The organism is Streptomyces sp. IBSNAI002 (assembly GCF_052244475.1).
Classification (GTDB): Bacteria; Actinomycetota; Actinomycetes; order Streptomycetales; family Streptomycetaceae; genus Streptomyces.
Genome location: NZ_JBQPXG010000002.1, coordinates 285,035 through 395,544, shown reverse-complemented (window position 1 = coordinate 395,544; position 110,510 = coordinate 285,035). Strand labels below are relative to the sequence as shown.

Sequence of the window (110,510 nt, the reverse complement as noted above, 5' to 3'; positions counted from 1 at the left end):
GAACCTTGATCATGCTGCGACCTCCAGCGCGGCACATTCGTCCGGGAACATCGCCACGATCTTGCGGAGCGAGTACGGCGGGTCGTGGAGCAGCAGGCGGCGCCCCTGTCCGGTCACGGTGGAGGCGGCCTGCAGCAGGGCGGCGACCGACGCCGCGTCGAGGAAGGCCACGGCGGACAGGTCGAGGTGGACGACCGGGCCGGGGATCCGTGTGACGGCGCCGAGCGCCGCGCGGAGGATCGGCCGGGTGTCCAGGTCGCAGCTGCCGCTCAGGAGGGTGCCGGGACGGTCGCGCAGCGGCCGGGCGGTCAGCGTCGGCGCCGCGCCCGCCCCCGTCGGGGCACACCGCGCGACCGCGTCCGCCCACGGCACACCGGCGGGGTGCACGTGGACACCGTCGGTCGGGACGGACCGGTCGGGCCGGCCGGGGGAGGGCATGCCGCTGCCTACGCCGAGAGCATTCCGGCACGCAGCCGGGTCAGGGTCCGCGACAGCAGGCGCGAGACCTGCATCTGCGAGATGCCGAGCGCGGCGCCGATCTCCGCCTGGGTCTTCTCCTCGCCGAAGCGCAACCGCAGGATCAGCCGGTCGCGTTCGCTCAGCTGCTCCAGCAGCGGCGCGAGGGTGTGGAACTCCTCGAAGAGTTCCATGGCGGGGTCCGGCTCACCGATCCGGTCCGCCAGCGGCAGCGTCGTCCGGCCCGTCGCGGACTGCTCGTCGCCGTCCGCGCCGGCGGTGTCCAGGGAGCCGCTCGTGTAGCCGTTCGCGGCGACCAGCCCGTCGATGACCTGTTCCTCGGTCAGTTCGAGGTGCTGGGCGACCTCCTTGACCGTCGGGGCCCGGCCCAGGACGTCGGTCAGGGCCTCCTGAGCCTTGGCGAGCTCCGTACGCAGTTCCTGAAGACGGCGCGGGACGTGCACGGCCCAGGTGGTGTCGCGGAAGAAGCGCTTGATCTCACCGGTGATGTACGGCAGGGCCAGGGTGGAGAACTCGACCTCGCGTTCGGTGTCGAAGCGGTCGATGGCCTTGATCAGGCCGATGGTCCCCACCTGGATGATGTCGTCCATGTCCAGGCTCCCGCCGAGCGCGCGGGCGCGGAAGCGGCGCGCGGCGAACTGCACGAGGGAGAGGTTCATCTCGATCAGCGTGTTGCGGGCGTACTGGTACTCGTGCGTGCCCTCTTCCAGGGAGCGGAGCCGTTCGAAGAAGACCTTCGACAGCTCGCGCGCGTCGGTGGGCGCCACTTCCCGGGGGTTCTCCACCCGGAACGGGTCCACGGGCTGCGTCGGGGCCCCTGCGGGTGCGGCGGTGTTGGTCCGAGCGGGCGGCGTCTGCGCGTGCTGTGCAGGCATGGGGCTTACGGCGGTGGCCGAGCGAGTCATGTGGCCGTTCCCTCCCGATTGACTGATGGCTGCTCGGGCGCTTGTGCCCCGATCCCGCGGTCCTACACGGTCTGTGCCGTACTTCCTCATGTGCGGCCGGCCACGGGACCGGACGTCCTCGCCGGATCCGCCAACAGGCATACTCCCTTGCGGAGGACGTACAGGCGGCGAGCCGGGGAGGCGGACATGACCGGAGCACAGGACGCGTACCACGATGGCGTGGTCGGCGAGAGCTACCCGGCCGGGGCCGGATGGGTGGTGGCCGCCCGCGGGGAACTCGACCAGGACACGCTCCCCCCGCTCGAGGAGGCGCTCGTCGCGGCGGCGGACGGACACCGGGTGGTGGTGCTGGACGCCGGCTCCATCACCTTCGGCGACTCGTCGTTCCTGAACCTGCTGCTGCGGATGCACCAGCTCACCACGCTGCGCATCGCGGCACCCGGCGAGCAGCTGAGCCGCCTCTTCGCCCTCACGGGCGCCGACACCGTCCTCTCCCTGCACCCGAGCGTCGAAGGCGCCCTCGCCGCGCCGTGACGGCGCCGAACCGGCCGCCCACCGCTCGGACCGGCACCCCGGAGGCCGCGTACCACTGTGCCCAAGCGGGGCCACCGGGTGATCGCCGTGCCTTAAGGTCCGTTCGGCGGCGTTAGCCTTCATCGGCCCGGCTGTGCGGCGAAAGCGGAACCTCCGGCCGGGCCAGGAATCCGGTGCGTCTAGAGTGAGGTTGGCGGATGGCTGAGCGGACGGGCACGGAGACGCCGGGGAGGTCGCCGGCGCTTCCGGGCGAGGGCGGGATCGGCGAATCGGAGCTGCGCCTGCTGCTGGCCGGCCTGACGGCCGTGCGGGACGGGGACTTCCGTACCCGGCTGCCGGCTGCCGGACACGGCCGACGGCCTGCTCGGCGAGATCGCCACCGTGTTCAACGGGATGGCCGACCAGCTGTCGCTGTTCACCTCCGAGGTGACGCGGGTGGCCCGCGAGGTCGGCACCGAGGGCACGCTCGGGGGTCAGGCCGACGTACCGGGAGTCGGCGGCGCCTGGCTGGACCTGACGGATTCGGTCAATTTCATGGCCGGAAACCTTACGGCCCAGGTGCGCTCGATCGCGCAGGTCGCGACCGCCGTGGCCAAGGGCGACCTCTCGCAGAAGATCACCGTCACCGCCCGCGGGGAGATCCTGGAGCTGAAGGAGACCATCAACACGATGGTCGACCAGCTCTCCGGATTCGCCGGGGAGGTCACGCGGGTGGCCCGCGAGGTCGGTACCGAGGGAAGACTCGGCGGCCAGGCCGACGTCAAGGGCGTCTCCGGTACGTGGAAGGACCTGACGGAATCGGTCAACGTCATGGCCGACAACCTGACCGCCCAGGTGCGTTCGATCGCCGAGGTCACCACCGCCGTCGCCCAGGGCGATCTGACGCAGAAGATCCGGGTGGACGCCCGCGGGGAGATCCTGGAGCTGAAGGAGACCATCAACACGATGGTCGACCAGCTGTCCGCGTTCGCCGACGAGGTCACGCGGGTCGCCCGCGAGGTCGGCACCGAGGGCAACCTGGGCGGCCAGGCCACCGTACGGGGGGTCTCCGGCACCTGGAAGGACCTCACCGACAACGTCAACGTCATGGCCTCCAACCTGACCGGCCAGGTCCGCTCCATCGCCCAGGTGGCCACCGCCGTGGCCCGCGGCGACCTCTCGCAGAAGATCGTGGTGGAGGCGAAGGGCGAGGTCGCCGCGCTGGCCGGGGTCATCAACACCATGGTCGACACCCTGTCCGCGTTCGCCGACGAGGTGACCCGGGTGGCCCGCGAGGTCGGCACCGAGGGCCGGCTCGGCGGGCAGGCGCAGGTTCCCAACGTCGCGGGCACCTGGAAGGACCTCACCGACAACGTCAACTCCATGGCGAACAACCTCACCGGCCAGGTCCGCAACATCGCCCTCGTCACGACGGCCGTCGCCAACGGCGACCTGTCCAAGAAGATCGACGTGGACGCCCGCGGCGAGATCCTGGAGCTGAAGACCACCATCAACACGATGGTCGACCAGCTGTCCGCCTTCGCCGCCGAGGTCACCCGCGTCGCCCGCGAGGTCGGCAGCGAGGGACGGCTCGGCGGCCAGGCCGAGGTCGAGGGCGTCTCCGGCACCTGGAAGCGGCTGACCGAGAACGTCAACGAGCTGGCCGGCAACCTGACCCGCCAGGTCCGGGCCATCGCCGAGGTCGCCAGCGCGGTCGCCGAGGGCGACCTGACCCGCTCGATCACCGTCGACGCCTCGGGCGAGGTCGCCGAACTCAAGGACAACATCAACTCCATGGTCGGCTCGCTGCGGGAGAGCACCCGGGCCAACCAGGAACAGGACTGGCTCAAGTCCAACCTGGCCCGCATCTCGGGCCTGATGCAGGGCCACCGGGACCTCGCCGCCGTCGCCGAACTCGTCATGGACGAACTGACACCGCTCGTCGCCGCCCAGTACGGCGCCTTCTACCTCGCCGAGGACCGCCCCCGCGGCACCGTACTCACCCTCGTCGGCTCCTACGGCCGTTCCGCGGACGCCGCGGTGGGCACCGCCTTCGCCCTCGGCGAGTCCCTCGTCGGGCAGGCCGCCCGCAGCCACCGGATCATCGCCACCGACCAGGTCCCCGGCGACTACGTCATCTCCTCCGGTCTGGGCCACACCACCCCCGGCAGCCTGATCATCCTGCCCATCGTGGTCGACGACCAGGTCCTCGGAGTCATCGAACTCGCCTCCTTCAGCGCCTTCACCCCCGTACACCGCGACTTCCTGGCCCAGCTGATGGAGACCATCGGCGCCAACGTCAACACGATCGTCGCCAACGCCCGGACCGACGAACTCCTCGGCGAGTCCCAGCGGCTGACCGGCGAACTCCAGGCGCGCTCGGAGGAACTCCAGGTCCAGCAGGAGGAACTCCAGCGCTCCAACGCCGAACTGGAGGAGAAGGCCGCGCTCCTCGCCAGCCAGAACAGCGACATCGAGGCCAAGAACCTGGAGATCGAGCAGGCCCGGCAGGAACTGGAGACCCGCGCACAGCAGTTGTCGCTGGCCTCCACCTACAAGTCCGAGTTCCTGGCCAACATGAGCCACGAGCTGCGCACCCCGCTCAACAGCCTGCTCATCCTCGCCCAGCTGCTCGCCCAGAACCCCGCCCGCAACCTCACCCCCAAGCAGGTCGAGTACGCGGGCATCATCCACTCGGCCGGCTCGGACCTGCTCCAACTGATCAACGACATCCTCGACCTGTCGAAGGTCGAGGCCGGGAAGATGGACATCAACCCCGAGCGGGTGCACCTGCCCCAGCTGCTCGAGTACGTCGACGCCACCTTCCGGCCGATGACCACCCAGAAGAGCCTGGACCTCACCGTCACCACCGCCCCCGGCGCCCCCGACGACCTGCTCACCGACGACTCGCGGCTGCGCCAGATCCTGCGCAACCTGCTGTCCAACGCCGTCAAGTTCACCGAACGCGGCGGCGTCGAGCTCCGCATCGAACCCGCGGCGGACTCCGAGGTCCCCGCCGGGCTGCCCCGGCGCGGGCCCCTGCTGGCCTTCCGGGTACGGGACACGGGCATCGGCATCCCCGAGCAGCAGCTGGAGTCCGTCTTCGGAGCCTTCCAGCAGGCCGACGGAACCACCAGCCGCAAGTACGGCGGCACCGGCCTGGGGCTCTCCATCAGCCGCGAGATCGCCCAGCTCCTCGGCGGGGCCGTCGTCGCGCAGAGCACGCCCGGCCAGGGCAGCACCTTCACCCTCTACCTGCCGGTCAGCCGCGCGGACTACGAGGACGCCGCCCCGCGCACCGACGCTCCCGCCGCCCTCCCGGCCGGCGCCACGTCGGCGGCGGCCGGACCGGGCCGCCCGGACACGCCCGTACTGCCCGCCCAGCGCCGGGCCCGCCGCCTGCTCGTGATCGAGGAACGCCCCAACGGGCTGCTCTCCCTCGTCGCCGAGAGCGCCGCCCGGGACTTCGCTCCCCGCCACGAGGTGACGGGGGAGCGCGGGGGCATCCAGGTGGTCAACGCCACGAGCTCGCGCGAAGCCGCCGCCGCACTGGCATCGGACCCCTTCCACTGCGTCGTCCTGGAACTGGACATGCCCGACGGGGAAGCGCTGGACTTCCTCGACGCCCTCGACGGAGACCCGGCCCTGTCCGCGCTGCCCGTCCTCGCCCACAACAACCCCCGGATCAGGACCGGCCAGGAGGACGCCCTGCGGCAGCGGTCCGCATCACGTCACGTGGAACTGCTCTCCAGCCTGGACGAGTTGCGCGAACGCATCGCCCTCCACCTGTCCGCCGAGCAGCCGGGGGACGTGCTGCCCCCGGTCTCCGGGGTCACGCACCGGCAGCAGGCCGCCCACGTGCTCGACGGCGACCTCGCCGGACGCACCGTCCTCGTCGTCGACGACGACGCACGCAACCTCTTCGCCCTCAGCGGGGTCCTGGAACTGCACGGCATGCGCGTGCTCCACGCCGAGGACGGCCGCAAGGGCATCGACGCCCTCACCCACAACGCCGGGGTCGACCTCATCCTGATGGACGTGATGATGCCCGAACTCGACGGATACGCCGCCACCGCCGAGATCCGCCGGATGCCGGCGTACGAAGGCCTGCCCATCATCGCCGTCACCGCCAAGGCGATGCCCGGGGACCGGGAGAAGAGCCTCGCCGCGGGCGCCAGCGACTACGTGACCAAGCCGGTGGACGCCGACGACCTCATCGCCCGCGTCCGGCACTGGCTCACCCGATGACCGGGGACACGGGGCGGCACGACGAGGCCGGCCCGGGGCGCACGCCCGTGGCAGGCCGGGCCGCGCCCGTCATCCCGCACCAGGCCCCGACCCCGCTGGGACGCCTCGTCGCCACCGTCGAACGGCTGCGCCGCGAGGTGCTGGAGGCGCAGGCGGCCGCCGACGGACGGGCCCTGGTCGAACTGGCCAAGGGCATCCTGATCGGCCAGCTGCACTGCACCCCGGCCGCGGCGGCACGGCAGCTCGACCTGCTGTGCCGCGACAGCGGGATGTCCCCCCTCGAACTCGCCGCCGACATCGTCAACCAGGCGTCCCGCGACCACGTCAGCGAGATCGCCGCCGAGTTCGTCGAGCGCACCGGCACGGCCGACGCCCCGCCCGAGAGGCACTCCGCGGTCTCGGTCCGGCTGCGCACTGCCGAGAGCGGCGTGCTCGCCGCCGCCGCCGACACCCAGGCGGTGGCCGAGTCCCTCCTGACGAACGCCCTGGGCCCGCTGGGAGCGGTCGCCGTCGCCGTGTGGACCGCAGTGCCCGACGGCTCGCTGGCCCTCGCCGGGCACGCCGGATTCCGCCCCGGGGAAGCCGCCCGCTGGCGCCACGTGCCCCCGGGCGTCTCCACCGTCGCCCGCCTGGCGCTGACGCAGCGGCGACTGGTCACCCTCGCCAGCCTCGAACGCGAACGGCTGCCCTCGATCGGCCACCACCAGTGGCCCGGCGGCGGCCGGATGGCCGTACCCGCGGGAACGGGCGGACGGATCCACGGGGTGCTCGAAATCTGCTGGCCGGAGCCCCTCGCACCACAGCCGCCGCAGATCGAGCGCCAGGTCGAGGCCCTCGCCGAACTGTGCGCGCACACCATGGACGCCTCGCCGCCGCGCGACCTCACGGCCACCGAGGCGGTCCTCCCCGACGTCGCGGAACTCATCGACCTGGCCGAGGGACTACAGGACCCCGCCGTGGTCCTCACCCCGGTCCTCGACCCCGAGGGCCGGCTCGGCGACTTCCGGATCCGGCACGCCGGCAGCCGGTTCGTCGACCCGCTGGGACGGCCGCGCGGAGACGTCAACGGCGCCCTGCTCCTGGAGGCCTATCCGCTGGCCGCCGGCGAGAGCGGGCTGTTCGACATCATCGAGCGCGTCCACGCCACGGGCGAGCCCTTCCGGGCCGAACGCATGAGCCTGACCGCGCTCGTCGACCAGATCCCGCTCACCTCGGTCGCCGACATCAGCGTCAGCCGCCACGGCGCCGCCGTCCTGCTGATCTGGCGCATCGAGGACGAGACCGCCCGGCTGGCCAACCTCCTGCAGCACGCCCAACGCCTGGGCCGGATCGGCGGTTTCGAGGAGAACCTCGCCACCGGGGAGACCACCTGGAACGCCCAGCTCTACGCCCTCCACGGACTCCCCACCGCCGCACCCCCCGTACGGCTGCACGAACTGCCCGGCTACGCCCACCCGGACGACTCCGCCGCCCTCGGCGGCTTCCTGCGGGCGGTGCTCCGCCACCGCCGCCCCGCCTCCGTCAACTTCCGCCTCCAGCGGCCCGACGGAATCACCCGCCACATCCGGGTCGTCGCCGAGCCCGTCCTCGACGCGGACCAGCAGCTGTACGCCGTGCGCGGCGCCTACCAGGACATCTCCGCCCAGCACTGGACCGAGGTCGCACTGGCCGCGACCAGGGACCAGCTCGCCCACACCGAAGCCGAGTCCGCCGAACGCAACCGGCTCGCCCTCCAGCTCCAGCACGCCATCATGCCCCCCACACCACCCGCCATCGAGGCCCCGGGCCTGCGGGTCGCCGTCCGCTACCGGCCGGCGGAGACCGAGTCGCTCGTCGGCGGCGACTGGTACGACACCGTGGTGCTGCCCTCCGGACTGATCATGCTGTCCGTGGGCGACGTCGCCGGACACGGCATCGAGGCGGCCACCGGCATGGTCGTGCTGCGCAATGCCCTGCGCGGCCTCGCCGTGACCGGCGCGGGCCCCGCCCAGCTGCTGTCCTGGCTGAACACGGTCACCCACCACCTGGCCAAGCACGTGACGGCCACCGCCGTCTGCGGCCTCTTCGACCCGCGCACCAGGGTGATGCGCTGGGCGCGCGCCGGCCACCTGCCGCCCGTGCTCGTCCGCGGCGGCGAGGCCGACGCGTTCCCCCTCATCGAGGGCCTGCTCCTCGGGGCCCTGCCCGATGTCACGTACGTCGAGCGGGAAGTGCGCCTCGAACCGGACGACACCCTGCTGATGTTCACGGACGGCCTCGTGGAACGCCGGGACTCCTCGGTACAGGACTCGCTGCGCCATCTCCTGCACGCGGCGGGCGCCGGAGCCGGGGACCTGGACGGGCAGCTGGACCGCCTCCTCGCCGAGAGCCGCTCCGACACGGACGACGACACGTGCGTGATCGGCATCCAGGTGGGCTGACCGTACCGCTCAGGTCGGAGGGCCGAGCGCCGGAAATCATCATCAGGGCGCACCGGTTGGCAGTGGGCGGCCGCCATGATTCCGTCATGGCACAAGAACTCGCAACGCTCGCCCAGGAGAGCGCGGACCGCCTGGCCGGGAAGCACGTCGGCGTGGTCGTGGCCGCGCTGGCGGGAGACGCCGTGGAGATCCGCGGCGCCGGACGCACCGGCGGGCCCCAGGGCGGCGTCCCCGGCCCCGGCACCCTGTTCGAGATCGGTTCGGTGACCAAGGCGTTCACCGCCCTGACCCTGGCGCGTCTGGTATCCGCCGGCACGGTGGGCCTGGACGAGCCGCTCGCCGATCTACTGCCCGACGGGGCCGTCGTACCGGCCCGGGACGGCTGCCGGATCACCCTCCGGCAGCTGGCCACCCACACCTCCGGCCTGCCGCGGCTGCCCCGGGGCATGCTGCTCCGCGCCCTGCTGCACCCGTCGAAGCCGGATCCGTACGCCGGCTGCACGGCCGAGACCCTGCTGACCGGACTGGCCCGGACCCGGCTGGGAGCCACCCCGGGGAAACGGTTCCGCTACTCCAACCTCGGAGCCGGACTGCTGGGCCTGGCCCTCGCCCACCGGACCGGCACGGAGTACGAGGCCCTCATCACCCGCGAGATCTGCGCCCCGTTGGGCATGACCGACACCGTCGTGACCGTGGACGCCGGCCGAGCGGAACGCTCCGCGCAAGGCCACAGCGGGCGCGGCCGGCCGGTGGCCCCGTGGCACCTCGCGGACCTGGCGGGCGCGGGCGGCCTGCACTCGACCGCCACCGACCTGGTGGCCTTCGTACGGGCCCAGCTCGACGGCGGCCCCGCGGAGCTCGCCGAGGCGATCCGCCTGACCCGCTCGGTCGAGCACCGCAAGAGCCCCTTCGCCTGGGTACACCTGGGCTGGATGGCCCACCGCCTCCACCCCCGGCAGGGCGCGCACCTGCAGATCTGGCACAACGGAGGGACCGGGGGCTTCTCCTCCTTCGTGGGCTTCGACCCGGAGAAGCGCCTCGCCGTGATCGCCCTCGGCAACGCGCAGCGACCGGTGGACCGCCCGGCCTTCGACCTCCTGCGCACCCTGCAGTCGCGGTAGGCGGACAATCCGGTCTGACCCGTTTCGTCGGTCACACCGATGGCCTACGCTGCCGAAGGGCGACGCGATCCGCGCGTGGGCCGCGAGCACGATGGCACGGGAGCCGATGACAGACCGACGGGGCACCGGCCTGCCGGGGGAGGCCGCCGGCCGCACCTGGGACTCGGCCCTGTCGTCCGAGGAGTTCGCGGCGGTCAAGGGCGCCGGGTTCGACCCGGTCGGGCAGGTGCTCGGCACGGCCGTCTTCAACGTCGGTTACAGCGGCGTCCGGGGCTGCCCGGGAGCCTGGTCGACAAGCGTGCCGCGGGCGGCGGCCCCGGCGGCGCTGCCGCCGTCGGCCAACGTGCAGACGGTGAGGGCGCTGTACGGGGCGCGCAGACTGGCGCTGGCCCGTGCGGCGGAGGAGTGCCGCGCGCTCGGCGGCGACGGGATCGTCGGTGTGCACCTGCGGATCGGCGGCTTCCCGGCGGGTGGCGTGGAGTTCACGGCGCTGGGCACCGCGGTCCGGGCCCGTTCGCGCATCCGGCCGCGGATCCCGTTCACCTCGCACCTGAGCGGCCTGGACTTCGCCGCGCTCCTGTCCGCCGGCTGGGTGCCCACCGGACTGGCCTTCGGCATCGCCCTCGCGACCCGGCACGACGACTGGCGCACCTCCCGCCGGATCCGCTGGACCCCCGGGAACCAGGAGGTCGACGGATACACCCACTTGATCGACCGGGTCCGTCAAGGCGCGCGCGAGCAGCTGTCCCTCGATGCCGCGCAGCACGGCGGCGACGGGGTGGTGGTCGACGAGATGGAGCTGCGCGTGTCCGAGACCGAGTGCCCCGCGTACGGCTACGCGCGCGACCACTCGGCGGAGGCCGTCCTCATCGGCACCTCCCTCGCCCGGTTCGGCCGCGCCGAGCGGCCCGCCGGGCCCAGGCCACTGACCATCATGAGACTGGAGCGCGAGCACTGACATGACCGGAGGAACGGGGCAGGGACGGGCCGGGGGAGCCGCGCGGCCAGATGCGCAGGGCGTGCCCGAGGACGCGATGCGCAGACTTGCGCAGCTCCGGCCGGGGGAGAAGGGCTCGTTCTTCACCTCGGACCTGACGGTGAACGAGTTCCTGCTGGTGCGCGAGGCCGGTTTCCGTCCGCTCGGGCTGGTCCTCGGCTGCTCGGTCTACCACGTGGGCGTCCAGCTCGGCCGGTGGTCGAAGAACCAGGAGCTGACCAAGCTGACCCAGGCCATGTACCACGCGCGCGAACTGGCGATGAGCCGGATGGAGGCCGAGGCGAGCGCCTTGGGGGCGGACGGGATCGTCGGGGTGCGGCTGGACGTCGAGTTCAAGGAGTTCGGTTCGGACATCGCCGAGTTCATCGCCGTCGGCACGGCGGTGAAGGCGGCCGGCGCGGACCCGGGACCGGGCGGAACCTGGCTCAACAACAAGGGCAAGCCCTTCACCTCGGACCTGTCCGGCCAGGACTTCTGGACGCTGATCCGGGCCGGGTACGCACCGCTGGACCTGGTCATGGGGTCGTGCGTCTACCACGTGGCGCACCAGCGCTTCGCGCAGGCGCTGAGCACCGGCGGCCGCAACGTGGAGATCGAGCCGTTCACGCAGGCCCTCTACGACGCGCGCGAGCTGGCGATGAGCCGGATGCAGGCGGAGGGGCAGGCCCTGGAGGCGGAGGGGATCGTGGCGGTCCGGCTGAAGCAGCACTCGCACAACTGGGGTGCGCACACGACCGAGTTCTTCGCCATCGGGACGGCGGTGCGCCCGTTGCGTGACGACCACGTCATCGACCGGCCGGCCATGGTGGTGAGCGTCGATGGCTGAGAGGGAAGTGGAACTGCTGGCGGCGGCGCTGCGCAGGGACAGCGCCGACCTCGGCCTCTACGCCCAGGTGCTCGCGGCGAACCTGGCGGACCTGCTCCCGCCGGGGGCCGTACGGGTCAAGCGCCGGCGGTCCGTCGCGGAACGGGTGGCCGGTCGGGAGGGTTCGGTCTCCGAACTCGACGTCGTGCTCGGGGAGCAGCGGCTCTCGCTGCGGGTGGACCGGGGCCGTGTGGTGGCCGGGGAGATCTGCCACGAGGTTCGGGGCATCGTGCTCTCGCGGCGGCAGGTGGGGCTCGACGAGTGGATCGGCGTCCTGGCCCGGTCCCTGGCGGAGGCCGCGGCCTCCAACGCCCGTGCCCGCGAGGCCGTCGAGCGCTTCCTGGCCTGACCCTCAGCCGCGGCCGGCGCCGGCGATCCCGGCGCGCCGAGAGGAACCGGACATCGTCTGCTGCGCCGCCGGATGCCCCGTGCGGCCGGGGAGTGCGGCCGGGCTGATGGGAGGCGCGCGGCGGGGCGCGGGGATCGTGATATCCGGCCAGGGGGCGCGGCGGGGAATTCGGCCGGCGCCCATTGACCGTATCGCGTCCTACCCGCCCCCGGAATGTCGTGATGGCATGTCCATGTCCACATCCCATTCCGTGCCCGTCCGCACGAACGGAGAACCGGAAATGCCGTTCCGCAGAATTGCCGTCGGTGCAGCGATCGCGGTGCTGTCGGCCATGGCCGCCCCCGCACAGGCCGCCCCGACCGATTCCCCGTACATTCCGCCGCCCGGCCGCATCACGGTCGACGTGGTCGGGGTCAACGGCTCGGGCTGCCCGCAGGGGACCGCGGAGGTCGCCGCAGCCTCCGACAACACGGCCTTCACCGTCACGTACAGCAACTACCTCGCGCAGACGGGAGCCGGCTCCGGCGGCACCGAGTTCCGCAAGAACTGCCAGCTGGCCCTGCGCATCCACGTGCCGCAGGGGTTCACGTACGCCATCGCCCGAGCGGACTACCGCGGCTTCGCCCACCTCCAGCGCGGGGCCTACGCCCAGGAGCGCGCGAACTACTACTTCCAGGGCTCCGCGCAGACGGCCCGTACGACCCACCAGTTCAACGGCCCCTTCACGGACAACTGGCAGGCCAGCGACCAGACCGACTACGCCGACCTGGTCTGGGCCCCCTGCGGCGAGGAGCGCAACCTCAACGTCAACACCGAACTGCGGGTCTACGCGGGCACGTCGAGCCCGCAGACCCTGAACTTCATGAGCATGGACTCGACGGACGGCAGCGTCAGCACCGTCTACCACTTCGAGTGGCGGGAATGCCCCGCGGCCTGAGCGGGCGAGCGCCGGAACCCCGACCGACCCGACAGTTAGGAGTGACAACGATGTCTCATCCCCTGTCCCGCCATCGCGCCCGCACGCGCGCCCGTACGCGCGCCCGCGCCCGGCACCTGCTCATCGGTGGGGCCGCCGCCGCCCTGATCACCGCGTCGACGCCCGCCGTGGCCGCCGGGCCCATCACCGCCCCGCCCGACAAGATCGTGATCGAACTCGCCACCGTGAACGGCTCCGGCTGCCGCGAAGGCACCGCCGAAGTGGCCGTCGCCCCGGACAACACCGCCTTCACGGTCACGTACAGCGAGTACCTGGCCCAAGTCGGCCCCGGCGCCCCGCCCACCGCCTTCCGCAAGAACTGCCAGCTCAACCTCCGCGTCCACGTGCCCTCCGGCTTCACCTACGCCATCGTGCAGGCCGATTACCGTGGATTCGCGTTCCTCCAGCCCGGCGCGTGGGGCCAGGAAAGGGCCAACTACTACTTCCAGGGAATGCCGCAGACATCCCAGCGGACCCACACGTTCAACGGCCCGCTCAACGACAATTGGCAGACGAGCGACAAGACGGAGTACGCCGACCTCGTCTGGGCCCCGTGCGGTGAAAAGCGCAATTTCAACATCAATACGGAACTGCGCGTGAACGCGGGCACGTCCAACCCGCAGACGTCCACGAGCTTCATGGCCATGGACTCCACCGACGCCAGCGTCAGCACCCTCTACCACCTCGCCTGGCAGGTGTGCCCGGACCCGAAGAACCCGAAGAAGGGGTAGCGCAAGCGGCCCGTCGCGGTGGTGCCGACCCCGCCGCGGCGGGCCGCGGGCCCGAGCCACTACCGTCGCAGGTCTACGGCGGTGTCCTTCCGGCACGCCCCGAGCAGGAAGAACGCGTCATGACCCAGCAGATCCTCGAGCGTCTCGCCGGCCACGAGCAGCGGTTCAACTCGCTCTTCGAGGAGTACTTCGACACGCTGAGCGCCGGACTCGGCGCACCGTCGTTCAGCCGTTTCACGCCGGAGTGCCTGCGGCTGCTGCGGGAGCTGTCCCTGCGGGGCGGGAAGCGGATACGGGTCGTACTGCTGCACGAGGCCGCGCGCCTGGTGACCGACGGGGCGGTCGAAGGACTGGACGCCGCGGCCCTGAGCACCGAGCTGCTCCAGACCCACGGCCTGGTGCACGACGACCTCATCGACGACAGCCCCACCCGGCGCGGCGGCCCGTCCACGTACTACTCCTACCGGGAGCGGTTCCCCGACCACCCGCGGGCCGCCGTCGGCCTGACCGTCCTCGCGGGCGACCTCGCACTCGCCCTGTCGCTGCGGGTGCTGCTGGAGGCGAAGGTGCCCGTGGCCGTACGGCAGGCCATGGTCGAGGCGCAGACCCGGGCGGCCGCCGACACGTTCGTCGGCCAGATCGTCGACCTGGAGCGCGACTTCGCCGCCGCACCGGACGAGGAGGTCCTGCACAGCGTGGCGGACTACAAGTCCGCCCGCTACTCGATCCTCGCGCCCATGCAGCTCGGCCTCCTGGCCGCGGGCGAGCAGCCCGCGCACTTCGACGGGGAGCTGCGGGACTACGCGCGGCTGACGGGAATCTGCGGGCAGATGCGCGACGACTACCTGGACCTGTTCGGAGACGCGGCCGCCATGGGCAAGCCGACCGGCACCGACATCCGCGACGGGAAGAACAGCTACACCGTCCGTGCCCTGCTGGCATCGGTCGACGGCGCGGAGCGCCGCACGGTGGAAGCCGCTCTAGGGGACCCGTCCTGCACGCCGGAAGCCGTCGCCGCCGTCCGGGAGATCGGGGAGCGCCGGGGTGTGCCCGCCGGGATGCGGGCGGACATGCGCCGCCATGCGCAGCAGGCGTCCGAGGTGGCGGCCGGCTGGCGGTCGCGGTGGCGGGCGGAGTCGGTCGCCTTCTTCGAGCAGCTGCCGCTGTTGACCGTCGAGCGGCTCGGCTGACCTGAAGACACGCCCGCACCCGCGCCCGTCCTGCTGCGTACGTCAGTCCGGGCGCGGACGCGGGCCGTGGCCGCGGATCAGGATGCGGCCAGGGCCTCCAGGGCGGGGACCGTCTCGGCCGGGCTCGGCAGGGCGGCGTTCTCCGCCTGGAGGCGGGTAGCGGCCTCGCGCAGGGCCGGATCGGTCGTGAGGCGGGTGAGGAGCTCGGCGTCCACGCCGTCCGAGGCGGAGCGCAGGGCGGCGCCGGTTCGGGTGAGGGCGTCGGCGTTGGTGAAGTGGTCGGCGCCCTGGGGGAGCAGGAGCTGGGGCAGGCCGGCCTGCAGGGCGGTGAGCATGGTGCCGGCGCCGCCGTGGTGGATCAGGGCGTCGGAGGCGGTCAGCAGCTCGGCGAGCGGGATCCAGGGCAACGGGCGGACGTTGTCCGGGAGGGTGCCGAGCGCGGTGAGGTCGGCGTCGCCGACGGCGAGCAGGAACTCGGCGTCCACCGAGGCGGCGGCCTCGATCAGACGGACGATGGCGCGGACGCCGTCCATCTCGGTGAGCACGGTGCCCAGGGTGATGGTGACGCGCGGGCGGCTGCCCCGGCGGAGCAGCTTGGCGGGGACGATGCCGCCGCCGTTGTAGGGGACGTAGCGCATCCGCAGGCCGCTCGGGTCGCCGCCGAGCGAGGCGGGGACGATGTTCAGCGCGGTGGGCTCGGCCGGGCCGTCCACCCCGTACGTCTCGTACGCCTCCGTGAAGTTGGCGGCGAGCCGGGCGACCATGTCGAGGCCGGAGGTGACGCCGAAGTTCTGGATCACCGACGGGATCTTGAGCTTGGCCGCGACCAGCGGGGCGGAGGCCTGGAAGGAGTCGTAGACGAGCAGGTCGGCGCGCCAGTTCTCGGCGGTCTCCAGCAGACCGGGCACGGTGGCGCGGGAGACGAGCGCGAAGCCGTGGGCCGCGCGGTCGAGGATCTCGTCCGATGTCATCTCGGGTGCGACGTAGCGCACTTCCTCGCCGGTGGACTGCTCGAACACGTCCCGGATGGTGCGGCCGTCGCCGATCTCGACGATGGGGAAACCGGCTTGGCGGAGCTGGTGAAGCGGTTGTGAGTTGGCGAAGAGCACCTCGTGGCCGGCGGCGCGCAGGGCCTGTGCGGTCGGGATCATCGGGAAGAGGTGCCCGGCCGCGGCCGGGCCGGTGAAGAGGATGCGCACGTGTTCTCCTTGCCGTTGTTCTGACGGTCGAGGACGAGTCGTGCGGGCCCGCCCCGATTCCCTTCCGTGAACTGACGGGAAGGCGGGTTGTGTTCCCCGCAGAGCGTCGAAATCCGGACGTTCTGGAACGAGGACGAGGCGGCCGGGGGGGGCTTGACTCGGAGAAGTGTGAGTGGTTGAGTACTCACATGAAGTCAGAACGAACCCGCCAGCTGTCCACCGCCGAGGAGCGCCGTGCGACGGTGCTGCACACCGCCATCGGCGCCTTCGCCGCACGCGGCTACTTCGGCACCACCACGACCGAGGTGGCCAAGGCGGCCGGCATCTCCCAGGCGTACGTGTACCGGCTGTTCCCGAGCAAGGAGTCGCTGTTCGTCGCCGTGGTGGAGCACTGCTTCGTGCAGGTGCGGGCCAGCATGGAGGAGGCGGTGGCCGAGGCCCGGGGGAGTGGCGCGGACGAGGTGCTGGCGGCCATGGCGGAGTCGTACGCCAAGCTGATCGGCGACAACGACCTGATGTTGATCCAGCTCCAGGCCCAGGCGGCCGCCGCCTCGGAGCCCGCCGTGCGCGAGGTGGTCCGCCAGGGCTACGCCCGCCTGGTGGAGTACGTACGCGGCGCTTCGGGCGGCAGTGAGCAGCAGGTCCAGGAGTTCTTCGCCCGCGGCATGCTCTGCCACCTGATCGCCTCGATGGGGGCGGACCAGGTCGACGCGCCCTGGAGCCGGACCCTGTCGGCCGGCATCCGGCACTACTGAGGCCGCGTCGCGGTCGGCGGGGCGCGTGTGCCGCCCTGCCTCTTTTCGGCCCAGCTTGTGAGTGGTTGACCACACAATGGAGCTTGTCGTGCAGAAGTCCTCAGGAGCCACCACCCGCCCGGGTGCCGCGCTCGCGGCGCTGGCCGCGGCGCAGTTCACCGTCATGCTGGCCACCTCGATCGTGAACGTGGCGCTGCCGCAGATCCGTGCCGGGGTGGGCCTGTCGGACGGCGGCACCACGTGGGTGGTCAACGCCTACGGCCTGGCGTTCGGGGCGCTGCTGCTGGCCGGCGGCCGCGCGGCCGACCTCCTCGGCCGCCGCCGGGTCCTGCTCGCCGCCCTCGGGCTGTTCGCAGCCGCGTCCCTGGCGGCCGGCCTGGCGGCCACGCCCACGGCCCTGATCGCCGCCCGCGCCGTGCAGGGTCTGGCGGCCGCGGCGATCGCGCCGAGCGCCCTCGCCCTGCTGATGGTCCTCTTCCCGCCCGGCCCCGGGCGCGGCAGGGCGCTGGGGGTGTGGGGCGCGGTCTCCGGGGCGGGCGCCGCGGCGGGAGTGCTCCTCGGCGGGGTCCTCACGCAGGCGTGGGGCTGGCCCTGGATCTTCCACGCCGTCGCCGTCGGGGCGTCCCTCGTGCTCATCGCCACGGCGGCCCTCGTACCAGGGGCCCCCGTCACCGAACGCGGACGGTTCGACCTGCCGGGCACCGCCACCGTGTCCCTCGCGCTGACCGCCCTCGTCTGGGGCCTGACCACCGCACGCCGCTCCGGCTGGACGGACACGCAGGTGCTCACCGCCCTCGCCCTCGCGGCCGCGCTCCTCGCGGTGTTCGTCCTGGTGGAGCGGCGCCACCCGAATCCGCTCCTCCCGCCCCGCCTGTTCGGCACGGGCCGGGTCGCGGCGGGGAACGTGCTCATGGCGCTGCTCGGGTCGGTGTGGATCGCGCTCTTCTTCTTCCTGCCGCTCTACCAGCAACAGGTGCTCGGGTCCAGCCCGCTGGTGACGGGCCTGGGCCAGCTGCCGCTCGCCGCAGCCAACATGCTCGGCTCCACCCTCGCACCACGGATCAGCCGCCGCATCGGCGTCACGGCGACCGTGACGGCGGCCCTGTTCGCCGAGGCCGGCGGGCTCCTGTGGCTCTCGCGGATCACCGCCGACGGCAGCTACCTCACGGGGGTGCTCGGGCCGAGCGTCCTGATCGGCCTGGGCTTGAGCATCGCCTTCGTCCAGCTCACCGCGCTCTCCGTCGAGGGGGTCCCGCGAGAGGACGCGGGCCTGGCCGGCGGGCTGGTGAACACCACCCGCCAGGTCGGCGGCGCGATCGGCCTCGCCGTACTGGCCACTCTTGCCGGCTCCGTCACCGCCCACGCCACCACCCACCAGCCGCCCCTGGAGGCCCTCACCGCCGGCTACCGCACCGCGTTCGCCCTCTCGGCCGCGGTCCTCGCCGCCACCGCCGTCCTCGCCCTGACCGTCGCTCGCCGCGGCCGGGCCGACCGCACTGCCCCGCAGCAGCCGGCCGCGCTCACCCACACCTCCTGAGACCGGCCGCCGTATCAACCGGCACCCGTCACCACCCACGACTCCCACCCACACCCATCGCCCCTCACGCATCACCCCGAGAAGGAGACCCGCCATGTTCACCATCGACACGAACGCCCCCGTCATCGCCCGCCTCTCCACCGTGATCGACGCCCCGCTGGAGACCGTGTGGCAACTCCACACCGACATCGGCGCCTGGGCGACCTGGAACCCGGACGTGGACCAGTCCGTCCTCGACGGCCCGCTGACGCCCGGCACCTCGTTCACCTGGAAGACCCACGGCATGGACATCACCTCCACGGTGCACGAACTGATCCCGGGGGAGCGGATCGTGTGGGGCGGACCGGCCGGCGGAATCACCGGCATCCACGTGTGGACCTTCGAGCAGAACGGTGACCGGGTCACCGTCCACACCGAGGAGTCCTGGAGCGGAGACCCCGTCGACGCCGCGCCCGAGGAACTCGGCCGGGCGCTGCACCAGTCCCTGGAGAACTGGCTCGCCGCACTGAAGTCCCAGGCCGAGCACGGCATGTGACACCCCCTCCCGCGCACTGCCCACCAGCCAACGCCCCGCACATCGAGAAGTGAGGTTCCTGCCATGACCCGCATGCCGTTCCTGACCGGTCACTACGAGCCCGCCGTCGACGAGATCACGGCCACCGGCCTGACCGTGGAGGGTTCCCTGCCCCCGGAGCTGACCGGCCGTCTGATCCGTAACAGTCACAATCCCAAGCCGGGCGTCACCCCCGCCCACTGGTTCAAGGGCAGTGGGATGGTGCACGGGATCCGGCTGCGGGAGGGCCGTGCCGAGTGGTACCGCAACCGCTGGGTCCACACCCCCGCCCTGGACGGCGCCCCGTACATGACCGACCGCGGCCCCGACCTGACCGCCAGCACGGCCGGCACCCATGTCATCGAGCACGCGGGCCGTCTGCTGGCCCTCTGCGAGGCGAACCTCCCCTTCGAACTCACCCCCGATCTGGAGACCGTCGGCGCGCACGACTTCGACGGCAAGCTCCGCACCGCCATGACCGCCCACCCCAAGACCGACCCGGTCACCGGCGAGCTGCACTTCTTCGGCTCCTCACCCTTCCCTCCCTTCCTCACCCACCACGTCGCCGACGCCAAGGGCGCGATCGTCCACAGTGCCGAGATCCCGGGAGCCACCGCCGCGCTCAAGCACGACTTCGCGCTCACCCGCCACCACGTGGTCTTCATCGAGGGCAACGTCACCTTCGACCCGGCCGAGCACTCCGGCATCCCGTACTCCTGGAGTGATGCCCAGCCCGCCCGTATCGGTGTGATGCCCCGCGGCCCCGAGGGCGCCCGGCACGTGCGCTGGTTCCCGATCGAACCGGGCAGCATGCTGCACGTCGGCAACGCCTACGAGGACGGCCGGGGCCGCATCGTCCTGGAAGGGCCCACCGTCGACCGTGAGGGCTTCCGGCTCTCCTGGAACTGGTGGACCGGCGCACCCGGCCGCGGTACGGAGCCCAACACCCGTTCCTGTACCCGCCGCTGGACCATCGACCTGACGGCCGGAACGGTCGACGAGCGGATCACCGACGACCTGGCCGTGGAGTTCCCGACCCTCAACGAGGACTACCTGGGTGCCGAGAACCGCTACCAGTACGCCGTCTCCTTCCCCGACCACCACGGCATGGGCGGCTACGGCGTCGTCAAGTACGACCGCACCACCGGCGCCCGCCGCATCCACGAGGTCGGTGACGCCCGGCTGCCCAGCGAGGCGGTCTTCGTCCCCGCCGAGTCCGCCACCAGCGAGGACGACGGCTACCTCCTCACCGTGGTCTCCGACCTCAAACAGGACTCCTCGCAACTCCTGGTCCTGGACGCCGCCGGCCTCGACCGGATCGCCACCGTCCACCTGCCCCGCCGCGTGACCGCCGGAATCCACGGCTCCTGGATCCCCGACACCGCCCTCGACGGCAGCCGGAACTGACACACCGGATCCCGGGAGAACGAACGAGCCCCGTCTCTCCGGGGATCCGCCACTCGCCCGAAACCCCTCCCCGCCCTGACTCCCGCACCCTTCGAAGCTCCGCCGAAAGGAACCCCGAGATGCGCACCGCCACCCTGGCCAAGCTCGCCGTCCTCCCCGCCGCCCTCCTCCTCGCCGTCACCGGCACCGCCCACGCCGCCGCCGAAGCCCCCGCGACGACTGCCTCCGCCCGCTGCACCCCCGACGTCCGGATCGACGAGACGGCGCCCGTGATCACCCGCAAGGACATCCTCATCCAGGCCCCGCTGCACGCCATCTGGAAGATCCAGACCGACGTCGAGAACTGGCCCGCATGGCAGCCCGACGTCGACGCCGTCACCAAGGACACCCCGGGCCGGCTGCGCCCGGGCTCCGTCTTCCGCTGGACCACCCAGGGCCTGGACATCACCTCCACCGTCCAGCAGGTCGACCACGGCAAGCGTCTCGTCTGGGGCGGCCCGGCCCAGGGGATCACCGCCGTCCACGTATGGACCTTCACCCCCACCAAGGACGGTGTCCTCGTGCGCACCGAGGAGTCCTGGAACGGTGCACCCGTCCTCGCGAACCAAGCCGCCCTGCGGGCCGCCCTCGACGCCTCCCTGAGCGACTGGCTCCGCAACCTCAAGCAGGCCGCCGAAAGCCGGCACGCGCAGTAGCCGACGGGCGCATGAGGCCTGAAAACGTGGAGGAAGCCCCGTCCGGAGGACCGGCGGGGCTTCCGCGGTGTCAGTTCATCAGCAGGAGGCGCGTGCTCGGCACCAGCTTGCGGTTCACACTGGTGCTCTGCACGAAGATCGTGAAGTCGTCGTTGTGGTCCGGCTTGACGCGGGCTTCCGCATCCGGCAGGCCGAGCAGAGCTCGGGCCTCCGGGCCCGTGTAGACCTGGTCCGTCTTCTTCTCCAGCACCGCGATCTGCTTCCGAGCCTGGATTTTCTCCGTCTTGCTCAGCTGGTAGAACGCACACCCGGTGCGGTAGGTGTGGCCGGATTCGGTGACCCATTCCCGGATCGCCGCTTCACGGGCCACCGGAATCAGCTGGTATTGCGACGGATCCGCGGGCTTGAGACCGGCCGCCTGAATGGACTTCTTGTTGACCGTGTCCGCACCCGTGGAGAAAACCGCCCGCGACCCCCGGATTCCCTGAGAGCGGCCCACCATGAATTTCTCGGTGGCCTGGAGGATGACCTTTCCGGCTTCCTCCAGACCCTGCGTGCTCGTGGCGTCCCAGATGGCGATGTTGTCCCTCGGGAAGCCGCACTGCATGGCCTCGCGCTTGCCCATCTGGTCCGGCACGAGGACGGCCAGCGTCCAGTTGTCCTGCTGAGTCTCGATCATGGTGGCCACGGCCTGCACCAGCTCACGCGGGTTCCTGGCCGGAGCGTCCGGGCAGCGGTGGCTCGCGTTCTCCTGGCCGTCGGTCAGAACGAACGTCAGGAAGCTGTGGTCGCCGTACAGTTGGGCCGTCTGCGCCAGCTCACGCTGCGACTTCAGGGTGGCCGCCATCAGGGCCGTCATTCCGCCGACCCGGTAGAGCTGCTTCAGGGACGGCATGCGCAGCACGTCCTTGTCGTAGATGACGCACTCCACCTTGTCGGCGAACACGTACACCGTGACCCGGGTTTCCTGGTCCAGTTCCTGCGAGCGGCGGGCCAGATAGGCGATCTGCTGATCGGCGACTTCGACGACCTTGCCGCTCAGGTGCGACATCGACGAACTGGCATCCAGCACAAGAGCAACGTGGTTGATGTAGTTCTGGTTTCCGGACATGAGCTCCCCCTTTTCCCAAGCGATGAATCGATCGTCTCACCCACCACTGACAATCGGTCCTGGAGCCGGGAGGGCAGGACGGAGGGCAGGCCCGGCCCGGGGGAGTCGGCCGGGCCCGCACGGTGCTCGTTCGGTCTGGTGGTGCGTCAGAGGGGCTTCAGCCGCGTGCGCAAGAGACAGAACTCGTTGCCCTCGGGGTCGGCCAGGACGTGCCAGCTCTCCTCTCCGGTCTGGCCGACGTCGGCGCGTACGGCGCCCAGCGCGAGCAGTCTGGCCAGCTCGGCGTCCTGGTTGCGGTCGGTGGCGTTGACGTCGATGTGCAGGGGGAGCTTGCCCGCCCGCTGGGTGCGTCCCGGACTGAGGACGAGGGTCGGCTGCGCCCCGCCGAACCCCACGCCGGGCGGGCCGATCTCGATGCTGCCGTCATCCTCTCGGGCCAGCTCCACGTAGCCGAGGACGTCGCACCAGAAGGCGGCCAGTCGGTCAGGGTCTTCCGCGTCGATGACGAGTTCGCTGATTCGGCATGCCATGGGGCGAGGATAGCCCCGCCGGGCCTGGCGCCCCGGGGGCCGTCACCCGGTCGGCCCGCACACGCGCAGGGCCGCGGCCGTGTGGAGGGCGGCCCCGGTGGCCAGGGCGGCCTCGTCGAAGACGACGCGGTTGGAGTGGCAGTCGGGGGCCTCCTCGGGCGGGACGCCGGGCGGGCGGGTCCCGAGGAAGCCCATCGTGCCCGGCACCCGCTGCAGGACGTACGAGAAGTCCTCGGCGCCCATGAACGGCTCGGCCAGGTGGTGGACCCGGTCGGGCCCGAGGAGCAGGGCCGCCGTGTCGTACAGGGCCGCCGTGCCGGCCGGGTCGTTGACGACGGGCGGGTACCCCTCGGTCAGGGTGATCTCGGCACGCGCTCCGTGCGCTGCGGCGACGTGGTGGGCGACGCGGGTGATGCTGTCGCGCACCAGCTGCCGGGCGGTGGGGGAGAGGGTGCGGAAGGTGCCGCGGATCTCGGCCGTCTCGGGGATGACGTTGCCCGTCGTGCCGGCGTGGATCGAGGCGACGGTGACCACGGCCGGATCGAAGATGTCCACGGTCCGCGTGACCATGGACTGCAGGGCCTGGACGATCTCGCAGGCGATGGGGACGGGGTCGAGCGCCCGGTGCGGTGCCGAGGCGTGCCCGCCGCGGCCGTGTACGGTCACGCGCAGTCCGTCCGAGGCGGCGAAGGTCGGGCCCGGCCGCAGGTGGAAGGTGCCGCTTTCGAAGCGCGTCGTGACGTGCAGCGCGAACGCGGCGGCGACCTCGCCGCCGTCGGCGGTCTCCAGCACCCCCTCGTCGATCATGTGCCGGGCGCCGCCGCCGGATTCCTCGGCGGGCTGGAACATGAAGACGACGCGGCCCGCCAGTTGTGAGCGGCGGGCCGCGAGCAGCCTGGCGGCCCCGACCAGCATGGCGGTGTGCGTGTCGTGCCCGCAGGCGTGCATGGCGCCCGGCACCTCGGAGGCGAAGTCCAGACCGCTCTCCTCGTCCACGGGCAGCGCGTCCATGTCGGCGCGCAGCAACACCGCCGGACCGGGCCGGGCGCCTTCGAGGGTGGCGGTGACGGAGCTCAGGCGGGAGCCGGTGGCCAGGTGCAGCCCGATTCCGGCCAGCGCCTCCAGGACGGCCTGCTGCGTACGGGGCAGGTGCGTGCCCAGTTCGGGGAAGCGGTGGATGCTCCGCCGCAGGGCCACGATGCCGGGCAGCGCGGCCTGAGCCTCGGCGAGCAGCTCACCGAACGCCTCCTGGGACGCGGCGCCGTGAGAACGGGTCATACGGCGATCACTGCCCCGCATCCCGGGCGGCCACGCCTCATATGTCGGCATGAACAAGTCGAACCGGGTGGAAGCCGGGCCTTGGGTACTTCTACGCGCGTCAGACGCGGTGATCACCTGTCGGAACCTACGGGCACGGACGTCCGTGATTGGACCATCGGCCACACATCGCTCCTAAGCGGAATCAATCCCGCCATGATCGGGAGAGAATCCCGGCCCACGGGCCTCGGCGGGGTACCCCCGGCCCGGAGAGACATGAGCCGTATCGGAATCCAGAAGAAGATCAGAACAAGATCAGGGGAAGACACCCGTGCGACGAAGGATTTTCGGCACGTCCGCCACCGCGGTCGTGCTCGGTCTGTTGATACCGCTGTCCGGATGCGGGAGTTCCGCGGACGGGGCAGACGGCGGCACGCTGCGCCTGGTGGCCGCCGAGTACGGCGACGCCCCGGCCACCAGCTCCAAGGCCTTCTGGGACAAGGTGACGGCGGATTTCGCCGCCGCGAACCCCGGGATCAAGGTGGAGGTCAAGCTCCTGCCGTGGGCCGACATCGACCGTCAGGTGTCCGCGATGGTCAAGACCGGCAAGGCGCCGGACATGGCCCTGATGGGCTCCTATTCGGACTTCGCGGCCCAGGACAGGCTCTACTCCGCGGACGAGCTCCTGCCCGTCGCCGCCGAGGCCAACTTCCTTCAGCCGCTGGCCGAGGCGGGCACGGTCGGCACCAGGCTGTACGGTCTGCCGTTCGTGGCGAGCAGCCGTCTCCTCTTCTACAACGAGGCGCTCTTCACCAAGGCCGGGATCGCCCAGCCGCCCAGGACCTGGTCCCAGCTCAAGGCCGCTGCCAAGGCGCTCAAGGACAAGGGCGTGAAGTTCCCGTACGCGCTGCCCCTGGGCCCGGAGGAGGCGCACGCCGAGGCGCTGATCTGGGAGCTGAGCAACGGCGGCGGGTACGCCGACAGCAGCGGCAGCTACAGCCTGGCCTCCGAGGCGAACGTCGAGACCTGGCGCTGGGTCAAGGACAGCCTGGTGGCCCCCGGCCTCACCGGCCCCATCCCGCCGTCCCAGCTGAACCGCGCGGACGCCTTCGCCGCGTTCCTGCGGGGCGAGGTCGGCATGCTCAACGGCTATCCGTCGCTCGCCCACGAAGCGGCCGCCAAGGGCATCGGCGTGGGCACCGTCTCGATGCCGGTGTCGGACACGCTCGGCGCGGATGTGAGTCCGCCGGTCGTCGGTGTGGCCGACTGGATGATGGCCTTCAGGCAGAACGGCAAGCGCGTCGAGATCGGCAAGTTCCTGGACTTCGTCTACCAGGACAAGAACCTGTCGGACTTCGCCGACCGCTACCACCTGCTGCCGTCCACCGTCAGTGCCGCGCGGACCCCGGCCGGCGGCGGACTCGACAAGAACGACGAGCAGTTCCTGGCCGCGCTGCGCGGCGCCCAGCTCTATCCGGTGAACGACCCGTCGTGGATGGCGGTCAGCGACACGATCAAGCGCAACATCGGACGCGCGGTGGAACCGAACGCCGACCCGAAGGCCGTCCTGCAGGACATCGCCGTCAAGGCGGACCAGGCGGGCCAAGGGAACTGACAGGCCGGCAGGCCGGCAAGTGGCCGGTCCGGCTCCGGCGGCCCGGCCCGCCTCCGACGCCATTAATAATTGAACACGTTCAGGCCTACTGGCAGTATGAGGGTGCGCGGCGTCCTCCGAACCCGGAGCGGTGCCCGTTCGGCGTACCGGGAGGGGGCGACCGTGGAAACGAAGCGGTCCTACGGTCGGGTGCTGGTGGCCTCGACCCTGGTGTTGTGCCTGGAGGTGCTGTTCGCGGCGGTGATCGGCCTGCTGTACGCCATGACCCGGGAGCCGCCCGGCTTCAACGGGCACTACGTCGAGGCCGTGGGGTCCTTCCTGGCCCTCACCGGGGTCTTCGCGGTGCTGGGGCTGGTGCTGTCGCTGGCCGTGGTGCTGCCGGCGGTGGCTCTGAGCGACCTCCTCGGGCGGCTGGTCGGCGGTCCGGACGTGTGGGCCTGGGTGCCGGTGGTGGTGGGCGCGCTGCTCGCGCCCCTCGCCGGCGCGGCACTGGCCGGGGGCTGGACCGGGTCCAACGTGCTGTGGACCTGGGTGATCGCCACGGCCGTCCTGTCCCTGGCCGCCCTGCTCGGCCGTCCGCGGCGGGCGGGGCTGCTCGGCCTGGTGGCGGTGCGTGGGACGGCGCTGGTGGTGGGCGCCGGCCTGCTGGGCGCCTTCGCGCTCTGGACGGACATCGTGCCGAAGTACCGTCCTCCCGCCATCACCCGGGCGTCGGTGGTCGGCACGTGGTCCGACGGGCGCGGCGGCCACCTGACCTTCGAGGCGGACGGCCGGGTGACCGCCCAGGGCATCGGCCTGTTCGGTCCCGGCGACAGCTCCGACGACATGGCGGAAACCTGCTCGGGCCCGGGCGTGTGGACCTTGAGAACCGGGCGCACGACCTGGGACCAGCGGGTCGCCGCCGACGTCGCCGGATGCTCGCTCCCGGAATGGGGCGTGGCGGGCAGGGCCGGGCGCCCGGAGCTGTACCGGTACGTCGGCGATCCGGACGCCGGGGACGTGTACGCGCTGCGCAAGAGCAGGTGACCCGCCGGGGCCGGACCCCCGTCCGGGACTGGCCCGGCCTCCCGGCTCCCAGACCGCACCGCCGTGCCGGGATCAGCGGGTCTGGTGGACCCGCTGGCTGGTCAGTTCGTACCGGGCCCCGACCACGGCCAGCTCGCCCGCGGTGACCTTCGCCGCGATACCGGGTTCGGCGACCAGGCGGGAGCGCACCAGCCGCACGTTCGCCGTGACGGCCGCGTCCACGCGCGCCGCCCCCTGGACGGAAGGGTCGATCACCGGACGGATCTGATCGACCAGGTACTGCATGTGCCCGGGCAGCTGCTCCCCGGTCCGGGCGGCCTGGACGGCGGCCGTGACCGCTCCGCACGACTGGTGCCCCAGCACGATGACGAGCGGAATGTCCAGCTCGAGCACCCCGTAGGTGATGCTGGCGAGAACCGCCTCGTCGAGTACGGGGCCCGCCGAGCGCACGGTCAGCAGATCGCCCAGCCCCTGGTCGAAGACCAGCTCCGGCGGGACGCGGGAGTCCACGCACCCCAGGACGGCGGCGAACGGGTGCTGACCGGAGATCAGGGTCTGCCGCACGGCCCGGGTCTGGTCCGGATGCCGCTCGTGGAACGTCCGCCAACGGGCATTGCCCGCGGCGAGTTCCCGCAGAGCGGACTCGGGAGTGCCGGGCCGAGCGGTCTTCCTCGCGGCGCGGGTGGCCGTGGAGGGTGAATCGGCCACCAGCCCGGCGGCCACCGCCACCGCTCCGGCCAGCCCGGCGCGGACGAGCCGACGTCGTCCAAAGGGTGCATGACGTTCAGAATTGCCTACCATATCGGGGCAAACTAGACGCATCCGCGCCGGTGTACGGGCCGCCGCTCCCGGCTTGGCCCGACGGCGCCGTTCAGGTACGGCCGACCGGGTCCTGGTCCGGGACGGCCTCCGGGGATCCCGGCTGGGCGGGCACACCGGTCAGGAGCGGCCGGGGCGGGGTGCGCCGACGGCTGATCCAGGCTGCGGCGGGTTCGGTGTAGCGGGCGGTGAGGGGGCCGATGATGACGAGGATGAGGACGTATGCGGTGGCGAGCGGGCCCAGGGCGGGTTCGATGCCGGCGGTGACGGCGAGGCCGGCGATGACGATGGAGAACTCGCCGCGGGCGACGAGGGTGCCGCCGGCCCGCCACCGTCCCTTGATTCCGACACCCGCCCGTTTGGCCGCCCAGTAGCCGGTGGCGATCTTTGTGCCTGCGGTGACCATGGCGAGTGCGAGGGCGGGGAGCAGGACGGGTGGGATGCTGGCGGGGTCGGTGTGGAGGCCGAAGAAGACGAAGAAGACGGCGGCGAACAGGTCGCGTAGGGGGCTGAGCAGGGTGTGCGTGCCCTCGGCGACTTCCCCGGAGAGCGCGATGCCGACGAGGAACGCGCCGACGGCGGCCGATACTTGGAGTTGCTGGGCGATCCCGGCGACCAGGAGGGTCAGGCCGAGGACGACGAGGAGGAGTTTCTCCGGGTCGTCGCTGGAGACGAAGCGGGAGATGTGGCGTCCGTAGCGGACTGCGATGAACAGGACGGCTCCGGCGACGCCGAGGGCGATGGCCAGGGTCGCGCTGCCGGCGGCGAGGCTCACTCCGGCGAGGAGTGCGGTGATGATGGGCAGGTAGACGGCCATGGCGAGGTCTTCGAGGACCAGGATGGAGAGGATGACCGGGGTTTCGCGGTTGCCGAGCCGGCCGAGGTCGCCCATGACCTTGGCGATGACGCCGGAGGAGGAGATCCAGGTGACTCCGGCCAGGACCACGGCGGCCACCGGGCCCCAGCCCATGAGCAGGGCGGCGACCGCGCCGGGTACGGCGTTCAGGCCGAAGTCGACCAGTCCGGCCGGGTATTGGGTCTTGAGGTTGGAGACCAGGTCGCTGGCCGTGTACTCCAGGCCCAGCATCAGCAGCAGCAGGATGACGCCGATCTCGGCGCCGATCGCGACGAACTCCTCGCTCGCGCCCATGGGCAGCAGCCCGCCGGTGCCGAAGGCCAGTCCGGCCAGCAGGTAGAGGGGGATGGGGGAGAACTTCAGGCGGCCGGCGACGCGGCCGAGGAGGCCCAGGCCGAGGATGATCGCGCCGAACTCGATGAGGAAGAGAGCGGAGTGCACAGGCGTCTCACTCCCGTCCGAGTATGGAGGCGGCGGCGTCGACGCCCTCGCGGGTGCCGATCACGATGAGGGTGTCCCCGCCGGCGAGACGGAAGTCGGGCGCGGGGGAGGGGCGGGCTTCCGCGCGGCGCAGCACGGCCACGATCGAGACGCCGGTCTCGGTCCGCATCCGTGTCTCGCCCAGCACGCGGCCGTTCCAGTACGAGTGCCCGGACAGCTCGATCCGCTCGGCCACCAGACCGAGGTCGGTGGTGTGCAGGACGTTGGGGCTGTGGTGGGCGGGCATCAGCGCGTCGATCAGCGAGGCCGTCTCGGCACCGGTCAGGTGGAGGGACTGGGCGCAGGCGTCGGGGTCGTCGGCCCGGTAGAGGTTCACGGTCCGGGTGCCGTCGCGGTGTGCGATGACCGACAGGTGGCGGTGTTCGCGGGTGGTGAGGTCGTATTGGACCCCGATGCCGGGCAGTGGTGTGGTGCTCATCCGTGGAGCAGGCACAGCCGTCCCCCTCGTGTTCGCTTGCGTACGTGAATGCCGGTGTGCGGCAGCGCGATCTCGGGCAGGAGCCGGCCGCCCGGCGGACCCATGGTGCCACTTTCCGCCGGGCCGAAATATGGGTGCCGACACGGATGGACGGCAGCCGTCCAGCCCGTGAGGATGAGCCGGGGAAGTAGGCTCTGCAGCAGGTCAGCGCACCGGGGTACGGGAGGGTCGCGGGGCCGTGACGGATGCTGGGGGACCGGCTGGAGAGGTGTGTGGCCGTGTCGTTGTACTGGCGGATCTTCCTCCTGAACGCCGGGGTCCTGGCCGTCGCGGTGGCTTTGCTGCTCGGTCCGGTCACCGTGTCCACGCCCGTCCTGTTCGGCGAGGCGCTCGTCCTGCTGGCCGGACTCGCCGCCATGCTGGTGGTCAACGCGGTGCTCCTCAAGGTCGGTCTGGCCCCGCTCGCCCGGCTGAACCGGGCGATGGCCAACGCGGACCTGCTGAAACCCGGGGCCCGCCAGACGGTCACCGGAGACGGGGAGATCGCCGCGCTCACTCAGGCCTTCAATGCGATGCTGGACCGGCTTGAGGCGGAGCGGGCGATGAGCAGTGGGCGGGTGCTGACGGCGTTGGAGGGTGAGCGGAAACGTATCGCCCAGGAGCTCCACGACGAGATCGGCCAGACCCTCACCGCCGTGCTGCTCCAGCTCAAGCACGCTTGCGACCATGCGCCCGAAGCGGTCCGCACGGACTTGCGCCAGGCTCAGGAGACCACCCGCGCCAGCCTGGAGGAGATCCGCCGTATCGCCCGTCGTCTGCGCCCCGGTGTCCTGGAGGAGCTGGGCCTGCACAGCGCGGTTCGCTCCCTGGCCGCCGAGTTCACCACCCGGCGCCTGGGCGTCACCGCGCACGTCACTCCCGGCCTGCCGCACCTGGATCCGGCCGCCGAACTCGTCGTCTACCGCGTCGCCCAGGAAGGCCTGACCAACGCCGCCCGCCACTCCGGCGCGACCCGCGTCGAGGTCCACCTCCGGCCCCTGCCCGGCGGCGGGGTCGGGCTCCTGGTACGCGACAACGGACACGGCCTGCGCGACGCACCCGAGGGCGCGGGCATCCGGGGGATGCGGGAGCGCGCCCTGCTGATCGGCGCCGAACTCGTCGTCGGGGCCGGCCCGCACGGCGGCACCCAGGTCCGCCTCGACATCACTGACACCGCAGACACCACGGGGTCCCGACGATGACCCAGCCCGCGTCCGGGCCCGCCCGTATCCTCCTCGCCGACGACCACACCCTCGTACGCCGCGGAGTGCGCCTCATCCTCGACTGCGAACCCGACCTGAGCGTGGTCGCCGAGGCCGCCGACGGAGCCGAAGCCGTCGCCCAGGCCCGCAGCCTCGACATCGACCTGGCCGTACTCGACATCGCCATGCCCCGCCAGACCGGACTGCAAGCCGCCCGCGAACTCGCCCGCATCCGCCCCGGCCTGCGGATCTTGATGCTCACCATGTACGACAACGAGCAGTACTTCTTCGAAGCCCTGCGCGCCGGAGCCTCCGGCTACGTCCTGAAATCCGTGGCCGACCGCGACCTCGTCGAAGCCTGCCGCGCCGCACTGCGCGACGAACCCTTCATCTACCCCGGAGCGGAAACCGCCCTCATCCGCACCTATCTCGACCACGCCCGCACCGGCGGCCCGCTCCCGGACCGGCCCATCACCGAACGCGAGGAAGAGATCCTCAAACTCGTCGCCGAAGGCCACAGTTCCAAGGAAATCGGCGACCTCCTCGTCATCAGCCCCAAAACCGTCGAACGCCACCGCGCCAACCTCCTGCAGAAACTCGGCCTGCGCGACCGCCTCGAACTCACCCGCTACGCCATCCGCGTAGGCCTCATCGAACCCTGACCCGCCCCCCTGCGGCAGACGAGCCGGCCCCCTCGGTACCCCGATACCCGGGTGCGTGGGGGCGGCGGGCACCGTAGGGTCCTGGTCCCATGGGCACCTTCCTCCACCGACCGCGTCTGACCGCTGACCAGCTCGTCTCCGCTCTGGTCGCACGTTTTCCGCAGGCGGCCGTCGAACGTTCCGTCACGGCTGCGGGAGTCGAGGTGGTGGGCGTGTCCGTGGAGCGGGGGCGGGTGCGCGAGGTGTGGGACGAGTGGCGCCGAAGACACGGGGAGACCGGCTGGTGGCCGTACGCGACGTCGGCGGCGCCGGGCGACGAGGCGCGGTGCACCGCGACGCTCGGCGGCGGCGACCGCGCGGACCTCGAGGACGAACTGGCGCGGACGGTGAGCCAGGACCACGACGCCGTCGTGGCATCCGTGGTGACCTCCGGCCTCCGGTGGTCGTTGGCCGTGGCGTGCAGTGACGAGGAGGACCGGCAGGGCTGGCTCGACGACTACGACGCGGACCGGCTGGCGCCGCTGCTCGGCCCCGCGCTCACCGAACCGCTCCCCGGGGTGTCGCGTTGGGGCTCCGGGGACGGCGACATCTTCTGGGGCCGGAGCCACCGCTGGCTCAACTTCGTGCCTGCGCGGGGCGGCCACGAGGTACCCGTCGTCCTGCCCCACCTGATCTGGACGGTCAACTGGTCCGGATACGGCGACCGGGTGCTCACCCCCGCCGACCACGCGGCACTGCTGAGGCGCTGGCACGAGCAGTGGGGCGCCGAACTCTTCTTCGCACGCGGGGCGTACCTGGAACTGGTCGTCGACAGGCCGCCCCTGACTCCGGGGGCGGCAGCCCGGGCCGCCACGGAACTGACGGGCTTCTGCAGCGATACGGTGCAGGATCTGCCGCGGGCCGGCGACGGAATGGCCCGCTCCACCATGTGGTCGCTGTGGTGGGACTGAACGGCAGGCCGCCGGATCCGCCTTCGCGAGCCCCGCAGGCCGCGCCCGCCCCGCTGTCGCCCGTGGTGGCCGAACGCCTGCTTTCCCCCTTCGGGGCGGCGGCCCACGACGTGGGCAAGACCGTGCACCCCGAGGAGCACCCTGGCCCGGTACACCGCCACCCACGCCCGCTGGGACGACCCCGCCCCGTCCGCCGGTCGTGGCGGGCCGCGCGTTACAGGCTGATGACGACCAGGGCGGTGTCGTCGGTGGTGCCGGTCGGCGGGATCAGTTCGGCCAGGAGGGTGTCGGCGAGGGTGTCCGCATCGGCCGAAGCGTGGCGGGTGAGGCAGTCGGCGAGGCGGCGGAGGCTCGTGTCGATGTCCTCGTGGCGGCGCTCGATGAGGCCGTCGGTGTAGAGGACGAGGGTGGCGCCCTCGGCGAAGGCGGTTTCGGCCTGGGGTCTGGGTACGTGTTCGGGCCTGGCGCCCAGCGGCGGGTCGGTGGCCTGGTCGAGGAACTCGACGGTGCCGTCGGCATGGAGCAGGGCGGGCGGAGGGTGGCCGGCGCTGCTGTAGGCGACGGTGCGGTGCTCGCAGTCGATGACGGCCTGGAACGCGGTGGTGGACTCGGCTCCGTCGACGTGCCGGGCGTACAGGCCGAGCGTGTCGAGGGCGGTGGCGGGACCGTCGGCGGCGCGTACCGCCGCGCTGAGGGCGCTGCGGAGCTGCCCCATGACGCAGGCCGCGGGCAGGCCGTGGCCGACGACGTCTCCGACGGCGACCGCGATCCGGTCACCGGGCAGCTCGGCGAGCTCGTACCAGTCGCCGCACACGTTGAGGGCGCCGAGGGCGGGCCGGTAGCGCACCGCCGTGCGGTGGCGGCCCAGTGTCCTGGGCGCCGGCAGCATCGCGGCCTGCAAGGCCAGCGCGACCTCGCGGTCGCGGGCGTGTGCCCGGCGGAGCCGCTCGTTGATCTCCTGGAGTTCCCGGCCGCGGGTGTACAGCTCGGCCTCCAGCACCCTGGCCCGGTCCCCGTCGGCCCGCCCCCGGGCCCGGATCAGCTCGGTGACCTCCTCCACCCGGTGCAGCAGCAGTGCGACCTGCCCGTCCGGGCCGAGGACCGGGGCGTTGACCGGGCTCCAGTACCGCTCCTCCCACTCACCGGGCCGGTCGGGGTACTCGACGTCGTAACGCTGCAACGCCATGGTGTCGCGCTCGCCGGTCTCCACCACGCGCAGCAGCGACGTCTGGAGGTTGCGCACGCCGGTCGGTCCGGGGGCGTTGGGGTTGTCGGGGAAGACGTCGAAGAGGTAGCGGCCGACCACCTGGTCGCGGGTGCGTCCCGACAACCGCAGGAACGCCTCGTTGGCATCCGCGAAGACCAGGTCGGGGGTGAGCAGGGCCACCGCGCCCGGCATGGCCCGGAACGCCGCCTCGTAGTCGATCCCGTGCGGCGTCACGACAGCACGCGGCTTGCGCTCCGGCATGGCGGGAACTCCTCACGGCGCGGGAGAGGGATCGTTTCCATCCTCGGTCGCCGCCGGGGGCGACGCCTCCCGACGCGGGCGACCGCCTCCCGGCGTCACCCTCCCGCCACGGTCCCCCGCCACGGTCCCCCGCCACGGTCTCCGCCGCGGCGTGCGGCGGAGACCGTGGACGGGGACGGGGACGGGGGGTCAGGCGAAGTCCGGGCACTCCGCGACGAAGCCCTGGGAGACGGACTGCCACACACCCTCGTCCTCCCGTGCGCTCAGCCGGTCCGCCTCCTCGGCGGACGCGACCAGCTGGGCGGTGGTCAAGTGGGCGGCGGCCGTGAACACGCGTCCGACGTGGCGACAGAGCGTGATCGGGCGGAGCTCCTCCGAGTACGGCTGGCCGACGACGGCGAACAGGTCGGGCAGGGTCCAGCCGAGGGGACCGGCCACGGAGCAGAGCTGGTGCTGCCGGTGCGGACTCGGTTCCCAGCCCGTCGTCATCCCGAGCAGCGTGCTGCGGGACAGCCCGAGGAAGGGCAGTTCACCGACGCCGAAGCCCCGGTTCCGGATCAGCCCGTTGAACACGGCGGCGGAGCCGGTCTCGGCGGGGTGGTGGTACGGGGCGACCGGCGGGACGAAGGGCCCCGGGGCGGCGAGGCGCGGCAGCGAGCTGACGAAGCCCTCCAGCAGGGCCAGTTGCGCGTGGTCGCAGTGGCTGGTGCGGAAGGCGAACCGTCTCGTGGCCTCCGGGTCGCGCTCCGGTGGCAGGAGCTCCGCCGGCACCGGTCGGCCCGCGACGACGAGCAAGTCGGCCACGGGTATGCCGAGATCGGCGGAGAGTTCGCCAAGTCGCTGCGGGTCGACGTCGGTTCCGCCGCCCACGAGGTTGCTGAGGATGCTGGACCGTTCCATACGGGGAACGGTAGCCGCACGGTGATCAAGGTCCGGCGGCCCGGTTCAATCGACTGGAGACGAGACGAGTCGTCTTGCTATGGTGGATCCATGACTTTCCCCTACTTCCGCTGAGTCCGGGCACGGCCGTCACCGCCGTTTCTGCTGCCCGTAGACACTTCGCCTTCCCCAGGGAAAGTCACATGCGCGAACACACCCACACCCGTGCCCACGCCCCGGCCCCCGCTGCCGTGGCGCAGCTGTCCGTCAAGGACGTCACCAAGTCCTACGGCACCCGGACCGTCCTCGACCACGTCTCCTTCACCGTCCGCCCGGGGGAGAAGGCCGCCGTGATCGGCGAGAACGGCTCCGGCAAGTCCACCCTGCTGCGGCTGCTCGCGGACATCGAGCAACCGGACGCCGGAGAGATCACCGTCGGCTTCCCCGGAGGCACCGGCCACCTCGCCCAGACCCTCGACCTCGACCCCCACCGCACCGTCCAGGACGCCGTCGACCTCGCCCTCGCCGAGCTGCGCGACATGGAGAGCCGGCTGCGCGCCGCGGAGGAGCACCTCGGCGAGGCCTCGCCGGAAGAGCTCACCACGTACGGCGAGCTGCTGATCGCCTACGAGGAACGCGGCGGATACCAGGCGGACAGCCGTGTCGAGGCCGCCCTGCACGGGCTCGGGCTCGCCGGGATCACCCGCGACCGCCTCATCGGCTCGCTCTCCGGCGGGGAACAGTCCCGGCTCGCGCTCGCGTGCGTGCTGGCCGCCGCCCCCGAGCTGCTGCTCCTCGACGAGCCCACGAACCATCTGGACGCACCGGCCGTGCGCTGGCTCGAGGAGTACCTGCGCGCGCACCGCGGCACCGTCGTCGCCGTCACCCACGACCGCGGCTTCCTGGAACGCATCGCCGGGACGATCCTCGAGGTCGACCGGGACGCGTGCACCGTGCACCGGTACGGCGACGGCTGGACCGGCTACCGCGCAGCGAAGGCCGCCGCCCGCCGCCGCGCGGAGCAGGAGTACGCGGAGTGGCTCCAGGCGGTGGCACGAACGGAGGAGCTGGTCGGGGCCGCCGGGCAGCGGCTCGCCACCACCGGCAGGGATCCGCGGCAGGGCTTCGGCAAGCACCGCCGCTCGCACGAGGCCAAGCTGGGCGGGCAGGTGAGGGCGGCCCGCGAACGGCTCGCCGGCCTGCGGCGCAACCCGGTGGCGGAGCCGCCGGAACCGCTGCGGTTCACGGCGGCCCTGTCCGCGACGGGCGGCGCCGGGCGGTCCGGGGACCGCCCGCTCGCCGAGCTCGACGGCGTGGCGGTCGGCGAGCGGCTGCGCCTGGACGGCAGGCTGGTGATCGCGCCCGGACAGCGGCTGCTGGTCACGGGCGAGAACGGGGCGGGCAAGACCACGCTGCTGCGCGTCCTGGCCGGAGACCTCGAGCCGGACGCGGGGGCCGTGCGCCGCCCCGCACGGATCGGGTACCTGGCACAGGAGCTGCCCGCACGCTCCACCCGGCTGCCGCTGCTCGCCGCCTTCGCGGCCGGGCGGCCCGGGCTGCCGGAGGAGTACGCGGACCGGCTGCTGGCGCTGGGCCTGTTCCGTGAGCAGGACCTGCACGTCCCGGTGGCGGCGCTGTCCGCGGGGCAGCAGCGGCGCCTGCAGATCGCGAGCCTGGTGACCCGGCCCGCTGACCTCCTCGTACTCGACGAGCCGACGAACCACGTCGCGCTCGACCTGGTCGAGGACCTGGAGGCGGCGCTCGCCGCGTACCCGGGGGCGGTGGTCGCGGTCTCGCACGACCGCGGCTTCCGCGAGCGGTTCGCGGGGGAGCGGCTGGCGCTGCGCTGCGGACGCAGGAGCTGAGCCGCCCGCCGTTGGGCACGCGGTGGCGGGCGCCGGCGAGGGGCCGGCGACGGGTCGGCGAGGGGTCGGGCTCACTCCGTCTCACTCCATGTGGATGTCGACGGCCATCTCGTCGTCGTTGGGGTTGCCCTCGACCTCGATGGTGACGCCGGACCAGCTGCCGTCCGGCAGGTTGAGCGCCGGGCTCGTCGACTTGCCGATGGTCCTGTTCCCCAGGGAGGGGTACAGGTCCGAGGAGTCGCCCCGGTTGCCCCGGCCGAAGATCGTGCCCAGGTCGCGCCGGCCGTCGGCCTGCAGCAGCTCGATCGCCAGGCCGTCCTCGTCGTTCACGTTCTCGATCGCTTCGTCCACCGTGTAGACCGAGATGCCGGCGTCCGGCAGGAACGCGTCCTGACCCCGGCGCCGCCGGTACTCGACGAGGATGTACTGCTCTTCCGCCATCGTGTCCGCGTTCTGGACGAAGAGCAGGTCACCGCCCTCCGCGGCCGGCCGCAGCACCACGTCCTTGGTGGTCCTGGTGATGCGCTTCGGCGAGGCCCAGCCGTGGAACATGCGCAGCATTCCGTTGGGGAACACCGGCGTCAGGCCGGAGTTGCCCCAGTTGCCCGCCGCCATCAGGCAGTAGTTGCCCAGGCCGCTGGACTTGGTCGCGTCCAGCCGGCCCGTGTCGTAGTAGTCCGCCCACCGCGCCGCCAGGTGGCCCCACTCGTGGGCGCACAGGCCCATCGCGCAGTCCTCCGGCACGGTCAGGAACGTCTCCACGGTCAGGCCGGAGCCGACGGCGACACCTCCCGGCACGCCCCACTTGAGGCTCCAGATGTCGTGGCGGCTCCTGGTCTGCTCGGCTCCGGAACCCGCGTGGACGATGAACAGCGCGGTCACCGTGTGCTCGTCCAGCGCGTCGTACGGCCGGAAGTCGATGCCTTCCGCCTTGGCCAGCTTCACCGCGTCCCGGGCCATGCCCTGCGAGTTGCGGGGGAAGTCGCCCATCCCCGAGTTGCCGTCGGCGTAGAAGGAATGCGGCTGGGGCAGCCGGAACCAGCCGTGCACCTCGCCCTGGATGTCGATGCCGTTGCTCCCGAAGGCGTCGAAGTCGCTGATGGTGCGGTAGAACTCCCGCATGCTGCCGGTCGGCAGCGCGTTCGTGCTGAACAGGAGCTTGTCGTAGTGGCCCGGGCGGTGGCCCGCCTCGTGCGGCTTGTCGGGGAAGTCGACCAGCAGGACGAGCGTGTTGACGACTCCCCTGAGCTGCTTGTCGGGCCTGGTGATCAGCTGCCGCTCCGCACTCGGCTCGACGCGCACGGCGCCGTCGTCGAGGCCGGTGAGCCGTTCGGCCCGCCGGGTGGAGCGCCAGGTGTAGTAGTAGTCCTCGAAGGTGGTGTAGCGCGGCAGCCGGCCCGAATCCAGCAGGTCCAGGTATTCGGCGTAGAGCTGGGCCAGCGCGTCGGGGGCCAGCGGGGCCGGGCAGGGGTGCGTACGGGAACAGCGGTGTGACGAGGGGGATGCATTCGTGCGTCGCATGGCGACCACTCACTTGCTCGGACGATCGCAGAGCACGGCCACGGCGGGAAATGACCGCGTTTAGGGCGTATACGGACGCCATCCGTTTATGCTGTACGTATACAGGCTCCACCTGCGCCATGCCGTCGTCAAGGCAGAGCCGGAGCCGCAGATCCCGGAGGTGCGGCCATGGCCGTCCGCAGCCCGCTCAGCCGCCGACGCGTCCTCGAGGCGGCGCTCCGCGTGGTGGACGAGGAGGGGCTCGACGGCCTGAGCATGCGCCGGGTGGCCACCGAACTCGGCGTGGAGACGATGGCCCTCTACCGGTACACGCCCAGCAAGAACGACCTGCTGGACGGCCTCGTCGAGAGCCTGTTCATCGAGCTGGAGCAGGCGCTGGACAGCGCCGCGTCCGCCGCGAACGCCTCCGCCGACCCGCGGCACGAGGCCGTGCCTCCCTGGCGCGAGGCGCTCCTGGGCATCGCGCGGGCGATGTACCGGGTGGCCCTCGCCCATCCGCACGTCATACCGCTGGTGGCCGTACGGCCCTTCACGGTCCCCATGGCCCGCAGGCCGGCGGCGGTGCTGCGGGCCCACGAGCGCCTGCTCGCCCTGCTGGGCACGGCAGGGCTGGACGAGGGGACCACGCTCCGGATGTACCGGGCGTTCATCTCCTGGGTGCTCGGGTACATCGTCGTCGAGCTGCGCGAGGTCGTGGACAACCCCGACGAATCCGATCCGGCCTTCCGGCTCGGTCTGCACCGTCTCCCGGTCAAGGACTTCCCGCTGCTCCGGTCGCTGGGCCCGGCCCTGGCCGTCCGCGGCGGGGAGGAGCAGCTCGCCGCCGGCCTCGACGCGCTCCTCGGCCGCTACCTGCCCGACCGCTGACGACCTGACAGCGCGAGGCTACTCGGCGGCCGGCGTGCCGGGCTGGTCGTGGGTGGCGCAGTGGATCCCGCCACCGCCGGTGGCGATGGTGTCGATCTTGACGGGCACGATGTCCCGCTTGGGGAAGTGCTCCTGCAGGATCCCCCGCGCGCGGTCGTCACCCTTCTTGTCGCCGAACTGGGGCATGAACACCGAGTCGTTGGCGATGTAGAAGTTGGCGTAGGTGGACAGGAAGTCGTCGCTGTAGCCGGTGATCCGGTCGGGGTCGGGCTGCGGAAGGTCGATGACCTCGAAGCCGCGGCCGCGCGCGTCGGTCGCCTTGCTCAGCACCGACTTCGCCTGGTCGGACGAGCGCGACCAGGAATCGGCGGGGGTTCCGGGGAACGCCCGGTCCAGGAGGATCACCCCGGGCGCGGTGAACCGTACGAGGCTGTCGACGTGCGCGTCGGTGATGTCCTCGCCGCGCACCCCGGCCAGCCAGATCACCTTCTCCACGCCCAGGAGCGTCTTGAGCTCGGCCTCGATCTGGTCGCGGCTCTTGCCCGGGTTGCGGTTGCCGTTGACGATCGAGCTCTCGGTGATCAGCAGGGTCCCCTCGCCGTCGGTCTCGAAGGAGCCGCCTTCGGAGACCAGCGGGGCCTGGACGCGGGGGATCGCGTACTTCGGCAGCAGGGTGCGTCCGACCAGGGCGTCGTTCCCGTGCTCCTGCTTGTTGCCCCAGCCGTTGAAGTTGAAGTCGACCCCGACGGCCTTCCCGGACTGCTCCACGAACACGGGGACGGTGTCGCGGGCCCACAGGTCGTCCACGGCCAGCGGGATCACCTCCACCTGCGAGCCGCACGCACGCTGGGCCGCGGCCTGCTGGTCCGGCCTGGCCATCACGACGACGTACTCGTACTCCGCGATGGCCCGTGCCACTCGGGCGATGTCCTCCCGTACGTAGGGCAGGTCCTGCTCCCAGACCGATGCCAGCGCGGGCCACGACATGAACGTGCGGGCGTGGCTCTCCCACTCGGCCCCCAGCCGCCGGTCGGCGTCCGTACGGGCGACCGGGCGGGCGGAGGCGGACGAGGCGGACCGGCCGGAGCTGCCGGGTCCGCACGCGGAGGCGCCGAGGGCGAGCGCGCCGAATCCGGCGAATGCGCGCAGGGCCGTGCGCCGGGAGGGCTGGAGTTCGGACATGGGGGTCTCCGATCTTGGGCTTGCGGGACCAGGGATCCGGCGGCGATGACCGTCAGGTGGCGAGGCGTGGATCGCGGCGCGAGCCCGATGTGACCAGGATGCGCGCACTGCCCCGTGAATCGCTGGTACCGCGACGGCGGGTACGGCCTTCGTGGCGCCACCCTGACACTGACTGAAAATTTAGTCAAACCGTGGGTTCGCGGTGCTCGCGATGACGGTGTCCGCCGCACCCACCCCTCGACGACCCGTCCCTCACCGGCCATGAACCGCCACACCAGGCCGTGTCCCAGTGCGATCAGACCGATCAGCATCAGCGCCTCGGCCTGGATGGACGACCTCGTTCCGTCGGCCCCGCGCGAGAGGTTGTGCTCCGCTTCGTTTGCGACAATGGCACCCAGCGAAGTGGGAAGGGGAGGGGCGCCGTGAACCAGTCGGCCCGCGGGCCGTGGCCCGGGGACCGTGCCACGGACGGTCGCGCCGAGCGCGGCCGCCAGTCCCGGGTGAAGATCGCCGAAGCCGTCCTGTCCCTGCTCGACGACGGGGAATCGAGCTTCCCCGCCGAGCGGGTCGCCGAGCGCGCGGGTGTGTCGCGGCGCCTGGTGTTCCACCACTTCGCCGACATGTCCGAACTGGTGGAGACGGCCATCACCCGCCGCCTGGAGCAGCTGATCGAGCAGATCAGGCCGCTTCCGACCGCCGGTCCGCGCGACACCCGGGTGGCGGCCCTGACGGAACAGCGGGCCCGGATCCTGGAGTGGATCACGCCGGCCCAGCTGACCCTGATGCGCCTGGAAGCTCCGACGGGCCGTGTCGCCGAGGTCACCCGGGAGGTGCTGGACCTCGCCAGGGCGCGACTGGCCGAGATCTTCGCGGAGGAACTGGAACGCCTGCCCGCCGCACGCCGGGCCGAAGTGCTCCACGGGCTGGACGCGGTCACGACCTGGGGCGCCTGGTACCACTGGCGCAGCAGTGGCCTCAGCGCCGAAGCGGCAGCCGACACGATGGCGACGGCCGTACACGCCCTCCTCGCCACCACCGACCAGCCCCGCTCCGGCGCCTAGGGTCTGTCGTCAAACTCCCGTCTGCCCCGCGACGCGAGTTTGACGACAGGCCCTAGCAGCCGGCTCGGCACGGCGGGTTCTCGTGCGCCAGCCGGCCGTGCAGGGCCGGGCCGCCGACGGTCACCAGGACGAACAGGAACCCGGCAGTGATCAGGGCCGGTTCGGAGAACCACAGGCCCGCGAGCCGGTCGACGAACAGGGCCACGGCCACCAGCAGCACCTTCGCCGTCACCAGAGCGAAGAACAGGCCGCGGTCGACCGGAGGCCGTCCGGTGCGGGTGAGGCGTCGGCCGACGAGGCGCACGGCCACGCTGACGCAGAGCACGACCACGAGGACGCGCAGTGCGTGTTCCCACGCGGGCGTGTCCCCACCGAAGGCCCAGACGCCGCCCACGGCCGCCCCCGCGGCGGCGTAGGCCGGCATGTGACGCGCCGGCGGGGCCGACGGCGTACGTGTTCCGGTTCGGCTCGGCCGGGAGGAGGCAAGGGTGCTGTGGATGGACATCTCTTGCCTTTCGTTACGGAAGGTAGGGAGTCGTTAGGAAATTGGACAAAACAACTTGCACTCCGAGTGTCATATGTTTGGGGCGGGTCGTCAAGCCCCGGCTCCGGCCCCCTGCGGCAATGACCCTCCGGGTACGCCAGGTACCGTGACGCATTTCGGCGAACGATCACACGGGAGACGCCGGTATGAACGCACACCCATCGCACTCCGGAGCAGAGGGAACTGACGGACCGTCGGTCCGGATCGGCGCCCTCGTTCCCCTGACCCGGCCCGGCTGGGTCGAGGCGGGCCGGCACCTGCTCGCCGGCCTCGAACTGGCCGCTCGCGAGGTCAACGACGCCGGCGGGATCGGCGGAAGGCCGCTCGAGCTGGTGGTCCGGGACACCGCGGCCGATCCGCGGCGGGCCGAGGCGGCCGTGGACGAGCTGGCCGGTCTGGGCGTGGCCGCGCTGGCGGGGGAGTACCACAGTGTCGTAGCCCGCTCCGCCGCCGCCCGGGCCGACGCCCTCGGCCTGCCGTTCCTCTGCTCCTCGGCAGTGCTGGACGCACTCACCGAACAGCCGACGGAGTGGGTCGCGCGCCTCGCCCCGGCGCAGTCCCACGGCTGGCGGATCTACGCGGACCACCTCCTCGGCGCGGGCCACAGCCACATCGCCGTCGCAGCCCAGCCGAGCGTCTACTGGTCATCCGGAGCCCGCATCCTGCGCGACCACCTCGCCCCACGCGGCGGCGCGCTCGTCGAACTCGACGCGAGCACGCTCACCCCGGCGGCGCTGTGCGACGAACTCGCGGGCCATGGCGCCACGGCCCTCCTCCTGCTGGTCGGCCACCCGGAGCCGGCCGTGCCGATCGTCAGGGCCGTCCGCCGCGACCAGCGCCTCGCCGGCATCACGATCGGCGCTCCGGCCGGACAGCCGGAGTTCGCCGAATGGGCGGCGCTGCTGGGCGAGGACGGCGCCGCGGTCCCGTTCCTGCGCTACCTGCCCGAGCACCTCGGCCCGCTCGGCGCACGCGTCGCGGCGGCCCTGCGCGAGCGGCTGGCCGAAGCGCCCTCCTTCGTCGCCTTCGAGGGCTACGACACGATCGCCGTCCTCGCCGAACTGCTGCGCGTGCACGGCACGGACCGGGCGCGCCTCGCGGGATCCTGGCCGCGGGTCGCCGTCGAAGGCACCCGAGGGCCGATCCGGTTCTCCCGCACGCCGGGCATCGGCGTCCGGCAGTGGGCCTGGCCGCCGGTGCAGGTCGTCGACCGGGACCCGGCCGACCCCGGCCGCTTCCGGATCCTTCACACCGGCTGACGCGAAGACACACCGCGCGCCCTGGGCTGGGCCCCGGCCCGGGCCAGGGTCCGGTGCCGGGCCGGGGCCAGCGCCAGGGCGACCAGGCTCAGTCCGAACATGACCACCCCCAGGGGGACATGGAGCGCCGGCTGGTGCGCTATGCCCAACACCACTTGAACCGAGGCCAGGACGAGGAACCCGGTCGCGTACAGGACGGGGCGCGGCGAGCCGCCGCCCGGCCGCCAGGCCAGGACCGCGGCGAGCACGTACAGCATGGACGCCCCGTACATCACGCGCGATCCGACGTCGTGCAGCAGCCCGCCGTACGGCGTGGCCAGCAGCAGTCCGGCCGTGACCGCCTGGAAGAGGAGGGTCAGGGTTTGCAGGGCGATCGCGACGTACAGGAACGTGAATCTGCCCGGTGCTGTGGTCGTTCGCAGGGCCATGATGTCTGCCTCTGTTCTGCCTCGCGGCGGTGGATCGGTGGGGTCCTGCCCATCCGACGACGCAGGCCCGCGAAATGTCAGGCGAACACCGACCTCACAGCCCGGTCCCGTGTTTCGTCGAAAGAGCGAGACCGACAGCGACAGCGACACCGAGACCGACAGCGCACGAGGAGAACCAGGCAGTGGCCACGAGCATGAACACCCCGTCAGACCCGGGACACGACCCGTCCGAGCCGGACCTGAGCGCGGTCGTCGCCGAGCGGCGGCAGCTGATCAATCTGGCCTACCGGCTGCTCGGCTCGCTCGCCGAGGCCGAGGACGCCGTCCAGGAGACCTACACCCGCTGGTACGCGATGTCCCGGCAGCAGCAGGAGGCCATCGCCTCGCCCGGCGCCTGGCTGACGACCGTCGCCGGCCGCGTCTGCCTGGACGTGCTCGGCTCGGCACGGGTCCGGCGCGAGCGCTACGTCGGCGCGTGGATCCCCGAACCGCTGCCCGACCGTACGGAGTGGATCAGCGGGCGGGCCGGCGGAGCCGGGGCCAGGCCGGCCGACCCCGCCGACCAGGTCACCCTCGACGAGTCGGTCAACATGGCCTTCCTCGTCGTACTGGAGTCGATGACACCGGCCGAGCGCGTGGCGTTCATCCTCCACGACGTCTTCCGCTACCCCTTCACCGAGGTCGCCGAGATCGTCGGCCGGACCCCCGCGGCCTGCCGCCAGCTGGCGTCCTCGGCCCGCCGGCGCGTCGGCTCCGCCCGCACACCGGCCGCCCCGGCAGCCCGGCACGCCGGTCTCGTACGGAACCTGAAGGAGGCCTGGGAGTCCAAGGACGTCGAGGCCCTCGTCGGCATCCTCGACCCCGACGCCCTGATGACCGCCGACGGCGGCGGCATGGTCGGCACCGTGCTGCGCCCGGTCGAAGGCGGCAGGAACATCGCCCAGTACCTGATCCACATCGCCGACAAGGCCCCCGGGCTGACGCTCGTGGAAAGGACGGTCAACGGCCGCCCGGGGCTCGTCGCCCAGCACAACGGCGCCCCCGCGACCGTCGCCGCCTTCGACATCCACGACGGCCGCATCACCCACATCTGGGCGATCCGCAACCCGGAGAAGCTCCGAGCCTGGACCGAGGACCTCCCGCTCTGACCCGTCGCGTCAGTCCAGCCACGCTCCGTCGCGCATGATGACCCGGCCCCGCAGCTCGGCCTCGCCCCGCCAGGCGCGTACGGTCTTCGGGGCCACGCAGATGTACAGACAGGGCCGGTCCTCCGTCCGCGGGTCCCGCCCGAACGTGGCGGCGAACGCGTCCGCCGCGTCCCGGGGCACGTCCTGGTCGTCGAAGCGCTGCGCCTCGCCCTGCAGGAGCAGCACGTCGAACGTGTCCGGCAGGGCGAGGCGCACCCGCGGTTCCTGGAGGACGTTTCCGCGCGGTCGCCGAGGTCGAGCCGGTGCACATCCACACCGCGCGACCATCCCACGCGAACCACAACGGCACCTGGTGCGGCCCCCCGCTCCGGCAGGCCGGTGGGCGGACGGTGCTCAGCCGTGGGCTCCGGCCGCGGGTACGGGGTCGCGCCACATGGGCCAGAGGGTCGGACCGCCCTCCGGGAGCGGGAGCTCCCCGGTGACCCGGAAGCCCAGCCCTTCGTAGAAGGCGATGTTGGAGACCTTGCTGGACTCCAGATAGGCGGGCTGTCCGAGCCGGTCGCAGCCGGCCAGCTGCTGGCGCAGCAGGGCCGAACCGACTCCCGTCCCCTGGAGCCCCGGGTCCGTTCCGACGGACGGCAGGTACCAGTGCGGTGTGTCCGGATGGGCCTCGTGCAGGGCGTTCTGGACCCCGGCGGCCCGTTGCAACCCGCCGACGCCGAAGATGCGGGCGTAGCGGGGGAGCACCGCCAGCTCCCGGACCGCGGAGGACTCCCAGCGCCCGGGCCCCGACCACAGCGCGGCCGCCAGCAGCCGACCGTCGCCGGTCGCGGCGACCCGTACGCCGCCCGCCCGCGGCCGCTGCTGCCCTTGGGCCAGCTTGAAGTAGCGGGCGATCCGGAGTTCCCGGTCGGTGGCGCCGGGGATCATCCACGCCATGACCGGGTCGTCGGCGAAGGCGCGGGCCAGGAGCGCGGCGATCGCCGCGGACTCGGCGGGCCGGGCGCACCGGATCCCGTACCCGGCCGACGGCAGCGCTGGACGTGTGCTCATGAGGCCACGGTAGGCAGCGGATCCGGCCCGCCCCTGCCGTGCGACGGCGGACACGCCGTACCGGTGTGGGCCACCCGGCCGCAGGCCGTCCGCGTCGCCGCGTTCGTTCGAACAGGTGGTTCGGTGTGCCGGGACCGTCCGGCCGCGGTACGGGTATTGCATGACGCAGAGGCGGGATGACGCGGGTGACGGCACCGCCAGGGAGCGGTCACGCGGGCGGGGGCCCGTCTTCGCCGCGCTCGCGGGCACCCTGATCGGCGCCGTGGCCGGTCTCACCGGGAGCCTGCTCGGCTACCTCGAAGCCAAGGACACCCACCGCGGCGAGGCCGACGCACGACGGGCGGACATCCGGCGGACCGCGTACGTCGAGCTCGCGGCGAGCACCAGCAAGTACGTGCAGCAGGCCGCCCAGCTGTTGAACATCAGCTTCGACCGGGCCAGGACCCCGGAAGAGCGGCGGCGCCAGTTCGAGGACAAGTACGCACCGGCCAACACGGACGTCATCCGGTCCCTCACGACCGCGCGCCTCGTCGCGCCGGAGGACGCCAGGAGCGGCCTCGAGAAACTCGACGCCCTGTCCGCCCGCGTGGGTGAGATCGCGACCTCCTGGTACGGCAAGAGCCCCGAGGGCGTCGACGCGCGGAAGGTCGACGCGGAGTTCGAGGAGGCGGTCCGGCGTCAACTGGCCTCGCTGCAGGAGTTCATGGACAAGGCGGCAGAGCAGGCGCTGTGAGCTGTTGCGTCTCCGTGGTCCTCCGTCCGGAGCCTGGCCGTTCGGCTAACATCCAGCGGGCGAAGGGGGGTACCGGAGTGAGTCTGAGGCTGGCGGCGTACGCCGTGTGCATCGAGGACGGGCGCGTGCTGCTCGCCTGCCACGTCTCGTCGAAGGGCGAGGTCACGTGGACGCTTCCGGGCGGCCGGGTCGAGCAGGGGGAGGACCCGATCGACGCGGTGATCCGAGAGGTCGCCGAGGAGACCGGCTGCGACGGGGTGGTCGAACGGCTGCTGGGCGTGGATTCGAGGGTGATCCCCGCAGCCGAACGCACCGTCCCCGGCGGGCCTGACCACCAGAACGTCGGCGTCTTCTACCGGCTCCGCATCATCGGCGGCCCACTCCGGCCCGATCCGGACGATGAAATCGCCGAGTGCGTGTGGACCCGGATCCCCGATGTCGCAGGACTGCGCCGCTCATCGCTGGTCGACGTCGGCCTCGCCCTCGCGCAGGCCCTTCCGGCGACCGGCCACGTCGCTGCGGTCCCGGTCGGCGGCCTGATCCAGCACTGAGGCACGGAAGCCACCGAGGCCGTCAGCGGGTCAGTCGAAGGGCCAGACCGTCGAGGACCACCTCAAGGCCGTACGCGAACTTCGCGTCGCGGATCCCGCTGGGATTCACCGTGTCGGTGTCCGCGTCCGCGGCCGTGCCCGCGTGCTCGCCCGTCTGCTGCGAGGCGCGGACGAGCTGGGCGATGAACTCGGCCTCGGTCCGTCCGGAGCGGACGACAGTGGTCAGCCACGCCGACTCGGTCGTGGTCACGCCGATGACGTAGGAGTACACGACGTCGATCGCGCCGTGCGGCTCCGGGAAGCCGGCGGCGCTGAACAGGGCACCCAGCCGCTCGGAGATGGCCGTCAGATTGGGTCCCAGGTACGCGAGGCCCGCCTGGCCCAGTACCGCGCACATCCAGGGGTGGCGGAGGGCCGTCGCGCGGAAGGTGACGGCGAGCTGGGTGACGGCCGCGCGCCAGTCGGCGCTGTCGGCCGGAGAGCGGACGATCTCCGCGAGCACCTCGTCCACGGCGAGTTCCATCAGCTCGTCCTTGAGGGCGACATGACGGTAGAGGGAGGTCGCACCGGCGTTCAGCCGGGCTCCGAGCTTGCGCATGCTGAGCGCCTCGATGCCCTCCTCGTCGAGCATCGCGATCGTCTCGCGCACGATCACCGCACGGCTGAGTGCGGGCTGAGTCGGCGCCTCCTGGGGGCGCGCCCACACGGACGGGATGGACTGGGTGTTCGCCTTCGCTGCCATGATGTGGACCCCCTGTTGTGCGTACGTTGTGCGCGTCGAGCGTACGAGGCGCCCCCCTCCCGCACCCTGTACGCCCAACAGCGCCCTGTGGTCCTCAGGCGAAGCCAACTATCCGTACGACAGGGGGTAGTTGAGCTGTGGAGGCGGATGCGCGAAGCGACCCGGCCCGACCCCCGTGGCGGGCCGGGTTGCTCCGCGCACCCGCCGCGTCATCGCGACCGAGTGCCTGCCCGGAGGCATGCGCACACTGTACTCCAATCTGAGAACAGCGTACGCATCACGTCGTGGCGCGAGGTGCTCGCCCACCTCGCTCGGATGACAATGGGCGTAGTAGCGGAGCTTCGACTGCGAAACGAGGGAAGACAGTGGGCATCAACACCGACCTGACCGATGCGCAGAAGCGTGCGCTCAAGGAGAACTCGGACGACCTCGAGAAGGCGCAGAACCAACTGGACGAGGTGCGCAGAACGGCCCGTTCCCGGCTGGAGAGCGCGGGTCTGCCGGTGGGCATGGACACGCTCAACTGCCTGGCCTGCTTCGGGTGCGAGGGATGGTCCGAAGGCGATGACGGCACCTGCGCCCATTGCCCTCACGGCTTCTTCTCGCACAACGTGATCTAGCGGTCACCATGACGACGGAGTCGCCGGCGCAGACGGTGCAGCGCCTCTTCCCGCTGCTAGCCGAGGGCAGGAGCGCGGAGGCGGCGGCGTTGTTCGCCGACTCGGTGTCGTTCTCGATCCCGCACCCGCCGGGCATCCCGTGGGTACCGGAAGCCGATTCGGCCGAGGGCATGCGGACGTTCTTCGAGCTGCTGCGGACCCATGTGCGGGCCAGGGCCTTCGAGCTGCGCCAGGTCATCGCCGAGGGCGACGACGTGGTGCTCATCGGACACATGGTCTCCGAGGTGAAGAAGACGGGCCGGGACATCGACACCGCGTTCGCCCTGCACGCCACGGTCCGCGACGGGCGGACCACCCGCTACCACCTGTACGAGGACACCTACGCCGTCGCCAAGGCCTACTTCGGGGACTGAGCATTCGCGCGGGCGACCGGGCGACCGGGTGACCGTCCGACCGGAAGCGCCTTCCGCCCCCTGCGGTTATCGGGTAGTCAGGTAACCGGTGCATGATCGCAGGAGAGACGGAACCGGATGCGCGAGCGCGAGAACAACGAAACCGCCGAGGCCAAGGCAGCTCACCGGGCGCAGCGTGAGCGTTCCGGAGGAGGGCTGCCGCAGCAGCGGCTGCTGGCCATGCAAGGCGCGTCGGGGAACGCCGCCGTCGTGCAGCTCCTGCGCCGCTCCGGGCATCGCGGCGCCCGGCAGGAACACCGGCACGGCCCCGGCTGCGGTCACGATCAGCAGGAACGGGTCACCGTGCAGCGCTCCGCGGTCCACGACGTCCTGCGCAGCGGGGGTCGCCCCCTGGACGACACGACCCGCACGGACATGGAAGCCCGCCTCGGCGCCGACTTCTCGGACGTGCGCGTCCACGACGACGCTGCCGCGCGGGCGTCAGCCGCCGCGGTGGGCGCCCGCGCCTACACCTCCGGCAGTCATGTCGTCATCGGCGACGGTGGGGCGGACCGGCACACCCTCGCCCACGAGCTGACCCACGTCATCCAGCAGCGTCGCGGCCCGGTCGCCGGGACGGACAACGGCGACGGGCTGCGCGTATCGGACCCCTCGGACCGCTTCGAACGCGAAGCGGAGGCCACCGCGACGCGGGTGACCTCCGGGCCGCCGCCCCTCCACACCACGGCCCCCGCTCCGGCCGAGCGGCACGCGATGCCCGCCTCGCCGCCCGAGGCGGTCCAGCGAACGGTCACGATGAAAGGCGCGCAGGTGGACGACCCCGCCCGCCTGATCCAGGAGAGCGACCTGGACCACCTCCTCGAACCCACCGGCCGGCGCGTACTGGCGTACCTCAAGGATTCGAGAGCCAACGCCGCGCTGGAGGTGAACGATCCCGAGGAGCTCCTCATCGAGGTCGGCCGGATCGCCGCGATGATCGACCTGGTCCACTCCATCAACACCAGAGGAATCCTGGGCCGCAGGACTCTCGTCGACCAGGGCATCGCCCACACCGGCTCGAACGACCGCGGTGACAGCACCGCACTGGCCGTGAACGTCCTCGACACGAGAGGGGCGCAGAACCCGGACCTCGCCCGGATCCAGGAGGTCGTGACGAAGTCGCTGACGGAGCCCAACAACGGCAGCTTCAGCGTCGCCATGGAACGCCCCCAGGACGACGACGTGATCCTGGACGAGATGGCCGGAGACCTCGACGCCATCACCCTGCCCGAGGCGGACCTCGCCGGCATCCGCAAGGCGGCGCAGGGCGACGAGAGCCTGGCCCGGATTCTGACGTCGGCCATGAAGCGCGAACGGCTCTCCGACGATCAGGGCGCGACGGTGGCCCAGTACGTTTCGCTGCTCCAGGAGCGGACGCAGAACACGGCCATGGCGATCGTCAACAGGCCCGGTCCCGATGTCGCGACGCTCTCGCCCGGCGTGACCTCGTACGAGTCCGACGTACCCTCCGACAGGATCCGGCCGGGCGAGGGCGGCTTCACCTCGCTGGTGCTTCCCGCGTGGTTCGAACCGTACGGCCTGCTGCTGATGATGCAGGAATGGCCGGAGGGGGTCGCCCTGCGGTTCGCCGGCACCAAGGCGATCACCGCCCACTACCGGGCCAAGGGCACCGACTGGCCCGTCACGGTCGAGGCACCGGACTACGGCGCCGAGATCCAGAGCCAGCTACAGCAGTTCAAGGTGATCGCCACGCACATCCTCAAGATCTCCAGTCTGTGAGCCACCCGGCCGCGAACGCCGCTGTCCCGCGCATGGTCGGGGGATCCGGGGGAAGCCGGTTGTCTGGAGGTTGATAACGATGGTTCCCCTGCTTCTCGTTCTTCTGCTCGTTCTGATTCTCTTCGGTGCCGGTTTCGCACTGAAGATTCTCTGGTGGGTCGCGATCGCGGTCCTGGTGCTGTGGCTGATCGGTTTCGTCGCCCGGCCCAAGGGCGGCAGCGGCCGGTGGTACCGCTGGTAGTGAACGCACGACGTACGGAACAAGAGGGAAACGGCGCGGAATCGTCATCCGCGCAGTCCCCGACGTACCGGAGGAGTTGTTCGCGTGACTGAGCATGTGTGGAGTTACAAGGCGACCTCGGGTCACCTTCAGGGCACCGACCTGACCGGCTTCAAGGTCGAGGCGACCGACGGGAGCGTCGGCAAGGTCGACAAGCACTCGGACGAGGTCGGTGACGCCTACCTGGTCGTGGACACCGGCGCGTGGATCTTCGGCAAGGAGGTCCTGATGCCGGCGAGCACCGTCGTCAGCGTCGACCCGGAGGAGAGGAAGGTGTTCGTCGACCGGACCAGGGGCCAGATCAAGGACGCCCCCGAGTTCCACCGCGACGAGCACCTCGGCGACCCCGGCTACCGCGAAGAGCTGGGCGCCTACTACGGCACCGGTATCCCCTTCGGTGGCCGCCCCGCCTGACACCCCTCTCGATCCGGCTCGGGCCTCGGCACCCTCCAGGGGTGCCGAGGCCCGGTCATGGCCCGCACCCGGGCGGGTGAGCCTGAGGTCAACTCCCGCGGTTTGTACGGCGGAGCACGCGACAAACCCAGAATGACCAGGAACCTGCTGCGGAGCGCGCCTGCGCTGCTCCTCGTACTCATGCCCCTCCTCCCCACCCCCGCGTCCGCGGCCGGGGACCGCCAAGGGGCCGTCCACCCCGACCCCGTCGTCTTCGTCCACGGCTGGAACTCCGACGGCTCCACCTGGGGCTCACCCTGCGACCTCGTCATCAACCCGCGCGGCAGCGTTGCCCTCTCCGGGGCCCTCAACAGCACCACGGCATGCCTTGACCACAGCGGGCTGACGACCGACCGGACGGTCTACGAGGAGGTCAGGGCCCACGTTCGCGAGGACCACCGGAACCGAACGGCCCGGCCGGGCGCATCATCGGGCCGTCCGCGGCAACAAGATCCTCATGACGCGAGAACACGGTCCCGCCGCGCCCCGCAGGACCTGGCCACTGCTGCTCCTGCCGGTCCAGGCAGCCCTGATGGCGGGGTGGGGCACACTGCTCACCGGAGCGGAGGCCGACCGGGGGCCGTCGCCGTGGGAGGACCGGGCCGGCCGGTACCTCGTCGCGGAACGCAGCGCACCGCTCACCGCCGTCACCCGATGGTTCTCCGTACTGGCCGACACGCAGGGCGTCATCGGCGTGACCCTCGTCTGCGTCGTGGCGCTGCTCGTGCTGCCGCGCGTGCCGTGGCGCGCCGAGGCCCTCTTCCTCGCCGCGTCGGTCGCCGCGCAGTCGGGCGTGTTCCTGCTGGTCACCGCGCTCGTACGACGGCCGCGCCCCGACGTTCCGCGTCTGGACGGCGCGCCGCCGACATCGAGCTTCCCCTCCGGACACGTCGGAGCCGCCGTCGCCCTCTACGCGGGACTGGCCGTCATCGTGCTGCTGCGGACACGCGGCCGCGGCCGATGGCGGTACGCCGCGGCGGCGGCCGCCCTGCTCGTTCCGGCCGCCGTCGCGCTGTCGCGCGTGTACCGCGGCATGCACCACCCCACCGACGTGGCGGGCGGCCTGGTCAACGGCGCGGCGACGCTGCTGATCGTCGGCTCCGTCGTGCTGTCCGGCCGCCGCGATGCGCAAGAAGCGGCCCCGGCCCGCGCCGGCCCGCCCCGGCGACCGCGAACCACCCTGCGGGACCTGCCGGTACGTTGCTCCGGACCCGACACGACCTTCGCGGCGAGACTGGTCCTCACCGCCGTCGTGACCGCCGCGGCGTCCGTGCCCTTCGCCCTGGCCCTGGTCCTGGTGGAGTCCCGCTGGCCACCGCTGTACCGACTCGACCGGGCCGCGGCCGAGTGGCTGCACGAGGCCGCCCTCGGCCGTCCCGGCTGGGTACGCGTCCTCAGCGTCCTCAGCGACTTCGTGTGGGACCCCGTGACACTGCGTCTGCTGGTGGCCCTGCTCGTGCTCTGGCTCCTGACCCGCCGTGCCTGGCGGCTCGCGGCCTGGGCGTCCGTGACCGCGGTGGCCGGCGCCCTGACCGGGGTGCTCGTCAAGGTCCTGGTGGAGCGCGCGCGGCCCCGTCTGCCCGATCCGGTGGCCCACGCGCCCGGGTACGCGTTCCCGTCCGGCCACGCGATGACGGCCGTCACCTCGTGCGCCGTCCTCCTCCTGGTCCTGCTGCCCCTGGTACCCCGCGCCGGGCGGACGCTCGCCTGGGCGTTCGCCGCGGTTTCGGCGGTGGGCGTCGGCTACACGCGCGTCGCGCTGGGAGTGCACTGGGTGAGCGACGTCGCGGGCGGCTGGCTGCTCGGCCTCGCCGTGGTCACCGCGACCACGCTGGTCTTCGGGGCCTGGCGGGCGGACACCGGGCGGCGCCGGACGGCCGTGACGCGGGAGGGCCTGGAGCCGGAGCTCTCGGCCGAACGCCGATGACGTGACGCGACGTGGCGGTGGCGGTGGCGGGCGATACGGGCCCAGCGGCCCGCTACACCTCGCCGAGGTCCGAACTCACCCACCGCGCCGGACGCATGTGGATCACGATCTGCTCGCCGTGGTTCTTCCACGCGAAGTCGACGTAGCCGTCCACCTTCTCGGCCGGCAGGTACCGCGAGGAAATCGACACCAGTTGCTCACGCACCGCCGGTTCGGTCGACACCACCGGCCCCTCGACCGACACGTACCGGATCGTCGGCTCCACCCGGTCCACCAGCAGGCTGAACCGGCCCGCGGACGCGATCAGTTCGGCCTTCCGGGAGTCGCGGCCGGTCATGATCCAGATGTCGCCGCCGGGGGAGTAGTCGTACCAGATCGGAACCGTCAGCGGCGCGCGGTCATCGCCCGCGCTCACGGCCAGGGCTGCGATGTGGGGTTCGGCGAGGAACTGCTCACGCTCGGTCCGGGACAGTGCCATGGCATCCTCCTCGAGGGCGGAAAGCATTCCTTCTCAAAACACCGTCCCGCACAGGCCCATTCCCCGCACGTCACCCGCCGCGCCCCAGGCGTTTCAGGGGTGGCGTCCGGGTCCGGACGGCGGTCCGGCGAAGGGGGTGGGGGACAGGTCGGCGGGTTCCTCTCCGGGTTCCAGGAGCGTGGCGGCGCTGCCCACGATCAAGGGGTCGGGCTTCCCGACCGCGTCCTCGTCCTTGCGGTCGTACGGGGCCCGCCAGAGCAGGCTGCGCATGGCCTCCAGCCTGCCGCGCTTCTTGTCGTTGCTCTTCACGACCGTCCACGGGGCGTGCGCGGTGTCGGTCGCCCGGAACATGGCGACCTTCGCACGGGTGTAGGCGTCCCAGAGGTCCACGGACGCCAGATCGGTGGGCGAGAGCTTCCACTGGCGTACGGGGTCGACTTGCCGGATCGCGAAGCGGGTGCGCTGCTCGGCACGGGAGACGGAGAACCAGAACTTGATCAGGAGGATGCCGTCCTCGACGAGCATCGCCTCGAAGGCCGGGCACTGGCGGAGGAAGAGCTTGTACTCGTCGTCGGAGCAGAAGCCCATCACCTTCTCGACGCCGGCCCGGTTGTACCAGGACCGGTCGAAGAAGACGATCTCTCCGGCGGACGGGAGATGGGCGATGTAGCGCTGGAAATACCACTGGCCCGCCTCGCGGTCACTGGGCTTGTCCAGGGCCACGATGCGCGCGCCGCGGGGGTTGAGCCGCTCGGTGAACCGCTGGATCGTGCCCCCCTTGCCCGCGGCGTCCCTGCCCTCGCAGATCACCACGACGCGGGCTCCGGTGGCCCGCACCCAGCTCTGCATCTTCAGCAGCTCGATCTGCAGGATGCGCTTCGCCCGCTCGTACTCCCCCGCCGGATCTTGCGGTCGTAGGGGTAGTTCTCGCGCCAGGTGCGGATCGGAGCGCCGTCCGCATCGAGCAGGACGGGCTGCTCCGGACGGCTCACGTCCACGCTCAGCCCTGCGAGCAGGTCCTCACCGTCTCTTTTCAGCCGGTTTTCTTCCATTTCCGATACATACCCACCCCCCGCCCGAAGCATCGCCGACCAGCCGACCCAGTCGACCAGCGAGAAGTGTCCGGACGGTCACACGGCGTGGTCGCGGATGGTGACGGCTGTGGCCGTCACCGCCGGGCGGTCGGTGTGAGCGGCAGGGAGAGGCGTACCTCGAACCCGCCACCCGGCCGTGCGCCCGTGCTCAGTACGCCGTTCCAGATCTTGACGCGCTCGCGCAGCCCGAGGAGGCCCAGACCCGATCCCGTGGCCGTCGCGGCCGGCTCGTTGCCGTGCGCCGTGCCCTGGCCGCCGTCCTCGCCGGGCCCGTCGTCGCGGATGGTGATCAGGAGCCGGTCGGCCAGGTAGCGGATGCGGACCTCGGCCCGGGTGGCTCCCGCGTGCTTGACGACATTGGTCAGCGATTCCTGCACCACCCGGTACGCGCACAGCTCCAGCCCCGGTCCGAGCGGCCGCACCGCACCCTGCGTATGCGTCCGCACCTTGACGCCGGTCGCCTCGATCCGCTCGGCCAGTTCGGGGATCCGGTCGATGCCCGGCAGCGGCCGCAGCGGCGGCGCATCGCTCTCCCCGTCGGGGCCGACCCTCAACACGCCCAGCAGTCGGCGCAGTTCATCGAGGGCGTCCCGGCCCGCGCCCGCCACCGCGTCCAAGGCCGCCTGCGCGGTGGGCGGGTCGGAGGAGTACACGTAGCGGGCCAGCCCCGACTGCACCGTGATCACGGCCATCTGCTGCGCGAGGACGTCGTGCAGCTCCCGGGCGATCCGGATCCGCTCGTCGACCACGGCCCGCCCGGCTTCGTCCTCCTGAGCCCGGGCCAGCCGCCCCGTGAGCCGTGCGAGGTCCGCGTTGCGCTGGGCCAGGGTGCGCTGGTTCGTTCCCAGGAACAGCGCCACCGCGGGTACGACCACCGCCTGCACGCTCGCCAGGAGCAGCGAGACCCCTCCCTGCAGGCCGCTGTACAGCACGACCGCCGCGGTCAGCAGCGCCCCGGGTCTCGCCACGCGCGGTGCGCGCTGCGCCGCCAGACTCACCAGGGCGATCACCGGGACCCAGAAGTTCAGCGAGGGCGGATGACCGAGCGCGAGGTAGCCGGCGTACCCCAGACAGGAAGCCAGGAGTACCGCGACGGGAAGGTCCCGCCGGACCATGAGGGTGAGGGCCGTCACCACCGTCAGCAGATAGGCCCAGCCGTCGAACGGAAGCCAACGGTCCGCGGGGTACTGGGCCCCCGCGACACAGCCTGCCGCCGCGACGCCCACGCCGAGCACGATGTCGGCGGCCCTCCGGGCGGCGGCTGGATTTATGTGCACCGGGGAATGCTAGGGCCTGTCGTCAACCCGTCGGTTGAGAAAGGGCGGGCTCAGGGGCCGACCCATTCCCCGAAGTCGAAGTCGTTGTGAGGGCCGGGATCCCACACCTTCGGCTGGGACGGGGCGGTGACGAACGTCCAGGCCTGGTTCTCCCTGTCGTGGCACGTCCACTCCTGGAGGTGGGTCTCCGGCGGAGGCGGCGTCATGGGCGGGTTGTGCGCGTCGAGGCAGCGCATCGAGCCCGTTCCCCGCCTGATCCTGAAGAAGCCCTTCGGGTGGGGTTCGATCTCCCAGAACTGGCTGCCCGTCTCCTCACACGGATTCGTGTGGACCCCGGCCCCGTGCTGGCCGCCGTCGCTTCCCTCCAAGCACATCGGCGTGTCGGGCACGGGCGGCGGCACCTTGGGCATGACCTGGATCTGGTAGACGGGGCCGTGGTGGGCGTCCGCTTCGCTGCTCTTCAGGAAACGGAACAGCTGATTCTCCCGATCGGCACGCGGCCGGACCCTGAATCCGCCACCGGTCTCCTCCGCGACCAGATCGTCCGTGCGCGCGCTCTTGACGTTCCACCATATGTCGCCGAACTCCGGCGGTTTCCGGTGGTCCGAGAACGCCGGGCACACCCCACCCGGAAACCCGTCACAGTCTCCGGCGAACGCGCCGGAGGGCATCAGCACGGCCCCCGCCGCCAGAGCGCCGACACCGGCGAACGCCATCCAGCGCCGGGACCGAGTGGGACGGTTCATGGCTGTTCTCCTCATCGTGCGACACGGCGGGCCCGCTCCGGCCTCTGCCATCGGACGCGGGCCGCGTCTCGGCCCGCATCGCCATTGCACCTCCCCGTCCGCCCGGCCTCACGTCCCGGAAGTTCGGGACTTGACAGGCGGGGTTCTGCCGGCTGGGCACAAGCCGCTGCACCGTCCCCGCACGGCACGGCACCGCACGGCACCGCACGGCACCGCACGGCACGGCACGGCGCGGCACCGCGCCGCGCTACGCGACCGCGGTGCCCTCCAGCTCGACCAACTGGCCGGGGATCGCCAGTCGCGTCACCCCGAGCATCGTGGAGGTCGGCGCCACCCTCGCGGCACCCAGCCGCGCCGCCAGCACGCCGTAGTGCTGGAAGAGGAGGTCGACGTCGGTCGTGTACACGTTGAGCCGGACGAGGTTCGCGAGCGTCATGCCGGCCTCGCCGAGCACGGCCTCCAGGTTGTCGATGCTCAGCGCCAGCTGCCCGGCCATGTCACCGTCGTGCAGGGGCTTGCCGTCGCCGCTCATCGCGGTCTGCCCCGAGACGTACAGGGTCCGGGTGCGTCCGGAGACGACCTCGCCCTGGTTGAACCCCAGCTCCTGAGACCACGTCACCGGGTTGATCGCCGTTCGTTCCATCGCCACATCAGCTCCGTTCGATTCGCCGCGCCTGCGGACGTACGCCGTACTCGACGTCGCATCGACGAGCCTGCCAACCAATCACGACACCCTCTGTCATGTATTTCGATAGGGTTCTCGTATGCGCGCCGACCGGCTGGTCTCACTGGTCCTCCTGCTGCGCCGGCGAGGGCGGCTGACCGCGGACGCACTGGCCCACGAGCTGGAGGTGTCCACCCGCACCGTGCTGCGCGACATCGAGGCGCTGTCCGCGGCCGGTGTACCGGTCTATGCCGAACGCGGCAGGCACGGCGGCTTCTCCCTGCTGCCCGGGTTCCAGACCGAGCTCACCGGACTGAACCACGACGAGGCCCTCGCCGTGCTGACCGCCGGATCGGGGCGCGGCGAGCAGGTGTTCGGCCTCGGCTCGGCGCTCGCTTCGGCCATGCGGAAGGTGGTCGACGCGCTGCCCGAGGGCCACCGGGCCTCCGCGAGCGACGCGGCCCGGCGATTCCTCGTGGAACCTGAGACCGACCTGCTCTCACGCCGGCTGGTCGTCGACGAGGTGCCCCGCGCCACGATGATCGAGATCAGGCGCGCGGTGCTCGCCGGACACAAGCTGCGCATCCACTACGCGGCCACGGGCCAGGCGCCGCAATGGCGCACGGTGGACCCGATCGGGCTGGTCACCGTACGCGACCGGGGCTACCTGCTGGCCACGCGGTCCGGCGCGGACCGCACCTACCGGCTCTCGCGGGTGCTGGCCGCCGAGGAACTCCCCGAAACGGCCGAGCGGCCGAACCGGGTCGACCTGGACCGGATCTGGCGGGAACGCTCCGCGCAGTTCCTCTCCGACGGCCACCTCACCGTGCTGGTACGGGTGCACCCGGCGCGGCGGGAGGACCTGCTGGACACGGCAGTGGCCGTCCGCGCGGAAGAGCCCGACGCGGACGACTGGCTGCGTCTGGAAGTGACGTTCCAGGACTCCCGACACGCCGAATGGGCCCTGTGGCAGCTCGGCACGGACGCGGAAGCCGTGGCCCCGCGGTCGTTGCGCACCTCCCTGCACCGCCGCGCCGCCGCGCTGGCCACCCGCTACGCGGACCAGCCCTGAAGGGAAGCCGCCGCTACGGGCCGGGCGGCAGCAGTTCGCGCGTCAGGGCGAAGGCGGCCGTGGCGCTGGACAGGAGGGCGTTGATCCGTCCGAGGACGCGGGCCGTGCGGTCGGGGTCCTGCGCATCGACGGCCGAAGCCAGGTCGTCGGCGTACTCCCGCGCCCGGACGGCCTCATCGGACGACGTCGCGGTGTCCGCATCCGCACGCAGGGCCTCGATCAGCCGCTGGTGGGGGATGCCGCCCGCGTTCGTCTGGTTGCCGAACCCACCGTGTGCCACCGCTCGGGGGCTGTTGACGTTCGCCACGACGAAGCCGCCCGATGCCGAGGAGATGTGCACTCCGTCGCCTCCTGTCCAGATGAACTTGCTCTCGTACTCGGCCCAGCCCTTGCGGGTCACGCTGTACCCGCCGAACTGCCAGCCCGAGACCTTGATCAATTTGTGCTTGAGCGGCTCGGCAAGGATCCCGATGACGTCCGCCCGGTTCCACCCCCGCTCGCTGAAGTAGTCCGTCATCACCACGTGCGGACCCGGGCCCGCGGCCCGCCGGCAGATCTCGCGGAACGCCTGCCCCTGGCACATCTCCACCTGGCCCGGAGCGAGCGACGGCGCGGGCAGTTTCCGCCGGTGCACCTTGGTGCGGACGCTGACGTACAGGGAGTGGACCACCCAGCAGACCGCGGCGATCGCCACCACGTGACCGAGCGTCAGATCACCGTCCACCGCATCCCCCCGAGTCTTCAAGTCCACGCAGTCTAAGGTGAATTGATGCATCGTCAATCGTCCCGGCCGGACCGATCGCTCTAGCGGGGAGTCGTCAGGGGCAGGCAGTCTTCGACGCCTCCCTCCACTCCCTTGTTGTAGGCGTGGATGCGCTGCTCGACGGAACCGTGGTCGGCGGAATCGCTCCAAGGCAAGGTGTCGGACACGCTGGCGATCGCCGCGGCCAGCTCTTCCTGGTCCCCGGCCTCGAAAATGATCGTTTCGTCCAGGCTGGCGGCGCCTTGGAGCTCGGCTCCGGCGAAGCAGTCCGCCTGCAGTTCCCGCCCGATGTCCTGCGCCGGGCTGGAAAGGCGGCTCTGCACGGCGTGCCCCCATTCGTGCGCGACGACGAAGTACACGTACGCATCCCCGGCCGCGTGGCCCGTGTTCATCAGGTTGATGTCCCAGGCCACGTAGTCCTCGGGAACGCAGTAGAAGGCGTTTCCGGGTTCCAGCTTCTCTCCGCCGCAGGTGGGGGCGTCCGGCGCGGTGCCGTCGTACAGGCCGAGGACGGTCGGTGAGACGTAGGACTCGGTGAAGAACTCCGACCAGTGGTTCTTCCAGAACGTGTCGACGCCCTCCGCTGCCGCGGCGATGTCCTGCTCCAGCGTGTCTTCACTCACGGTCGTGGGAAGGCCGTATGCGTAACCGCCGCCGCCCATGACGAGCAGCGCGGCGGCGAGCGCGGTGCACGTGCGCGTCCGAAGCGTTCCGGCCATGGCCATGGCTGCCTCCGGGCATGAGGATTTCCGTCCATCCCCGAGAAACAATCCGAGCCGGCCGCCGATGCGTTCCCGATCCCGTTCGCGTCCTCGTCGCACTCCTCACATCCAGCATGGCGCTCGTCATGGCGGGCTGCATCCCGGCTCCAGGGTGCCGTGACCGGTACACCGCGTCGGCGGGGCCCGGGACGGCCTTCGGCGGCGAGCCCTTCGACACAGGGCATGGCCAGGGTGGGCACGAATGCGGGCACCAGCGCGGGGTCCAGCGGGTGTTCCGGGACGAAGACCCAGGCCCCGTAGCAGCCGAAGTCCCCGGCGTGCGGCGCCGCGACGATCGCCTCGTGCAGATCGCCCGTCGCCCGGTCGGGCAGCGGCGAGGGCGTCTGGGGCCGAGGCGTCGCAGGCTCCAGCCGGTCCGGGCCGGTGGCCCCCGTCCACACCCCGCCGCACCCGCTGCCGTCGGCCTTGCGGGTGGGAACGGGGGCGCCCGTCTCGAAGGGGCGCAGGTCCTGCGGGAGCCACCCGAGCGGGCTCCAGCCGAACCGCCCCGTCGGGCGCAGGGCCGATACGTCGGCGCCGCGCAGCAGCAACTCGTGGAACAGGCAGGACCGCAGCCCGTCGAGCCCGTCCCGCCGCCCGTGCGCGTACAGCAGCTCGACGAGGTCCGCCGGTCGCTGTCCCTCGGCGAGGAGCGAGGCGATGAAGCGCTCGTTCATCCGCTGGTTCACGGAGGTGCCGTGCTGTTCCATCAGCCGGATCAACTGTTCCAGGCTCGGCCGCCCGGGCGTCAGGGCGAGCATCCGGATCACCCGGGAGAGGCCGTCCCCGTACGCCCGCGCCTGTTCGGAGGCGGCGCGGAATCCCTCCCACAGCTGTCCCCCGACCGTCCCGACGTAGTCGAGGTCCCCCTCCCGCAGCCGGGTCGCCGCCCCTTCTCCCATGTGCCATACCAGCTCACGCGCATCACCAGTCACGATGCGCAACCCTAAGGCCAGGACCGCCCGCGCCTGGTGTGTCGGAGGAGGCCGTCCCGTCGGGCGTTCTAGTGTGCTCGCATGGAACAGCGCATCACCCTGGTCACCTTGGGGGTTTCCGACCTCGCCCGCGCCAAGGGGTTCTACGAGGCCCTGGGCTGGCGCGGGCAGGAGGTCGAGGAGACGGTCTTCTTCCAGGCGGGCGGGCTCGCGCTGGTCCTGTGGGACCGGGACAAGCTGGCCCGCGACTGTGGCGTGGAGCCTGGACCGGACGGAGGGCCTGGCGGGCCCGGTGGGTCGGGCGGGTCGGGCGGGTCGGGCCGGTTCGGCGGGATCGCCCTGGCCCACAACGTCCGCTCCGAGGCCGAGGTGGACGAGCTGCTCGCAGCGGTACGACGGGCAGGCGGCACCGTCACCAAGCCCGCGGCCGTCAACGCGGTCGGGTTCTATTCCAGTGCGTTCGTGGACCCGGACGGCCATGCCTGGGAAGTCGCGTACAACCCGGGATTCCCCCTCGCCGCGGACGGCACGGTCACCTTGCCCGATTTCGGCGGTCCGAAGGACTGATCGACTCCGGTGGGGGCGTCGCCAGTTGTCCCCAGCCCTGTTCGACCGACCTTCGGCACCGGCCCGGTTCGTCTCCCGCTCCGGTGAACAGTGCGGTCAGCAGGGGTACGCCATGAGCCAGCGCCTGGTGCGGCAGCGGGCCCGTGGCGACGAGCGAGGCGAGCCCGTGGCCGATGGTCCAGCTCTGCGTCGCGAGTTCCAGCGCGTCGACCTCGCTCCCGAAGCGATCGTCAGCCTTGGCGCGTTCGGTGGCGCTGACCAGGCAGTGGAGGGTCTCGTCCGCGGCGCCGGCGTCCTCGAGGTCGAAGCCCACGTCGAACATGACGCGGTAGAGATCTGGGCTCTCCAGCGCGTTGGACACGTACGTGGCCCCCAGGGCGGCGAGGTCCCGCACCGGGTCCGTGGACATCCTGACCGCCGCGAGTTTGGCCGTCAGCCGGATGAAGCCCTCCTGCCGCAGTGCCCGCCACAGGCCGTCCATGCCACGGAAGTAGGTGTAGACGGCCATCGTCGACACCCCGCTTCCCGCGACCAGGGTGCGGAGCGTGACCGGCTGCCTCGTCCGCAGCATCTGGGCGGCTCGGTCGAGCAGCAGGGAGCGGACCGCTGGATCTTTCGTCCTTGTCATGACCCCCACAATACATAGCAACGCTATGCTTTCATGGAGTGCCGGTCCTGTTGTGCTGTCGCCCTGTCGTCCTTCATCCCGATGAGAAGAGGCCGTTCGTGCCCGTGACTGTGGTCAACCCCGAGGGGCTGCCGAAGCCCGACGTCTACCGGCAGTTGTCGGTCGCCACCGGTTCGAAGCTGGTCTTCCTCGCGGGGCAGGTCGCCCGCGACGCCGACGGCCGCCCCGTGGGCGCGGGCGACTTCGCCGCACAGGTCGAGCAGTGCTATCTCAACGTCGCCACCGCCCTCGCGGGAGTCGGCGGCTCCTTCGACGACGTGGCGAAGCTGACCGTCTACGTCGTCGACTGGAGCCCCGAGAAGATGCCGCTGCTGGGCGAGGGGGTGGGCCGCGCCGCTGCGAAGCTCGGCATCGACCCGGTCAAGCCGATCACTCTGCTGGGCGTTGCGGCACTGGGCGAACCGGACCTCCTGGTCGAAGTCGAAGCCACCGCGGTCCTCGCGTAACCGGGCATGATGGGGACGGTGATCACCATTCATCTGAAGTACGAGATCGACGTCGACAAGCTCGAGGACTTCGAGGAGTACGCGCGTCGCTGGGTCAAGCTGGTCAACCGGTTCGGCGGCACGCACCACGGCTACTTCCTGCCCAGCGAGGGCGACAGCGACATCGCCTACGCCCTCTTCTCCTTCCCGGGCTTCGCCGCCTACGAGCAGTACCGGTCGGACAGCATGTCCGACCCGGAGTGCCAGGCGGCCTTCGACCTCGCGCGCGAAACCCGCTGCATCAAGCGGTACGAGCGCCGCTTCCTCCGCCCGCTCGAAACCCCCGGCCACTGAACACGGCGTCCCGCGACCGGAACGTGCGGCGGTAGGTGTCCGGCGGGGCGCCGACGGTCCGGTGGAAGTGCCGGCGCAGGGTGGTGGACGTGCCCATGCCGGTGGCCGTGGCGATGGTGTCGATCGTGTCGTCCGTGGTCCCCAGCAATGCCTGCGCGTGGCGGATGCGTTGGACGTGGAGCCACTGCAACGGGGTGGTGCCGGTGAGCGACTTGAAGTGGCGGCCCAGGTGGCGTGAGCTCATCCGGGCCTGACGGGCCAGGTCTTCCACGGTGAGGGGTTCGTCCAGCCGTTGCAGTGCCCAGGGGATGAGGTCGCCGAGGGGGTGGTTGCCCGGGGCGGGGACGGGCGTGGCGATGAACTGGGCCTGCCCGCCGTCACGGTGGGACGGTACGACCAGCCGGCGGGCGATCTTGTTGGCGATCGACGAGCCGTGGTCGAGGCGGACCAGGTGCAGGCACAGGTCCATGGCCGCGGCCTTCCCGGCGGAGGTGAGTACGTCGCCGTTGTCGACGTAGAGGACGTCACGGTGGACCCGGACGTCCGGGTGGCGCCTGGCCAGTTCCCCGGTGTGCGCCCAGTGCGTGGTGGCGCGCACGCGGTCCAGCAGCCCCGCGGCGGCCAGGACGAAGGCGCCCGTGCACAGGGAGGCCACGCGTGCGCCCGCCGCGTGGGCCGCGCGCACCGCGTCGACGAGTTCGGCCGGCGGGTCCACACCGGTGTCGGCCCAGCCGGGGACGATCACGTGCGAGGTCCGCATCCTCGCCAGGATGGTGGTCAAGACGGATCGCGGCGGATCGGCTGCGGACCAGCGGACCAGCGGACCAGCGGACCGGCGGATCAGCGGATCAGCCGAGTGCAGGGGAGCAACTCATGGGATCGGGACAGGCGGTGGCGGTGTTCGGCGCGTACGGGCACACCGGGCGGTTCGTGGTGGCGGAACTGCTGGAGCGCGGGTACGTTCCGGTCCTCGCCGGCCGCGACGCCGACAAGCTGACGGCCTTGGCCGGCGGGACCGGGCTGGACGTCCGCGTGGCATCGGCCGACGACCCGGCCTCGCTCGACCACGCGCTGGCGGGCACGGCGTCCGTGATCAACTGCGCGGGCCCGTTCGCCTCGACGGCCGCCCCCGTGATCGAGTCGGCCCTGCGGGCGCGCATCCCGTACCTGGACGTGGCGGCCGAGCTCGAGGCCAACCTCGACACCTTCGCGGACTTCGCCGACCGGGCACACGACGCGGGAGCGGTCGTCGTACCCGCGATGGCCTTCTTCGCAGGCCTGGGCGACCTGCTGGCCACCGCGGAGATGGGCGACTGGGCCAAGGCGGACTCGGCGCACATCGCGTACGCGCTGAGCAGCTGGCACCCCACCGCCGGGACGCGGCTGTCGAGCGCGGTCACCCGGGAGCGGCGCGGCGGGTACCGGCTGCGCTACACCGGCGGCCAGTGGGAGCGGCGCACCGACGCCCCGCCCGCCCTGGAGTGGCCCTTCCCCGAGCCGACGGGCCCCCGCTCCGTCGTCGGCGAGTTCACGATGGCCGACGTGGTGACGGTGCCCACCCACCTGTCCATCCCGGACGTGACCACCTACATGACGGCGGAGGCGGCCCGCGAGGTCGTGGCCCCCGACACGCCCGCGCCGGCCGCGGCCGACGCGAGCGGCCGGTCCGACCAGACCTTCCTCATCCACGCCGTCGTGCGCTCGGGTGACACCGAACGCCACGCCGTCGCGCGCGGTCAGGACGTCTACGCCGTCACCGCGCCCCTCGTGGTGGAAGCGCTCGACCGCGTCCTCACCGGCCGCACCCGTGCGCTCGGCGTGGCCTCCGCGGGGGAGATGTTCGACGCCGCCGATTTCCTGGGCGCGCTGTCCCCGCACGTCACCGTCGAACTGCTCCCGCACGCGCGCCGCGGGTAGCGGTCACCGCTTGCCGGGCGTCCGTCCGGGCGTGACGATGAAAAGGGCGGCCTCTGAACCCACCGAGGAGGCCCTTGTGGCCACAGGTACGCGAAAGCGCGGGGTCCTGCTCTCCATCTCGCTGGCGCTGTCCGCCGGGCTCGTGACGGCCGTCGGCGCCCCTGCCGGCTCCGCCGGCGCCACCACCGCCACCGCCGTACGCGCTCATCCGCCGGCCGCCGTGCCGCGCACCGCTCCGTCACCGGAACCGACCACGGACCTGTCGGCGGCGGCGGAGCTGTTCCTCACCCATGTGCTGGACCTGCTCCAGGAGAAGTCGCTCGAGCGGCACAAGGCCGACTGGCCGGAGGTGCGGCGTCAGGCCTTCGCCGAAGCCGCCGGGGCCAGGACCACCGCCGACACCTACGACGCGATCGACGGCGCCGTCAAGGCGCTCGGCGATCCGCACACCTCCTTCCTGCGGCCGGACCAGGCCGCAGCGTTGGACCCGCCCGTCGAGGTGCCCGGCACCGGCGGACCGGTACCCGTACCCCAGGGGCACCTCATCGGGCAGAAGATCGGCTACGTGTCGCTCCCGACCACGGTCAAGATCCCGGGCTACGCACAGGCCGGCGCCGAGCTGGTCCGCACGCTCGACGCCTCCCGGCCCTGCGGGTGGATCGTCGACCTGCGCGGTGACAGCGGAGGGGCCATCTGGCCCAAGCTCGACGCCCTGGCGCCGCTCCTCGGTGACGGCCGGCTCGGCGCCTTCGTCGACGCCGACGGCAACAAGGGCGCATGGGAGCTCGACAAAGGGAAGCTGTCCATCGACGGGGACGTCATCGAGAAGGACGTGCCTCCGAGCGTCGAGACGGGCGCCGACGGCATCGAGGACTTCGTCACCCACAACGCGTACGTACTCCAGCGCCCCAAGCCGCCGGTCGCGGTCCTGACGGGACCCGACACGGCGAGCGCCGGCGAGGCGACCCTGATCGCCTTCCGCGGCCGCCCGGACACCCGCAGCTTCGGACTGCCCACGGCCGGGCTCGCCACGGGCAACGTCACGTACCCGTTCGACGACGGTTCTCTCCTCATCCTCACCGAAACGGCGGACCTGGACCGGACCGGGCGCCAGTACGGCAACACGCCCATCGCCCCCGACGTCCACGTGGACTTCACCGACCGGAACATGTCCCGCGGCGCCGGAGACCCGGTGGTCGACTCCGCCCGCACCTGGCTGGAATCCCGGCCCGCCTGCCGCGCCTGACCGCCCGGCTCCAGCCCGACCGCGCGGCTCCAGGGGCGCTGGAGCTTGTCAGGGACGACCCCTGCGGGGTTTAATGAATGAACGAGCATTTATTAATGGGGGAGGGTGGCGATGGGTCGTCCCCGACGGGTCGAGGACGAGGTGATCCTGCGAGCGGCGGCGCGGGTCATGGGCCGGGTCGGGCCAGGAGGGCTGACGTTGGCCGCCGTGGCGGGCGAGGTCGGGTTGGTGCCCGGAACCCTCGTGCAGCGGTTCGGGTCCAAGCGCGGTCTGCTGCTGGCGCTCGCCGACCAGTCGGAGAAGGACGCGGGCGAGATGACGGGGCGAGTGCGCCAGTCGTACGACTCGGCGCTCGCGGCCCTGGCCGCGCTGACGGTGGAATCGGTGGCCGCGATGGCCACTCCGGAGAGCTTCGCCCATCATCTGGCGTTCCTGTGCACGGACCTCGTCGACCCGCAGCTCTACGAGCGGGCCCTCGCCGTTCACCGTACTCAGCGGCAGGGCGTCGAGGAGCTGCTGGCGGAGGCGGCCGGGGCGGGCGAGCTCCGCGCCGGGACGGACTCCGTGGCACTGGCCCGCACGGTGCAGGCGGTCATCGCCGGTGCGGGCCTGACCTGGGCGCTCGAACGCCAGGGCACCCTCGAACAGCGGCTCCGGCAGGAGCTCGGCGCGGTGCTGTCCCCGTACCTGCCGCCCCGGCGCGGCCACGACCTGGAGGAATCATGACGACCCGCACACGCCCGCTGGCCGGGACGGTGGCCCTGGTCGCGGGCGGTACCCGGGGCGGCGGCCGGGGCATCGCCGTCGAACTCGGCGCCGCCGGTGCCACGGTGTACGTCAGCGGCCGCAGCAGCACGGGCGGACGCTCCGATCTGGACCGCCCGGAAACCATCGAGCAGACGGCCGAGCAGGTCACCGCGGCGGGCGGGCTGGGCATCCCCGCCCGCACCGACCACAGCCGCCCCGACGAGGTCCGCGCCCTCGTCGACAGGATCGCCGCCGAGCAGGGCGGACGGCTCGACGTCCTGGTCAACTCCGTATGGGGCGGAGACCCGTTGACCGACTGGGAACACCCCTTGTGGGAGCAGGAACTGGACACCGGCCTGAGGCTGTTGCGGCAGGCGGTGGAGACCCACATCATCACGAGCCGGTTCGCGCTGCCCCTGATGGTCGCCCGCAAGAGCGGCCTGGTCGTGGAGGTCACCGACGGCAACACCGCCCGCTACCGCGGTACGTTCTTCTACGATCTGGCGAAGTCCGCGGTCATCCGCCTCGCCGTCGCCCAGGCCGCCGAGCTGAGGCCCCACGGCGTCGCGGCCGTCGCCATCACGCCCGGCTTCCTGCGCTCGGAGGCCATGCTGGAACTCTTCGGTGTCACCGAGGCCAACTGGCGCGACGGCGTGGCCCGGGACCCCGACTTCGCCCACTCGGAGACCCCGGCCTACCTCGGCCGGGCCGTCGCCGCGCTGGCCGCCGACCCCGAGGTCATGGCCAAGACCGGACGTGCCCTGGCCACTTGGGGCCTGTACCGCGAATACGGCTTCACCGACGCCGACGGGACGCAACCGGACTTCGCCGCGCACTGGGCCGAGAACCTGCAAGGGGAGTACGGGCCCCTGGGAGACCCGCTGTAGCCCGGCGCCGGCAAGATTGCGGGACATCCGGCGCGGTGGCGGCGGTGGTGTCAGGCTCCGGGCCCGGGCGGCCTCGGGCCGTCTCGGCGCCCGGACCGCGTCATGGATCTGATCAGGGCGGAGAGGGCGAAGGTCACCGCGAGGCTCGCCGCCATCACCATGACCACACCGACCATGAAGAGGCCGCTGGAGTCGTCCGACCAGTCGTAGGCGGCGGCGCCGGTCAGACCGGCCGTGGTGCAGAGCGCCGCCTGCGCGGTACGGCCCCGCGAGGCCGCCCAGTACACCGCCGGCAGCAGGCTCAACAGCAGCCCGATCACCTGCCAGGTCTCGTACGGACCGGTCACCGAACCGTCGGGGTGGACGTCACGGTGCTGGTCCCAGCCCAGCCATGCGGCCCATGCCGCGATCGGTATGAGGACCAGCGCGAGGGGGACGAGTTTCGACGGTGTGTGGCGCATGTCCCCATCGTCACGTCCCACCCCGGTGCCGCGGCAGAGCGCACGTACTCACCCGCCCCTGAGTACCGCCTCACCTCGGCGAACCGTCAGAGGCCCCGACAAACTCCCCACGCGGCAAGATCACCTCATCGAGGTAATCCCACCGGCCGCACCGGGTCACATGCGCATCGCCGGATACGGTTCTCAACGGATCTGGACCTATTCCCGGATATTTGTTCGTATTCGTCGTTGGTCGAAGATCGCGCGTACACCGATCGCCGCCCTTGCGAAGGAGAAGTCGTCGATGACCGTTGACACCGGCCGGGAAGAGCAGCTGGAGTCACCTCGGCAGTCGAGTCTGGGAACCGCGGCCGCGCGGAACCTCGCCACGACGACCAAGTCCGCCCCACAGATGCAGGAGATCACCTCCCGCTGGCTGCTGCGGGTCCTCCCGTGGGTGGAGACGAAGGGCGGCACCTACCGGGTGAACCGCCGGCTGAGCTACACCGTCGGCGACGGGCGCGTCGAATTCGTCCAGGACGGCGCCAGTGTCCGGGTGATCCCCCGCGAACTCGGCGAACTGGCCCTGCTGAAGGGTTTCGACGACCTCGAGGTGCTCACCGCGCTCGCCATCCGGTGCGTACAGCAGGACTTCCGTGCCGGCGAGGTGCTCGCGGAGCGCGGTACCGCCGCCGAGCGGATCCACCTGATCGCCCACGGCCGGATCAGCCAGACCACCGTGGGCAAGTACGGGGACGAGGTCGCGGTCGCGGTACTGGCCGACGGCGATCAGTTCGGCGAGAACACCCTGCTGGACGCGGACGCCACGTGGGACTACACGGCCACCGCCGAGACCTCGGGCACCCTGCTCACCCTCTCCCGTGCCGATTTCGCTGCCGTGGTGTCCACGGCGCCGGGCCTCCAGGCCCACATCCGGGAGTTCAGCGCGCTTCCCCTCCAGCGGCAGAACAAGCACGGCGAGGCGGAGATCGCGATGTCCGCCGGACACAGCGGCGAGCCCGAGCTGCCCGGAACCTACGTCGACTACGAACTCAACCCGCGGGAGTACGAACTCTCCCTCGCGCAGACCGTGCTGCGGGTCCACACGAGGGTCGCCGACCTCTACAACGAACCGATGAACCAGACCAAGGAGCAACTCCGGCTCACCATCGAGGCGCTGCGCGAGCGCCAGGAGCACGAGCTGATCAACAACCGCGAGTTCGGCCTGCTCCACAACGCCGCCTACAAGCAGCGCATCCAGACCCACTCGGGCCCGCCCACCCCGGACGACCTGGACGAGCTGCTCTGCCGCCGGCGCGGATCCAAGTTCTTCCTGGCCCACCCCAGGGCGATCGCGGCGATGGGGCGGGAGTTCAACGCCCGCGGACTCTACCCGGACCACGTCGACCTCGGCGGGCAGCAGGTCCCGGCCTGGCGCGGGGTCCCCATCCTGCCGTGCAGCAAGATCCCCATCACCAAGGAGAACACCAGCTCGATCCTCGTCATGCGCACCGGCGAGGAGAACCAGGGCGTCATCGGTCTGCGTCAGACGGGGCTGCCGGAGGAGTACGAGCCGGGCCTGTCGGTGCGTTTCATGGGCATCGACGAACGGTCGATCATCTCCTACCTGGTCACCACCTACTACTCCGCCGCGATCCTGGTGCCCGACGCACTCGGCGTGCTGGAGAACGTACAGATCGGGCGCAGGCGCGACTGACGGCTCCCTGCCCGCTGCCCGCTGCCCAACGTCCGCTTGCCCCGTGCCCACCGCCCGCTTGCCCACCGCCCGCTTGCCCGCGCCCGCTTGCCCCGGCCCGCGGCGGACCGGGCCGCCGCGGGGCGCTCCCCAGGCTCGGGCCTCCCGGGGCATCGGCCTCCCCGGGGCTTCCGGACCGGGCGGGCATGCCACCGGTCGGGCATGCCCGGGACCCCAGACAGCCGACCCACCTCACAAGGAGTTACGGATGCCCGACCCCGGGCTCATCCCTCAATCGGGCCTGCCTTCCGCTGCCGCTCACTTCGGGGCCTACGTCCTCGCGAACGCCCAGGCCCACGCAACCGCCGACCTCGATGCCATGCCCGCCATGCCCGCCATGCCCGCCATGCCCGACCTGCCCGACCTGCCCGGCGTGCCTGCCGTCCCCGGCATCGCCGCGGGAGCCGTCGTACCCGCGGACGTACCGGTCCCGGTACGGGCCCCCGCGGGCGGCGCCGACTCCTTCGGTGATCCGGGTGTCCTCGACCGGATCCTGCGCGGCCCGAGCGGGCTGGGCACGGCCGGGCTGTACCTGACGGAGGACCGGGAAGCCGAGCCCGTGGCGGAGTCGGCACCCTCGCCAACGGTGCCCGGCAATCCGGTCCCGGGCCTCTACCACCACCCGGTGGCCGAGCCCGATCCCGCGCGGGTGGAGGAGGTCAGCCGCAGGATCAAGGCCTGGGCGCTGGAGGAGGTCGAGCTGTACCCGGAGGAGTGGGAGGAGCAGTTCGACGGCTTCTCCGTCGGGCGCTACATGGTCGCCTGCCATCCGGACGCCCCCACCGTCGAGCACCTGATGCTCGCCACGCGGCTGATGGTCGCCGAGAACGCCGTCGACGACTGCTACTGCGAGGACCACGGCGGCTCGCCCATCGGTCTGGGCGGACGGCTCCTGCTGGCCCACACCGCCCTGGACCCCCTCCACACCACGGAGGAGTACCAGCCGCACTGGGCGGAGTCGCTCCACTCGGACGCCCCCCGGCGCGCCTACCGCTCCGCCATGGAGTACTTCGTCCGGCAGTCCTCGCCCTCCCAGGCCGACCGGTTCCGGCACGACATGGCCCGGCTGCACCTGGGATATCTGGCCGAGGCGGCCTGGGCCGAGACGGACCACGTCCCGGAGGTGTGGGAGTACCTGGCGATGCGCCAGTTCAACAACTTCCGCCCCTGTCCCACCATCACCGACACCGTCGGCGGCTACGAACTCCCGGCCGACCTCCACGCACTGCCCGCCATGCAACGGGTCATCGCGCTCGCCGCGAACGCCACCACCATCGTCAACGACCTGTACTCCTACACCAAGGAACTCGCCAGTCCGGGCAGGCACCTGAATCTGCCCGTGGTGATCGCCGACCGCGAGGGCATCTCCGACCGGGATGCCTACCTGAAGGCGGTCGAGGTCCACAACGACCTCATGCACGGCTTCGAGACCGAAGCCGCCGCCCTGGCCCTCGCCTGCCCCGTCCCGAGCGTGCTGCGCTTCCTGCGAGGAGTGGCCGCTTGGGTCGACGGCAACCACTACTGGCACCAGACCAACACCTACCGCTACAGCCTGCCCGATTTCTGGTAGAGCCTGCCAAAGATGGGACTATCCATGACCGATGTTGACCTCACCACCACTACCTCCGTCTTTATCCCCTCCCCGGCGACTGCCTACCAGGGGGACATCGCCCGCTACTGGGACCACGAGGCCAGGCCCGTGAACCTGCGTCTCGGTGACGTGGACGGCCTCTATCACCACCACTACGGCATCGGCGAAGTCGACCACTCCGCGCTCGGCAAGCCGGACGACAGCGGGTACGAGCAGCGGCTGATCGCCGAACTCCACCGCCTCGAATCGGCACAGGCCGAAGTCCTGCTGGACCACCTCGGCCCCGTCGGGCCGGGCGACACCCTCGTGGACGCCGGCTGCGGCCGCGGCGGCTCGATGGTCATGGCCCACCAGCGCTTCGGGAGCAGGGTCGAGGGCGTGACCCTCTCGGCGAAGCAGGCCGACTTCGCCAACCAGCGTGCCCGCGACCTCGGCATCGACGACCGGGTGCGCGCCCGCGTCTGCAACATGCTCGGCACGCCCTTCGAGACCGGGCGGGCCGCGGCCTCGTGGAACAACGAGTCGAGCATGTACGTCGACCTGCACGACCTCTTCGCCGAGCACTCCCGCATCCTCGCGGTCGGCGGCCGCTACGTGACCATCACGGGCTGCTGGAACCCGCGTTACGGCCAGCCCTCGAAGTGGGTCTCCCAGATCAACGCCCACTTCGAGTGCAACATCCACTCCCGGCGGGAGTACCTGCGCGCGATGGCCGACAACCGACTCGTACCGCAGGCCGTCATCGACCTGACTCCCGAAACCCTGCCCTACTGGGAGCTGCGGGCCACGTCCTCGCTGGTCACGGGCATCGAGGAGGCGTTCATCAACTCCTATAAGGACGGCTCCTTCCAGTACGTCCTGATCGCAGCCGACCGCGTCTGACCGGACCAGGCCGTCCCGGCCGCCCGGCTTCCGTCCGCGAACGGACAGAAGCCGGGCCAGGGGGGCTCAGGCCGGTTGCCCGATGCTCGCTGCGTCGTCGCGTACCCGGCGTTCACCAAGGCGCCCGCGAGAGCGTTCCCCATGGCCCCGAGCCCGGGACCCGATGCCGCGATGGATCGCGAAGTGCCGCCGGCGGTCGAGTACTCCCTGACGGGACGTGGCGTCTCGTGCCTACGGCACCCGCCACACGTTGGCGAAGGCCGAGTTCTCGATCGTGCGCCGCTGGCGCACCGCTTCCAGCTCCATCACCGCGTCGTTGACGGCGGCCAGCACGGTCGTCACCGCTTCGCTGCCCGGGTCGGCGTCGTCGCGGGGACCCTCGCCCCGGTGGATGCCGACGGCCGCGGCGAGGGCCGCCAGGACGGGTTCGCCCTCCTCCCAGCGTGTCCGCGCAAGGCGCCGGGCAGGCGTGTCGGCGAGCTCCATGCGCTCGGCCCCGAGGCTCAGGCGGCCGCGCCGCGCACGCGTCAGCAGTCCGTCCTCCTCGAACGAGGTCTGGTAAGCGGCTGCCAGATCGCGGCCCCTGCGCCACAGCCAGTCCTCGACCTGTTCGAACGGCAGCTGCCGAAGGAGCGCCGCGGCCGCCGCGTCGAGCGACGGGTCTTCCATGGCCTGCTGCGGGCCCGGCACGATGAGATCGCCGTCCAGGTCGATGGCCTGCGCACGGAGGAGGTCGATCAGTTCGGCGCCCGCGAGGGACAGGGACAGGTCGCCCTGTCCCACGGAGCGCTCCGGCTGGGGTTCCAGGGCAATGGTGAGCAGGTCTTGCGCCGTGGTCATGTACGGCTCCCTCGTCGTCGGCCGATCCCGCGTCCCGTCGCGGCGCGGGGTCCCGGCCAAGTATCGCTCCTGGAGATCCGGTCCGACGGCTTCAGCCGCTCATCCGTCAGCCCGTCAGTGGCCCTTGCCGAGCCGGTCCGCCGCCTCCGCGGCCACGTCGTAGGCACCCGCCCGGGCCCGGTCGAAGTCTCCGTCGAGCGGTGCGTGCCGGACCGCGACAATGACGTTGCTCAGCCGGAAGTAGACCTCTTCGACCATCCGGCCCCCGCTGGGATACCGCATGCGGGAGAAGGCCTCGTCGCCGAAGTCCGACAGGTCCGTCCCGTTCGGGCCCATCTTCCCGTGTGACTCCTGCCTCGTGCGCTGGAAGCCGGCCCGGGCCTCCGGCACCCTCATCCGGGTCACCTGCACCTGAAGGACGGGCTGAGCGCCCTTGTCGGCGCCGGGCGCCGCCCAGTCGCAGGACGACTTCGCCTGCACCCCGTCCGCCGGCCCGTCCAGCAGCCGTCCGGCCGTCCCCGCCGACACGAGCGAGCAGGGGCGCGGATCGGCGGAGAAGTCGCCCTGCGGCGTCCGGTCCTGGTACAGCCAGACGGCGAGGGCCGCGACCGCGGTGGCGGCCGCGGCCAGCGCGACGCGGCGCGCACGCTCGGGGCGGGAGGGGGTCACCATGGCCGCAGCGTAGTGCGGGACGGTTCGCGTTCCGACGCCGGGGTGATCGTCGGCGGCGGTACGACGGTTACGTGACGTGATGCAGGGGTGGCTGGAGGTCACAGCCCCAGGGAGACGGCCAGACGGGTCATCTCCGCCGTGGTGTTGATGCCCAGCTTGGCGCGGATGCGGCGGAGGTAGGCGTCGACGGTGTGCTTGGACAGGCCCATGGTGCGGGCGGTCTGGAGGTAGGTGCGGCCGGCGGCGATGTGGCGCAGGGCTTCCTGCTCGCGCGGGGCCAGCGTGGCGGTGGCGGTGGGGACGGGGGTCAGGGTGTGGGGGGTGGTGAGGGTGAGGCTCATGGGATTTCCTCCGCCGGATCGGCTGGGTCATCACTGCTCGCGCCCTCGAAAGCAGATGGGCTGAATGCCCGGTTTTGCCTGTTGTTAAGAGATTGACTGGGCCACGTCGCGAGCGTGTCCGCCGACTGTCACAGGCGTGTGACAAGGGCCGAAAGGCCTGGTCAGGTGGCCGGAACTGCTCGGGCGGGCAGCCGTTCCGCGCGGATCGCGTCCACCAGGGCCTGATGGTCGCGCTCGTTCTGGTCGGCATAGGCCTCGGCGAAGGCGACCAGCGCCCGGTCGAACGTCTCGCCGCGGCCGAGGTAGGCGGCGATCGCGATCCGGTCGCCCGACCGCGCGTGGGCCCGGGCCAGGGTGATGCCGCACACCTCGCCGAACGTCTTCAGCAGCCTGGGCGACATCGTTTCCGGCATGGCGATCCCCTTCCAGTCGCGCAGCTGGCGGATGTAGAAGTCGCGCCGCACGCCGTCGAGCCCCTCCAGCCGTTCCCAGCCGAGGAAGATGTCGCTGGCCGCCTGCATCAGCCGCTGGCCCGAGACCACGCGCTCGCCCTGATTGTCGTACCGACTCGCGCCCACGTGGGTCGCGAGCACGGAGGTGTCGGCCTCCTTGGCCTGCAGGAGGAGCGGGTCCCTGCCGTCACGGCCGAGCAGCAGCAAGATCCAGCAGCGCGTACCGACACTGCCCACGCCGACCACCTTGCGGGCCATGTCCACCAGCCGGTAGTCCTCCAGGAGTGCCCGCCGGTCGCTCGCCATCGTCCGGCCGTAGCGATCGAGCAGCTGCCGGAACCGGTCTTCGAGCGCGCTGCGCTCGACGTCCGGCAGCAGGTCCGCGATCGGCACGAGCAGCGGAGCGTCCGCCGCGATTCTCGGTCGCCCCCCGACCAGCTCCGTGAGTTTCCCGAAGGCCTGCAGGGAGTCACGCGTGCGGGCCTTCGCCAGTGCGCCGGCCAGCTTCTTGCGCCCGCTCGCGTCGAGCTGATCGGCGGCCAGGGCCTCCAGGCGGTCCGAGTCGATCTTCGCGTACCAGACGTCGAGGTTCCCCATCCCGGCGAAACCGCGCATCGCCTCGCGGTACGAGCGCACGCCCGAGCTCACGATGTGCGCGCGCTCGGCGTCGTCGAAGCCGTTCGCCCGGCCCGCGATGACAAGGCTCGCCGACAGGCGTTTGACGTCCCACTCCCAGGGGCCGGGCAGTGTTTCGTCGAAGTCGTTGATGTCGAACATCAGCCGCCGCTCCGGGGACGCCAGCAGCCGGAAGTTCAGCAGGTGCGCGTCCCCGCACAGCTGGGCGGTGATCCCGGAGTCCGGGGTGGCGGCCAGGTCGGAGGCCATGATCGCGGCGGCTCCCCGGTAGAACCGGAAGGGAGACTCCGACATCCTGCCGTAGCGGATCGGTACCAGCTCCGGTACCCGCGCCGCGGACTGCGCCTCCAGCAGCGCCAGCGGGTCAGGTCTGTCCGGAGACGGCCGGTACACCGCGTGCCGCGACCGGGGCGAGCGGCTCCGGGCCTCCTTGCCGCGGGCCGCGCGCTCCGCGGGGGTGCTGTGGGGCACGGCTCGCATCGCGGTGGTCGAGGTGCGGGACATCGATGCCCTCCTGGCTGGCGGTGCGGTTGCGGGGGAGCGGGGAGCGGGGAGCGGAGAGCGGGATCCCCCCGCGTCGTCACCGGCGGACCTGACGGGTGGCCGAGCGCAGGGCGAGGGCCATCACCACTTCGAATACGCCGAGGAGGACGAGCCACAGGCCCAGCAGACGTGTCAGGGCGACCGCGGAGTCCACCGGGAAGCTGAGCACGACGATTCCGGCGACGGCGCCCAGGGCGCCCAGCGCGAAGAGCAGCCCGCGGTGAAGGAGCGCGCGGTCGGCGATCGCGACGTACGCGGTCAGCACTCCCGTCAGCAGCCAGAACACCCCGACGACCAGGGACAGCGCACCGATCGTCTGCATCGGGTGCCGCAGGACCAGCACGCCCGCCAGGAACGCGAGCATGGCGATCAGAACCCCCGCCAGCCTGCTGCCGCCCCCTTCGCTGCTGTGCGAGAACGCCGTGACGAACCGGAAGCCGCCGGCCACCAGCAGCTGCAGGCCGATGATCACGGCCAGGACGTGCAGCGTCTCGTCCGGCCAGACGAGCACCAGGATGCCGGGGATCAGGGTCGCGAGGGCGAAGCCGAGCGCCCACTGCCACGAGCCGCCGAGCTGCCTGAGCACGTCCTCGGGGTCACTCTGCGCGTGCTGGGGCGCTGGGCTGGAGGGTACGGTCATCACGCCTCCCGGGCCGGCCAGGGGCACTTCCGGGCCACCCGACGTGCCTGCCTGGCTGCGGCTCCAGTTTAGGCCGGTGCGGTGTGGCTCGCCGCTCCGGCCGGGTTCCGCGGACCTCGCGGGGCCGTGCGTACCTCGTTCGGGGGGTTCGCCCGGGGAGCCCTGTCGGGCGGTCGGCGGTTGCCTGTAGTTGTGGCCTCATGATCCATACCAAGGACGACATCAGGCGCACTGCCGTACGGACGGCCCTGCGCACGGCGGTCCTCGTCGCCGCCGCGGCCCTCGTCCCGCTCCTCGTCACCCCCGTCAGTGCCCACGCCGCGAACACCGCACCGGCCTGCGTCAAACGGGACGTCGTGAAGCACCAGAAGTACGTGAAGGTCACCAACACCTGTGACCAGGCGATGCACCTGAAGGTGGTCATCGACCGGGGCCCCGACTCCCGCTGCCTGACGTATCAGAAGGGGGAGCAGTGGGAGTGGAACTGGGGCCGCGGTTCCTACGGCAAGGTCGTCACCTGCTGACCCCGGCCCCCCGCCCGTGGTCCGTGAACCGTCAGGCCGATGATCCGCTGTCGATGACCAGGTCGGCGCCGACCACCGAGCCGGCCGCGGGGGAGGCGAGGTAGAGCACCGCCGCGGCCACCTCCTCGGCCTCGGCCACGCGGCCGAGGGGGTTCTCGCTCCTCACCCGCTCCGCGCGGTCGGCCTCGGTCTCGCCCGGCCGCAGCGACATCGGTGCGGCGGAGGCGCCCGGGCTGACCGCGTTGATGCGGATCCCCTGGTGGATGTGGTCGAGAGCGGCTGCGCGGGTCAGGGCCGTGACCGCCGCCTTCGAGGTGATGTACGCGGCGGCGTTCGGGATCCGCTGGTGTGCGCCCAGGTTCGAGGAGATGTTGACGATGGTGCCGCCGCCGTTGGCCTTCATATGGGCGATCTCGTGCTTCATGGCCAGCCAGACACCGGTGACGTTCGTCCGCAGCACCGCGTCCCAGTCCTCCTCGCTCACCTCGTCGACGGGTACGGTGCCGCGGAGTATCCCGGCGTTGTTGACCGCGATGTCGAGGGTGCCGAAGCGGTTGACGCTCTCGCGTACGAGGTTCCCGAGCTGACCGGCGTCGGTGACGTCGGCCGTGACGGCGGCGGCCGTGCCGTGGGCGGCCTCGATGAGACCGACCGTCTCGTCGAGGGAGGCGGCGGTGCGTCCCGCGACGACCACGGATGCGCCCTCGGCGGCGAAGGCGAGTGCGATCGCGCGGCCGAGGCCCGAGCCCGCGCCGGTGACGAGGGCGGTCTTGCCGGTGAAGCGGTTCATTTTCGGTGACTTCCTTGAGTGACGGGTTGCGACGGGCTACTTCGTGCAGTGGTTCAGGAGGGCGACGAGGGCGAAGGCGGCCCCTGCCGCGCCCAGGGACGAGGCGTCGCTGCCCAGCGTGAGCAGGACGGCGAAGAGGATGGTGGGGCCGAACTCCATCGCGGTGTTCAGCACACCCCCGGCGAGGCCGGTCTGCCCCTGCGGAACGCCTTCGGTGGCGAGCACGGCTCCTCCCGCGAAGGAGGCCGCCGTTCCCGCCGGAAGCAGCAGGAGGCCCGGCAGCAGTCCGTAGGCGTACGGGGTGTGCGCGTCGAGTCCGGTGAACGCGAGGACGGCGAGCCCGGCCGCGCCCGTGGCGAGTCCGGCGACCGTGACGGCCCGGGCGCCGTAGCGGCCGATGAGGGGGCCCGCCGCGCGGCCCGAGGCGATCAGCGTGACGGCGAACGGCACGAACGCGGCAGAGGTCTGCAACTGCGACCAGCCGCGCACCTGCTGGAGGTGGAGCGAGAGGACCACGAAGGCCATCGCGGTGCCGCAGGCGCTCATGGCGATGGCGGTGAGGGCGAGGGTCCGCCGCCGGTCGAGCAGGAAACGGGGCGGCAGCAGCGGGTCGGAAGCCCGGCGCTCGGCGTACCAGAACGCGGCCAGCAGCGCGGCTCCGGCGAGCAGCGGCACGAGCACCCAGGCCGAGGACCAGGGTTGGGCGTCGGTGACGACGAGCCCGCAACTGGCGAGCGTGATCCCGACGGTGGCGAGCAGGGCTCCGGGCAGGTCGAGCGTCCTGCTCCGGTCGGGTGCGGTGTCCGGCAGCAGCCGGGGCGTGAGGGCGAGGGCTGCGATCGCCGCCACGAGCGGTACGGCGAAGGTCCAACGCCACGACAGCGCCGACGAGATGACGCCGGACAGCAGGTTGCCCGCCGTCGCGCCGAGCACCGACAGCCCGCCCCACGTGGCCATCGCCTTGCCGTACGCGGCCGAGGAGGGGAAGACGGCGCGCAGCACGGCCATGGCCGCCGGCGCGACCAGCGCCGCCCCCGCGCCCTGTGCGAAGCGCGCCGCGAGCAGCGCCCCGAGACCGGGGGCGAGCGGCGCGGCGGCCGAGGCGGCGGCGAAGAGGGCCAGGCCCGCGGTGAGGACGCGTCGGCCGCCGAAGCGGTCGGCGAGGCGTCCGCCGAACAGCAGCAGCCCGGCGAAGGTCAGTCCGTAGGCGGCGCTGAGCAGGATCAAGTCAGCGCGTACCAGGTCGAGTTCACGGCCGATGTGCGGCAGCGGCACGTTGATGGCGGCGAGCGTGAAGATCAGTACGGCCTGGACGCCGCCGAGCAGAGCGAAGGCGTACCGGTACCGGTCCTGGTGTCGCGTGGCGGAGGCCGGGGCTGGTGCGGCGGGACCGCCGGCGGCGTCCACGGCGGTCGTTTCCCCCGTTTTCATGTCCATCCATTCTTGACTGATCAGTCCAGTATTCGGGCGTGAAAAAGGAAGCCGGGTGGCTTCCGTGCGTGCGGTCGGTGCGGTGCGGTGCGGTGCGGTGCGGGGTCAGTCCAGCAGGGTCAGCGCCTGCTCGGCCGCGTCCCGTACCCGGGCGGGGTCGCTCGACGCCTTGCCGACGACCCGTACGCCCTGGAGCAGGACCAGCAGCATGCGGGCCAGCGCGTGCGGATCGCGGTGCTCGGGCAGCTCGCCCTGGGCGCGGGCCCGTACGAGTGCGGAGTGCAGCACGGCTTCGAGATGTTCCCAGCTGGTCTCGACCCGGCGGGCCGCGGTGTCGTCGTGCGCGCCCAACTCCGCCGCGGTGTTGGTGACGAAACAGCCGTTCAGCCGGGTTCGCGGGGAAGTGGCCTCTGCGGCGAAGCGCCGTACCAGTGCCCGGACCGCGGGCAGTGCGGGCCCGGGCTGGGACAGCTCCGAGAGGAGGGGCGGGTTGTGCGTCTCGGCGTACCGGTCCATGGCCTTCAGGTACAGCTCGTGCTTGCTGCCGAAGGTCGCGTACAGGCTGGCGCGGCCGATGCCCAGGTGTTCGACGAGGTCCGTCAGCGACGTCGCCTCGTAACCGCGCTGCCAGAACAGCTCGAGGGCTGACTGCAGCGCGGCGTCGGGGTCGAATTCCTTGGTCCGGGCCATGCTGAAGATCATAGGCCTATCTGGAACGACCGGTCAAGAATCCTGCGCCGGGACCGTGTGGGGTGCAGGCGGCGTGCCGGTACCCCGGCGGATTCCGGGTCCCGCGTTCGTGAACATCGCGTTGCGGGCAGGCCGCTGTGGCCGGAGCGGCCCGATACTGGCCAGAGGATCTTCGAGCGGGGGCAGCGGTGGACGGGTGGCTGCTGCTCGCAGCGGGTCTGGTAGCCGGGTTGCTGATCTCACTGGTGACCGCTCCGGTCGGGGTCTCCGGCGCGGTGTTCCTGCTCCCGGTGCAGCTCAGCGTGTTCGGCGTCCCCAACCCGGCCGTCACCTCGACGAACCTCCTCTACAACGTCGTCGCCGGCCCGGGTGCCCTGTGGCGCTACCACCGGGCGGGCAGCCTCTGGTCGCCGCTCACCCGCCACCTGTTGATCGGGACCCTGCCCGGGGTGGTCGCCGGAGCCACCCTCAGGGTCTTCGTGCTGCCGGGGCCCGCGGTCTTCCGCGTGCTGATTGCCGCCCTCCTCCTGCCACTCGGCCTGTGGCTGTGTGCCCGTACGCTGCGCCCGGCCGCCACGGCTCCGGCCGCCACGGCCAAGGCCGGCCCGGCCGCGGCCCCCGCCCCCGGCGGGCCGTCGCCGCGCGCGCTCACGGGTCTCGCCGTGGCGGTGGGGGTGGTCAGCGGGGTCTACGGGATCGGCGGCGGCTCCCTGCTCGGACCGGTACTCGCGGGCCGTGGGCTACCGGTGACCCGGGTGGCGCCGGCCGCACTGGCCGCGACGTTCGCGACCTCCGTCGTCGGCGCCGCCACCTTCGCCCTGCTCTCCCTGGTGCACGCCGGGGACATCGCGCCCGACTGGTGGCTGGGCATCGCCTGCGGAGTCGGCGGCCTGATCGGCGGCTACCTCGGCGCCCACCTCCAGCCCCACCTCCCCGAGACGGCCCTGCGCCTGCTCCTCGGCCTCCTCGCCATTGGCCTCGGAGCCCTGTACGCCGTGCGGGCCCTGTTCTAGGGGCCGGGCGGGTGCGGGCCGGGGCGGCCGGGGTCAGGACCAGGCAGAACGCGATGGTCATCGGCGCGCCCAGCCGGCGCTCCCCGAAGCACGGCCTCCAGCTGGGGCCGACCGAGGACCCCGAACGAGGCCAGGGCGGGAAGCGCCTCCGTGACGTGGCGGTAGCCGATCACATGGCCGTCGTCCCCGTCGAAGGGCACCCGGCCGGTCGGCATCTCGAAGAGCAGCACGCCCACCGCGTACAAGTCCGAGCGCCCGGCCACCGGCAGCCCCGCACCTGCTCGGCAGCTCCAAGACGAAGTACGGCACTGGCGGCCCGTCGGGGCGCGGCTCCTCCCCGGTGTCGTGCACGGTGACCCCGTTCGGATGCGCGAGGACGGTCATGGCCCGCGCCTCCCGCTGGAACCTGCGCGCAGGCGAACGCGGGACCTGGACTACGGGGTCGGGAACGAGTGCGAGAACAGCCAGAGGTGATGGTGCAGCAGCCGTGAAGCGAGCCATCCGCCGCCGACGAGCACGGTCAGGGAGCAGCCGCACCAGATCGCGGTGCCGGCCAACTCCCGCCGCGTGGGGCGACTTGTGACGAGCGACGGCTCCGTGTGATCGGATGCGTGGTCGTTGGTCTGGGTCAGCAATGGGTCACCTATGCGTCGCGTTGCCGCGGGGATCTCTCCGTATCCGGCACGATGCGGAGATCCCCGTGCAGTGAATCAGGACAAGTCGGGGACGATGGAAAACCCGCCCTTAGAGCAACATAGGGGTCGTTGGCCGACTCAGGGGATCAACGGAAGTGGTCAACGTGTCGTCGGATGGATACAGGATCCCGACGGCTATTTCAGGTGCTTGTCGAAGAACGCGGTCGCGTAGCGGATGGCTGCCTCACGTTGCTCGGCGGGCCCCAGCTGCGGGACGGCGCCCGCGCCGTTCGTGCTCTCGCACCGGCCGCCGGGACGGTTCCGCTTCTCGACGGCGACATCGTCCGTCGCGAAGGCGGGCCCGGTGCCGGGTGTCCAGACGGTGTTGAAGAAGTTGTGGTTGCCACCGGGCACGTCGTGGTGTTCGACGTCCGGGTTGCCGGCGGCCATCGCGACGGGGACCTTGCTGTCCTCCCACATGGCATCGCAGGTTCCCGCGACCAGGGACAGGGGGACGCGGGTGATGCGCTCCTTGTCGGTCTTGATGCCGTTCAGGGCGGGTGCGAATGCCAGCGTGCCGCGGAGGTGCACGCCGGGCGGGAGCTCGTGGCCGTCCAGGGCCTGGGCGAGGACGCCCCCGCCGCCGCGCGAGTGGCCGAGTGTGCCGACCCGGTCCAGGTCCACGTGGCCGGTGAACTGTTCGAGCTCCCGCAGCGGGCCTTCCCCGCCGGACAGCCGCTCCCACATCTCCAGGTGCTTGTCGAGCAGAGCAGCCCGGGCGGTGTGCCCGCCGGTCTTCTCCTGGGCCTGAATGCCGTTGGCCGCCACCGACACCACGATGTAGCCCCGTTCGGCCAGGGCCTCGGCGAGGTAGCCGTACCCCAGGAAGTTGTCGACCGGCTTGGCCTCCCCGGCACATGGCCAGCCCTTCCCGCGGACGGGTTTGTCCCCCACGGCGCACGTGTCGCCCCAGCCGTGCAGCAGCATGACCAACGGGTGCTTCCCCCCTGCCAGTTCGCGGGGATAGGTGACGGAGGCCTTCAGCTCCACGCGCTTGCCGTCGAGGCCGGGCGGGGCGTAGGCGCTGTCGCCGAAGTCGTAGGTGAGCTGGGCGGAGCGGTCCGTGCCGCTCTGCGCGGTGACGCGGACCGAACCGACGACTTCCGGCTGGGGGCTGCCGCAGGCGCTCGCCAGGGTGACCGCGGCGATGGCGGTCGCGAGGAGGATACGGCGGCGCGGGGCGCGAGCGGGTGTGCACATGGCTGGCTGAGGCCCTTTCGGGGCACGGTTCCGGGACTGGGACGGCCGCCCGGGTCCGTGGGTACCGCGGCGACATCCGGACGCTATCCGCCGTGATCGCCAGCGGTGTATCAGGTGAGGCGTATTCGCGTATCAAAAGCCCGCTCGCCCGGAGCAGGGGCTCGTGACGCGGCGGGGATTCGGCTGCACTCCGGCCTCTGATTACCACAGGGCGGGGCCGGCTGTGCGTGCCTTTGGTAGCTCGGATCGAGGCGTCATGTCCATTCGGACCGAAATGAAGATCTCCGCCCGTGAAATCTTGTATTCCGTACCCAGGAAAACCCGAGCGCTGATCATTTCGCTGATCTCGAGGATGGTGACGACTGTGACTTCTCTCTCCGACCGCCTGTGCCCTCCGGGTAGCTGGCAGGAGCCGGACTCGCACTTCCTGGAGGTGCTCCGGAGTCCGTGGTACCGCGATGTTTCCTTCCTGATCGACCTGTTCCACACCGCCACCGTCGAGTTCTGGAAGCAGACCGGCGGGCGCGCGGCGTACCTTCCGGTCACCACCGGTTCCGTGTCCAGCCCGATGGGGCGGGGCAGTGACTCCACACCGGTCAACGTGCGGCTGGCAGGGGTGGACACGTATCTGGCGGATTCGATGCAGTTCCCCTTGGAGCTGACCTGCCGCGTGGCCGACGGCCCGAGCTATTACGTCATGCCGTCCTTCCGGGGCGAGGACGCGGACGAGACGCACCTGTGCCAGTTCTTCCACAGCGAGGCCGAACTGCCCGGTGGGCTGGACGACGTGATCGTCATGGTCGAGGCCTATGTCCGGCACCTTTCCAAGGCGTTCCTGACGCAGGCCGGCGACGTCGTCCAGCGCTTGGCCGGCGGAACCGACCACCTACAGGCCCCCCTGCGCGGAAACGTGTTCCGGCGCCTGGAGTTCGACCAGGCCGTCGACATGCTCGGGAACGAGCAGCGGTACGTGCACGAGGAATTCCCCGGATGCCGTTCGCTGACCCGGGAAGGCGAGCACCGTCTTATGGAGCTCGTCGGCCAGTTCGTGTGGGTCACGCATATGGATCATCTTTCCGTGCCCTTTTACCAGGCCTTTGATCCCACGGACAAGACCAAGGCGCTCTGTGCCGATCTGCTGTTCGGCATCGGTGAGACGGTGGGCTGCGGCGAGCGGCACGCGGACGCGGGCACGGTCCGCGAGGCCCTGGCCCTGCACGAAGTGAACGAGGACGACTACGCCTGGTACGTGCGGATGCGCGAGGCCGTGCCGATGCAGACCGCGGGCTTCGGCATGGGGGTGGAGCGGTTCCTCCTGTGGGTGACCAACCACAACGACATCCGTGACCTGCCGACACTCCTTCGCTTCAACGGCCGCAACGTCAACCCCTGACGCGCCGCTCGTTGCTGCGGGACCCTTCTTCCTTCCACCCATGGAGCATTCATGAGCACCGTCCGCCCGTCGGCTTCCCAGGCGCAGACGCCATCGACCGGCGGGGACAGCGATCTGTCCTACGTCGATCTGCTGTCCCTCATCGGTGAGACCAACCGATGTCCCGGCGGCAAGCAGACCATCCGCCGCATCGCCGCCCGTCTGGGGATCGGACCGCACACCCGGGTTCTGGAGATCGGCTCCAACACCGGCTTCACCTCGCTCGAACTGGCCAAGATCACGGGCTGCACCGCCGTCGGAATCGACGTGAACCCGGCCGCGGTCGCCGAAGCGGAGCGCAACCGCCTCGACCTCCCGTGGGAGACAGCCGAACGGGTCTCCTTCTCGGTCGGGGACGCATCCGATATCCCGCAACCCGACGCCGCCTTCGACGTCGTGGTCTGCGGCGGCGCCAACACCTTCGTCCAGAACCGTGAGGCGGCGCTGCGGGAGTACCGGCGGGTCCTGCGCCCCTACGGGTACGTATCGGTCACCAATCTCTTCTACCGCACCCCGCCCGGCCGGGAGCTGCTCGACGACCTGGCGGACGTACTCGGCTTCGAGGTCCCCGCGAACGGGCTCGAGGACTGGCTGAAGGTACTGGCCCCGCCGGAGTACGAGATCTACTCCCTGGAAACCAGCGACCTGACCGAGCGCCCCGCCTGGGTCGTGGACGCCTACGTGGACGAACTGTGCGCTCCCGAACGGCTCGCCATGCTGGACGAGGAGGCGCGCGCCCGGGTCAGGCAGGCGTGGCACCGCGTCTGCTCCGTCTTCAACCGCAACCACGCCCATCTCGGGTTCATGGAACTGACCCTGCGCAAACGGCAGGAGAACGACCAAGAGCAGCCGGAGCTGTTCCTGATGCCCGGGACCTGGGACCCCTACTACGAGAACGCCTTCGTCGGCCAGGGCGGCTAGGCACCGCCATGACCACGCGTATGCTTCCGCCGGCCCTCCGGGCGGGCGCCACCATCGGTGTCCTGTCCCCGTCTTCCGATGAGGCCGGCCGCTTCCCGCTGCGCCGTCGCCGCGCCGTGCGCTTCCTGGAATCCTGCGGGTTCCGGGTGAAGTTCGCCCCCGGCGCCCTGCGGACCGGCCCGTACACGGCGGGCGATGCCCAGCAGCGGGCCGATGACCTGCACGGGCTCTGGCAGGACCAGGACGTGTCCGCGGTGATCGCCGCGGTGGGCGGGAACAACAGCAACCAACTGCTGGACCTGCTCGACTTCGACCTCATCGCCGCCAACCCGAAGATCCTGGTCGGCTGCAGCGACACGTGCGCGCTGCTCACGGCGATCTGGACACGGTGCGGGCTGACCACGTTCATGGGACCCCAGCTGATGCCGCAGTTCGGCGAAGTGGGCGGCTGCCTCGACTACACCCTGGCCTCCTTCGTGGGGGTCCTGACCCGGTCTCGTCCGCCAGGCGTGCTCACGTACGCCCCGGCGTGGACGGACGAGCGCACCGACTGGGCCGCGGGGGAGCGGGTACCCGGAGGGCCGCGGAAGCTGCGCCGCAATCCCGGGCCGAGCGTGCTGCGGACGGGCAGCGCCACCGGCCCGGTCCACGCCGTGAACACCGACACCCTGCTGCGGATGGCCGGAACCCCGTACTGGCCCGACCTGTCGGGGCACATCCTCCTGCTGGAGTCCTCCGTACCGTCACCGGCGGTACTGGACGCGCAGCTGACCCAGCTCCGGCAGATGGGCGTACTGGACACGCTCGCCGGGCTCGGCTTCGGCAGGTTTCCCGGCACGTCCGAGGGCCCGCCCGAACCGGAACCGGACAGCCTGCTCCGGGGCGTGCTCCGGGACTTCCGCGGCCCCGTCGTGGCGGGACTCGACATCGGCCACACGGATCCCATGCTCACCGTCCCCTACGGCATCCGTACGCACCTCAGCGCACATCAGGAGGTCCGGCTGGTGTTCACGGAGGCGGCGGTGACCGACCGCGGACCGGCACGAACCACGGAGGCGGGCCGATGAGTTCGAGGGATCTGCCGGCCCGGCACGAGGCCCGCCGGACGCGAACCCGCCTCGACGGGCTGGCGGGCCGGTTCGTCCGCCACTTCGCGGCCGCGGGTCTCGCCCCGATCGTCCCCGAGCCGGCCGTTCCCCGGTCCGACGACACGGTCCTGTTCACCAACTCCGCCGTGGTGTGCTTCAAACCGTACCTGCGCGACGAAACACCGATGCCCGCCCCGGGCGTGACGGTGCGCCAGCCCTGCGTGCGGGTGCAGAACCTGAAGGAGGTCTTCTCCGATGCCTTCAGCTCCGAGCACGTCCTCCAGTTCGAGATGCTCGGAGCGCTCTCCCCGCCGGATGACAGCACCCACCTGGCGCGGGCGACGGCAGAGTACTTCGGCGGCGTCCTCGGCCTCTCCCGGGAGCAGGTGGCCCTCAAGGTCGCCGGCGACGACCTCGACCTCAGCGGCATGTGGCAGCGGGCCTGGGGCGGGCCGATCCTGACCGACACGGAACCACGGGACTACTATCGATGGGGATTCGGGCATCCGGACCTCACCGGCCGGGGTGCTACCTTCGCGATCCGGCAGGACGACGGGCACTACCGCGACCTCGGCAACCTGATCGCCTTCGAACACCACCACACCGTGAGCGGCTACGGGGTCGGCCTCGGCCTCGAAACCCTCGCCGCGTGCCTGGACCAGGCCCGCTGGGTACTGGACTGCACCCCGGCGGGCGCGCTCATCCGGCCGACGAGCGTCGAGGAAGCCAAACTCGCCGACCTCACGGGACTGCTGGCCCGAGCCGCCGGACTGGGGCTGCGGCCCTCGTCCCGCGGCCGCGGGCACGTCCTCCGCCGTGCCCTCGCCGCCACCGCCGCACTCGCGGACACACTCGGCACCAGCCGCTCACAGCTCGACGACTGGCTGCGGGACCTCGCCCAGATCGAGGGCTCCGGCCTCCACGCCGCGGACTGGATGTCCCAGCACCTCGGCAGACACGGCGACACCGGACACCACGCGCGGTCCTTCGATCTGTCCTTCTGGTGGGACGTACCCAACGACCCCCGAGATCTCGCCGGTCACGCCGTCGCCTGCCGGCTCCCGAGAACGCAACTCGTCAACGCCGCCGTCAAGGACGTCTGGCACGGCCACGGCCGTCAGTCGGTGACCCTCGGCGTCACGCTGCGGGGCGACCCCGCCGAGGACAAGCGCGCGCTGCGCGCCCTCGCCCACCTGCTGCAACAACACGGTGCCGAACTCCGCGGACAACTCCGCTGACCGGACACCCCGACCGAATGAACCCACCATGCCCAGCCCCGTTCCCCCGCCGGCTCCACCCCGGCCGACGTCCAAGCGCCCCCTGCTGCTGCGCGCCCCTCACTTCACCGCCCTGCTCCTCGCCCAAGCCATGGCACAGGGCGCCATCCGGATGTTCCAGGTCGGAACCACCTGGTGGCTGATCAGCCACACCGCCTCCGGCTCCAGCGGCCTGACCTCCGGACTGTTCATCACCGTCAGCACCCTGCCCGGCGTCGTGCTGGCACCCTGGATCGCCAGAATCGTGGCCACCCGGCACACGGGACGCGTCATGCGCACCGCCGCGGCCGCCGCGGCCGTGACATCCGCGATCCTGGCGGTCTGGGCCCACTCGGGTCCCCTCCCGCTGGCCGCCGCCTATGCGGGCGCCTGGCTCCTGTCCTCCAGCCGTTCGGTCCTCGACACGTGCGTCACCACCGCCCTGTCCGGACTGGTCGCGGACCGGGACCTGGAAGAGGCCACGGGCTTCGTCCAGGCGACGCAGCCCCTCGCCGCGCTCACCGGAGCCATGCTGGGCGCCATGGTCACGGACCGGGTCGGCATGACCGGCCTGACCCTGTTCTGCGCCGTCGCGTACGTGACCGCTGCCGGCCTCCTGATCCCCAGCACCTCGTCGACCGCGGCCAACCACCCCGCAGTACCCAGGGAACGGCGCCTGCGCCCGGCCCTGGCGCGCAATCCGCACGCCCGCCGGCTCCTGTGGTGCTTCGCCCTGTTCAACCTGGTCACGGTCGCCGCCTTCCTCATCATCCCGCTGTACACCCACCGTGTGCTCCACACCGGCGGCGCCACCGTGGCCTGGCTGGAGGGCGCCCTGGGCATCGGGCTGCTGACCGGCTCGCTCACCGGCAGCCGCCTGCCGGGGCGCCCGGCCACGCTCACCGCCGCATGCCTGGCCCTGTGCGCGGCAGCGCTCGCCGTCCCGGGCCTGGCCCCCCACCAGCAGACCGCGATCCCGTGCATGGCGGTGGCGGGGTGGTGCGGTGGCGTGATCGACGTGCGCATCGTCGCCCAGTTCCAGCGGCACGTCGCCGACCTGGACAAGGCGGCCTTCTTCGCCGTCATGCAAGCCGTGCTGGGCGCGGTCTTCCCCATCGGCGCCCTGGTGTTCGGCGCACTGGCCGATCACCTGTCGGCCAGCACGCTGTTCCTGGTCCAGGGCGCGGCACTGCTTCCGATCGCCGCGGCCGTCCACCTCCTCGGCCGGGCCCGGCCACCCCACCGCAGATCGCCGACAGACACGGACAAGACGTCATGAACCTCGACACCTGGCTGCGCGACTTCCGCAGCGAACTGGCGCAAGCCCACCGAACCGGCGAGCTCGAGGAGCTCCGCACCCGCCATCTGGGCCGGCGCAGTCACCTCAAAGCCGAGTTCCGCACGCTGGGCGACCTGCCCGAAGGCGAACGCCGCGCGTACGCCATGCGGCTCAACGCGATCGCCGCATCAGCCGAGCGGGAGCTCGACGACGCATGGCAGGACGCGCACCGCGCCGAGACGGACCAGCGGCTGGAAGCAGAGCGCATCGACATCTCGCTGCCCGGTCAGGCACCCCGCAGAGGCTCCTGGCACCCCGTGACCCAGGTGGAACGCCGGTGCTTCTCGGTCCTGCGCCGACTGGGGTTCCAGCGTGTCGAGGGACCCGAAGTGGAGGACGCCTACCACAACTTCGACGCCCTCAACGTCCCCCAGCACCACCCGGCCCGGGACATGCAGGACACCTTCTGGCTGGAGCAGGGGCTGCTGCTGCGTTCGCACACCACCACCATCCAGGCACGCATCCTCGGCCAGGGCCCGCCCGTCCCCATCAAGGCCGCCGCATCCGGGCGCGTCTACCGCAACGAAGCCGTGGACGTGACGCACCTGGCCATGTTCCACCAGCTCGAAGGCTTCTGGCTGGAGCCGGGGCTCACCGTGGGGCATCTCAAGCAGCTGCTCACCGACATCGCCCGAAGCCTGTACGGAGCGGACGTGAGGCTGCGTTTCAAGCCGAAGCACTACCCGTACACCGAACCGTCGCTGGGCGTGGACCTGGCCTGCACCACCTGCCAGGGCAACGGCTGCGAAGCCTGTCACGGTACCGGGTGGGTCACCATCATCGGAGCCGGAATGATCCACCCGGCCGTCCTGCGGGAGTTCGGCTACGACCGGGACGACATCCGCGGCATCGCCTTCGGCTGGGGCCTGACCCGGATGACCACCCAATGGCTGGGGCTCACCCACGTCCGCTCCCTCTACCAGAGCGATCAGCGCTACCTGACCCACCTTCACCGGGGACACGTGTCATGAGAATCTCCCTTGCCGGCCTGCGCACACTCCTTCCCGGCCTCCCCGAGGACCCGGCGGCATGCCGCGGCGCCCTCGACGCCTCGGGCCTGGAAGTCAAGGGCATCGAGGAAACCGCGGCGGACTGCTACGTCAGCCTGGAGTTCCTCGCCAACCGCGGAGACCACCGAAGCTACACGGGCATCGCAGGGGAACTGGCGGCCCGCCTGGGCCTCTCCCGCACCCCGCTGCCCGTTACGATCCTGAAGACGGACCCCCGGCCCACCCGTGTGGACATCGTGGCACCCGGCTGCCTCGGCTACACCATGACCCCGCTGACCGTCACCGATCCGCACGCCTCCCTGCCGCAGGACACCCGCGCCCGGCTGGAGGCCGCCGGTCCGGGCACCGGTCTCGCCGTGCCCGACGCGGCCCGGGCGACCTGCCTGGAATCGGGGCACCCGGTCTTCGTCTACGACGCCGACCGCGTCGACGGCCGTATCACCATCCGTCACAGCCGGCCGGGCGAGGACTTCACACCTGCCGGTGACGACCGGCCGCGCGCTCTTCCTCCGGGTCTGCTGGTGGTCGCCGACCAGCACGGCGTCCTGGCCCTCGCCGGGGTCGTGGAATCCGACTCCGCCCAGGTCACCGAGACATCCCGCAACGTCCTGCTCGAGTGCGCGGCCTACGACCCGGTCACGGTACGCCGCAACGCATCGGCGCTCGGCCTGTCCACGACGGCCTCCCAGAGGTTCGAGCGCGGGAGCGACCCCGCCACGGTCCTCGCCGGTGCGGGCCGGGCCGTCAGGATCCTCGAATCCGCGGGCGCCGCGAAACCGGCCGGACCCACCGACCGACCCGTCACCTGGCACCAGCCACTGCCGACGCTCTCACTCACCGCGGAGTCGTGCAGCCACTTCCTGGGTACGGACCTCAGCCTCGACGACATCGCCGCGCGCCTGGCGGACTACGGGTTCGCCCACCAGGAGCCCGGAACCTTCCGGGTCCCCGCAAGCCGCATCTGGGATGTGAGGGAGACCGAGGACCTCTACGAGGAGGTCGCCCGCCACATCGGATACGACGACCTGCCCCGCGCCGCCATGCCTCCCGGCCCGGCCGCCGAACCGACCCGCGAGGAGGTCCTCCTCGAGCAGCTCGGTGACACCCTGGTCGGCCTCGGGTTCTACGAGACGTTCACCGAAGGCTTCTACGGCAAGGCCACCCTGCAGCTGATCGCGCCCCCGGAGGGCCACGTCCTCGACCGGCACGTCCACGTCCAGAACTCCAGTGACCGCAAGTACGCCCTGCTCAAGAACAACTGCCTGGCTCAGGCCGTTGCGGCGCTGCGCGACAACGAACGCTTCAAATGCCACGAGACCCGTCTCTTCGAGGCCACGCGCACCTTCATCCCCACGTCCCACAGCCCCAACGGCCTGTGCAGGGAACAGCCCGTGCTGTGGGCCATGGCTCAGGGCGCCGTCGACAAGCACGCTTGGAGCGGCCGGTCCACGCCCGCCGACTTCCACTACCTGCGCGGCGCCGTGGAGGAGATGGCACTGCGCACTCACCTCATCCCCGAGTTCCTTCCGCTGGACCGCGACCATCCCCTCGCCCACGGACTGCATCCCTACCGCAGCGCCCAGATCTCCGTCGCCGGGCGGTGCGTCGGAGTCATCGGTGAAGTCCATCCCGACGTGCTGCACCGCGCCGGTCTCACCGGCCGCCGCCCGTGCTACCTCGAACTCGACCTGGAGGCCTGGCAGGACGGTACGCGTCCGGCCGTCCCGGGGAAACCGCCCGTCTTCCACCGGTCGCCGGCCATCACGAGGATGCTCGACTTCATCGTCCCCCTCTCCACCCCGAGTCAGGAGATCGAACGCACCCTGCGCACCTCCGCGCCGAGCTGGCTGGAGGGGATCGTGGTGTCCGACGTCTTCGCTCCGCCGCACCTGAACGCGAACGAGCGCTCGATCACCTACACCCTGACGTTCACCAGCGAGCCGACCCGCTCCACGGACGAGGTCAACCGGGTCCTGGAGGAACTGGTCCAGGCCGTCACCGCTCGTTTCGGGGCAGAGGGGGTCCGCTTGCGCTAGTGCCGTGACCGGCCCCGGGCGTTGACGTGAGCGGGGAGCCCGTCACACCAACGACCCGGGGGCCCTTCACGGTGGGTTCATGCGCCGCCGTCCAGCCCCGCGTGGTACGCGATGCGTGCGAGCTGGACCCGATTGGTCACGGCGAAGTGCGCCATCAACCGGCTGAGCTGGCCTTTGACCGCTGCCGCCGTCAGGTCCATCCGGCGCGCGATGGCAGCGTTCGAATGCCCGTAGCACAGCAGTTGCAGCATTTCCTGCTCACGCTCCGGCAGTTCCGATACGGCGGCCCGTGCAGCGGCGTCGACCGGACCGGGCTGGGGCTCGGGACGCGTGTATCTGTCGAACAGGCCGGCCGTCACCGCGGGATCGAGCACGGACGCTCCGTCGGCCACCCGGCGTATATGGGTGAGGAGTTCTTCCGGTTCGCTGTCCTTGAGGACGAAGCCGTGGGCCCCGGCGTGAATGGCCCCGTCGACGTACTCGGCGCCACCCACCCTCGTCAGCACCAGGATCCGTGGGGGGCGTGCGAGCCGGAGCAGCTCCCGGGTGGCCTGGAGCCCGTCCATGCCCGGCATCACGATGTCGATGAGGGCGACATCGGGCAGCGTCTGACGAGCCTGGGCCACTGCGCTGTGCCCGTCCCAGGCCTCGGCCACGACATGCATGCCGGGCCCGGCCTCGATGATGGATTTGAGGCCCTTCCGCACCAAATGGTTCTCGTCCGCGAGAAGAATGCTGGTCATCATGTACTCCCAGAATTCGGTCGGCAAGTGGGGGATTGCTGATCGAATGCCGGCGGTAAGCGGGCCTTCTTGATCGTTTGCATGGAGTGACTGTATGGAGGCGCGGTCCCTGATCAAAGGGCCGAACGTCCCTCGTGGCCGCGGTTCGGAAAAGTGCGCGTGCACTGGGGTCTGGCCTCTTCGCCGTTGAAAGGAGATCGTCCGGATGGCCGATCGGACGGGACGTTCGGGCCTCGCTCCGGTGGCCTTGGACCCTGGGTCCGGACCGGGCGCAGTAAGAATCCTGATGACATGTCATCTCCTGTGCGCGGCACTTCGTTACCGACCGCCCTCCACCGCAAGGGCGCCCTCCGCCTGTTGCTCGTCCTCGTCCTCACCGTCGTCCTGGCCGGCACCGTCCTGCCGGGCGGCGGGCCGTCCGCCCGAGCCGACGGAGGCGGGTCCGGACCGGAGTGGGTGTGGCACGCCTCCTCGCTGCCGCCCGACGAGATCGCCCGGGACGGCGCCGTCTTCCCCAAGGGCCTGGACGGCACCCGCCCCGACCAGCCGCCGCCGAACCTGAGCCTCTACCAGCACGTGCAGGGCACACCGTCGGGCGCCAGCCGGTTCGACTCCGGCTACGTGGGAACGACCACCGACCGGGACTACGCGCTGCGCCGGATCACCGAGCGCTTCGGCGGCAACGGCCATCTCTACCGGGTGCGCGCCACACCGAACTTCGTGGACGTGGCCGGCTCCCTGCGCGGCTTCTACAACCGGGCCTCGGAACACGAGTACGCGGCCATGGGCGGGTTCCGCTTCGACCAGGTCATCGACTGGGAGGAGATCTCCTTCGGGGTGGCGCAGCCGGGCGAGAGCAACGCGGCGTACGACGCCGACCGCTACCGGGGCCTGCGCGCGAGCGCCGGCCAGCCGCAGCTGGCCGGATTCCCGGCCGGGCACGCGGCCTGGGCGCGGGAGCCGTGGCGACGGTACGCGGCCTGCGGCGGCGCGGAGGCAGCCGCCCGCGCCCGCGCCGAACGGTCGGCAGAGGCGGAGGAGCGGTGCGAGCCGCGGGAGCCTGCGTACGGAGCGGGCCTGACGTTCTGGCGGTCGGTGCGGCGCGCGGGCCTGGTGCCCGACCGGTGGTTCACCGGCGGCGGTGCGCCGCTCCAACTCGTCAGCGCCGCGAACGGCCTGGCCGCGGAGAACGGCAACGCCCACGGGAACGGGGCCCCGATCACTGTCTGGGGGCCCCACCGGGGCCGCTGGCAGCAGTGGCGGCTGGAGCCGGCCGGGCAGGACACCTACCTGGTGGTGAACCGCGCCGGGGACAAGGTCCTCGACGGCAAGAACAGCACGGCCGACGGCGAGTCCGTCGTGCAGTGGGAGCGCGACGGGAAGCCGTGGCAGCGCTGGCTGCTGCAACCGGCGGAGGGCGATCTGTTCCGCGTGGTCAACGCCGCCACCGGGATGGCCCTCGACCTGGGCGGCGAGGCGGAGGGCGCACCGGTGGTCCAGCGGGCCGTGTCCGCGTCCGCCACCCAGACCTGGCGGCTGCGACTGGCCGACCAGCCGGCCGCCGGGGCTCAGACGAGCGCGCCCTGACGGAGCAGTTCGGCGCGGACCGCGCACGGCTCCGGCGCGCGGCCGCCCCGGCGGGCCGCCAGGGCGGCGGCGACGCCCGCGGCGTGGCCGGTGGCGAACGCGGTGCCCATCACCCGCAGGGAGGTGAACGCGTCGTCGTCGGAGCCGACGAGCCGGCCCGCCGCCCAGAGGTTCTCGCGGTCCGCCGAGCACAGCGCACCGTACGGGATGTCGTACCAGCCCTTGTCCTGGATCGGCTCGTACCGGGTGACCCCGGGCCCGGCGTGGTCCTCGATCGGCCAGCCGCACCGGGCGATCGATTCCTCGGGGCGTTTGCGCCCCGTCAGGACGTCCGGGCCGAGCACCGGTTCGCGGGCGATGATCCGCCGGCTCTCGCGGATGCCCAACTGCGGTCCGGTGGACAGCAGATACGCATCCTGCCAGCCCGTCAGACCGCTGCGCAGGGCCTCCAGGTAGGACCGGGCCTGACGGCGGGCCCCGATCTCGGCCCGGGTGCGCTCGCCGGCGTCGATCGTGTCGATGTGCTCGTCGACCAGCAACGAGAACACCTCGCCGGTGACCGGCATCCGGGTCACCACCCCCCGGTCCCGGACCAGCCCCAGCCCCGTGCGGGCGTTGTACTCGGCGACGGCCTTGCGGACGCCCTCCTGGGACAGGTCGGCGTCCGCGCGCACCCCGCCGATCCGGCTGACCAGCGTGCACGTCTGACGGTCCGCCACCGGCGCGACGTGCACCCCGGCTCCGGCCAGCGAGGCCAGCACTCCGCAACCGCTGGCGTCGACGAAGGAGGCCGCGGTCAGCCGGTGGAGCCCGGCGGGGTCGCTGACCTCCACCTCCCGCACCCGGCCGTCCCGGCTGTGCGCCGCCACCACACTGCTGTGCAGCCGCAGGTCCACGCCGGAGGCCACGAGTTCGTCGTCCAGGGCCGCCTTGGTGATCTCCGTGTCGAGGAGCACGAAGGTGTTGCCCGACCAGGCGAAGGAGCTTTCGTGGTAGCCCCCCGCGGCCCGCAGCCGACGCAGAACCTGCTCCCCGACCCCGGCGACGACCCGGCGGCGGCGCTGGTCGAAGAAGCCGCAGTAGATGGACACGCCGGACGCCGTCGCGGCGCCACCGAGGTACGCGTGCTTCTCGACCAGTCGCGTGCGTGCCCCGGCCTGAACGGCGCCCACGGCCGCACCGATCCCGGCGGAGCCCCCGCCGACGACGATCACGTCGAAGGCCTGGGATCCGTCGGACCGGTCCCGCGGCTCGTGTCGCTCGCCTCGCTGGGTGGGCGGGCTGATCTGCATATCGCTCTCCAACGAGACGAGGACCCCTGAGAAATTCCTGATCTCACCGTAGTGCTGTGGGGAGAACTCCTCCCGGGACCATGGTCCTGGCTCCCGCGCCATAAGACCATTCCTCTGTCTACTGCCGACCGCCATTCTTTTCCGAGCAGAAACGCGGTTCCCGTAGGGCCTCGGCCACCTGTGAAATGCGCCCAGGGGGGCGAAGGGCCCGGAAGGTCGGGACGTTTCGGCGCGGGTCCAGGTAATCGGCGTGGTTTATATTGGACGTTTATGCCGGCGGGTATTTCCTGAAATGGAAGCCGATTTCAGGTCCTGTGCATTCTTCAACTTTGGTTGCACTGATTCGGCCTTTAGCTCGATATCGGATGTCCTGATTGCCGATAGCTTCGAAAGCACAGGCAGAACGGCCGGGAGCCGCTCCGCAATGCAGACTTCTCACGGAAACCGGAACATGACGCAACTGGCGCCCTTGCCCCCTGCCGAGACGGACACAGCCCGGGCCGCCGGGGATCCTCCGTCCGACAGCCTTACCCTCGCGAGGGGGTGGCGCGCCCGCTGGGTGACGCCCTCGGCGCTGGCCGTCGGTTACGTGCTCAACGTCCTTTTCCGGCTCTCTCTCGTCACCAGGCAGCACTACCCCACGGTGTGCCCGGACGAGCAGATGTACCTGGTGATCGCCAGGATCATGGCCGGCAGGCCCACGACCGAGATGCCCGGGAACCAGATCATCCCCGGCGGATACTCGCTGCTCATCTCCCCGGCTCTGCGCATGACGCAGGAGCCGGTGCACGCGTACCACCTGATCATGGGCATCAACGCCCTGATCAGCTGTCTGGTGCTGCCCGTCGCCTACTGGGCACTGCGCCGTCTGGGCGTCTCGGTGCTGGTGTCGTACGCGGCAGCACTCGCCGCGGTGATGCTCCCGCCCGTCCTCTTCTACTCGCAGTACGCGATGGCGGACACCCCGCTGCCGGTGCTGGTGCTGCTGTGGCTCATCGGCGTGCACGGCCTGTTCTCCCAGGGCAGCCGACGCCGCCGGACCTGGTTCGGGCTGCTGGCCGGCTTCGCCGCCGGGTACTGCCTGCTCACCCACGACCGCGGCGGCGTGGTCATCGCGCTGACCGTCGTCGTCCTGCTGGCGGCGCTGGTCTTCAACTGGGCACCGCGGATCGCGAGCACGCTGGCGCTGGGCATGGTGGCCGTGATGTTCGCCGTCAAGCACGTGATGACCGCCTGGCTGTTGTCGCGGATCGACGGCGCCCATCCGAGTGCGGTCGGCAACGCCGTCTTCGAGACGCTGGCCGACACCCGGCTGATGCGCCGCACGATCATGCGGTCGATCGGCCACCTCTGGTACTTCATGACCTCCACCTGGGGCATGGGCGCGCTCGCTCTGGTGGTCTGCCTGTACGTGGTGTTCGGCAAGCGCTTCGGCCTGGCCGACCGGGTGACGGCCTTCCTCATGGTCGCGCTGCTGGCCGGCATCACCCTGGCGGCCGCCGCCGGCCTGCCCGCCGACGGCCGGATCGACACCATCACCTACGCCCGCTACCTCTCCCCGCTCGCCGCCGTGTACCTGCTGGTCGCCATCGCCGCGCTCTACCACGTCCGCGGCCGCAAGAGGATCGCCGCGCTCGGCGCGGCCGCGTGCGGCGTCACGCTGCTCCTCACCGTGGTGCTGGTCCACCTCGCCGGGAAGGAGTTCCGAAAGTCCTACTTCGTCATCTGGGCCCTGCCTGACTCCACCTTCCTCTCCAGCCTGTGGCCCGCGAACGGCGACTGGGGCAGCTTCCACGCCGGCCGCACCACCGTCATCGCCCTGGCCGTACTCGCCGCCGTCCTCCTGCTGAGGCTGCTGGGCGGCGACCGCAGAGTGGCGCTGGCCACCGGCGCCATCGGGGTGTCGCTGGCGGTGTTCGCCGGAGTCGCCGGCGTGGCCATCACCGACCACGTCACCAAGCCCTGGTCCGACTGGCGCCGCGGGTACACCACCGGATTCGTCCAGGAGGCCGGTATCCGGCCCGGCGACCGGCTCGTGATGGACGACGGCTTCCAGTGGGAGACCCGGACGTCGATGGCCTTCATGGTGCTCGACGGACAGGTCTGGACCCGCGCCCTGAACAAGAACGCGCCCGCCCCGGCCGAGGCCAACGTCGCCGCGCTTCCCCTTTCGGACGAGAACGCCCCGGCCGGCGACAGCTGGCCCGACGCCCCGTCCGGCTGGCACGTCGACCGCGACGTCCGCAAGAGCCACTACGTCATCTGGCGCCGGGGCGAGTGAGCAGCATGCCGGCCCGCGCTCCCGTCGGAGGCCGGGAGGAAGGGCGTTCGCCGCTGGTCCTCGTCTCGGCCGAGGCGGCCGCGGCCCTCTTGGCCGCGCTGTTGCTCGTCGTGCTGTGCATGCGCCTGCGGGTGAACCCGATGACACGGATCGGGCAGGTCAGCGGACTGGCCGGGATCCAGCTGCGGTTCCTGGCCCTGCTGGGGGCCACGGTCCTGGTGTACGCGCTGCTCTCCCGGCTGCTGCCCGAAACGGCAGTGCGGATCGGCGCGGCGGCGGTGGCGGGTCTGGCCACGGGGGTGACCGCATCGGGCTCCGTCGTGGGGCTGCGGGGCACCTCCTGGCCGATCTACGCGAACGTGGGCGACATCGGCAACCTCCAGCAGTGGGCGTACGACGTGATCGACGGTGTCCCGCTCCCGCCGGAGTACCCGCCGGGCTTCCCCCACGTGCTCGCCTGGACGTCGCAGACCTTCTTCGACGGTGATGTGCCGCACGCGTCGAAGTGGGTCATGATCGGCCTTCTCGCGATCACCGGCCCGGCCGCGTACCTGGCCTGGAGACTGCTGCTGCCCCCGCTGTGGGCCCTGGGCATCGGCGTGACCGCCGCGCTGCCGCTGGTCGACCCGTACAAGCCGTACTCCGCACTCGTCCTGATGATCCTGATTCCCGTCCTCGCCAAGCTGGTGCAGGCGGTGACGCGGTCCGGCGAACCGGACGTGAGGCGGGCGCTGGTGACGGGAGCCGGACTCGGGCTGTTGTTCGCGGTGCTCTTCCTGCTGTACGCGGGCTGGTTCCTGTGGTCCTCGATCGGTGTCGTCGCACTCTTCGCGGCCCTGCTGGTCCGGCTGCTGCGCCGGGGCGGGCTCCGCGCGGCGGCGCGGGGCCTCATCCCGCTCGCGGCCGCGCTCGCGGCGTTCCTGGCGCCCGCCGGCCACTACCTGGTACGGCTGCTCGGCGCGAGCGGCGCGACCAAGGACGCGTACTTCTACTTCGACACCCACAGCGATCCGGCGTACTTCGCCATGTGGGGCGCCTCCACACCGGGCCCGCTGCACCTGGGCGGCTGGCCGCCGCTCGGTGAGCTCGGCGGTGTCGGCCTCTTCAGCATCGTCCTGATCGCGGGGACGGGTGCGGCCCTCGCCCTGGGACTGCGCCGGCCGCTGGTGATGACCCTGGCCGCGTGCACCGCGAGCGCCTTCGTACTGCGCTACTGGTACGCCTCGCACATGGAGCGCGACCAGGTGGTGCAGCTCTATCCCCGTACCAGCCACCAGATCCTGTACTGCCTGATCGCACTGACCGGGCTGGCCGCGTACCACGCGGTGGAGCGGATCCGGGAGCGGGTACGCGCACACGAGTCGCGGACACCCCGCTCCCGAGCCACGGTCATCGGCGCGCTCTGCGCGCTGGGAATGCTCTTCGGCACGGCGGGTTCCTCGACGGCGGACAGTTTCATGCCCAAGGACCCCCGAGAGGGCGGGGCCGGCCAGCTCGCCTGGTACTCGCACAACGTGCGGCTGCCGACGGGGGAGTGTCCGAGGTACGCGCACGAAGGCGCGTGCGAGCCGTACAAGCCGCCCGAGCGCGGCAAGAGGAACGCCCCCGCTCCGTAGGGCGGATCGGGGGCCCTCGTTCTTCCCGGGTCGTGCCACCAGGTGGGCTACTCCGGCATCCCCGCGACGGCGACACCGTGGGGTGTCCCCTTGGTTCCGGCGAGACCGACCGGCTTGGTGGCGGACCAATGACCGCTCGTGGAGCGGATCGTGTGCAGCACCCGCTTGTCCCCGGTGACGACTGCGAGCTGGAACTCTCCGTCGACCGATGCCGCGCCGACCGACCTGGCCGTCAGCGTGCCGAGTACGTCGCCCAGGTCGCCGTAGCGCTGCCACGTACCGTCGGCCCGGCGGACCGTGTGGTACTGGCGCCGTCCACCGTCGGTCGCCACGGTGACGTGCACGTCCTCACCGACACCGGTCATCGTCGCCGACGCGACGTCCCCCCGGGAACCGGCTTGACCCGCCACGTCACCCCACCGGTCCCAGTGGCCGTCGGCGGCTCGGATGGTGTGCAGGGTCTTGCCCTTCGCCAGCGCGGTCACATGGAGCCGGCCGCCGGTCGCCGCCGTGGCGACGGAGGACACGTCGCCGGCCCGGCCCGCCTCGCCCGTGACATCGCCGAAGACGGTCCACGTGCCGTCGGCGCGGCGGACGCAGTGGTACGGCTTCCCCTGGGCCGCCGCGACGACGTGCAGTTCGGCGCCGACCGAAGCGACGGACACCGCCCCGAGGCCCGTCAGCTTTCCCGCTTGGCCGTTGACGTCCCCGAACCTGGTCCACGTGCCGTCGGCCCTGCGCACGGCATGGTGCAACCGGCCGTCCCCGCCGAGCGCCACGACATGGGTGTCGCGCCCCACCACGGACGCACCGACCGACCGCACGTCACCGATCGAACCGGCCTCGGACTGGACGTCGACGAAGTCCGTCCAACGCCCCTCCAGCCGCGCTCCTTGGTACAGGCCGCTGTCGGTGTCCACCAGAGCCATCGTCGCGTCACCGGAAGCCATCGCCCGCAGGTCGCTCTCCGTACCGTTGAAGTTGTTGTGGTCGCCGACCGTCTCCCCACCGTCCGTGTACTGCCAGAAGGCGTGTCGGGTCCATCCGTTCGGCAGAGCACCGATCTCGGAGGCGTAGCGGGGTATCCACAGGTGGTGCGTCGCGGCGATGTCCGCGTCGAGGCCGACGCACTGGTTCCACCAGGCCGTCGACGTGTAGAGGATCACGTCGCGTCCGGTGGCGGCCTTGTACGTGCGGTTGAACTCCTCGACCCAGGCCGCCATTTCGGCCGGGCTCTTTCCGTAGCAGTCGCCACCCTGCTTCGGCGTTCCCCATTCCAGGTCGAGCGCACCGGGCAGGGTCTTCCCGTCGCCCGTCCACGCGCCGCCCCCGGCAAGGAAGAAGGCGGCCTGATCCGACCCGCTGGAGGTGCTGGGAACCGCGTAGTGGTAGGCGCCCGTGATCAACCCGGCGGCCTTCGCCTCGGTGAACTGCTGCCGGAACCTGTCGCTGACCCAGTAGTCGGACTCCGTCGCCTTCACGAACGCGAACCGATTCCCCGAGTCCCACAGCTTCTTCCAGTCGACGGCGGCGGGCTGCCAGGCGGAGACGTCCACGCCCTCGACACCGCCCGTGGGCGCGCGCATCGACCGCGACCGGTCGCCTCCCCCCTCGACCCTGCGGATGCCGTCGCCCATCCGCGCCCCCCGGTCTCCCTCTGCTCCGGGCGATGCGCCGGGGCCGTTCGGCGGGGGCACCGTTCCCCGGGCGGCCATCACCGGGGCGGCGCCGGTCACTACCAGGGAGACGACGGTCGCGCCCACGACCACGGACGCGGAGAGGACCTTGCTTCGGACCACGAGCCACTCGATTCTGCACGTGCGGGAATGTACTTCCGTGAAGATGTCATCGATCAAGCTCACCGATGACGACCGGAAGATGACATCCGCCGCTGAACGAGCAGCACCGGGTCCCCCGAGGGCTTGCCCCGTCGCGTAGCGCCGGGCCGGCGGAACGCCCGTACCGCGACGTCAGACCGGTGCCCGGCTTCCCCGGTCCCGGGCCCGCTCCGCGTTGAACTGGGCCCCGGTGAGCAGGGCGAGGTTCGCGAACCACAGCCACACGACGAAGACCACGATCCCGGCCAGCGAACCGTACAGCCGGCCGTAGGTGTCCAACTGCGTGTAGAGCGTGAAGAGCCCCGACGCGGCGAGCCAGAGCAAGCCCGCCAGCACACCACCGGGCAGGCCCCGGCGCTTGCCGCGGGTCTGCGCCGGGCCGGTACGGAACAGCACCAGGACGAGCAGGGTGACGACCACCAGCAGCACCGGCCAGCGCAGCAGCGCGACGCTGTGCACGGTGCCCCAGCCCGCGGTCTGCGCAGCCCAGCGGGCCACCGGCCCCGACACGACCAGCCCGGCCGCGCCCGCCACCAGCAGGACCAGCAGCAGCGTGGCGGTGATGAGCAGCGTGTGCGCCGCCCGCAGCGGCGGCCGCGTGTCGGGCACCCGGTGCATCGTGTGCAGGGCCCGGCGGAACACCGCCAGATAGCTGCACGCCGACCACAGCGCGCTGACGGCGCCGCTGACCAGCAGCACCCAGATCGAGGTGCCGGCCGCCGAGAGCCCGTCGAGGGCCTCGCGCAGCACCTGCGCCGACTGGGGCGGCGCGTACGAGGTGAGCTCGGCGACCAGCCGGTCGCGCGTGGCCCCGCCCAGCAGCCCCACCAGGGACACCGCGATGACGAGGGCGGGCAGCAGCGCGAGGACCGCGTAGTAGGTGAGCGCCGCCGCCTGGTCGGCGACGTTGTCGCTCCAGACGCGCATGGCCGTACGCGCGAGCGCGCCACGGGTGCGCGCCGCGACTCCGGCGAGCCGGCCTGCGCCGTGCGATGCGGTGTTCGGGATCCCTGTCACGGAACGCGGGTGCCCGAAGGTCGCCGGCGCCATGCGCGGTCCGATGTGTCGGCGCGCCTCCCGGGGGCAGGCGCGTGGCACTGCATGCCCCCGACAACCGCTGAGGAGACATGAACACCGCTCTTCGCCTGCTGATCGTCCTGGGCGGCTCGGTCCTGCTCACCGTCGTGGCCGGATGGGCCGCCGGCCTGCTGCTGCGCCGGGCCGACGCCCGCCACCCCGAAACGCCCCTGTGGATCAAGCTGCGCCGCTGCCTGCCCGCGCTGCAGATCGTGCTGCTCGCCGCACTGCTCAGGGGCGCGTACCGGCAGACCGGATGGTCGCCGCTGCAGGAGAACCAGGCCGTCGCCGGCCGGGTCCTCTCGCTCGCGCTGATCGGCGCGGGAGCCTGGCTCGTCGTGGGCGTGGCCTCCGCCGCCGTCGAGTCCGGGTACGCCCGTTACGCCACCGGCACCCGCGACCCGGCCCGGGTCCGCAGGGTCCGCACCCAGGTGAGCCTGATCATGCGGGTCGTGACCGCCGTCGTCGCGGTCGTCGCCGTCGCGGCCATGCTGCTCGCCTTCCCGAGCTTCCGCGCGCTCGGAACCTCCATGCTGGCCTCCGCCGGGATCATCGGCATCGTCGCGGGCATCGCCGCCCAGTCGACCCTGGGCAACCTCTTCGCCGGCTTCCAGATCGCCTTCGGCGACATGGTGCGCATCGGGGACACGGTCGTGGTCGCCGGTGAATGGGGAGTGGTGGAGGACATCACGCTCACCTTCCTCGCCGTACGCACCTGGGACGAACGCCGCATCACCATGCCCGTCTCGTACTTCACCTCCCGCCCCTTCGAGAACTGGTCCCGCGGCGGCGTCCAGATGACCGGCACCGTCTTCCTCCACGTCGGCCACAGCGCCCCCGTGGACCTCATCCGCGACAAGGTCCACGAGATCCTGCACCAGTGCCGGGAGTGGGACGGCCGCGGCTGGGACGTCGCCGTCACCGAGACGACGCCCTCCACCATCGTCGTACGCGCGATCGTCACCGCGAAGGACGCGGACGACCTGTGGACGGTGCGCTGCGCCGTACGGGAGCAGCTGGTCGCCTGGCTCTCCCGGAAACACCCCGACGCCCTGCCCCGGGTGGTCCTCGCGTCGGCACCGGAGGCCGCACGTCAGCTCCGCGCGTGACCCTGCGTACGGATGCCGACCCGGGGCAAACGGGGGTCATGACCGTACCCAAGACGACCGTTCTCGTCCTCGACAGCGCCGAGCCCGAGCTGCTGGCACGCTTCTACGCCGAACTGCTCGGTGGCACGGCGGGACCGTCGCCGGCCGACGGGGACCTCCTCCTCGTCACCGGCCCCGCGGGCGCGGTGCTCGGCGTCCGCCGCGACCCCGGCCACGCACCGCCGAGCTGGCCGCTCCCCGAGGGCTCCCAGCAGGCCCACCTGTGCATCCTCGTCGACGCGCAGAGCCTCGACGAGGCCGAACGCGAGGCCGTGGCCCTCGGGGCCCGCCCGGTGGCCGCGACGGACGACGGCGCCGCGCCCGGCAGCCGGACCACCCTGCGCCGCTACGCCGACCCGGCCGGTCACGCCTTCGTCCTCGAAGCGGAGACCCCTCCGGCCTAGCCGATCGAATAGACGGCAGGACCGTCCAGGGTGCTCCATACCTCTCCGAACCCGTTCTGCCGGTTTCCGGCCCCGTCGTCCGGGACGGTGACCGTGGCGGCGGGCCGTGGCGCCGTGGGGATGACCGCGGGGCTGGAGAACAGGGACACGCTTCCTGCGGCCAGTGCGGCACCGGCCGTCAGCAGGACGACCGGCAGCATGCGGGTGCGAGCCATGGGAGTGCCTCCTCTGAGCGGCGCGGGCCGGGTCGGGCCCGGTCGACGTGCGAGTCCGTGTCTCCATTGAGCCCGAGCCGGCGAACCGCCTCACGTCACGGAAATCCGGGGCTTGACCGGGGGAGGGCCGGCTGATCCGGCGGGCACCGATGAGTTTTCCCGCGCCCGACGGTCTACCTCTCCGTACGGCTGGAATCCGGAAGCAGCCAGGGAAGGGTGAGGAACATGAAGTACATGATCCAGATGAACGTGCCGCTCGCGGAGTGGGGCGCCATCATGTCGTCCTACTCCAAGGACGACATGGAGGCCATGTTCGCCCACATGAACGCCCTCAACGAGGACCTGACCTCCAACGGGGAGTGGGTGGAGGGGCAGGGCCTGGGCGGTCCCTCCCGGGTCAAGACGGTGCGGGCGGGGAGCGACGGGCGGCCGCAGGTGACGGAGGGACCCGGCCAGGGCGGACACATCCTGGCCGGGTACTGGGTGGTCGACGTCAAGAGCGAGGGCCGGGCCCTGGAGATCGCCGCCCGCGCATCGGCGTGCCCCGGCCCGGGCGGGGTCCCCGGCAACGACCCGGTCGAAGTGCACCCGATCGACGAGCACCCGATCGACGAGCACCCGACGGAGGCCTGAACCCCGCCCGCGGCCGGGCCTTCCCGGCGGGGGCCGGCGCGCGCCCGGCCCCCGGCAGGCGGGGCCGGGGCGCTCGGCTCGCGGAGCTCGTATGCGCAACCCGTGCCAAGGCAGGGCTGGTTGAGGGGGCCGGCGCTCAGGAGGGGCGCCCGTAGCGGACGTTGCCGCTCCAGATCTGTTCCAGGCGTACGCGGCCGCCGGGTCGCGGGGCGTGCCAGATCTTGTCGCGTCCGGCGTAGATGCCGACGTGGCCCATGGTGCCGCCCTTCGGGAAGAACACCAGGTCGCCGGGGGCTCGTTGCACCGGGGGGATGTGGCGCGTCTGCTCGTACTGCTGGTTGGCCGTGCGGGGCAGTTGACGGCCCGCCTCGCGGAAGGCGTAGAGCGTCAGGCCCGAGCAGTCGAAACGTTTCGGCCCCGTGGCGCCGTAGGCGTACGGGGCGCCCCGTTTGGAGGCCGCCACCGCCACGGCCTTCACCCCGTAGGGCGCGGCCGCCTCGGCCGACGTGGTGCTGCACGTCACCGTGGAAACGGCGAGGAAGAGGACGAGCAGGGGAGCGGTGAGGGCGTGGGGGGAGCGGAACGCGGGTCGGGAATCGCCTGGAGAACTCGGCATGTCCGTTCGGGTGCAGGCCATCGTGAAACCTCCGTACGGGGTGCAGGAACGGCCTCCCGCCGAAGGAACTGGCCCCGGCGAGACGCCCTTTGCTCTCGACGGCCGCTCAGTCTTCCGCAAGATGTCCCATTCGTCACGCTTTTGCCCAATTCAAAGGTTTCGTTTGGGTAAAGCCGTCCGGCCCATCAGCCCGTTGTGCTGCGGAATTGCCGCGATCGGGCCGTGGAATACCGGCGTGTCGCGGAGCGGGCCGGCCGTCCGACGCGCACCACGTGATGTTCCGGGCCGAATCGTGATCCGGTGGTAGCGTCGGCGCCGGACAGCAGGGTCCCGGTGCGCGGCGGGATCACCGCGTCGGGCCCGTCCCGCTCGACGAGGACGCTGCCCGGCTGCGGTACGCCCCGGGAGACATGCCCTCCCACCGGGTGAAGGCGCGGACCAGGGCCGTCGCGCCGCTCAGTCCGACGAGCGGAGCGATACGGTCCAAGGGCAGGGCCGTGGTCTCCAGCAGCCGTCTGGCCCGGCAGTGGCGGGCGGTGTCGAGGAGTGCGCGCCACGACGTGCCCTCCGCGTGCAGGGCCCGGCGCAGGCTCCGGACGCTCAGGCTGAGTTCCCTCGCGGGGCCCTCGGGGCCCGCTTCCGCGAGCGCGGCGTGCTCCAGCCACTGCCGCACGCGCTCGGCCGTGGTCGCGGCGGCCGTGGTGGTGGACAACTGGTCCAGGAGCCGGTCGGCGTAGGCCCGGTGGAGGGCGTTGAGCGCCGGGTCGTACAGGGGCCGGTGCCGGTCCAGCTCCTCGTTCGTGACCGTGATCGCGTGCTCCGCGGCGTCGAAGGTGACCGGGCAGCCGAGGACGCGGGCGTACGGCTCGGCCGAGCCCGTACGCGGGTGGGCGAACGACACGGCCAGGGGCGCCCAGTCGTCCCCGGCGATCCAACGGGCGGCCCGCACCATGCTGCTGACGATCGCCTCCACCTGCTGGGGATACATGGCCGCCGGGTCGACGTTCGGCCGGTAGCGGATCCGGCTGACATCGCTGCCGCGGTGCACGGACACCGTGCCCACCTGGCTCACCAGGGAGTGGTAGCGCTCGGCGGCCAGCGCGGCGTCGGCAAGGCTGCCGCAGGTCAGGACGAGGTGGCCCAGGATGTGCAGCCCCTCGGGCCGGATGCGGTCGCCCACGAGGAGCCCGGTGTGCGGGCCGGCGCCCCCTGCCGCGAGCACGGTGTCCCACAGGGCGCGCATTTCGCCGAACTGCAGCCGGTCCGTGGGCAAGGCCCAGGAAGCGGATTCGCCGGCGCCGTCCGACGTGGCGTTCAGGACGGAGAGGGCGTAACTGGCCGTGACGGAGGGCGGCTCGATGGTGGACACGGCCGCCAGTCAATGCGGGCGCGCCACCCCCGTCAACACCGTCGTCGGGCCCGGGAGGTCAATGCAATGGCCGCCGAAGTGAATGACGCGGCCGTCGGCCGCTCCTAAGGTCGGCCTCCGGGCACCGACGGGGCCGAGGGCCCGCGGAGCGCCGGGCGAGCGTACCGCCCTGATCGCCACCGCTCACCACCGCTCAGAGGAGTACGCCGTGATTCTCTTCCTGCTTCCCGCGGGCGACTGCGACCCGGCCGAGGCGGCTGTGCCCCGGGCGGCGCTGAGGGAGGCCGGCTTCGAGGTGCGCTGCGCCACCCCGGGCGGACACGCCCCGGGCATGCGGACTCTGCTCGAGGACGCCACTGCCCAGCAGTTGTCCGCCCGGGTCTTCACCCGGTGACTGCCACCGCCCGGCGGCCGACTACCCGGCTCTGACCGGGCGCGCACCCCGCACCCCGCACACCAACGAACCGAACACCATCCAACGTGTCACGAACACCTCTGAAAGGGGTGGGGATGAACCGACGAAGAGCCTCGGGGCGAAGCCGGTACCTGTTCATCGGCCTGGTCCTCGCGATGGTCACCCTGGTGCTCGGCCCCCCGGCCGGCGCGTCGGCGGGACCGCAGTGGTGGGAGCCCGTCGCCCGCCCGGCTCCCGACTCGCAGGTCAACGTCACGGGAGAGCCGTTCACCGGGACCGACGACCGGGGCCGAGTCCGCGGATACGTCGACGCGCACGTCCACCTGATGTCCAACGAGGCCTTCGGAGGGCGGCTGGTCTGCGGAAAGGTCTTCTCCACCGCGGGCGCGGCGGACGCCCTCAAGGACTGCCCCGAGCACTATCCGAACGGTGTCCTCGCCCTCTTCGACATGATCACCAAGGGCGGCGACGGCAAGCACGACCCGAACGGCTGGCCGACGTTCCGCGACTGGCCGGCCCACGACTCCGCCACCCACCAGCAGACCTACTACGCCTGGGTGGAGCGGGCCTGGCGGGGTGGCCAGCGGATCCTGGTGAACGACATGGTCACCAACGGAGTCATCTGCTCCATGTACTTCTTCAAGGACCGCGGCTGCGACGAGATGACCGCGATCAGGATGCAGATCCAGAAGACGTACGAACTCCAGGGCTACGTCGACGCCATGTACGGCGGCCCGGGCAAGGGCTGGTTCCGCGTCGTCACCGAGGCCTCCCAGGCGCGCAAGGTGATCGAGGAGGGCAAACTCGCGGTCGTCCTCGGGGTCGAGACCTCCGAACCGTTCGGCTGCAAGCAGTCCTTCGACCGGGCCCAGTGCACGGCGGCCGACATCGACCGCGGCCTGGACGAACTCCACCGCCTCGGCGTGCGCAGCATGTTCCTGTGCCACAAGTTCGACAACGCCCTGTGCGGTGTCCGCTTCGACTCGGGCACCCAGGGCATGGCCATCAACGTCGGGCAGTTCCTGTCGACCGGGACGTTCTGGAGCACCGAGCCGTGCTCCGGCCCCCAGCACGACAACCCGATCGGCTTCGGATTCGCCGCAGGGCTGTCGGCCGAGGGGGCGCCCGGGCACGACGCACCCGAGGATCCCGGGACCTCGCCGGCGGAGACCGAAGCCAGGATTCGCGCGGCCGTGCCGGCGGGCGCCGAACTGCCCGAGTACGGCGCCTCGCTCCAGGCACAGTGCAACCGGCGCGGCCTGACCGCGCTGGGGGAGTACGCGGTGCTGGGCATGATGAAGCGCAACATGATGCTGGAGATCGACCACATGAGCGTCAAGGCGGCCGACCGGGCCCTGGACCTGCTCGAATCCGAACGCTACTCCGGCGTGCTGTCCACGCACGGCTGGATGGACGACGACTGGACCGAGCGGGTCTACGGCCTGGGCGGCTTCATCACCGGCCACATGTACGAGGCGCCCGCGTTCACCGCCGAGACGCGCAGGCACGCCGCCCTGCGGGCCAAGTACGGCGCGGGCTACGGGATCGGCACCGACATGAACGGCTTCGCCTCACTCCCCGGCCCCCGGGCCGCCGACGGCAACCCCGTCCGCTACCCCTTCCGCAGCCCCGACGGCGGCTCGCTCCTCGACCGGCAGGTCACCGGCTCGCGCCTGTGGGACGTCAACACCGACGGCGGAGGCACCCACTACGGCCTCGTACCGGACTGGATCGAGGACATCCGCGTCACCGGCGGTCAGGACGTGGTGGACGAGCTCATGCAGGGCGCCGAGGGCTACCTGCGGATGTGGGAGCGCACCAGCGGCCACACCACCCCCTACACGCCCCTGGTCCGCGGCTACCGCCCCCACGCCGGACACCTGGCCTCCTCGCGCCCCCTCCCCGCCGGGTTCACGCAGGAGGCGGTCTGGAAGGTGCTGAGGGACCCCGCGCCCGGCACGGTCCGGCTCTACGAGTGCAAGGTGGCGAACCACTCGCTGCTCACCGCCGACCCGGGATGCGAGGGCCAGCAGCCGCTCGGCGCGGTCGGATACGTGTACACCAGGCCGGTGCCGGGCTCCGTACCCCTCTACCGGTGCTACATACCCTCGGTGTTCGACCACTTCGTCTCCAACCGAGCCGACTGCGAGGGGCCTTATACGAAGGAGGGCCTGCTCGGCTACGCCATGCCGCTGACGAGGCGGTAACGGCGCGGCGTTACCGCCCGGCACAGCGCCTCGCCCCAGGCTACTCCCGGGTACGGGGGGCCGCCCGTTCTCCGCCGCCGGCACCCGGCGGCGGAGAACGGCGTCGACCGGGCGGTAACCACATGTGACTGACTGCGACTGAAAGTGACGCGCCGCCGCCGTGGCGGGGCGGCCAGGCCGTTCACCAGCGGTGGAACGGGAGCGGCGGGTAGCCGGCTCCGTTTGTCGGGGCGCTATGCCCTCATTGCGTGGATACTCTGGGAAATGTGATCGAGTCTGGACGGCCGCGGATCCGTCGGCGATACGGCCGGGGGACGTTCGTGCGGCTGTCGCCGGTCTTCCTGACCGTGGTGATCGCCAGCCTCGCCTACGCCACCCCGCCGGAGATGGCCTTCAGCCGCCTCCTGCCCGCCGCACCGGCCCTGGCCGCCGCCATGTGGCCGGTCCTCCCGACCGTCCTGCTCGGGACGGTCTGCCTCTGCCTGATGATCGGCCTCGGCCTCGTCTTCCCCGACCTCGGCACGTGGTGGACGGCCGCGGGGATCATCGCGGTCACCGTGGCCGCCGCGTACGGAAGCCACGTCCGGCTCCAGCGGGAGCGCACCCTCTTTCAGGTGAGGCTCGTCGCCGACGCGGCGCAGCAGGTGGTCCTGAGCCCCATGCCACGCCGCTTCGGCAGCATCGAGATCGAGTCCCTCTACCTCGCGGCCGCGGCGGAGGCCCGCATCGGCGGGGACTTCTACGAGGTCGTCGACACGCCGTACGGGGTCAGGCTGCTCATCGGCGACGTACGCGGGAAGGGCCTGCCCGCGGTGGGGGCGGCCGCGGCGATCGTCAACGCGTTCCGGGAGGCGGCCTACGACGAGACCGACATGGTCGAGGTCGCGCGCAGGCTGGACGCCAGCAGCACCCGCTACAACGCCGCCTTCCCCCCGGAGGGGCCGATGGAGCGCTTCGCCACGGCCCTCCTCGTCGAGATCCCGCACGGGGGCAGACGTATCAACATCCTCAACTGCGGACACCCCCCGCCGCTGCTCCTGAACGGCAGCGCACTGCGTGTCCTCGAGTCCGCCACGCCCTCACCCCTGCTCAGCCTCGCGGAGCTCATCGGAGATCACTACAACGTCGACTCCTTCGACTTCGCCCCCGGAGACCTGCTGCTCCTCTACACCGACGGGATCGCCGAGGCCCGCGCCCGTGACGGCGAGTTCTTCCCGCTGGCGGCCTGGATGCGCCGGCAGCCCCCGACGCCGCCCCGCGACCTGCTCACGGCCCTGCACCGCGACCTCCTCCGCTACAGCCGGGGACGCCTCGACGACGACATCGCCGCCCTCGCCGTACGCCTGTGCGAGCCGTGATCCCCGGAAACACCCCGATCGCCCCCCAGTGAAAGGCCAACACCCCCATGACCACCGTTGCCGCCTACGCCGCCCCCGCCGCCAAGGCACCTCTCGAGCGCACGACCGTCGAGCGCCGCGCCGTCGGCGAGAACGACGTGCTGATCGACATCGCCTTCGTCGGCATCTGCCACTC

108 protein-coding genes and 3 pseudogenes (2 of these 111 running past the window's edge) are annotated in these 110,510 nt (G+C 71.6%); 64 read left to right on the top strand and 47 right to left on the bottom strand.

Features of this window, described 5'->3' with window-relative positions:
• The 3 genes in view from ACTVZO_RS02150 to ACTVZO_RS02140 are tightly spaced (at most 8 nt apart) and all read right to left on the bottom strand, a layout consistent with a single transcriptional unit that may run on beyond the window.
• Positions 1–13 carry the start of an anti-sigma factor RsbA family regulatory protein gene (locus ACTVZO_RS02150; RefSeq protein WP_443296680.1) on the bottom strand. The gene continues 935 nt to the left of window position 1, outside the view, so the window shows 13 of its 948 coding nt (coding positions 1–13); its start codon is at positions 11–13; its stop codon lies beyond the left edge, outside the window.
• The gene (locus tag ACTVZO_RS02145; protein WP_443296679.1) at positions 10–438 is read right to left on the bottom strand and encodes an STAS domain-containing protein; all 429 of its coding nucleotides are present in this window, start codon (positions 436–438) and stop codon (positions 10–12) included. Before ACTVZO_RS02145 ends, ACTVZO_RS02150 begins: the two co-directional genes overlap by 4 nt.
• A gap of 8 nt (positions 439–446) precedes the next feature.
• Positions 447–1,352: a SigB/SigF/SigG family RNA polymerase sigma factor gene (locus tag ACTVZO_RS02140; RefSeq protein WP_443296678.1), complete on the bottom strand. Its 906-nt coding sequence runs from the start codon at positions 1,350–1,352 to the stop codon at positions 447–449.
• Positions 1,353–1,568: 216 nt separating this feature from the next.
• On the opposite strand from ACTVZO_RS02140, the gene ACTVZO_RS02135 reads away from it, so the two are divergent.
• From ACTVZO_RS02135 to ACTVZO_RS02090, 10 genes are all read left to right on the top strand, one after another.
• Positions 1,569–1,916: an STAS domain-containing protein gene (locus ACTVZO_RS02135; protein WP_443296677.1), complete on the top strand. Its 348-nt coding sequence runs from the start codon at positions 1,569–1,571 to the stop codon at positions 1,914–1,916.
• A gap of 393 nt (positions 1,917–2,309) precedes the next feature.
• Positions 2,310–6,143, top strand: coding sequence for a HAMP domain-containing protein (locus ACTVZO_RS02130; RefSeq protein WP_443296676.1), 3,834 nt, complete (start codon positions 2,310–2,312; stop codon positions 6,141–6,143).
• Positions 6,140–8,563, top strand: coding sequence for a SpoIIE family protein phosphatase (locus ACTVZO_RS02125; protein ID WP_443296675.1), 2,424 nt, complete (start codon positions 6,140–6,142; stop codon positions 8,561–8,563). Before ACTVZO_RS02130 ends, ACTVZO_RS02125 begins: the two co-directional genes overlap by 4 nt.
• 86 nt (positions 8,564–8,649) lie before the next feature.
• Positions 8,650–9,684 carry a serine hydrolase domain-containing protein gene (locus ACTVZO_RS02120; RefSeq protein WP_443296674.1) on the top strand — a complete coding sequence of 345 codons (1,035 nt, stop codon included), beginning with the start codon at positions 8,650–8,652 and terminating at the stop codon, positions 9,682–9,684.
• Positions 9,685–9,790: 106 nt separating this feature from the next.
• Positions 9,791–10,642, top strand: coding sequence for a heavy metal-binding domain-containing protein (locus ACTVZO_RS02115; RefSeq protein WP_443296673.1), 852 nt, complete (start codon positions 9,791–9,793; stop codon positions 10,640–10,642).
• A gap of 76 nt (positions 10,643–10,718) precedes the next feature.
• Positions 10,719–11,507, top strand: a complete 789-nt coding sequence (locus tag ACTVZO_RS02110; RefSeq protein WP_443296672.1) for a heavy metal-binding domain-containing protein — start codon at positions 10,719–10,721, stop codon at positions 11,505–11,507.
• The gene (locus tag ACTVZO_RS02105; RefSeq protein ID WP_443296671.1) at positions 11,500–11,895 is read left to right on the top strand and encodes a hypothetical protein; all 396 of its coding nucleotides are present in this window, start codon (positions 11,500–11,502) and stop codon (positions 11,893–11,895) included. Before ACTVZO_RS02110 ends, ACTVZO_RS02105 begins: the two co-directional genes overlap by 8 nt.
• A 280-nt stretch (positions 11,896–12,175) precedes the next feature.
• Positions 12,176–12,832: a DUF4360 domain-containing protein gene (locus ACTVZO_RS02100; RefSeq protein ID WP_443296670.1), complete on the top strand. Its 657-nt coding sequence runs from the start codon at positions 12,176–12,178 to the stop codon at positions 12,830–12,832.
• Between the two features lie 50 nt (positions 12,833–12,882).
• Positions 12,883–13,602, top strand: coding sequence for a DUF4360 domain-containing protein (locus ACTVZO_RS02095; RefSeq protein WP_443296669.1), 720 nt, complete (start codon positions 12,883–12,885; stop codon positions 13,600–13,602).
• Positions 13,603–13,721: 119 nt separating this feature from the next.
• Positions 13,722–14,792 (top strand): polyprenyl synthetase family protein, encoded by a 1,071-nt coding sequence (locus ACTVZO_RS02090; RefSeq protein WP_443296668.1) that lies wholly within the window; start codon positions 13,722–13,724, stop codon positions 14,790–14,792.
• 77 nt (positions 14,793–14,869) lie between these two features.
• Here the strand turns inward: ACTVZO_RS02090 and ACTVZO_RS02085 are convergent, their stop codons facing one another.
• Complete coding sequence (locus ACTVZO_RS02085; protein WP_443296666.1) at positions 14,870–15,991, bottom strand: nucleotide disphospho-sugar-binding domain-containing protein; 1,122 nt, start codon at positions 15,989–15,991, stop codon at positions 14,870–14,872.
• 188 nt (positions 15,992–16,179) lie between these two features.
• Here ACTVZO_RS02085 and ACTVZO_RS02080 point away from each other — a divergent pair, with 188 nt between their 5' ends.
• From ACTVZO_RS02080 to ACTVZO_RS02060, 5 genes are all read left to right on the top strand, one after another.
• Positions 16,180–16,746, top strand: coding sequence for a TetR/AcrR family transcriptional regulator (locus tag ACTVZO_RS02080; protein WP_443296665.1), 567 nt, complete (start codon positions 16,180–16,182; stop codon positions 16,744–16,746).
• An 88-nt stretch (positions 16,747–16,834) separates the two neighbouring features.
• Complete coding sequence (locus ACTVZO_RS02075; protein WP_443296664.1) at positions 16,835–18,283, top strand: MFS transporter; 1,449 nt, start codon at positions 16,835–16,837, stop codon at positions 18,281–18,283.
• A gap of 94 nt (positions 18,284–18,377) precedes the next feature.
• Positions 18,378–18,818: an SRPBCC family protein gene (locus ACTVZO_RS02070; protein ID WP_443296663.1), complete on the top strand. Its 441-nt coding sequence runs from the start codon at positions 18,378–18,380 to the stop codon at positions 18,816–18,818.
• Positions 18,819–18,881: 63 nt separating this feature from the next.
• Positions 18,882–20,243: a carotenoid oxygenase family protein gene (locus tag ACTVZO_RS02065; RefSeq protein ID WP_443296662.1), complete on the top strand. Its 1,362-nt coding sequence runs from the start codon at positions 18,882–18,884 to the stop codon at positions 20,241–20,243.
• Between the two features lie 119 nt (positions 20,244–20,362).
• Positions 20,363–20,938, top strand: coding sequence for an SRPBCC family protein (locus tag ACTVZO_RS02060; protein WP_443296661.1), 576 nt, complete (start codon positions 20,363–20,365; stop codon positions 20,936–20,938).
• A 70-nt stretch (positions 20,939–21,008) separates the two neighbouring features.
• Here ACTVZO_RS02060 and ACTVZO_RS02055 read toward each other — a convergent pair whose 3' ends face one another.
• From ACTVZO_RS02055 to ACTVZO_RS02045, 3 genes are all read right to left on the bottom strand, one after another.
• Entirely contained in the window at positions 21,009–22,049 is a 1,041-nt protein-coding gene (locus ACTVZO_RS02055; RefSeq protein WP_443296660.1) for a vWA domain-containing protein, read from the bottom strand.
• 146 nt (positions 22,050–22,195) lie between these two features.
• Positions 22,196–22,579: a VOC family protein gene (locus ACTVZO_RS02050; protein WP_443296659.1), complete on the bottom strand. Its 384-nt coding sequence runs from the start codon at positions 22,577–22,579 to the stop codon at positions 22,196–22,198.
• A gap of 42 nt (positions 22,580–22,621) precedes the next feature.
• Positions 22,622–23,857, bottom strand: a complete 1,236-nt coding sequence (locus ACTVZO_RS02045; protein ID WP_443296658.1) for a M20 metallopeptidase family protein — start codon at positions 23,855–23,857, stop codon at positions 22,622–22,624.
• 310 nt (positions 23,858–24,167) lie between these two features.
• Here ACTVZO_RS02045 and ACTVZO_RS02040 point away from each other — a divergent pair, with 310 nt between their 5' ends.
• Both ACTVZO_RS02040 and ACTVZO_RS02035 read left to right on the top strand, forming a co-directional pair.
• Positions 24,168–25,451 carry an extracellular solute-binding protein gene (locus ACTVZO_RS02040; protein WP_443296657.1) on the top strand — a complete coding sequence of 428 codons (1,284 nt, stop codon included), beginning with the start codon at positions 24,168–24,170 and terminating at the stop codon, positions 25,449–25,451.
• Positions 25,452–25,613: 162 nt separating this feature from the next.
• Complete coding sequence (locus tag ACTVZO_RS02035; RefSeq protein WP_443296656.1) at positions 25,614–26,477, top strand: hypothetical protein; 864 nt, start codon at positions 25,614–25,616, stop codon at positions 26,475–26,477.
• 72 nt (positions 26,478–26,549) lie between these two features.
• Here ACTVZO_RS02035 and ACTVZO_RS02030 read toward each other — a convergent pair whose 3' ends face one another.
• From ACTVZO_RS02030 to ACTVZO_RS02020, 3 genes are all read right to left on the bottom strand, one after another.
• Positions 26,550–27,278 carry a carbonic anhydrase gene (locus tag ACTVZO_RS02030; RefSeq protein ID WP_443296655.1) on the bottom strand — a complete coding sequence of 243 codons (729 nt, stop codon included), beginning with the start codon at positions 27,276–27,278 and terminating at the stop codon, positions 26,550–26,552.
• 70 nt (positions 27,279–27,348) lie between these two features.
• Positions 27,349–28,593, bottom strand: coding sequence for a cation:proton antiporter (locus ACTVZO_RS02025; protein ID WP_443296654.1), 1,245 nt, complete (start codon positions 28,591–28,593; stop codon positions 27,349–27,351).
• Between the two features lie 7 nt (positions 28,594–28,600).
• A complete protein-coding gene (locus tag ACTVZO_RS02020) occupies positions 28,601–29,071 on the bottom strand; it encodes a cation:proton antiporter regulatory subunit (RefSeq protein ID WP_443296653.1) in 471 nt (156 codons plus the stop codon).
• A gap of 278 nt (positions 29,072–29,349) precedes the next feature.
• Here ACTVZO_RS02020 and ACTVZO_RS02015 point away from each other — a divergent pair, with 278 nt between their 5' ends.
• From ACTVZO_RS02015 to ACTVZO_RS02005, 3 genes are all read left to right on the top strand, one after another.
• Complete coding sequence (locus ACTVZO_RS02015; protein ID WP_443303021.1) at positions 29,350–30,312, top strand: HAMP domain-containing sensor histidine kinase; 963 nt, start codon at positions 29,350–29,352, stop codon at positions 30,310–30,312.
• The gene (locus ACTVZO_RS02010) at positions 30,309–30,974 is read left to right on the top strand and encodes a response regulator (protein ID WP_443296652.1); all 666 of its coding nucleotides are present in this window, start codon (positions 30,309–30,311) and stop codon (positions 30,972–30,974) included. The genes ACTVZO_RS02015 and ACTVZO_RS02010 overlap by 4 nt, the downstream gene beginning before the upstream one ends.
• 89 nt (positions 30,975–31,063) lie before the next feature.
• A complete protein-coding gene (locus ACTVZO_RS02005; RefSeq protein WP_443296651.1) occupies positions 31,064–31,924 on the top strand; it encodes a DUF4253 domain-containing protein in 861 nt (286 codons plus the stop codon).
• A gap of 214 nt (positions 31,925–32,138) precedes the next feature.
• Here the strand turns inward: ACTVZO_RS02005 and ACTVZO_RS02000 are convergent, their stop codons facing one another.
• The gene (locus ACTVZO_RS02000; protein ID WP_443296650.1) at positions 32,139–33,392 is read right to left on the bottom strand and encodes a PP2C family protein-serine/threonine phosphatase; all 1,254 of its coding nucleotides are present in this window, start codon (positions 33,390–33,392) and stop codon (positions 32,139–32,141) included.
• A 189-nt stretch (positions 33,393–33,581) separates the two neighbouring features.
• Positions 33,582–34,292 (bottom strand): hypothetical protein, encoded by a 711-nt coding sequence (locus ACTVZO_RS01995; RefSeq protein WP_443296649.1) that lies wholly within the window; start codon positions 34,290–34,292, stop codon positions 33,582–33,584.
• Positions 34,293–34,474: 182 nt separating this feature from the next.
• Between ACTVZO_RS01995 and abc-f the strand changes: the two genes are divergently transcribed.
• Positions 34,475–36,136 (top strand): ribosomal protection-like ABC-F family protein, encoded by a 1,662-nt coding sequence (abc-f, locus tag ACTVZO_RS01990; protein WP_443296648.1) that lies wholly within the window; start codon positions 34,475–34,477, stop codon positions 36,134–36,136.
• A gap of 81 nt (positions 36,137–36,217) precedes the next feature.
• Here abc-f and ACTVZO_RS01985 read toward each other — a convergent pair whose 3' ends face one another.
• A complete protein-coding gene (locus tag ACTVZO_RS01985; RefSeq protein ID WP_443296647.1) occupies positions 36,218–37,657 on the bottom strand; it encodes a M6 family metalloprotease domain-containing protein in 1,440 nt (479 codons plus the stop codon).
• A 168-nt stretch (positions 37,658–37,825) separates the two neighbouring features.
• On the opposite strand from ACTVZO_RS01985, the gene ACTVZO_RS01980 reads away from it, so the two are divergent.
• Positions 37,826–38,524, top strand: a complete 699-nt coding sequence (locus tag ACTVZO_RS01980) for a TetR/AcrR family transcriptional regulator (protein ID WP_443296646.1) — start codon at positions 37,826–37,828, stop codon at positions 38,522–38,524.
• An 18-nt stretch (positions 38,525–38,542) separates the two neighbouring features.
• Here the strand turns inward: ACTVZO_RS01980 and ACTVZO_RS01975 are convergent, their stop codons facing one another.
• On the bottom strand, positions 38,543–39,706 hold the full coding sequence (locus ACTVZO_RS01975) for an agmatine deiminase family protein (RefSeq protein WP_443296645.1): 1,164 nt from the start codon (positions 39,704–39,706) through the stop codon (positions 38,543–38,545).
• Between the two features lie 422 nt (positions 39,707–40,128).
• Here ACTVZO_RS01975 and ACTVZO_RS01970 point away from each other — a divergent pair, with 422 nt between their 5' ends.
• Positions 40,129–40,767 (top strand): TetR/AcrR family transcriptional regulator, encoded by a 639-nt coding sequence (locus tag ACTVZO_RS01970; RefSeq protein WP_443296644.1) that lies wholly within the window; start codon positions 40,129–40,131, stop codon positions 40,765–40,767.
• Between the two features lie 52 nt (positions 40,768–40,819).
• Here the strand turns inward: ACTVZO_RS01970 and ACTVZO_RS01965 are convergent, their stop codons facing one another.
• Positions 40,820–41,191 (bottom strand): hypothetical protein, encoded by a 372-nt coding sequence (locus ACTVZO_RS01965; RefSeq protein WP_443296643.1) that lies wholly within the window; start codon positions 41,189–41,191, stop codon positions 40,820–40,822.
• 266 nt (positions 41,192–41,457) lie between these two features.
• Between ACTVZO_RS01965 and ACTVZO_RS01960 the strand changes: the two genes are divergently transcribed.
• Positions 41,458–42,570: an ABC transporter substrate-binding protein gene (locus ACTVZO_RS01960; RefSeq protein ID WP_443296642.1), complete on the top strand. Its 1,113-nt coding sequence runs from the start codon at positions 41,458–41,460 to the stop codon at positions 42,568–42,570.
• Here ACTVZO_RS01960 and ACTVZO_RS01955 read toward each other — a convergent pair.
• Positions 42,558–42,998, bottom strand: coding sequence for a hypothetical protein (locus ACTVZO_RS01955; protein WP_443296641.1), 441 nt, complete (start codon positions 42,996–42,998; stop codon positions 42,558–42,560). The two genes, ACTVZO_RS01960 and ACTVZO_RS01955, sit on opposite strands and share 13 nt — an antisense overlap.
• 194 nt (positions 42,999–43,192) lie before the next feature.
• Here ACTVZO_RS01955 and sigJ point away from each other — a divergent pair, with 194 nt between their 5' ends.
• Positions 43,193–44,146, top strand: a complete 954-nt coding sequence (gene sigJ / locus ACTVZO_RS01950; RefSeq protein ID WP_443303020.1) for an RNA polymerase sigma factor SigJ — start codon at positions 43,193–43,195, stop codon at positions 44,144–44,146.
• A 9-nt stretch (positions 44,147–44,155) separates the two neighbouring features.
• Here sigJ and ACTVZO_RS01945 read toward each other — a convergent pair whose 3' ends face one another.
• Positions 44,156–44,401, bottom strand: a complete 246-nt coding sequence (locus ACTVZO_RS01945) for a hypothetical protein (protein WP_443296640.1) — start codon at positions 44,399–44,401, stop codon at positions 44,156–44,158.
• A 138-nt stretch (positions 44,402–44,539) separates the two neighbouring features.
• Complete coding sequence (locus ACTVZO_RS01940; protein ID WP_443296639.1) at positions 44,540–45,199, bottom strand: GNAT family N-acetyltransferase; 660 nt, start codon at positions 45,197–45,199, stop codon at positions 44,540–44,542.
• 160 nt (positions 45,200–45,359) lie between these two features.
• Here ACTVZO_RS01940 and ACTVZO_RS01935 point away from each other — a divergent pair, with 160 nt between their 5' ends.
• Positions 45,360–45,932: a hypothetical protein gene (locus ACTVZO_RS01935; protein WP_443296638.1), complete on the top strand. Its 573-nt coding sequence runs from the start codon at positions 45,360–45,362 to the stop codon at positions 45,930–45,932.
• Positions 45,933–46,009: 77 nt separating this feature from the next.
• Positions 46,010–46,483 (top strand): NUDIX hydrolase, encoded by a 474-nt coding sequence (locus tag ACTVZO_RS01930; RefSeq protein WP_443296637.1) that lies wholly within the window; start codon positions 46,010–46,012, stop codon positions 46,481–46,483.
• A gap of 22 nt (positions 46,484–46,505) precedes the next feature.
• On the opposite strand, the gene ACTVZO_RS01925 is transcribed toward ACTVZO_RS01930, so the two are convergent.
• Complete coding sequence (locus ACTVZO_RS01925) at positions 46,506–47,225, bottom strand: TetR/AcrR family transcriptional regulator (protein WP_443296636.1); 720 nt, start codon at positions 47,223–47,225, stop codon at positions 46,506–46,508.
• Between the two features lie 365 nt (positions 47,226–47,590).
• On the opposite strand from ACTVZO_RS01925, the gene ACTVZO_RS01920 reads away from it, so the two are divergent.
• The 7 genes and pseudogenes from ACTVZO_RS01920 (at position 47,591) to ACTVZO_RS01890 (ending at position 52,697) form a co-directional block, all read left to right on the top strand.
• Positions 47,591–47,845: a hypothetical protein gene (locus ACTVZO_RS01920; RefSeq protein WP_443296635.1), complete on the top strand. Its 255-nt coding sequence runs from the start codon at positions 47,591–47,593 to the stop codon at positions 47,843–47,845.
• Positions 47,846–47,853: 8 nt separating this feature from the next.
• Entirely contained in the window at positions 47,854–48,258 is a 405-nt protein-coding gene (locus tag ACTVZO_RS01915) for a nuclear transport factor 2 family protein (RefSeq protein ID WP_443296634.1), read from the top strand.
• 117 nt (positions 48,259–48,375) lie between these two features.
• The gene (locus tag ACTVZO_RS01910; RefSeq protein WP_443296633.1) at positions 48,376–50,037 is read left to right on the top strand and encodes an eCIS core domain-containing protein; all 1,662 of its coding nucleotides are present in this window, start codon (positions 48,376–48,378) and stop codon (positions 50,035–50,037) included.
• A gap of 79 nt (positions 50,038–50,116) precedes the next feature.
• Positions 50,117–50,278, top strand: a complete 162-nt coding sequence (locus ACTVZO_RS01905; RefSeq protein WP_283450316.1) for a hydrophobic protein — start codon at positions 50,117–50,119, stop codon at positions 50,276–50,278.
• An 84-nt stretch (positions 50,279–50,362) separates the two neighbouring features.
• A complete protein-coding gene (locus tag ACTVZO_RS01900; protein WP_443296631.1) occupies positions 50,363–50,731 on the top strand; it encodes a PRC-barrel domain containing protein in 369 nt (122 codons plus the stop codon).
• 496 nt (positions 50,732–51,227) lie between these two features.
• Positions 51,228–51,854, top strand: a pseudogene (locus ACTVZO_RS01895) (phosphatase PAP2 family protein); the annotation flags it as partial.
• Positions 51,855–52,004: 150 nt separating this feature from the next.
• A complete protein-coding gene (locus tag ACTVZO_RS01890; RefSeq protein ID WP_443303019.1) occupies positions 52,005–52,697 on the top strand; it encodes a phosphatase PAP2 family protein in 693 nt (230 codons plus the stop codon).
• Between the two features lie 52 nt (positions 52,698–52,749).
• On the opposite strand, the gene ACTVZO_RS01885 is transcribed toward ACTVZO_RS01890, so the two are convergent.
• The 5 genes and pseudogenes from ACTVZO_RS01885 to ACTVZO_RS01865 form a co-directional block, all read right to left on the bottom strand.
• Positions 52,750–53,175 (bottom strand): pyridoxamine 5'-phosphate oxidase family protein, encoded by a 426-nt coding sequence (locus ACTVZO_RS01885; protein ID WP_443296630.1) that lies wholly within the window; start codon positions 53,173–53,175, stop codon positions 52,750–52,752.
• 93 nt (positions 53,176–53,268) lie between these two features.
• Positions 53,269–54,227, bottom strand: a pseudogene (ppk2, locus tag ACTVZO_RS01880) (polyphosphate kinase 2).
• A 116-nt stretch (positions 54,228–54,343) separates the two neighbouring features.
• Positions 54,344–55,546, bottom strand: coding sequence for a sensor histidine kinase (locus ACTVZO_RS01875; protein WP_443296629.1), 1,203 nt, complete (start codon positions 55,544–55,546; stop codon positions 54,344–54,346).
• A 50-nt stretch (positions 55,547–55,596) separates the two neighbouring features.
• Positions 55,597–56,292 (bottom strand): RICIN domain-containing protein, encoded by a 696-nt coding sequence (locus ACTVZO_RS01870; protein WP_443296628.1) that lies wholly within the window; start codon positions 56,290–56,292, stop codon positions 55,597–55,599.
• Positions 56,293–56,539: 247 nt separating this feature from the next.
• Positions 56,540–56,935: a RidA family protein gene (locus tag ACTVZO_RS01865; protein ID WP_443303018.1), complete on the bottom strand. Its 396-nt coding sequence runs from the start codon at positions 56,933–56,935 to the stop codon at positions 56,540–56,542.
• 121 nt (positions 56,936–57,056) lie between these two features.
• Between ACTVZO_RS01865 and ACTVZO_RS01860 the strand changes: the two genes are divergently transcribed.
• A complete protein-coding gene (locus ACTVZO_RS01860; protein WP_443296627.1) occupies positions 57,057–58,028 on the top strand; it encodes a helix-turn-helix transcriptional regulator in 972 nt (323 codons plus the stop codon).
• Between the two features lie 13 nt (positions 58,029–58,041).
• Here the strand turns inward: ACTVZO_RS01860 and ACTVZO_RS01855 are convergent, their stop codons facing one another.
• The 3 genes from ACTVZO_RS01855 to ACTVZO_RS01845 are packed head-to-tail and all read right to left on the bottom strand — an operon-like array spanning position 58,042 to position 60,487.
• The gene (locus ACTVZO_RS01855; RefSeq protein WP_443296626.1) at positions 58,042–58,779 is read right to left on the bottom strand and encodes a hypothetical protein; all 738 of its coding nucleotides are present in this window, start codon (positions 58,777–58,779) and stop codon (positions 58,042–58,044) included.
• A 53-nt stretch (positions 58,780–58,832) separates the two neighbouring features.
• On the bottom strand, positions 58,833–59,414 hold the full coding sequence (locus ACTVZO_RS01850; protein ID WP_443296625.1) for a neutral zinc metallopeptidase: 582 nt from the start codon (positions 59,412–59,414) through the stop codon (positions 58,833–58,835).
• The gene (locus tag ACTVZO_RS01845) at positions 59,411–60,487 is read right to left on the bottom strand and encodes a DUF6183 family protein (protein ID WP_443296624.1); all 1,077 of its coding nucleotides are present in this window, start codon (positions 60,485–60,487) and stop codon (positions 59,411–59,413) included. The genes ACTVZO_RS01850 and ACTVZO_RS01845 overlap by 4 nt, the downstream gene beginning before the upstream one ends.
• Positions 60,488–60,568: 81 nt before the next feature.
• Here ACTVZO_RS01845 and ACTVZO_RS01840 point away from each other — a divergent pair, with 81 nt between their 5' ends.
• Positions 60,569–61,054, top strand: coding sequence for a VOC family protein (locus ACTVZO_RS01840; RefSeq protein WP_443296623.1), 486 nt, complete (start codon positions 60,569–60,571; stop codon positions 61,052–61,054).
• On the opposite strand, the gene ACTVZO_RS01835 is transcribed toward ACTVZO_RS01840, so the two are convergent.
• Positions 61,020–61,682 (bottom strand): TetR/AcrR family transcriptional regulator, encoded by a 663-nt coding sequence (locus ACTVZO_RS01835; RefSeq protein ID WP_443296622.1) that lies wholly within the window; start codon positions 61,680–61,682, stop codon positions 61,020–61,022. The genes ACTVZO_RS01840 and ACTVZO_RS01835 overlap by 35 nt on opposite strands.
• 98 nt (positions 61,683–61,780) lie before the next feature.
• On the opposite strand from ACTVZO_RS01835, the gene ACTVZO_RS01830 reads away from it, so the two are divergent.
• Both ACTVZO_RS01830 and ACTVZO_RS01825 read left to right on the top strand, forming a co-directional pair.
• Positions 61,781–62,188 carry a RidA family protein gene (locus ACTVZO_RS01830; protein ID WP_443296621.1) on the top strand — a complete coding sequence of 136 codons (408 nt, stop codon included), beginning with the start codon at positions 61,781–61,783 and terminating at the stop codon, positions 62,186–62,188.
• An 18-nt stretch (positions 62,189–62,206) separates the two neighbouring features.
• Complete coding sequence (locus ACTVZO_RS01825; protein WP_443296620.1) at positions 62,207–62,521, top strand: NIPSNAP family protein; 315 nt, start codon at positions 62,207–62,209, stop codon at positions 62,519–62,521.
• On the opposite strand, the pseudogene ACTVZO_RS01820 reads toward ACTVZO_RS01825, so the two are convergent.
• Positions 62,469–63,266: pseudogene (locus ACTVZO_RS01820) on the bottom strand (helix-turn-helix domain-containing protein); the annotation flags it as partial. The gene ACTVZO_RS01825 and the pseudogene ACTVZO_RS01820 sit on opposite strands and share 53 nt — an antisense overlap.
• Positions 63,267–63,394: 128 nt before the next feature.
• Between ACTVZO_RS01820 and ACTVZO_RS01815 the strand changes: the two are divergent.
• The 4 genes from ACTVZO_RS01815 (at position 63,395) to ACTVZO_RS01800 (ending at position 67,318) form a co-directional block, all read left to right on the top strand.
• Positions 63,395–64,438 carry a saccharopine dehydrogenase family protein gene (locus ACTVZO_RS01815; protein WP_443296618.1) on the top strand — a complete coding sequence of 348 codons (1,044 nt, stop codon included), beginning with the start codon at positions 63,395–63,397 and terminating at the stop codon, positions 64,436–64,438.
• Positions 64,439–64,514: 76 nt separating this feature from the next.
• Positions 64,515–65,684, top strand: a complete 1,170-nt coding sequence (locus tag ACTVZO_RS01810) for a S41 family peptidase (RefSeq protein ID WP_443296617.1) — start codon at positions 64,515–64,517, stop codon at positions 65,682–65,684.
• Between the two features lie 111 nt (positions 65,685–65,795).
• On the top strand, positions 65,796–66,410 hold the full coding sequence (locus ACTVZO_RS01805; protein WP_443296616.1) for a TetR/AcrR family transcriptional regulator: 615 nt from the start codon (positions 65,796–65,798) through the stop codon (positions 66,408–66,410).
• Positions 66,407–67,318, top strand: coding sequence for an SDR family oxidoreductase (locus ACTVZO_RS01800; protein WP_443296615.1), 912 nt, complete (start codon positions 66,407–66,409; stop codon positions 67,316–67,318). Before ACTVZO_RS01805 ends, ACTVZO_RS01800 begins: the two co-directional genes overlap by 4 nt.
• A 50-nt stretch (positions 67,319–67,368) precedes the next feature.
• On the opposite strand, the gene ACTVZO_RS01795 is transcribed toward ACTVZO_RS01800, so the two are convergent.
• Positions 67,369–67,779, bottom strand: a complete 411-nt coding sequence (locus ACTVZO_RS01795) for a hypothetical protein (protein ID WP_443296614.1) — start codon at positions 67,777–67,779, stop codon at positions 67,369–67,371.
• 283 nt (positions 67,780–68,062) lie between these two features.
• Here ACTVZO_RS01795 and ACTVZO_RS01790 point away from each other — a divergent pair, with 283 nt between their 5' ends.
• The 3 genes from ACTVZO_RS01790 to ACTVZO_RS01780 all read left to right on the top strand — a co-directional run bounded on the left by ACTVZO_RS01790 (position 68,063) and on the right by ACTVZO_RS01780 (position 71,987).
• Positions 68,063–69,475 carry a family 2B encapsulin nanocompartment shell protein gene (locus ACTVZO_RS01790; protein WP_443296613.1) on the top strand — a complete coding sequence of 471 codons (1,413 nt, stop codon included), beginning with the start codon at positions 68,063–68,065 and terminating at the stop codon, positions 69,473–69,475.
• A 247-nt stretch (positions 69,476–69,722) separates the two neighbouring features.
• Entirely contained in the window at positions 69,723–71,084 is a 1,362-nt protein-coding gene (locus ACTVZO_RS01785) for a family 2 encapsulin nanocompartment cargo protein terpene cyclase (RefSeq protein WP_443296612.1), read from the top strand.
• Between the two features lie 24 nt (positions 71,085–71,108).
• A complete protein-coding gene (locus ACTVZO_RS01780; RefSeq protein ID WP_443296611.1) occupies positions 71,109–71,987 on the top strand; it encodes a geranyl diphosphate 2-C-methyltransferase in 879 nt (292 codons plus the stop codon).
• A gap of 231 nt (positions 71,988–72,218) precedes the next feature.
• Here ACTVZO_RS01780 and ACTVZO_RS01775 read toward each other — a convergent pair whose 3' ends face one another.
• From ACTVZO_RS01775 to ACTVZO_RS01755, 5 genes are all read right to left on the bottom strand, one after another.
• Positions 72,219–72,827 (bottom strand): GPP34 family phosphoprotein, encoded by a 609-nt coding sequence (locus ACTVZO_RS01775; protein ID WP_443296610.1) that lies wholly within the window; start codon positions 72,825–72,827, stop codon positions 72,219–72,221.
• A 114-nt stretch (positions 72,828–72,941) separates the two neighbouring features.
• Positions 72,942–73,499 (bottom strand): hypothetical protein, encoded by a 558-nt coding sequence (locus tag ACTVZO_RS01770; protein WP_443296609.1) that lies wholly within the window; start codon positions 73,497–73,499, stop codon positions 72,942–72,944.
• A gap of 98 nt (positions 73,500–73,597) precedes the next feature.
• Entirely contained in the window at positions 73,598–73,840 is a 243-nt protein-coding gene (locus tag ACTVZO_RS01765; protein WP_443296608.1) for a response regulator transcription factor, read from the bottom strand.
• A 161-nt stretch (positions 73,841–74,001) separates the two neighbouring features.
• The gene (locus tag ACTVZO_RS01760; RefSeq protein WP_443296607.1) at positions 74,002–75,432 is read right to left on the bottom strand and encodes a DUF2252 domain-containing protein; all 1,431 of its coding nucleotides are present in this window, start codon (positions 75,430–75,432) and stop codon (positions 74,002–74,004) included.
• Positions 75,433–75,508: 76 nt separating this feature from the next.
• Positions 75,509–76,111: an HdeD family acid-resistance protein gene (locus ACTVZO_RS01755; protein WP_443296606.1), complete on the bottom strand. Its 603-nt coding sequence runs from the start codon at positions 76,109–76,111 to the stop codon at positions 75,509–75,511.
• A 200-nt stretch (positions 76,112–76,311) separates the two neighbouring features.
• On the opposite strand from ACTVZO_RS01755, the gene ACTVZO_RS01750 reads away from it, so the two are divergent.
• Entirely contained in the window at positions 76,312–76,635 is a 324-nt protein-coding gene (locus tag ACTVZO_RS01750; protein ID WP_443296605.1) for a hypothetical protein, read from the top strand.
• Positions 76,636–76,666: 31 nt separating this feature from the next.
• Here ACTVZO_RS01750 and ACTVZO_RS01745 read toward each other — a convergent pair whose 3' ends face one another.
• The 3 genes from ACTVZO_RS01745 to ACTVZO_RS01735 form a co-directional block, all read right to left on the bottom strand.
• Positions 76,667–77,425 carry an SDR family NAD(P)-dependent oxidoreductase gene (locus ACTVZO_RS01745; protein ID WP_443296604.1) on the bottom strand — a complete coding sequence of 253 codons (759 nt, stop codon included), beginning with the start codon at positions 77,423–77,425 and terminating at the stop codon, positions 76,667–76,669.
• Between the two features lie 36 nt (positions 77,426–77,461).
• Positions 77,462–78,856 carry an MFS transporter gene (locus tag ACTVZO_RS01740; protein ID WP_443296602.1) on the bottom strand — a complete coding sequence of 465 codons (1,395 nt, stop codon included), beginning with the start codon at positions 78,854–78,856 and terminating at the stop codon, positions 77,462–77,464.
• Between the two features lie 105 nt (positions 78,857–78,961).
• Positions 78,962–79,546, bottom strand: coding sequence for a TetR/AcrR family transcriptional regulator (locus ACTVZO_RS01735; RefSeq protein ID WP_443296600.1), 585 nt, complete (start codon positions 79,544–79,546; stop codon positions 78,962–78,964).
• Between the two features lie 188 nt (positions 79,547–79,734).
• Between ACTVZO_RS01735 and ACTVZO_RS01730 the strand changes: the two genes are divergently transcribed.
• A complete protein-coding gene (locus ACTVZO_RS01730; protein ID WP_443296599.1) occupies positions 79,735–80,559 on the top strand; it encodes a TSUP family transporter in 825 nt (274 codons plus the stop codon).
• Here ACTVZO_RS01730 and ACTVZO_RS01725 read toward each other — a convergent pair.
• The gene (locus tag ACTVZO_RS01725; RefSeq protein WP_443296598.1) at positions 80,556–80,822 is read right to left on the bottom strand and encodes a hypothetical protein; all 267 of its coding nucleotides are present in this window, start codon (positions 80,820–80,822) and stop codon (positions 80,556–80,558) included. The genes ACTVZO_RS01730 and ACTVZO_RS01725 overlap by 4 nt on opposite strands.
• Positions 80,823–81,389: 567 nt before the next feature.
• The gene (locus tag ACTVZO_RS01720; RefSeq protein WP_443296596.1) at positions 81,390–82,454 is read right to left on the bottom strand and encodes an alpha/beta hydrolase family protein; all 1,065 of its coding nucleotides are present in this window, start codon (positions 82,452–82,454) and stop codon (positions 81,390–81,392) included.
• 274 nt (positions 82,455–82,728) lie between these two features.
• Between ACTVZO_RS01720 and ACTVZO_RS01715 the strand changes: the two genes are divergently transcribed.
• Genes ACTVZO_RS01715 through ACTVZO_RS01685 form a run of 7 tightly spaced genes read left to right on the top strand, consistent with a single transcriptional unit; the run spans position 82,729 to position 91,536 of the window.
• Entirely contained in the window at positions 82,729–83,847 is a 1,119-nt protein-coding gene (locus ACTVZO_RS01715; RefSeq protein ID WP_443296595.1) for an amino acid--tRNA ligase-related protein, read from the top strand.
• 51 nt (positions 83,848–83,898) lie between these two features.
• A complete protein-coding gene (locus ACTVZO_RS01710; protein WP_443296594.1) occupies positions 83,899–84,807 on the top strand; it encodes a class I SAM-dependent methyltransferase in 909 nt (302 codons plus the stop codon).
• A gap of 8 nt (positions 84,808–84,815) precedes the next feature.
• Positions 84,816–85,874, top strand: a complete 1,059-nt coding sequence (locus ACTVZO_RS01705) for a S66 family peptidase (RefSeq protein WP_443296593.1) — start codon at positions 84,816–84,818, stop codon at positions 85,872–85,874.
• Positions 85,871–87,133: an alanine--tRNA ligase-related protein gene (locus tag ACTVZO_RS01700; RefSeq protein WP_443296592.1), complete on the top strand. Its 1,263-nt coding sequence runs from the start codon at positions 85,871–85,873 to the stop codon at positions 87,131–87,133. Before ACTVZO_RS01705 ends, ACTVZO_RS01700 begins: the two co-directional genes overlap by 4 nt.
• A gap of 28 nt (positions 87,134–87,161) precedes the next feature.
• On the top strand, positions 87,162–88,430 hold the full coding sequence (locus tag ACTVZO_RS01695) for an MFS transporter (RefSeq protein ID WP_443296590.1): 1,269 nt from the start codon (positions 87,162–87,164) through the stop codon (positions 88,428–88,430).
• Positions 88,427–89,461 (top strand): phenylalanine--tRNA ligase subunit alpha, encoded by a 1,035-nt coding sequence (gene pheS, locus ACTVZO_RS01690; RefSeq protein ID WP_443296589.1) that lies wholly within the window; start codon positions 88,427–88,429, stop codon positions 89,459–89,461. Before ACTVZO_RS01695 ends, pheS begins: the two co-directional genes overlap by 4 nt.
• Positions 89,458–91,536: a phenylalanine--tRNA ligase subunit beta gene (locus ACTVZO_RS01685; protein WP_443296588.1), complete on the top strand. Its 2,079-nt coding sequence runs from the start codon at positions 89,458–89,460 to the stop codon at positions 91,534–91,536. The genes pheS and ACTVZO_RS01685 overlap by 4 nt, the downstream gene beginning before the upstream one ends.
• Before the next feature lie 77 nt (positions 91,537–91,613).
• Here the strand turns inward: ACTVZO_RS01685 and ACTVZO_RS01680 are convergent, their stop codons facing one another.
• Positions 91,614–92,306 carry a response regulator gene (locus tag ACTVZO_RS01680; protein WP_443296587.1) on the bottom strand — a complete coding sequence of 231 codons (693 nt, stop codon included), beginning with the start codon at positions 92,304–92,306 and terminating at the stop codon, positions 91,614–91,616.
• Between the two features lie 264 nt (positions 92,307–92,570).
• On the opposite strand from ACTVZO_RS01680, the gene ACTVZO_RS01675 reads away from it, so the two are divergent.
• On the top strand, positions 92,571–93,866 hold the full coding sequence (locus ACTVZO_RS01675; protein WP_443296586.1) for an enterotoxin A family protein: 1,296 nt from the start codon (positions 92,571–92,573) through the stop codon (positions 93,864–93,866).
• Here the strand turns inward: ACTVZO_RS01675 and ACTVZO_RS01670 are convergent.
• Positions 93,848–95,158 carry an FAD-dependent oxidoreductase gene (locus tag ACTVZO_RS01670; RefSeq protein WP_443296585.1) on the bottom strand — a complete coding sequence of 437 codons (1,311 nt, stop codon included), beginning with the start codon at positions 95,156–95,158 and terminating at the stop codon, positions 93,848–93,850. The two genes, ACTVZO_RS01675 and ACTVZO_RS01670, sit on opposite strands and share 19 nt — an antisense overlap.
• Before the next feature lie 559 nt (positions 95,159–95,717).
• Here ACTVZO_RS01670 and ACTVZO_RS01665 point away from each other — a divergent pair.
• Together ACTVZO_RS01665 and ACTVZO_RS01660 are read left to right on the top strand one after the other, a co-directional pair.
• On the top strand, positions 95,718–97,439 hold the full coding sequence (locus ACTVZO_RS01665; protein ID WP_443296584.1) for a phospholipid carrier-dependent glycosyltransferase: 1,722 nt from the start codon (positions 95,718–95,720) through the stop codon (positions 97,437–97,439).
• A complete protein-coding gene (locus ACTVZO_RS01660; protein ID WP_443296583.1) occupies positions 97,436–99,055 on the top strand; it encodes a hypothetical protein in 1,620 nt (539 codons plus the stop codon). Before ACTVZO_RS01665 ends, ACTVZO_RS01660 begins: the two co-directional genes overlap by 4 nt.
• Positions 99,056–99,102: 47 nt before the next feature.
• On the opposite strand, the gene ACTVZO_RS01655 is transcribed toward ACTVZO_RS01660, so the two are convergent.
• The gene (locus ACTVZO_RS01655) at positions 99,103–100,854 is read right to left on the bottom strand and encodes a GH25 family lysozyme (RefSeq protein ID WP_443296582.1); all 1,752 of its coding nucleotides are present in this window, start codon (positions 100,852–100,854) and stop codon (positions 99,103–99,105) included.
• A gap of 171 nt (positions 100,855–101,025) precedes the next feature.
• On the bottom strand, positions 101,026–101,910 hold the full coding sequence (locus tag ACTVZO_RS01650) for a YihY/virulence factor BrkB family protein (protein ID WP_443296581.1): 885 nt from the start codon (positions 101,908–101,910) through the stop codon (positions 101,026–101,028).
• 110 nt (positions 101,911–102,020) lie between these two features.
• Here ACTVZO_RS01650 and ACTVZO_RS01645 point away from each other — a divergent pair, with 110 nt between their 5' ends.
• A complete protein-coding gene (locus ACTVZO_RS01645; RefSeq protein WP_443296580.1) occupies positions 102,021–103,079 on the top strand; it encodes a mechanosensitive ion channel family protein in 1,059 nt (352 codons plus the stop codon).
• A gap of 38 nt (positions 103,080–103,117) precedes the next feature.
• Complete coding sequence (locus ACTVZO_RS01640; protein WP_443296579.1) at positions 103,118–103,522, top strand: VOC family protein; 405 nt, start codon at positions 103,118–103,120, stop codon at positions 103,520–103,522.
• Here the strand turns inward: ACTVZO_RS01640 and ACTVZO_RS01635 are convergent.
• Positions 103,519–103,737: a hypothetical protein gene (locus ACTVZO_RS01635; RefSeq protein ID WP_443296578.1), complete on the bottom strand. Its 219-nt coding sequence runs from the start codon at positions 103,735–103,737 to the stop codon at positions 103,519–103,521. The two genes, ACTVZO_RS01640 and ACTVZO_RS01635, sit on opposite strands and share 4 nt — an antisense overlap.
• Before the next feature lie 225 nt (positions 103,738–103,962).
• Between ACTVZO_RS01635 and ACTVZO_RS01630 the strand changes: the two genes are divergently transcribed.
• A complete protein-coding gene (locus ACTVZO_RS01630; RefSeq protein WP_443296577.1) occupies positions 103,963–104,370 on the top strand; it encodes a YciI family protein in 408 nt (135 codons plus the stop codon).
• Positions 104,371–104,506: 136 nt separating this feature from the next.
• Here the strand turns inward: ACTVZO_RS01630 and ACTVZO_RS01625 are convergent, their stop codons facing one another.
• Together ACTVZO_RS01625 and ACTVZO_RS01620 are read right to left on the bottom strand one after the other, a co-directional pair.
• Entirely contained in the window at positions 104,507–104,986 is a 480-nt protein-coding gene (locus tag ACTVZO_RS01625; RefSeq protein WP_443296576.1) for a C40 family peptidase, read from the bottom strand.
• A 346-nt stretch (positions 104,987–105,332) separates the two neighbouring features.
• Positions 105,333–106,355: an AraC family transcriptional regulator gene (locus ACTVZO_RS01620; protein WP_443296575.1), complete on the bottom strand. Its 1,023-nt coding sequence runs from the start codon at positions 106,353–106,355 to the stop codon at positions 105,333–105,335.
• 208 nt (positions 106,356–106,563) lie between these two features.
• Here ACTVZO_RS01620 and ACTVZO_RS01615 point away from each other — a divergent pair, with 208 nt between their 5' ends.
• The 4 genes from ACTVZO_RS01615 to ACTVZO_RS01600 form a co-directional block, all read left to right on the top strand.
• Positions 106,564–106,749, top strand: coding sequence for a hypothetical protein (locus tag ACTVZO_RS01615; RefSeq protein WP_443296574.1), 186 nt, complete (start codon positions 106,564–106,566; stop codon positions 106,747–106,749).
• Positions 106,750–106,925: 176 nt separating this feature from the next.
• Positions 106,926–108,977 carry a discoidin domain-containing protein gene (locus ACTVZO_RS01610; RefSeq protein ID WP_443303017.1) on the top strand — a complete coding sequence of 684 codons (2,052 nt, stop codon included), beginning with the start codon at positions 106,926–106,928 and terminating at the stop codon, positions 108,975–108,977.
• 266 nt (positions 108,978–109,243) lie between these two features.
• On the top strand, positions 109,244–110,335 hold the full coding sequence (locus ACTVZO_RS01605) for a PP2C family protein-serine/threonine phosphatase (protein WP_443296573.1): 1,092 nt from the start codon (positions 109,244–109,246) through the stop codon (positions 110,333–110,335).
• Positions 110,336–110,382: 47 nt separating this feature from the next.
• Positions 110,383–110,510, top strand: the beginning of a protein-coding gene (locus ACTVZO_RS01600; protein WP_443296572.1) for an NAD(P)-dependent alcohol dehydrogenase. Its footprint extends 913 nt past the window's final position; 128 of the gene's 1,041 nt are visible here — the first part of the coding sequence; the start codon lies at positions 110,383–110,385; its stop codon lies beyond the right edge, outside the window.

What these genes read in the sequence shown, in the direction of transcription:
- ACTVZO_RS02050 (WP_443296659.1), bottom strand. Translation starts at nt 22,579, where the DNA reads ATGGCATGCCGAATCAGCGAACTCGTCATCGACGCGGAAGACCCTGAC.
- abc-f (WP_443296648.1), top strand. Translation starts at nt 34,475, where the DNA reads ATGCGCGAACACACCCACACCCGTGCCCACGCCCCGGCCCCCGCTGCC.
- ACTVZO_RS02145 (WP_443296679.1), bottom strand. Translation starts at nt 438, where the DNA reads ATGCCCTCCCCCGGCCGGCCCGACCGGTCCGTCCCGACCGACGGTGTC.
- ACTVZO_RS01715 (WP_443296595.1), top strand. Translation starts at nt 82,729, where the DNA reads ATGAAGATCTCCGCCCGTGAAATCTTGTATTCCGTACCCAGGAAAACC.
- ACTVZO_RS01885 (WP_443296630.1), bottom strand. Translation starts at nt 53,175, where the DNA reads ATGGCACTGTCCCGGACCGAGCGTGAGCAGTTCCTCGCCGAACCCCAC.
- ACTVZO_RS01860 (WP_443296627.1), top strand. Translation starts at nt 57,057, where the DNA reads ATGCGCGCCGACCGGCTGGTCTCACTGGTCCTCCTGCTGCGCCGGCGA.
- ACTVZO_RS02065 (WP_443296662.1), top strand. Translation starts at nt 18,882, where the DNA reads ATGACCCGCATGCCGTTCCTGACCGGTCACTACGAGCCCGCCGTCGAC.
- ACTVZO_RS02020 (WP_443296653.1), bottom strand. Translation starts at nt 29,071, where the DNA reads ATGAGCACCACACCACTGCCCGGCATCGGGGTCCAATACGACCTCACC.
- ACTVZO_RS01770 (WP_443296609.1), bottom strand. Translation starts at nt 73,499, where the DNA reads ATGGTGACCCCCTCCCGCCCCGAGCGTGCGCGCCGCGTCGCGCTGGCC.
- ACTVZO_RS01975 (WP_443296645.1), bottom strand. Translation starts at nt 39,706, where the DNA reads ATGTCCGAACTCCAGCCCTCCCGGCGCACGGCCCTGCGCGCATTCGCC.
- ACTVZO_RS02110 (WP_443296672.1), top strand. Translation starts at nt 10,719, where the DNA reads ATGCGCAGACTTGCGCAGCTCCGGCCGGGGGAGAAGGGCTCGTTCTTC.
- ACTVZO_RS01965 (WP_443296643.1), bottom strand. Translation starts at nt 41,191, where the DNA reads ATGCCGGCCTACGCCGCCGCGGGGGCGGCCGTGGGCGGCGTCTGGGCC.
- ACTVZO_RS02095 (WP_443296669.1), top strand. Translation starts at nt 12,883, where the DNA reads ATGTCTCATCCCCTGTCCCGCCATCGCGCCCGCACGCGCGCCCGTACG.
- ACTVZO_RS01840 (WP_443296623.1), top strand. Translation starts at nt 60,569, where the DNA reads ATGGAACAGCGCATCACCCTGGTCACCTTGGGGGTTTCCGACCTCGCC.
- ACTVZO_RS01835 (WP_443296622.1), bottom strand. Translation starts at nt 61,682, where the DNA reads ATGACAAGGACGAAAGATCCAGCGGTCCGCTCCCTGCTGCTCGACCGA.
- ACTVZO_RS02130 (WP_443296676.1), top strand. Translation starts at nt 2,310, where the DNA reads ATGGCCGACCAGCTGTCGCTGTTCACCTCCGAGGTGACGCGGGTGGCC.
- ACTVZO_RS01705 (WP_443296593.1), top strand. Translation starts at nt 84,816, where the DNA reads ATGACCACGCGTATGCTTCCGCCGGCCCTCCGGGCGGGCGCCACCATC.
- ACTVZO_RS01685 (WP_443296588.1), top strand. Translation starts at nt 89,458, where the DNA reads ATGAGAATCTCCCTTGCCGGCCTGCGCACACTCCTTCCCGGCCTCCCC.
- ACTVZO_RS01910 (WP_443296633.1), top strand. Translation starts at nt 48,376, where the DNA reads ATGCGCGAGCGCGAGAACAACGAAACCGCCGAGGCCAAGGCAGCTCAC.
- ACTVZO_RS01720 (WP_443296596.1), bottom strand. Translation starts at nt 82,454, where the DNA reads ATGTGCACACCCGCTCGCGCCCCGCGCCGCCGTATCCTCCTCGCGACC.
- ACTVZO_RS01980 (WP_443296646.1), top strand. Translation starts at nt 37,826, where the DNA reads ATGGCCGTCCGCAGCCCGCTCAGCCGCCGACGCGTCCTCGAGGCGGCG.
- ACTVZO_RS02080 (WP_443296665.1), top strand. Translation starts at nt 16,180, where the DNA reads ATGAAGTCAGAACGAACCCGCCAGCTGTCCACCGCCGAGGAGCGCCGT.
- ACTVZO_RS02135 (WP_443296677.1), top strand. Translation starts at nt 1,569, where the DNA reads ATGACCGGAGCACAGGACGCGTACCACGATGGCGTGGTCGGCGAGAGC.
- sigJ (WP_443303020.1), top strand. Translation starts at nt 43,193, where the DNA reads ATGAACACCCCGTCAGACCCGGGACACGACCCGTCCGAGCCGGACCTG.
- ACTVZO_RS01735 (WP_443296600.1), bottom strand. Translation starts at nt 79,546, where the DNA reads ATGGCCCGGACCAAGGAATTCGACCCCGACGCCGCGCTGCAGTCAGCC.
- ACTVZO_RS02060 (WP_443296661.1), top strand. Translation starts at nt 20,363, where the DNA reads ATGCGCACCGCCACCCTGGCCAAGCTCGCCGTCCTCCCCGCCGCCCTC.
- ACTVZO_RS01790 (WP_443296613.1), top strand. Translation starts at nt 68,063, where the DNA reads ATGACCGTTGACACCGGCCGGGAAGAGCAGCTGGAGTCACCTCGGCAG.
- ACTVZO_RS01955 (WP_443296641.1), bottom strand. Translation starts at nt 42,998, where the DNA reads ATGGCCCTGCGAACGACCACAGCACCGGGCAGATTCACGTTCCTGTAC.
- ACTVZO_RS02100 (WP_443296670.1), top strand. Translation starts at nt 12,176, where the DNA reads ATGCCGTTCCGCAGAATTGCCGTCGGTGCAGCGATCGCGGTGCTGTCG.
- ACTVZO_RS01635 (WP_443296578.1), bottom strand. Translation starts at nt 103,737, where the DNA reads ATGGCTCGCACCCGCATGCTGCCGGTCGTCCTGCTGACGGCCGGTGCC.
- ACTVZO_RS02055 (WP_443296660.1), bottom strand. Translation starts at nt 22,049, where the DNA reads ATGTCCGGAAACCAGAACTACATCAACCACGTTGCTCTTGTGCTGGAT.
- ACTVZO_RS01865 (WP_443303018.1), bottom strand. Translation starts at nt 56,935, where the DNA reads ATGGAACGAACGGCGATCAACCCGGTGACGTGGTCTCAGGAGCTGGGG.
- ACTVZO_RS01775 (WP_443296610.1), bottom strand. Translation starts at nt 72,827, where the DNA reads ATGACCACGGCGCAAGACCTGCTCACCATTGCCCTGGAACCCCAGCCG.
- ACTVZO_RS02125 (WP_443296675.1), top strand. Translation starts at nt 6,140, where the DNA reads ATGACCGGGGACACGGGGCGGCACGACGAGGCCGGCCCGGGGCGCACG.
- ACTVZO_RS01795 (WP_443296614.1), bottom strand. Translation starts at nt 67,779, where the DNA reads ATGCGCCACACACCGTCGAAACTCGTCCCCCTCGCGCTGGTCCTCATA.
- ACTVZO_RS01700 (WP_443296592.1), top strand. Translation starts at nt 85,871, where the DNA reads ATGAGTTCGAGGGATCTGCCGGCCCGGCACGAGGCCCGCCGGACGCGA.
- ACTVZO_RS01935 (WP_443296638.1), top strand. Translation starts at nt 45,360, where the DNA reads ATGACGCAGAGGCGGGATGACGCGGGTGACGGCACCGCCAGGGAGCGG.
- ACTVZO_RS02090 (WP_443296668.1), top strand. Translation starts at nt 13,722, where the DNA reads ATGACCCAGCAGATCCTCGAGCGTCTCGCCGGCCACGAGCAGCGGTTC.
- ACTVZO_RS01915 (WP_443296634.1), top strand. Translation starts at nt 47,854, where the DNA reads ATGACGACGGAGTCGCCGGCGCAGACGGTGCAGCGCCTCTTCCCGCTG.
- ACTVZO_RS01765 (WP_443296608.1), bottom strand. Translation starts at nt 73,840, where the DNA reads ATGAGCCTCACCCTCACCACCCCCCACACCCTGACCCCCGTCCCCACC.
- ACTVZO_RS02005 (WP_443296651.1), top strand. Translation starts at nt 31,064, where the DNA reads ATGGGCACCTTCCTCCACCGACCGCGTCTGACCGCTGACCAGCTCGTC.
- ACTVZO_RS01645 (WP_443296580.1), top strand. Translation starts at nt 102,021, where the DNA reads ATGAACACCGCTCTTCGCCTGCTGATCGTCCTGGGCGGCTCGGTCCTG.
- ACTVZO_RS01940 (WP_443296639.1), bottom strand. Translation starts at nt 45,199, where the DNA reads ATGAGCACACGTCCAGCGCTGCCGTCGGCCGGGTACGGGATCCGGTGC.
- ACTVZO_RS01675 (WP_443296586.1), top strand. Translation starts at nt 92,571, where the DNA reads ATGTCATCTCCTGTGCGCGGCACTTCGTTACCGACCGCCCTCCACCGC.
- ACTVZO_RS01785 (WP_443296612.1), top strand. Translation starts at nt 69,723, where the DNA reads ATGCCCGACCCCGGGCTCATCCCTCAATCGGGCCTGCCTTCCGCTGCC.
- ACTVZO_RS02115 (WP_443296673.1), top strand. Translation starts at nt 9,791, where the DNA reads ATGACAGACCGACGGGGCACCGGCCTGCCGGGGGAGGCCGCCGGCCGC.
- ACTVZO_RS02045 (WP_443296658.1), bottom strand. Translation starts at nt 23,857, where the DNA reads ATGACCCGTTCTCACGGCGCCGCGTCCCAGGAGGCGTTCGGTGAGCTG.
- ACTVZO_RS01755 (WP_443296606.1), bottom strand. Translation starts at nt 76,111, where the DNA reads ATGACCGTACCCTCCAGCCCAGCGCCCCAGCACGCGCAGAGTGACCCC.
- ACTVZO_RS02070 (WP_443296663.1), top strand. Translation starts at nt 18,378, where the DNA reads ATGTTCACCATCGACACGAACGCCCCCGTCATCGCCCGCCTCTCCACC.
- ACTVZO_RS01750 (WP_443296605.1), top strand. Translation starts at nt 76,312, where the DNA reads ATGATCCATACCAAGGACGACATCAGGCGCACTGCCGTACGGACGGCC.
- ACTVZO_RS01630 (WP_443296577.1), top strand. Translation starts at nt 103,963, where the DNA reads ATGAAGTACATGATCCAGATGAACGTGCCGCTCGCGGAGTGGGGCGCC.
- ACTVZO_RS01995 (WP_443296649.1), bottom strand. Translation starts at nt 34,292, where the DNA reads ATGGAACGGTCCAGCATCCTCAGCAACCTCGTGGGCGGCGGAACCGAC.
- ACTVZO_RS01960 (WP_443296642.1), top strand. Translation starts at nt 41,458, where the DNA reads ATGAACGCACACCCATCGCACTCCGGAGCAGAGGGAACTGACGGACCG.
- ACTVZO_RS01640 (WP_443296579.1), top strand. Translation starts at nt 103,118, where the DNA reads ATGACCGTACCCAAGACGACCGTTCTCGTCCTCGACAGCGCCGAGCCC.
- ACTVZO_RS02140 (WP_443296678.1), bottom strand. Translation starts at nt 1,352, where the DNA reads ATGCCTGCACAGCACGCGCAGACGCCGCCCGCTCGGACCAACACCGCC.
- ACTVZO_RS01905 (WP_283450316.1), top strand. Translation starts at nt 50,117, where the DNA reads ATGGTTCCCCTGCTTCTCGTTCTTCTGCTCGTTCTGATTCTCTTCGGT.
- ACTVZO_RS01610 (WP_443303017.1), top strand. Translation starts at nt 106,926, where the DNA reads ATGGTCACCCTGGTGCTCGGCCCCCCGGCCGGCGCGTCGGCGGGACCG.
- ACTVZO_RS02010 (WP_443296652.1), top strand. Translation starts at nt 30,309, where the DNA reads ATGACCCAGCCCGCGTCCGGGCCCGCCCGTATCCTCCTCGCCGACGAC.
- ACTVZO_RS01670 (WP_443296585.1), bottom strand. Translation starts at nt 95,158, where the DNA reads ATGCAGATCAGCCCGCCCACCCAGCGAGGCGAGCGACACGAGCCGCGG.
- ACTVZO_RS01710 (WP_443296594.1), top strand. Translation starts at nt 83,899, where the DNA reads ATGAGCACCGTCCGCCCGTCGGCTTCCCAGGCGCAGACGCCATCGACC.
- ACTVZO_RS01760 (WP_443296607.1), bottom strand. Translation starts at nt 75,432, where the DNA reads ATGTCCCGCACCTCGACCACCGCGATGCGAGCCGTGCCCCACAGCACC.
- ACTVZO_RS01695 (WP_443296590.1), top strand. Translation starts at nt 87,162, where the DNA reads ATGCCCAGCCCCGTTCCCCCGCCGGCTCCACCCCGGCCGACGTCCAAG.
- ACTVZO_RS01815 (WP_443296618.1), top strand. Translation starts at nt 63,395, where the DNA reads ATGGGATCGGGACAGGCGGTGGCGGTGTTCGGCGCGTACGGGCACACC.
- ACTVZO_RS01625 (WP_443296576.1), bottom strand. Translation starts at nt 104,986, where the DNA reads ATGCCGAGTTCTCCAGGCGATTCCCGACCCGCGTTCCGCTCCCCCCAC.
- ACTVZO_RS01985 (WP_443296647.1), bottom strand. Translation starts at nt 37,657, where the DNA reads ATGCGACGCACGAATGCATCCCCCTCGTCACACCGCTGTTCCCGTACG.
- ACTVZO_RS01800 (WP_443296615.1), top strand. Translation starts at nt 66,407, where the DNA reads ATGACGACCCGCACACGCCCGCTGGCCGGGACGGTGGCCCTGGTCGCG.
- ACTVZO_RS02120 (WP_443296674.1), top strand. Translation starts at nt 8,650, where the DNA reads ATGGCACAAGAACTCGCAACGCTCGCCCAGGAGAGCGCGGACCGCCTG.
- ACTVZO_RS02105 (WP_443296671.1), top strand. Translation starts at nt 11,500, where the DNA reads ATGGCTGAGAGGGAAGTGGAACTGCTGGCGGCGGCGCTGCGCAGGGAC.
- ACTVZO_RS01745 (WP_443296604.1), bottom strand. Translation starts at nt 77,425, where the DNA reads ATGAACCGCTTCACCGGCAAGACCGCCCTCGTCACCGGCGCGGGCTCG.
- ACTVZO_RS01870 (WP_443296628.1), bottom strand. Translation starts at nt 56,292, where the DNA reads ATGAACCGTCCCACTCGGTCCCGGCGCTGGATGGCGTTCGCCGGTGTC.
- ACTVZO_RS02030 (WP_443296655.1), bottom strand. Translation starts at nt 27,278, where the DNA reads ATGGTAGGCAATTCTGAACGTCATGCACCCTTTGGACGACGTCGGCTC.
- ACTVZO_RS01805 (WP_443296616.1), top strand. Translation starts at nt 65,796, where the DNA reads ATGGGTCGTCCCCGACGGGTCGAGGACGAGGTGATCCTGCGAGCGGCG.
- ACTVZO_RS01740 (WP_443296602.1), bottom strand. Translation starts at nt 78,856, where the DNA reads ATGAAAACGGGGGAAACGACCGCCGTGGACGCCGCCGGCGGTCCCGCC.
- ACTVZO_RS01925 (WP_443296636.1), bottom strand. Translation starts at nt 47,225, where the DNA reads ATGGCAGCGAAGGCGAACACCCAGTCCATCCCGTCCGTGTGGGCGCGC.
- ACTVZO_RS01780 (WP_443296611.1), top strand. Translation starts at nt 71,109, where the DNA reads ATGACCGATGTTGACCTCACCACCACTACCTCCGTCTTTATCCCCTCC.
- pheS (WP_443296589.1), top strand. Translation starts at nt 88,427, where the DNA reads ATGAACCTCGACACCTGGCTGCGCGACTTCCGCAGCGAACTGGCGCAA.
- ACTVZO_RS02000 (WP_443296650.1), bottom strand. Translation starts at nt 33,392, where the DNA reads ATGCCGGAGCGCAAGCCGCGTGCTGTCGTGACGCCGCACGGGATCGAC.